The following is a 114,571-nucleotide window of genomic DNA, read 5'->3' as shown; positions in this document are numbered from 1 at the left end:
TGTAGATGTGCTTGGGCCGGCCATACACCTCGCCGTCGATGCCGGCGGCGGCCAGTTCGGCGCTCAGCAGCGCAATGGCCTCTTCGATGAAGGCCTCACGCTCGGCGCGTTTCTCGTCGAGCTTGCGCGCGATCTGCTTGTAGGTCGCGGGTTCGAGGAAGCGGAAAGACAGGTCTTCCAGTTCCCACTTGAGCTGGCCGACGCCCAGCCGGTTGGCCAGCGGGGCGTAGATATCCAGTGATTCGCGCGCCAGATCGACCTGCGCTTCGGACTTGCGCTCGGCGTAATGACGCAGCGTCTGGGTGCGCGACGCCAGCCGCAGCAACACCACGCGGATGTCCGCGGCCATGGCCAGCAGCATCTTGCGCAGTGATTCGGTCTGCGCACGCACGTCGGACGCTTCGCCACTGCCCTGCACGCGGGTCAGCACGCGCAAGCCGTTGAGCTTGCGCAGGCCTTCGACAATGCCGGCCACCGAATCGCCGAAACGCTCGGCCACCTTCTCCAGGCTGCCGGTGCGGTACACCGGCACTGCAAAGAGAACCGCGGCAATGCGCGCTTCAGCGTCCAGACGCAGCGAACTGACGATCAGCGCCATACCCAGCGCATGCGTCCACACCGATTCACCGGTGCCGAGCACCTCATCGGAGTAGATGTCGCGGGCAAGCGCAAGCGCCTCGTCGATATCTTGCTGCGCCTCGGGCTCAAGCCCTTCGACGAGCAGTTCCAACGGGGCCGCGTCAGCGTCGGCGGAGACGGCATGCGTGACAGAAACCATGGGCGAGATTATCCCACAAGCGCCCCCGCCAAAGTCCGCAGCGCCGTGCGTGCCGCAGCCCGATGTGCGATTATCGGGCGCCCAATCGGCTGCCAGGTTTCGATGCACAAAGCCTTCGCCAATCCCTATCTGCTGCTCACGCTGGCCGCCCTGTTCTGGTCCGGCAACATGGTCGTCGGCCGCGGCGTGCATGAAGCCGTGCCGCCCTTTGCCTTGGCCTTCTGGCGCTGGACGCTGGCCCTGGCTTGCGTCGCCCCACTGGCCTTGCCGCATCTGCGCAATCAGTGGCCACTGGTGAAGAAGCACTGGAAGGCGCTGGTAGTGCTCGGGCTGCTCGGCGTCGGCGGCTTCAACACGTTGGTATACATCGGCCTGCACTCGACCACGGCCACCAATGCCGCCATCCTCAATTCGGTGATTCCGATCATGACCATCGCGCTGGCCTTCGCGCTGCTCGGGCGCAAGCTCGGCCGCGTCGAAGCGCTCGGCGTAGCGGTGTCGCTGGCCGGCGTGGGCATGATCGTGGGGCGCGGAGACCTAGACACGCTGCTGGCGTTCTCGCTCAATCGTGGCGACTTGTGGCTGCTGGCAGCCGTGGTCGTGTGGGGCTTGTACACGGTCGGCCTGCACTGGCGCCCGCCGATCCATCCCATGCTGCTGTTCGCGGTGTGCGCCGTGGTTGGCCTGATCGCACTGGCCCCCTTCTATGCCTGGGAACTGGCCAGTGGTCAGCACATGGCAATGTCCGCGCCGGCGCTGATGGCCATCGTTTATGTCGGTATCTTTCCCGGCTTTCTCGGCCATGTGTTCTACAACGCCGGAGTTGCTGCCATCGGCCCGAACCAGGGCTCGCTGTTCATCCACCTGATGCCGGTTTTCGGTACGCTGCTGGCCGCACTCTTTCTCGGCGAACGCCCCTACTGGTTCCACTTCGCCGGCATGGGGTTGATCCTGTCGGGCATCTGGCTGACCAGCCGCTACCGCCGTGTTTGATCGCCTGCGACGCTGGCTGGGGCACACGGACCAGACCGTTCCTGACATCGACGAAGCACTGTGGCAGCGCGCGGAAGCCGGCCTGCCCTTCCTCGACTATCTCGAACCGCAGCAACGCGCGCGCCTGCGCAAACTCGCGGGCGGATTTCTGGCCGGCAAGGAATTCCACGGCGCGCACGGGCTGGAAATCACCGACGAGATGATGCTCACCATCGCGCTGCAGGCCTGCCTGCCGATCATGCGGGTGGGCTTGGAGGCCTATCGCGAGTGGATCGGCATCGTGATCTATCCGGGCGAGATCGTGATTCCGCGCCAGCAGATGGGCGAGGACGGGGTGGTGCACGAGTTCAACGACGAGGTGCTCGGCGAGGCCTGGCAGAACGGGCCGGTGCTGCTGTCGTGGGAACATGGGGCCGGCGAAAATAGCGTGGTGAATGTCGTCATCCACGAATTCGCCCACAAGCTCGACATGCACAACGGCGGCGCCGACGGCTTCCCGCCCTTGCCTCCCGACATGTCCCAGGACGACTGGGCGCGCGATTTCTCACGCGCCTACGACACCTTCTGCCGGGCGCTGGAAATGGGTCTGCCGACGCTGCTTGACCCGTACGCCGGCGAGCACCCGGCCGAGTTCTTCGCCGTCGCATCGGAAGTCTTCTTTGAAGCACCAGGCGCCCTGAATAACGCACATCCTGCTGTTTATAAACAGCTTTCAAACCTGTTCGGCACTGACCCGGCGGCAGGAGAGGCACGCCTTCATCCGCTGTCCGCGCTCCGCGACTGAGTCGCGAAAAAATTCTTTTCCGCCACCACGGCGGCCGGGGCTGTCATATTTTGCGATGTGGAACCGACCACCTTTGCCCCCCCTTCACCGGAGGTCTAAGCTGGGATCGTTGCCTATTCCATGGCAACACAGGAAGTCCGAAAGGAACCTGAGCGCGGTTAGCGCACCCTGCACCGGTCGATGGGCCAAGCGTGCAGAACTGACTAGGGGGAGCGGGCGTACGACGCTCCCCCTGTCACGCCCGGCCTCGCCGGATTCCGTCGGACGGACACACGCAACTCATCGGAGGAACACCCATGGCGATCACCTGGATACTGGTAGCCAATGCCAGCCTTGCACGGCTGTACGAGCACCTCGGACCGAACAAGGGGCTCAAGCTGGTCAAGGAATTGATCCACCCGGAAAGCCGCTTCAAGAACTCCGAGCTTGTGACAGACCGACCCGGCAGCATGAACGGTCACGGCGCAACGCAACCGCAGACCGAGCCCAAGGCCCACGAGGCCAAGGTGTTCGCGCAGGAGTTGGCGCACGAGCTCTACCATGGAAGGACCAAGAACGCCTACGCGCGCGCCATCGTCTTCGCGCCACCCGCCTTCATGGGAATGCTGAATGGGGTACTCGACAACCCCACCGCCCAGCTCATCACCGATCGCTTTGAGAAGGACTACACCAAGTCGCCGGAGCCACGCATCCGCGAACGACTGGAATCATGCATGTTCGTCTGACGCGACGAACCGCAGATTGATCAGCGGGGCTTCGGCCCCGCTTTTCAGTTCACGCGCAGCGCGCCAGCTTGCCCGTCTTACGCAACCGACCAGCGCCCCAACACGTCGTAGCGCGCGCCCGATGCCAGCAGTTTCGACTCCACCAGCACGAAGCCGCTTGCCCGCCACTGCACGGCCGGCGCCAGCACCGAGCGTTGCGTCTCGCAGGCGGCATTGCGCAGCAGCGTGACGTGCGGTACGAAGGCCCGCGCCTCCAGCGCGAATCCGGCTTCGCCGAGCCTCAGATGCAGTTCCGCCGCCAGCTCCGCCAGCGGCTCCGGCACGGACTGCGGCCCAGCCCATACGATGTGCTTGCGCGCCCATTCGCCCAGCACATCGAGCGACAGATCAATGACGCGTGGTGTCACCGCGGCGCCGACGTCCAGCAATTCGGGAATACGCATCCGCGGAACGCCACCGACAAAGGCCAACGTCAGATGCAAGCTGTCGCGCTGCATCACGCGGCCGCCAAAACGCAGCCTTTCCGACTCGGCGAGTGCGTGCAGCAAACCTGCGGTTTCGGCGTCGGGCCACAGCGCGAAAAAGACCCGCGCGCGCTCTTCGCGCACAGCGCCGGCCTCAGGCTTCACGCAGCTCGAGCAAGGCCACGACCTGCGCGGCAATGCCTTCGCCGCGGCCGGTGAAACCGAGATTCTCGGTGGTCTTGCCCTTGATGTTGATGCGCCCCGCATCCATGCCCAGATCGGCCGCGATATTGGCAACCATGGCCGGCGCATGCGGCAGGATTTTCGGCGCGCCGCAGATCACGGTGGCGTCGATATTCACCACATGGAAACCGGCCTGCGCCACGCGGGCGAAGGCCTCGCGCAGCAGCACGCGGCTGTCCGCGCCGGCATGCTGCGGGTCGGTGTCCGGAAACAGCCGGCCGATGTCGCCCAGGCCAGCCGCGCCAAGCAGCGCATCAGTGACCGCATGCAGCAGCACATCCGCATCGGAATGGCCGAGCAGACCTTGCTGGAACGGAATGGTCACACCACCGATGATCAGCGGCCGCCCCGGCACCAGTGCATGCACGTCAAAACCCTGACCGATACGCAGATTCGTCATTGCCTTTCTCCCTCGCGACGGCTCGCGAGTATCCATTCGGCCAGGTGCAGGTCTACCGGCCAGGTCACCTTGAGGTTGCTCGCGTCGCCCTGCACCAGTTTCGGATGCAGGCCGGCCGCTTCGATGGCGCTGGCTTCGTCGGTGACGTCGTGCGCATCTTCCAGCGCACGGCGCAGCATGACGTAGCGGAACATCTGCGGCGTTTGCGCCTGCCACAGCGCGTCTCGCGAAACGGTCTGCGCAACGCGCCCGTGGCCATCGCCGCGCTTGAGCGTATCGGCCACCGGCACCGCCAGCAAACCACCGACCTCGTCTCCCGCCAGCTCGGTAATCAATTTGTCCACGTGCCAGGGTGCGATACATGGCCGCGCGGCGTCATGCACCAGCACCCAGTCATGCTGCTCGACCTCGCCGGCAATCGCGCGCAAACCGCCGAGCACGCTGGCCGCACGCGTGGCGCCGCCACAGAACAAGGGCACCAGCTTCGGGCCGAGCGCTGACCAGTCGTGACTGCCCCACTCCGGCTCATTGACCGACAGCACGACGAAAACCTTGTCTATGGCCTCGACCGCACACAGCGCTTCGAGCGTGTGCGCAATCAGCGGCCGGCCGGCCAGCGGCAGGTATTGCTTGGGGCGCTCGGCGCCCATGCGGCTGCCGATACCGGCAGCGGGAACGAGCGCGAAGTGGCGGGCGGATGTGTGTTGCATGGCGCGGATTCTAATGCAGGCCGCGCCGAGAACAGCGAATTGCGACGCTCCCGCGCAGTCCCGCAGCAAGACCACCGCGACTTCCTATAATGGTTTTCACCCCGGACGTTTACCGCGCCCGGGCCCCAGCTTGAGCAAGGAGAGCCATGGCCATCGCCTCGATACGCCCGGCAGCCGTTGCCGGGCATTTCTACCCCTCGGACCCCGAACTGCTGCGCAACCAGGTCAATGAAATGCTGACCGCAGCAATGCCGGCCGAAGAACTCACGACGCCGCCAAAGGCGGTGGTGGTGCCGCATGCGGGCTACATCTACTCCGGCATGATCGCCGCCAACGGCTACGCACCGGTGCAGGCCCTGCGCAAGCAGGTGCGTCGTGTGGTGCTGCTCGGCCCGGCTCATCGCATGGCCGTGCAAGGCTGCGTGCTGCCGGCAGCGCAGGGCTTTGCCACACCGCTGGGTGTAGTGCCGGTCGACCTGCGCACCACCACGATGTTGCAGACCCTGCCGGACGTCAGCGTCGATGATCGCCCGCATGCCCAGGAACACTGCCTCGAAGTACAGCTGCCGTTCCTGCAGACCATGCTCGACGACTTCGAGCTCGTGCCGCTGCTGGTCGGCACTTCCACGCCCGACGACATCGCCGATCTGCTCGAGATCCTGTGGGGTGGGCCCGAGACCTTGATCGTCATCAGCTCCGACCTGTCGCATTACCTGGGCTACGAGGATTCGCGCGCGCTCGACCGCTCGACCGCGCGCCAGATGCTCGACCTGCGCCCTTGCCTGCATGGCGAACAAGCCTGTGGTGCGCACGCGCTGAACGGCCTGCTCACGCTTGCCGCGCGGCGCGGGCTGGAACCCTATCTGCTCGATCTGCGCAACTCCGGCGACACGGCCGGCGACCGCTGCCGAGTGGTCGGCTACGCCAGCGTTGCCTTCGTGGAGTTTCCGTCCGAATCCGTGCATGCTCTGAGGCATTGACGCCAACAAATCTGCCGAGGCTTGCACGTGAAACTGCGCGATTCGCACATCGCATTACCGGCCGACGGCCACTGGCTGCTCGCGCGATTGCGCCATTCGCCGGAAGTCCGGGGGCTGGCCATCGTCATTGGCGCTGATGACGCTCATGAGCCGCCCGAGGCGCCAGGCCTCATCGACGCACTCCACGAGCATGGGTTTGCCAGCCTGCTGCTCGACCTGCTGACCGAAACCGAAGCCGAGCGCGACCCGGATGCGCCGTTCAACATCCCGCTGCTGGCAACACGCGTGCTGGCGGCGGCCGAATGGTCAGCCCATCAGCCGGATCTCAAGACCATTCCGCTGTTCCTGATCGCACGCGCCACCGCCTGCGGCGCTGCGGTGCGGGCCGCCAGCCGAGCCCCTGAGATCTTCCGCGCCATCGTCTGCCTCGGTGGACGCATGGATCTCGCCGGGGCCGAGCCGCTTGCCAGGCTGGTGGCTCCGACACGCATCATCGTGTCGCAGGACGACCCCAATCTGGCCATCATCGAACGCGCCCAGGCCGAGTTGCCGGCCGAGCACGACCTGCAACGCCTGCCTGCCGAGGAGGCCTTGAACCACGCCGCCACGCTGGCAATGGAATGGATTGCCCACTGGCGCGACGTCGAACCCGCGCCGGAAGATGATCAGCCTTGATCGCGCAGTACTGCTGCTGTCTTTCGCGCTGCTGCTGGCCGGCTGTTCGGCACGCATCGTGCCGCCGCCCGAGCCGCTGGAACCGGTCAGTGTCTTCGTTCTCGATCACGGCAAGCACTCCAGCCTGCTGATGCCCCACATCGACGGCATGACGCGCTATTCGTGGGGTGACCGCGAGTACTACGCGCTGGGCCGTACCGACCTCGCCACCGGCTTTCGTGCACTGTTCCGCAAGACCGACGCCGTGCTGGGTCGCCAGTACTTGCACGACGCACGAGACCTGGACAGCGCGCTGGAACAGCTCACGGTAGCGGTGCGTGGCAGCACTGAAATCCGCGTTGAAGCCGTTCGGCTGCAGCGTCTGCGCGCCATGCTCGATCAACCCTTCGAGCGCCCTGTCGAAGTGCTCTACAACGCCACCTATGGCGTGAGCTTCGTGGCCGACTCGCGCCCCTACACCGTCGGCGACAACTCCAACCGCCGCGTCGGCGACTGGCTCACTGAACTCGGCTGCGAAATCGTCGGCCATCCCTGGCTGTCGCGCTGGAAGCTGGTTGCACCCCGCTGATCAGCTTCGCTTCGCCTATAATTCGCGGCTTGCTCTCCGCCCCGCCCAATCCCCGCTGATGTCGCTCAAGCCCGAATCGCTGCTGCCCGAGCTCGCTGCCCTGTCGTTTCCGAAGGCCGGCGTGCGCCACACCCTGCCCCTGCTCGCCGGCTCGTCCGACGCGCTGGCGGTGGCGCATTTCGCGGCGCGCGGTCGCACGCTGTTGCTGATCTGCGCCAACCCGCCCGAGGCGCAGCGCCTGCACGACGAACTGGCTTGGGTCGCGCCGGACCTGCGCGCGCATCTGTTCCCGGACTGGGAGACGCTGCCCTACGACAGCTTCTCGCCGCACCAGGACCTGATCTCCGAGCGGCTGGCCACGCTGTACTCGCTCACGCGTGGCGAGGCCGACGTGGTCATCGTGCCGGCATCCACGGCGCTGTACCGTATGGCGCCGCCGAGCTTTCTCGCCGCCTACACCTTCTTCCTCAAGCAGGGCGAGCGGCTGGACGTCGACAAGCTGCGCATGCAGATGGCCACTGCCGGCTACGCCCACGTCACGCAGGTGGTCAGCCCCGGCGAATTTTCGGTGCGTGGCGGCCTGATCGACCTGTATCCGATGGGCTCCAGCCTGCCGCTGCGCATCGATCTGTTCGACGACGAAATCGAGAGCATCAAGACTTTCGACCCTGACACCCAGCGCACCGTCTACCCCGTGCCGGAGATCCGCCTGCTGCCGGCGCGCGAGTTTCCGCTCGACGAGAAGGCGCGTACCGCCTTCCGCAGCCGCTTCCGCGAGACCTTCGAGGGCGATCCGTCGCGCGTGCAGCTCTACAAGGACGTTTCCAACGGCATCGCGCCGGCAGGCATCGAATACTTCCTGCCGCTGTTCCACGACGAAACCGCCACGCTGCTCGACTACCTGCCCGACGACGCGGTGGTGATGCTGCACCACGACGTGCCGGCCGCCATCGACGAGTTCTGGCGCGATGCGCGCCAGCGCTACGACTTCCACGCCGGTGATCGCAGCCGGCCAGTGATGAAGCCGACTGCGCTGTTTCTCGGCCAGGAAGAGTTCTTCACCGCGCTGAAGGCCCTGCCCGGTCTGTCGATCCCGGCCAACGAAGGTGCGGCGGATGACGCGCCGCGCGCCTCCGAGGCGCCGCCCGAGGTTGCCGTCGAGCGCAAGGCCACCGACCCGCTGCACAAGCTCAAGGACTTGCTCGCGGGCGACTGGGCGATGTCCGGCGGGCGCGTGCTGCTGCTGGCGGAGTCGCCGGGTCGGCGCGAGACCATGGTCGAGTATCTGGCCGAGTACGGGCTCAAGCCCGCAGCAAGCGGTGATTTCGCGGGCTTCCTTGCCGCCGATGAGGCCTTTGCGCTGGGTGTTGCGCCGCTGCTCAATGGCTTCACCTTGCCGCAGGCCAAGCTCGCCATCGTCACCGAGGCCGAGCTGTACGCCGCCACCGCCCGCACGCGCGGTCGTCGCGGCAACCGCAAGGCGGCCAGCGTCGAAGGCTGGCTGCGTGATCTGTCCGAGCTCAAGCCGGGCGACCCGGTGGTGCACGCCTCGCACGGCATCGGCCGCTACGTCGGCCTGATCCACATGGACCTGGGCGAAGGCGACACGGAATTCCTGCACCTCGAATACGCCAGCGGCGACAAGCTGTATGTGCCGGTATCGCAACTGCACCTGATTTCGCGCTACGCCGGCGCCGACCCGGAAGCCGTCGCGCCGCACCGGCTGGGCTCCGGCCAGTGGGAAAAGGCCAAGCGCAAGGCTGCAATACAGATCCGCGACACCGCCGCCGAACTGCTGGCGCTGTATGCCCAGCGCGAGTCGCGCGCCGGCCACCGCTTCGATTTCCGCCAGCACGATCTGGAGGCCTTCGCCGAAGGCTTTGGCTTCGAGACCACGCCCGACCAGCAGGCCGCCATTGACTCGGTGGTGACCGACATGAAGTCCGGCCGGCCAATGGACCGCCTGGTATGCGGCGACGTGGGCTTCGGCAAGACCGAAGTCGCCTTGCGCGCGGCCTTTGTCGCCGTGTCCGGCAACATGCAGGTGGTGGTGCTGGCGCCGACCACGCTGCTGGCCGAACAGCACTATCAGACCTTTGCCGACCGCTTTGCCGACTGGCCGGTGAAAGTTGCCGAGCTGTCGCGCTTCAAGTCCGCCAAGGAGCAGAACGAGGCGCTGGCGCAGCTGGGTGAAGGCAAGGTCGACATCATCATCGGCACCCACCGGCTGCTGCAGAAGGACGTCAAGTTCAAGCGACTCGGTCTGGTCATCATCGACGAAGAGCACCGCTTCGGCGTGCGCCAGAAGGAAGCCATGAAGCGCATGCGTGCGGAGGTGGATGTGCTCACGCTCACCGCCACGCCGATCCCTCGCACGCTGGGGCTGGCACTGGAGGGCCTGCGCGACTTCTCGATCATCGCCACCGCGCCGCAGAAGCGGCTGGCCATCAAGACCTTCGTGCATGCCCACAGCAAGGGCATCGTGCGCGAGGCCGTGATGCGCGAGTTCAAGCGCGGCGGGCAGGTGTACTTCCTGCACAACGAGGTCGACACCATCGAGAACATGCGCCAGAAGCTCAATGAGCTGATCCCCGAGGCGCGCATCTCGGTAGGCCACGGTCAGTTGCCGGAACGTGAGCTGGAGCGCGTGATGCGCGAATTCACGCAGCAGCGCACCAACCTGCTGCTGTGCACCACCATCATCGAGACCGGCATCGACATTCCCAGTGCCAACACCATCATCATCAACCGCGCCGACCGTTTCGGCCTGGCCCAGCTGCACCAGCTGCGCGGTCGCGTCGGGCGCAGCCACCACCAGGCCTACGCCTATCTGCTGACGGATTCGGACGCCAAGCCCTCGGCGCTGGCCAAGAAGCGCCTGGAAGCCATCACCGCCATGGAAGAACTCGGCTCGGGCTTCTATCTGGCCATGCACGACCTCGAAATCCGTGGCGCAGGCGAAGTGCTGGGCGAGAACCAGTCGGGCGAGATGCAGCAGATCGGGTTCTCGCTCTACAGCGAGATGCTCAAGCGCGCCGTGCGCGACCTGCAGGCCGGCAAGGAACCGAATCTGGCCGACCCGCTGGACGTCGTCACCGAGATCAACCTGCACACCCCGGCGTTGCTGACCAACGCCTACTGCCCCGACGTGCAGGAGCGCCTGACGCTATACAAGCGCCTGGCCAACTGCGACACCGAGAACGATCTGCGCGACCTGCAGGAAGAACTCATCGACCGCTTTGGCGACATGCCCGAGCAGACCCAGGCGCTGCTCGAAACGCACCGCTTGCGCATCCAGATGAAGCCCTGGAACATCCAGAAGCTCGACGCCTCCGAGCACCAGATCAGCGTGCAGTTCGGCCCCGAAGCGCCGATCGACCCGACCAAGGTGATCATGCTGATCCAGAAGGACCGCAACACGCGCATGGCCGGCCAGGACAAGCTGGTACAGAAGATCGCGCTACCCGAACTGCGCATGCGCGCAGCGGCGGTGCGGCTGCTACTGGAGTCGGTGAAGGCCTGATCCGGGCACGAGCTTGTCGTATAGGCAACCTCTATCCGGTTCATCCGGCCAATCAATTTTTTCTTGCGCGCCGAGCCGGCTAGCATCGGGGGACACTGTTGTGTCCGCACCCGACTCCCGCGAAGGCCACGCGTTACAATGCGCCCCCTGCCCCACCTGAAACCGGGAACCCGCATGTCCGCAGCCCAGACCGAAAACCTCAACATCGCCGCGTTTGATCCGATGCCCTCGCCCGAGGAAATCATCGCCCGAGTGCCGCTCACCGAGCGTGCGACGCAGACCGTCGTGGCCGGCCGGCGCACGCTGTGCGACATCCTCGACCGCAAGGATCCGCGTCTGTTCGTGGTCATCGGCCCGTGCTCCATCCACGATCCGGAAGCCGGGCTGGATTACGCGCGGCGTCTGAAGAAGGTCGCCGACGAAGTGGCCGACACCATGCTCATCGTGATGCGTGTGTACTTCGAGAAGCCGCGCACCTCGGTGGGCTGGAAGGGCTACATCAACGATCCGTACATGGACGACTCCTTCCGCATCGACGAAGGCATGGAAAAGGCGCGCCGCTTCCTGCTCGACGTCAATGAAATCGGCCTGCCCGCCGCCACCGAAGCGCTGGACCCGATTGCACCGCAGTACTACGGCGATCTGATCGCGTGGACCGCCATCGGCGCCCGCACCTCCGAGTCGCAGACTCACCGCGAGATGTCCTCCGGCCTGTCCACCCCGGTCGGTTTCAAGAACGCCACCGACGGTGATCTGGCCGTGGCCACCAACGCCATCCTGTCGGCCTCCGCGCCGCACAGCTTCCTCGGCATCAACAGCCGCGGCGTGACCAGCGTCGTGCGCACCCGCGGCAACCGTCATGGCCACGTCGTGCTGCGCGGTGGTGGCGGGCGGCCGAACTACGATTCGGTATCCATCAAGCTGGCCGAGCAGGCACTCGAGAAAGCCAAGCTGGCGCAGAACATTGTCGTCGACTGCTCGCACGCCAACTCGTGGAAGAAGCCCGAGCTGCAGCCGCTGGTCATGAAAGATGTGGTGCACCAGATCCGCGAAGGCAACCGCTCCATCGTCGGCACCATGGTCGAGAGCTTCATCGAAGCCGGCAACCAGTCGATTCCGGCGGACCTGTCGCAACTCAAGTACGGCTGTTCGGTCACCGACGGCTGTGTGGACTGGGACGCCACCGAGAGCATGCTGCGCGAGGCGCATCGCGTGCTGAGTGAATCCGGTGCCCTGCGGAGCCGCCTGGGATGAATCTCGTCGTGCAGGGCGCACCACTCGCGCCCGACACGCTGCAAGCCCTGCGCACCGCTGCCGGCGCCAATGCCGTCACCGCGCTGGGCGCGCAAGCCTGCCGGCTCGACAACGCCCACCACACCTTGCAACTGGCCGCCCTGTGCCGCGACCTCGAGTTGGACTGCTGCGCCACACTGGGGCGCAAACTCGCCGACTATGGCCTGTTCGTCACCGACATGGACTCGACGCTGATTGACATCGAGTGCATCGACGAAGTCGCCGACCTGGCGGGCCGCAAAGAAGAAGTTTCGCGCATCACCGAAGCCGCCATGCGTGGCGAGATCGAATTTGCCGAATCCCTGACGCGCCGCGTCGCCCAGCTCGAAGGCCTGCCGGAGAGCGCGCTGGCGGAGGTTTATGCGCAGCGCCTGCACCTCAACCCGGGCGCCGAAACCCTGATCGCCGCACTCAAGGCAGCCAGCATTCACACCGTGCTGGTATCCGGCGGTTTCACCTACTTCACCGAACGCCTCAAGACCCGTCTGGGCTTTGACGCAGCCCACGCCAACGCACTCGAAGTGCGCGACGACAAACTCACCGGCCGCATCAGCGGCCCTATCGTCGATGCCGCCGCCAAGGCCGCCGTGCTGCGCGATGCGCGCCATCAGCTCGGACTGGCTCAGGAACAGACCATCGCCTTCGGCGACGGCGCCAACGACCTGCTGATGCTGCGTGAAGCCGGTCTCGCCGTGGCCTACCGCGCCAAACCCACACTGCGCTCGGTTGCCGACGTGTGTCTGGACCACGCCGGGCTCGACGGAATACTCCATCTGCTCGATTGATCGCAACTCCGCCGTGCTGTAAAAATCGCAGGGTCACTGCATCTCCCCACCGGACCGCTCCATGCCAACCGCCCCGCCTCCTGTGACCTTTCGCAAACTGAACAGCCATGGCGACGACCGGGGCATCTTGACCGAAGTCTTCCGCAACGAATGGCTGGGCGACGACCTGCCGCCCGTGCAGTGGAATTTCGTGCGCTCCCGACCCAAGGTGCTACGCGGTGTGCACGTCCACGTGCATCACGTCGACTACCTGCTGGTGCTGCGCGGCACCATGCATCTGGGGTTGTGCGACCTGCGCGAAGGCACGCCCGGATTCATGAAGTCGCGCATCGTCGAACTGCGCGGAGAGGATCTCACCCTGGTCACCGTTCCGGTCGGCGTTGCCCATGGCTTCCATTTCCCCGAAGCTGCCGAGATGCTGTATTCGGTGACCCATTACTGGGATCCCGTGCTCGACGAGCTCGGCTGCCGCTGGAATGACCCGGATCTCAAGCTGGATTGGGGCATAACGAACCCGTTGCTGTCACCGCGCGACCAACAGGCCGAATCATTGGCCGTGCTGCTCGATCAGCTACGCCATCGGGAGGATCGCTCATGGTGAAAATCGGGCTGATCGGTTGCGGTAACTGGGGCAGGCACATCCTGCGTGATCTCAAGACACTCGGCGCGCACGTCAGTGCCGTCGCCCCCGGCGAGAGCAGCCGCGCCAATGCGCTTGCCGGCAAGGCCGACACCATTGTTCCGACGCTCGACGACCTGCCTGAAGCCGACGGCTATGTAGTGGCGGTACCGACCGTTCTGCACGCGCCGGTGCTCGAATCGCTAGTCGCCAGTGGCAAACCGATCTTCTGCGAAAAGCCGCTCACGCCGGATGTTGCTGCCGCGCGCCGTCTGGTCGATCTGGCCGGTGAGCGCATCTTCGTGATGGACAAGTGGCGTTACCACGCCGGGATTCTTGCGCTGCGCGACATCGCACGCTCTGGCGAACTCGGCCCCGTGCTAGGCATCAAGACGCGCCGCGTGCAGTGGCAGTGCCCCCACGCCGATGTCAGCATGGACTGGATCCTGCTGCCGCACGATCTCACCATCGCGCTGGAAATCCTCGGATTCGTGCCAGAGGCCAAAGCGGCGTTCGCAGAAACGCGCGAGGGCGAACTGATCGGCCTCACCGGCTTTCTGCAATCCGACGGCGTATGGATGGAAAGCGAAGTCGGTATCCGCTCCCCGAAGCACAGCCGAAGCGTTGAAGTGCGCTGCCGCGACGGCGTGGCGAGCATCGGCGACGCGTATGACGAAGCGGTGGTCGTGCTGCGCACCGAGGGCGCAACCACTCTTACACCGCCGCCTCCACCCGAACTGCAGCCGGTCGAGCAGGAAATGCCGCTCTACAAGGAGCTTGAAGCCTTCGTCGCCTACGTGCGAGGGGCTGCGCCGCCGCCGAAAAGCAGCGCAGCCGAGGGGCTGCTGGTCGTCGAGCGCATCGCCGAACTGCGCCATCTCGCGGGGTTGGACGCATGAGCGCTCCGACTTTCACCGTACTCATCCCGACCCACAACCACGCCGATACCTTGCTGTACTCGGTAGCCAGCGTGCAGTGGCAGACGCGCCAGGATTTCGAACTCTTCATCGTCGGCGACGGTGTGCCCGAGCGCACACGCGAAGTGGTTGCAGAGCTGATGGCGCGCGACGCGCGCATCCGCTTCTTCGACAACCCGAAGGGCGAGCGCCACGGCGAAGCGCTACGCCATGCGGCGCTGCAGGACGCCCGCGGACGCTACATCTGTTACCAGTCGGACGATGACCTGTGGTTTCCGGAACACCTAGAGCGCATGGCCTCCATGCTGGAGCAGAACGACCTTGCTCACACCATGCAGATCAACATCAACCCGGACGGCAGCGCCGCAACACGCATGTACGACGCCCGCCTGCCCGATCAGATCAAACGCATGCGCCAACTCCGCGCCGGTTTTGGGCTCGCCAGCGGCGGCCACACGCTCGAAGCCTACCGACGCCTGCCGCGCGGCTGGTTTCCTGCCCCGCCAGGCTTCAACACCGATCTGCACTTCTGGCTGCAGTTCCTGGATCAGCCCTGGTGTCGCTACACCTCGCTGAAATGGCCAACCGTGTGTCACCTGGCGTCCGTTCACAGACGTGACTGGTCAATCCCCGAACGTATTGCCGAGCTGGCACTGTGGTGGCCGCGCGTGCGCGATGCGCAACAACGCTGCGCCCTCATCGAGCAGGCATTTGCTCCGCTCGCCGAGCTGACGCTGTGCTACGGCGTAGCGCCAGAAGAACAAACGCAGCTTGAGGTGCAACGCCAGGCCGTGCGAAAACACATCCGGAAGCGGGAAGCGTGGCTTGATAAAACCAGCACGCGCCCGCTCAGAAGGCTCGCCCGTCCGTTCCGGCGCATCGCACGACTATTCGCTGGCTGAACGATCGCCGGCCAGAGGCGGCACTTAAGGCCTCTGAATGCTGACGCCGCCTCAACCTTGCAGGTGTTCCAGCACCGCCCCCAACATCGCCTCACCCAGCCGCTTGCTGCGCGCGCCGTTCCAGCCGGTGCGCACGTCGGGCAGATTGGCGTTGTCCTTGAAGGGCATTTCCAGCGTCAGTGACAGGCACTTGAAGTGATGCGCGGCCCACTTGCTGGCGAGCTTGAGCACGTCCTCGCGAAAACGGCCGTTCTCGTAACCGTATTCGGTCTGGAAATCGGGGCTGGCGGCCTGCACGGCGGCGATGAAGCGCGCCTGTTGCGCGGCCAGTTCGGGTGGCAGACCCGGAACATCGTCAGCGGTGGAGAAGAACACATACGGCAGTGACTCGTCGCCGTGGATGTCGAGAAACAGCGCGCAGCCGGTTTTCTGCATCTCGCGGCGCACCAGAAACACCTCGGGGCTCTCCGCCGCGTCAGGGTCCAACCATTCGCGGTTCAAATTGCGCCCGGCGGCGTTGGTGCGCAGGTTGCCCAGCACCGCCCCGTCCGGGTTCATATTCGGCACCACATGCACCACTGCCCGCTCGCGGATGCAGCGCGCAACCGGGTCTGATGTATCTAGCAAGCGCTCTACGAAGCCTTCGACAAACCACTCCGCCATGGTCTCTCCCGGATGCTGGCGGGCGATCACCCACACCGGCACACGGCCCGGCAGCGCTTCGCCGATCACCAGACGGTCGAGCTCGCGCCCCTGCACCGTGCCGCCCAGGCTATCGACACTGGCAAACGGTGACTGCGCGGCTTGCGTCACGAAATCCAGATGCCGCTCGTGCGAGTACGGCTCGAAATACGCATAAAACACGCTGCCCTGCTCCGGCGTGTGTTCGATGATGAGCCGGCCGTCCTCATAGCGGGTGGGCACGCGGAACCAGTCCCGTCGGTCATACGACGCCACCGCCTGATACCCCGGCCAGCCGTCGGCATAGGTCGCGATTGCCGCGTTCTCGAACACCATGCGTACCGGCTGCCTCTCCGCCCCGAGCAGGCGGAAGTGGAACCACTGTCGGATGTCGGCTGCGTTGTCGTTGCGCAGGCGCAGACGGATATTGGTCGGGTCGGACAAATCGACGACTTCGACGCTGCCCGAATCAAAACCGCTGACAATGCGCAGCGTTTTGCTCATGTCAATCCACCCGCCGACGAAACACCAGCCGGTCGGCGTCCGACACATCCGACGCAAAGGCGTAGCCCTCGGCGTCGAAGCTCTTGAGGCCGTTCACGTCGGTAATGCGCTTGGTGATGGCGTAACGCGCCATCAGGCCGCGTGCGCGCTTGGCATAGAAACTGATGATCTTGTATTGCCCGTTCTTCCAGTCCTGGAACACCGGCGTCACGACGCGCGCCTTGAGCTTCGCCGGCTTCACCGACTTGAAGTACTCGTCGGACGCCAGATTCACCAACACGGCCCCCTCGCCTGCCTGCTCCCCCTCAGCGATGAGCTTGTTCAGCGCCTCGGTAATGCGCTCGCCCCACCACGCATACAGCGTCTTGCCCGCCGACGTGTGCAGCTTCGTGCCCATCTCCAGCCGGTAGGCCTGCATCAGATCCAGCGGCCGCAGCACGCCGTACAGGCCCGACAGAATGCGCAGATGCTGCTGCGCCCAGTCCAGATCTTTCGCCGACAGCGACGACGCATTCAGCCCCTCATACACATCACCGTTGAAAGCCAGCACCGCCTGCTTGGCGTTCGCCGGCGTAAACGGCCGCGCCCACTCCTGATAGCGCGCCACGTTCAGCGTCGCCAACTGATCCGACAGGTTCATGAGCTTGCTGACTTCCTGTGGCGATAGCTCGCGCAGGATGTCGATCAACTCGGCGGAGGCGTCGAGGTGGTCAGGCTGGGTGTGCTTGGCGACGGCCGGCGGGGTTTCGTAGTCGAGGGCTTTGGCTGGGGAGAGGACGAAGATCATGGGGCTGCTTGATGGGAGATGGTAGATGGTAGAAAACGACGAGGGGTTTTACATTGTGTGTAAACGGTCCAGAGAACCCGAAATACTTGAGCCTGCCATCATTTCACACTCTATTTTCGTCCCATAATTATTCAGTCAACCATCTTCTTATGCACAAAAGCCGGATAGTCTCCAATTGCCGTAATTAGCTCGACTTCCAAAAAATTCTCACCGTGCTCTCTCACAAAGTAGCCACGCATCAAACTTTCTGGAGCTACACATACTTTACTAACCATAAGCATAACCACCAAAACGTCCATATCTTTCCGCACTATCGCTGAATACAACTTTTTCGCATCTTGAAGGGTGTCGCAAAAAATAACGCCCTTCTTAAAGCTCAATGGAGCTTTAGAAAAAGCAAAATTAGATGCAGATAAAATTAAAAAAGACATAATAATAAAAATTATTTTTTTCATCAAATTCATCCGTATAGCTTTACTTAAAACCTAAAGTAGGTGGCGGCGCAATTTCTACATCTATTCCCAAAGACCATTAGTCTGTTGCAGTTTGAACATCTAGTGCCACGCCCACCTCTCCCCTCATTAGCCGGAGTAACCATGACATAGCCACAGTTTGTACAACTCCGACCAGTCGCAGTTTGGAAGAAGGTTTTCTTTCTACAATTCGGACAAACTTTTCCAGCCATCGCCAGTCAATCCATATTTTAATTTTTAATTAAAACCAAAAACATAATAAATGGAAAATTTACGCACATAGAATTACCTAGACAACCCATCACCCTATTCCAATCAACCTAAACCGTATCTCAATTTAGCGCCCTTACTACATTGCGTCAAACACATATTCCACGCTCCATCAAAAATTGCTTCACGTCCCGATCGCAATGACGAACGACCCGCGACTCATCACCACGTTTTACGCCCTTCCCCGTTTGCGGAACATCGCGCCGTTACGCAGCATCTAATGATCTCCCACCCCTCTCGCTCCCTACTCGACCGCTATCAGGCTTGCGTCTGGCATCGCCGCACGCAAACGAACGAGCACAAGCGCTTTCTGCAGTTACCCATTGCCCGCAGCGAGGAGCTCAGGCTGCTCGACGCGGACGGCCGACGGCATCAGATTTTTGTGGGTGAATCTGTTCGGGCACTGCGACCCGCGCATCAACGTCGCGCAGCGTGCGCTGTTCACCACACCACCTAAGCCATTCGTGCCGGCTGGGCAGACAGCCTAGGGCAGGGCTTTCGAAGAGCGCGGTCGTCACGCGCAGAACAACTTCTTGACTGCCTGACGGATTTTACAGACGAAACCGGAGTCTTCATTGCCCACAAGTTCAAGTGAGTAGTTGAACTCGGAAATGAAGCGCTTCGCCCACTCGGCGTTTCGATCGCTGCCCTGTTTCTTCGTGACCTGCTCTTGCGGTATTTCGACGGGGTCGATCTCGATGCCAATGAAATCGGCGATGTGCTTTATCGAGCCGGCCGGGTCGTGACGGACCTTGTCGAAATCCATCTCGATGTAGTTGCACCCGCTGGCCGCGAGTGTGTAGCGCCATGAGGATGTGTTGAGGATGGCCTGGCGCAGGCAGGCGTCGATGTGGTCGAAGTCGTACTTGGGGTCATCATTGACCGGTTCCTGACCGGCGATCCACACGCCCGTCTGGCTGGCGATGGAGTGCGAAACGGCCTGACTGAGCACGTCCCTCCGTGACAGGAGGACGTAGTGGGCATCGGGAAAGAACCGGGTCAGGCTCTCGAAACCACCGAACTGCTGGATGTGCGGGTAATGAATCTTGATGCCGAATACGCCGTTGGGGGATGTCCTGCGCTGCTGTATCTCGGTCATCACCTGTTCGAAATCATTCACTCCCAGACGCTTCCGCCATTCCGCGAGGTTCACCGGGTTCGCGTACTCCAGCGGAAAACCGAATCTCCCCGTCTGATGCAGTGCGTGACCAAGCATGTGGCTTCCGCAGCGGGCAGTCGAGGCGATGACCAATACCTTTGATGGCTTGTCCATTTTGGGGAGGTCGTGAACTTCGGCGAACTGGTTTTGATAGAGATGCATGTCGTCACCCTTTGTTGTTTTGCATCACGCAGATCAGATGGAGCGGTGTTGGCACGCTCACTGGGGTCAGACAAAACCGTAACGCCTCGACAAGCCGCTGGAAGGCGATCACAACATCATTTACACAAAGCCGGGGCCGAACACCGCTGCAGCGCATCGTCCAAACTGCAAAGCGCTCGGAGCAGCACGGCCGGCAGACGCCTTTCTGGTTCGCCCCGCACGCGCTGCCGGAGAAAACCGGGAAGCAAGGTTTGACACCCCTGCTTCGTTTGCGGAACATCCTGAGGTTTCGCTGCATTCGCCGGATTCACATGCCCGCACCGTCCCTGCTCGACCGCTCACTGGCCAGCGTCTGGCACCCCTGCACGCAGATGAAGGAGCACGAGCGTTTCCCGCTGGTGCCGGTGGTGCGTGGCGAAGGCCCGTGGTTGATCGACGCGGACGGACGGCGGCTGATTGACGGCATCAGCTCGTGGTGGGTGAATCTGTTCGGGCATTGCAATCCGCGCATCAACGCGGCACTGCGCGAGCAACTCGACACGCTGGAACACGTGATGCTGGCGGGCTTCACGCATGAGCCGGTGGTCCAGCTATCGGAGCGGCTGACGGCGATGACCGGCAAGCAGCTGGGCCATGCCTTTTATGCCTCGGACGGCGCTTCGGCCACCGAGATCGCGCTGAAGATGGCGGCGCATTACTGGCGCAACCTGGGTCGGCCGGAGAAATGCGAGTTCGTCGGGCTGGCGGGCGGCTACCACGGCGAGACGGTGGGCGCGCTGGCGGTGACAGACGTGCCCATCTTCCGCGACGCCTATGCACCGCTGGTGCGCAGCGGCCACGCCGTGCCATCGCCCGACGCACGTGCAGCACAGGACGGCGAGACGGCGAGCGACGTTGCTCGGCGCGCGGCAGCAACGCTGGAAGCGCACCTGGAGCAGCACCACGCCAGCACTGCGGCGCTGATCATCGAGCCGCTGGTTCAAGGTGCGGCGGGCATGGTGATGTACGACGCGGAGTACCTGCGACTGGCCCGAGCGCTGTGCGATCGATATGAAGTGTTGCTGGTGGCCGACGAGATTGCCGTGGGCTGTGGACGCACAGGGACCTTCTTTGCCTGCGAGCAGGCCGGCATCTGGCCGGATCTGCTGTGCCTGTCCAAGGGTATTTCGGGTGGCTATCTGCCGCTGTCGCTGGTGCTGTCCACCGACCGTGTGTATCAGGCCTTCTATGCGGACGCAGCGAGCCGCGCCTTTCTGCACTCACATTCCTACACCGGCAACCCGCTGGCCTGCCGCGCGGCGCTGGCAACACTGGACATTTTCGAGCAGGACGACGTGATTGCCGCCAACCGCGAGCGCGCCGCGACGCTGGGCCGGCTGCTCAGCGAGCGCTTCGGCGCGCATCCGCGCGTGCGCCATCTGCGCCAGTGCGGCATGATCGCGGCCTTCGACGTGGCCTACCCGGCTACTGACTTCGCACGCAGCTTCTTCGCCGCCGGCATGGAGCATGGTGTGTTGCTGCGCCCGATCGGGAATACCGTGTACTTCATGCCGCCCTACGTCCTCGACCAAGACCTCACCACTCAGCTGGTCGACGGCGCCGCCGCTGCGCTGGAACGCTCATGAGCCTGCTTGACGACCTGCGCGCAGACCTCGCCGCGCTCGACGCCGAAAGCCTGCGTCGCGTGCGCCGCGCCAACGAGCTCCCCTGCGGGCCGAAGATGCGCGTGGCGGGCAAGGAGCTGCTGTCGTTCTGCAGCAATGACTACCTCGGGCTGGCGGCCGACCCGGCGATAGCCAAGGCACTGCTCGAAGGCATAGTGAAGTACGGCACCGGCTCCGGCGCCTCACACCTGGTGAGCGGCCACTACGACGTGCACGATCGGCTGGAAGCGCGGCTGGCGGCCTTCACCGGCTGCGAGCGTGCGCTGTATTTCACCACCGGTTATATGGCCAACGTCGGCGTAATCCCGGCGCTGGTCGGCCGCCGCGACGTGATTTTTGCCGACAAGCTGATCCACGCCTCGATGGTTGATGGCGCGGTGCTGTCGCGTTCCACCTTGATCCGCTACCCGCACAACGACTTAACCGCGCTCGAAGGCGCACTCAAAGCCACGCAGGCGCCGCGCAAGCTGATCGTGACCGACGGCGTGTTCAGCATGGACGGCGACATCGCCCCGCTGGCGCGCATGCTCGAACTGGCCGAGGAGCACGACGCCTGGCTGCTGGTGGACGACGCTCATGGCTTCGGCGTGCTTGGCCCGCAGGGGCGCGGCGCGCTGGCCGAGGCCGGACTGGACTCGTGGCGCGTTATCCTAATCGGCACGCTGGGCAAGGCTGCCGGCGTTTCAGGCGCCTTCGCGGCGGGTCACGCCGACGTGATCGAATGGCTGCTGCAAAAGGCGCGTACGGGCATCTTCACCACCGCCTCACCGCCGGCTTTGGCCGAGGCGCTGCTCACCTCACTCGACCTGATCGAACAGGGCGACTTCCGCCGCCACAGACTGCGCGCGCTGATCGAAACCTTCCGCCACACGCTCAAACTCAAACGCTGGAATCTGCTGCCTTCGCGCACGGCCATCCAGCCGGTGGTGATCGGCGACAACGCCGAGGCGCTGCGCGTGGCCGAAGCGCTGCGCGACGCCGGCGTGATCGTGCCCGCCATCCGCCCGCCAACCGTGCCGGCCGGCACTGCGCGGCTGCGCGTGTCGATCTCGGCGCGGCACGAGATGGAGGACGTGTTGCGGCTGGCCAACCTGCTCAACGCGCTCGAGGATTTCTGATGGCTGACATCCCGCTGGTCGTGCTGCACGGCTGGGGCATGACGCCGCGCATCTGGAACGGGCTGCGCATCTGCCTCTCGCCACGCATCGTCGCCACCCCCGCCTTGCCCGGCCACGACGGCACCGCTTCGCCTGGCAAGACACTGCAGGCCTGGAGCGACGCCGTGCTGGCGGACTTGCCCGAGCGCTGCGTGCTCGGCGCATGGTCGCTCGGCGCCATGATCGCGCTCGATCTGGCACGGCGCCACCCGAAGCGTTTCAAAGCGCTGGTGCTGTTCGGCGCCAGCCCGAAGTTCGTCTGCGCCGACGACTGGCCGCACGGGCTTGATGCAGACACGGTGAGCAGCTTTGCCACAGGCTTCCACAGCGACCCCGATTCCACGCTGCGCCGCTTTCTCGCGCTGCAGGCGCTGGGCGAGAGCCAACGACGCGGCGTGGTGCATTCGCTCAGCCGGGCCGTGTGTGCCCCCGGCGAATACCACCGTGACGCCCTGGCGGACGGACTGCGCATATTGGCCGAAACCGACCTGCGTTCGAGCGTGCCGGACGTCCGCGTGCCAGTGCACCTGATCCATGGTCGTGACGATGCAGTGATGCCATTGGCGGCCGGAGAGTGCTTGGCCCATGCCCTGCCCCATGCGCGCATCGAGATCCTCGATGGCTGCGGCCACGCACCGATGGTCTCGCAACCCGAAGCCTGTGCGCGGGTTATCCAGGAGGCACTGCGTGACTGATGTGGCGGACGCAGCACGCGCCGTGCGACGCGCTTTCGACCGCGCGGCGGCAAGCTACGACGGCGCGGCCGGCGTTCAGCGCGAGATCTGCGCACGGCTCGCGACACTGATGCAAACCTGCCCGCCGCTGGATGCGCCGCAGCGCGTAGTCGACGCAGGCTGCGGCACCGGCTACGGGCTGGAACGGCTGGCCGAGCGCTTTCCGGGAGCCGAACGGATTGCCATCGATTTCGCACCGTCCATGCTGCAACGTGCCGTGTCGCGCAACGCCGCGCTGCCGCTGTGCGCCGACGTACAGGCGCTGCCGCTGCGCGACGCCTGTGTAGATGCGCTGTGGTCGAGCCTGGCGTTGCAGTGGTGCGAGCCTGCCCGCGCGCTGGGCGAATTCGCGCGGGTAGCGCGTCGCGGAGCAACAGCCTGGATCGCCACCCTCGGCCCGGCCACCCTGCATGAATTGCGCGCAGCCTTTGCGCAGGTCGACGATCAGCCGCACGTGCTCGATTTCCGCGCCGCAGAAGAATGGGCGCAGATCGCGAATTCGGCAGGTTTCGATGTGCTCACCATGCAGCGCGAGATGGCCTACGTGCGAGCGCCGGATTTGCGCGGGGTGATTGCCCACCTCAAGGGAATCGGCGCTCACCGCATTAATACTGCACCGCGCAGGCCGCTTGATCGGCCACAATGGCGGCAGCTTGAAAACGCTTACGAAACACACCGGGACGCCGCAGGGCTATTACCGGCAAGCTACGACGTGGTCTTGCTCGCACTGCGACGCACCTGAACCACAACGACACCGCAACGGCGCGAGGGACGGGCGTTTCCGACTAAGCCCGGCTCGCGTTAGAATCAGCGGCACCTTCACTGCGAAACAAGGGCTTCTCCGATGCGTCATCTTCTGGCCGGTCTGGCGCTCACCTGCAGCCTGTTCATGCAAGCCGGCCACGCTGCCCCCTTTGGCTTCGACAATGTCATCGAAAAAGCTCGCGCCTTGTCGCGTGAAAGCCATTCCGCACCGCCGGTGATTCCGCGCTTCATGCGCGACATCGGCCACGAGGCCTACCGCAACATTCAGTTCGACACCGCTCGCAACCTGTGGCGCGAAAACGAATCCCGCTTCCAGGTGCAGATGATTTCAGCCGGCCACGTGTATGCGCATCCGGTCGCGATCAACATCATCGAATCCCAGGGCGTGCGGCGCGTGCCCTACCAGAAGACCAACTACAACTTCGGCAATGCCGATCTCGAACGCCGTGTGCCGGTTGACCTGGGCCATGCCGGCTTCCAGATCTCCTGGCCGTTGTTTGGCGGGCGCGAGCAGGTGCCGTTCATCTCGTTCGCTGGCGCCAGCGCATTTCGCGCAATCGGCCGCACCAACATCGGCGGCGCCTCGGCACGCGGCATCGCGCTGAACACCGGCCTGATGACGGGTGAGGAATTTCCCGCTTTCACCGAATTCTGGCTCGAACGCCCCGCCCCCGATGCACACGCCATGAAGTTCTACGCGCTGCTCGACGGGCGCAGCCTCACCGGCGCCTATCAGTTCACCGTATGGCCGGGCGAACCCACCCGCGTACAGGTCGACAACGTGTTGTTCCCGCGCGCCGGAATTGAGCGGCTGGGCATTGCGCCGATCACCGGCATGTTCCTGCACGGCGAGAACACCGGCCGCCCGAGCGGCACCTGGCGCCCCGAGGCACATGATGCGGATGGCTTGCTGATCAATGACGGCGCTTCCGGCGAATGGTTGTGGCGCCCCTTGCTCAACCCCGCCACCTTGCAGGTCGACAGTTTCATGACCGACAACGTGCGCGGCTTCGGTCTGCTGCAACGCGACACCTCATTCACCAGCTACCAGGACCTCGCAGCGGGCTTTGAGCGCCGCTCAAGCGCCTGGGTTGAGCCGCGCGGCGACTGGGGCAAGGGCCGCGTGATGCTGGTTCAATTGCCAACGCCGGACGCCACCAACGACAACATCGTGGCGTTCTGGACGCCCGAAGAACGGGCACAGGCGAACAAGCCCCTGCGCATGTCCTACCAGATCAGCTTCGGCTCGGCCGAAGTCACCCGCAGCCCACTGGGGCGCACCGTGAACAGCTTTGTCGGTGACGGCACCGTCACCGGCGACGCCGCCGGGAGTTACCGCTTCCATGTCGATTTCGCCGGCGGTGTCATCGACAAGCTCAAACCGCGCTCGGCGGTTACCGCCACGGTGACCCCGGGTGACGGCAGCCAGGTGATGGAACATTTCGTCGAGTACAACGAAGCCATCAAGGGATGGCGGCTGTCGATTCTTGCCCGCCCCGCCAACGGCCGGCCGCTGGTGCTGCGGGCCTTCCTGCGCGAAGGCGAAAACACCGTGAGCGAGACCTGGTCTTACGTGCTGCCGGCCCGTAACGACGTCCAGCGCATGCCCCGCTAAGAACCTGCAAAGCTCACATGGCACTCACTCTGGCCGAAGAAGCCGTTTCCCGCGTAATGCAGTATCTCGTCAGCGCCGGCATCTCGCCGACACCCGATGTAATGCGCGAGGCGCTGCATCTGGTTTCTGACGTACTCGGAGAGGTCAGCCCGATTGGTGCGCCGGACACCACCGCACTGATCGCGCAGATCATGGACCGTCTCCCAGAGCATTTCTCATTGCCCGATCCGCTGCTGCCGCCCGTCAGCCCATCGCTGGACCGCGGCAGCATTCGCTACGGCGGCCAATGATGGATCACAGCCCCTCGACTCGCTCCGATAACGCCAAGCCGACCCGTTCGCACTGGCGCCTGCAGGCTAACCTGCGGCGCTTCTTGCTGACCGCGGTGGTGGTAGCACAGACGGTATTCGCCACCGACGTCATGCGTCAGGTGCTGCCCTATCGCGGCGGCAACTGGGTCGAAATCGGCCTGATCGCGCTGTTCGCGCTGCTTTTCATGTGGATTTCGGTGGGCTTCTGGATCGGCATGACGGGCTTCATCCTGCGCCGCTTCGGCGGCGACCGGCGTTCGCTGCTGCGCCGCCACGGTGCTGCCGAGCTTGATGCCACGCCGCTGGCGCGCACCGCCATCGTGATGCCGATCTACCATGAGCCGATCGAGCGCACGCTGGGTGGGCTGCGCGCCATCTACCGCTCGCTGGAACGCACCGGAAAACTCGCCGACTTCGATTTCTACATCCTGTCGGACAGCCGCGCGCCAGGCTACTGGATGGCTGAAAAGGAAGCCTGGTACCGCATGTGCAACGAGTTGGGTTCTGCAGGGCGCATGTTCTACCGCCGCCGCACGCTCAACATGAACTACAAGAGCGGCAACATTGCCGACTTTCTGCGCCGCTGGGGCAAGCGCTACGAGTACATGATCGTGCTCGATGCCGACAGCCTGATGGAAGGCGACACGCTGGTTCGCCTGGTGCAATTGATGCAGCGCGAACCGCAGGTCGGTCTGATCCAGACCAACCCGGTGCTGGTGAACGCCAAGTCACTGTTCGCCCGCGCACAGCAGTTTGCCAATCAGGTGTACGGCCCGCTGTTCTCCACCGGGCTGGCGGCCTTCCAACTTGGCGAGGCGGCCTACTGGGGCCACAACGCGATCATGCGTACCAAGCCCTTCATGGCGCATTGCGGGCTGCCCAAGATGCGGGGCTTCGGCTTGTTCAAAGGGCCTATTGCGAGTCACGACTTCGTTGAGTCGGCCTACATGGCGCGCGCCGGCTACGAGGTATGGCTGGAGCCGGCCCTGGGCGGAAGCTACGAAGAATCGCCGCCGACCGTGGTCGACGAACTCACCCGCGACAAGCGCTGGGCCAAGGGCAACCTGCAGCATCTGTGGGTGCTGCTGACCACGCCGCGATTGCGCTGGGCGCATCGCATGGCCTTCGTCAACGGCATCATGTCGTATGTGGCGTCGCCGCTGTGGCTGGGCTTTCTGGCGCTGTCTACCGTGAGCGCGGCGCGTCTGGTGCTGCAGCCGATCGAGTATTTCCCGCAGTCACACAGCCTGTTTCCGCAGTGGCCGCAATGGGACCCGCTGATGGCGCTGCAACTGGTCGCCTCAACGCTGTTCCTGCTGTTCTTCCCGAAGTTTCTGGCGATTGCCGACGTGGTGCTGTCGCGCCGGCGGCTGGCTCACGGCGGTCTGCTGCGCATGCTGCTGAGCGTCGTGCTGGAGATGCTGGTTTCCACCCTGCTCGCACCGATCCGCATGCTGGCGCACAGCCGCTACGTCATCGAAGCGCTGTTCAACGTGTCACTGCGCTGGGCCGGCCAGAACCGCGGCGACGAGACTTCGTGGAGCGCCGCGCTTTCCAGCCAGGCGCCGGGCTCGATACTCGCCGCCTCGTGGGCAGCCTTTGCCTGGTGGCTGGATCCCATGTTCTTCTACTGGTCGCTGCCGGTAGCGATACCACTGATCCTCGCGGCGCCGACCTCGGTTCTGTTCAGTCGCGTCGGGCCGGGTGATGCCTTGCGCAATGCTGGCTTGCTGCTGGTGCCGCAGGAGCGAAATGGCGACGCGCTGATCACGGACATGGAAAAAGGCCCACCGCTGCGCCCGCGTGAGGGCGACGACGACACCAGTGCCTTCATCGAGGCGGTCATCGACCCGGTGCTCAACCGCATGCATGCCGACGCCGCCCGCGGCCGCGCAGCTGGCGCCAAGCGCGAACACCTGCGCCATTTGTGTGGGCGCTGCATGCTCAACGGTCCGTCGGCACTCACGCCCAAGCAGCTCTCGCTGCTGGCACAGGACCGCGAATCCCTGCTGTGGCTGCATCGCACCGCGTGGCGCTCCCCGAGTGATTCGTTCTGGGGGCGCGAGCTGTATCCACAACTCCATGCACGCTGAGCCTTGCCGATGAGCAAGGCGTGGTTCGTCACCGGAACGGATACCGGCATCGGCAAGACCCATGTCACTTGCGCCTTGCTGCGCAGTGCGGCGGCCCGCGGCCTGCGCGCCGTCGGCATGAAGCCGGTGGCGGCCGGAGCCGAGTCGATCGGCGGTCGACTCATCAACGAGGACACAGCCCGGTTGATGGCCGCCGCGAACGTCCAGGCTGATGAATCACTGGTGACACAGTACTGCCTGAGTGCCCCGATTGCCCCACATCTGGCGGCACGCGACGAAGGCGTAGAGATCGACTTCACACACATCGGAGCCGCGCTCGATAAGCTCAAATCGCAGGCTGACCGGGTGTTCGTCGAAGGTGCCGGAGGGCTGCTGGTGCCGCTCGGCAAGGACCGCGATTACGCCGACCTGGCGCTTGCGCTGAAGCTGCCGGTGATTCTGGTGGTCGGCATGAGGCTGGGATGCATCAACCACGCCTTGCTGAGCGTGGCTGCGCTGCAAGGGCGCGGCCTGCAGCTGGCCGGCTGGGTAGCAAATTGCATCGACCCGGCCATGCTGCGTCTTGAGGACAATCTGCTCAGCCTGCGGGAGCGCATCGCCGAGCCGCTGCTGGCGGTGGTCGGTTACGGCGAGGAAAACGCCGTCATCGACATCGATCAGCCTCTGGCAGCGCGCTGACGCGCCTGCTCGAAGAGGCACACGGCAGCTGCCGCACCGACATTGAGTGACTCGACTGCGCCGGGCATGGGAATGCGCACGCCTTGTGTCGCAAGCCCGGCGACGTCTTCGGACAGGCCCGCCCCTTCCGCACCGAACAACCAGGCCACCGGACCGGTGAGGTCTTGTTGATACAACGACGGGATGGTTTCGTCCGGCAGAGTCGCGAGAATCGCCCCCGGAAAATTCTTCAGGGTTGTTACCAGGTCGACGCGCTCGCGGATACGCAAGCGAAAGTGACCACCCATGCCCGCACGCAAAACGCGCGGCGCCCAGGCCTGCGCACAGCCCGTACCCAGCAACACGTCGCGAACGCCGGCCGCGGCTGCGGTTCGCAGGATGGTTCCGAGATTGCCGGGATCCTGTACGCCATCGAGCGCGACCACCGTATCGGACAAGTTTCCAACCGCATCCTGCGGCGTCTCGACCACGGCCAGCAGCCCCGTGGGCGAATCTACCGGGCTGACCTGCGCGAACAGCGCATCGGGCAACAGGCACGACGGCGTGTCTTCGCAGGCATCGAGCAGCGCGATGATCTCGGCTCGCGTCATGCCGCGCTCACTGACGACCAGCTGGCGCAGTTTCAAGCCCGACGCGAGCGCTGCCTCCGCCAAATGCACGCCGTCCAGCACCGTCTGGCCGCTATCGCGGCGCTCGCGCGCCGACTCGGCCAAGCCCTTCAATTGCTTGACCAGCGGATTGTCGCGAGAGCTGATGTGCTTCAAAGCAGCGCCAAGCCCAAGGTGGCGATGGCGATGGTGAGCACGCCCAGCAACAGATTGATCGCCACACGCTGGCGAATACTGTTCAGCGCAACCGCGCCCGCAGGCCAGTCGCTCGCTGCGACGGCACGCTTGAGCGCAGGCCAGGGCCCGAACCAGATCGACACGAAGACAAGCATCATCGCCAGCCCCGTCATCAGCATCACGTGCCAGGCCGTTGGCGCATTAGCGAAACCGATGGAACCCAGCGTGCCGAAACCGCTCGCCAGGATCAGTACGATCGACGCCCACACCAGCGGAAAAAAACGCGAGAACACGGCCACCCATAGCGGGAGCCGCTGAGCCGGCGCCAGCGCCATGGCCGCTGGGCGCAAACAGAAGTACAGCAAGCTCATGCCACCCACCCACACAATGACGCCGAGCAGATGTGCGAACAGGCCCAGGTTCTGGCTCATGACGGATCTCCGAAAAGGGTGGCCTGCGCGATGAGGTCGCGCACCGGGCCGAAACTGCGGCGGTGACAGGTCAGCACACCGTGCAAGCGCAGCGCTGCAAGATGATCGGGCACAGGATAGCCCTTGTGGCGGGCGAAGCCATACAGCGGAAACTCGCGGTCAAGCTCGACCATGGCGGCATCACGCACGGTCTTGGCCAGAATCGAAGCCGCGGAGATTTCTGCCACCAGCGCATCGCCACCAACGATAGCCTCGCATGGTTCGGCGACATCGGGGCAACGGTTGCCGTCCACCTTGACGATATCGGGCCGGATCGGCAGCGCCGCGACCGCACGCGACATGGCCAGCATCGAGGCATGCAGGATGTTGAGCCGGTCGATCTCCTCCACCGTGGCCTCGGCCACGGCCCAGGCCAGCGCCTTGGCACGGATCTCTTCGGCAAGGCGTTCGCGTCGCTTCGCCGAGAGTTTCTTGGAGTCGTTAAGACCCTCGATCGGACGCGTCGGATCGAGAATTACCGCCGCGGCAACCACCGCTCCGCACAAGGGCCCGCGCCCGGCTTCGTCGACGCCGCACACCAGCACGTTCACTGCCCTGCCCCGTGCGCAGCTTCGAGATAAGGAGCAATGGCTTCCGCCGCACGTGACGCAGTGCCTTGCTTGAGCTCAAGGTGCAAGCGGGTGAAGCGGTCGGCCAATTCACTGCATGCCTCCGGGTCGCCCAACCAGTGATCCAACGCATCGGCGAGCGCAGCAGGCGTGGCGGCGTCCTGCATCAACTCCGGAACAACGCTCTCATTGCACAGGATGTTGGGCAGGCCGATCCACGGCAGATACGCCATGCGTTTCATCAGACGGTACTGCCACTTGCCGATGCGATAGCAGATGGCCATCGGGCGCTTGAGCAAGGCCGCTTCCAAGCTCGCCGTGCCGCTGGCGACGAGAACGACATCGGCAGCAGTCATGGCATCGATTGCATGCCCGAAGAGGATGCGCAGCTGCAGTTCGTGCGCGTCGGCCGCGCGCATGGCCTGTTCGAACAAGTCGCGCGTGGCACGCGTCGCGAGTGGCACCAGAAATACAGCCTGGGGATGACGTTCGGCGAGGATCTTCGCAGTTTCGACGTAAGTCGCCGCAAGATTGCGCACTTCCGACTCGCGGCTCCCCGGCAGCATGGCGATCACCGGCACCTCGGGACGGAGGTTGAGGCGCTCGCGCATCGCGGCCTTGTCTGGCTCCAACGGGAAGACATCAGCCAGCGGGTGACCGACGAAGCTCACCGGAACTCCGGCCCGCTCGTAGAGTTGCGGCTCGAAGGGAAACAGACACAGCATGTGTGACACCGAGCGCGCGATGCCGTGAATTCGCCCGCCGCGCCACGCCCAGATCGACGGGCTGACGAAATGGATGGACGGCATGCCGGCGTTGCGCACGCGCCGCTCCAGCCACAGGTTGAAATCAGGAGCATCGACACCGATGAAGGCATCCGGCCGCTCCTTCAGGATCCGCGCGAGAAGGTCTTTGCGGATACCGGACAATTCACGGTAGCGGCGCAGCGCGTCGACATAACCATGCACGGCGAGGCGTTCGCATGACCACAGCGCCTCGAAACCCTCGCGCTGCATCAGCGGGCCGCCAATGCCGAAGAATTCTGCGTCGGGATACCGCGCCTTCAGGGCGCGGATGAGGTGACTGGCGAGAAGGTCGCCGGAGGCTTCTCCGGCAACCATGGCGATGCGTTTGACCATAACGGGATCAGCGCACGAGGCCGCGCGAAGACGCCGCGATGAACTCCGAGAACGGGGCGACTTCCGGCACCGTGGTCGCGATCTCGGCGACCGCCGCGCGCGCTTCTTCCAGAGTCAGGCTCGCGCGGTACAGCGAGCGGTAAGCACGCTTGATGCCGGCAATCGCTTCGGCACTGTAGCCACGACGACGCAAGCCTTCACTGTTGATGCCGCGCGGCGCGGCCGGGTTGCCCGCGACGGTGACGTACGGCGGCAGATCCTGCAGCAACACGGTGCCGACGCCGCAGAAGCTGTGAGCGCCAACGCGCACAAACTGATGCACGCCAGTGAAGCCACCAAGGATGGCCCAGTCACCGATATGCACGTGCCCGGCCAGCGTCGCGTTGTTGGCGAAAATCGTGTGATTGCCGACCATGCAGTCGTGCGCCACGTGCACGTAAGCCATGATCCAGTTGTCGTTGCCGACGCGCGTGGCACCCGCGTCCTGCGCAGTACCCACGTTGAAAGAACAGAATTCACGGATGGTGTTGCGGTCGCCGATTTCGAGCAGGGTCGGCTCGTCGTCGTATTTCTTGTCCTGCGGCGCAGCACCGATCGAGCAGAACTGAAAAATCTCGTTGTCGCAACCAATACGCGTGCGGCCTTCAACGACGACGTGCGGACCGATGCGGGTGCGATCTCCGATCTCGACATGCTCCCCGATGATCGAATACGCGCCGATCTCGACATCCGCGCCCAGCTTCGCGCCGGGATGAACGATAGCGGTGGAATGAATCATTTGGTCTTCAGCGCGCACATCAGCTCGGCCTCGGCCGCAATCTGGCCATCTACCTTCGCCACGCCCTTGTACTTGTAGATATTGCGCTTGTTCTGGAGGATCTCGACCTCGAAGATCAGCTGGTCGCCGGGTACGACCTGGCGCTTGAAACGCACGCCGTCGATGCCGGCAAACAGCACAACCGAGTTCTCGTCCGGCTTCACGCCCATGCTCTTGAACGACAACAACGCAGCGACCTGCGCCATCGCCTCGACAATCAGCACGCCCGGCATCACCGGATGGCCCGGGAAGTGACCGGGGAAAAACGGCTCGTTCATCGTGACGTTCTTCAGCGCCTTGATGCGCTTGCCGTCTTCGATCTCCAGCACGCGATCCACCAGCAGAAAGGGATAGCGATGCGGCAGATACTCGAGAATTTCGTTGATGTCCATGATCATGACTTCAGGCGCCGGAGCGCTCGGCTAGGAGTTGTTCGAGGCGGCGTATTCTATCCGCGAGGCTGTCCAGGTGGCGCAGATGCGCAAAATTGCGCACCCAGTCGCCGTGTTGTTGCAGCGGCAGATTTCCGGTGTACACACCGCGTTCGCGGATCGATTTGGTCACAAGCGTACCGGCCGAGATCACGACATCGTCGCAAATCTCGAGGTGTCCGATGACGCCAGCCTGCCCGCCTATCATGCAGCGGCTGCCGATGGTCGTACTGCCGGCAATGCCGACGCAGCCGGCGATCGCCGTATGGTCACCGACACGCACGTTGTGAGCGATCTGGATCTGATTGTCGAGCTTGACGTCGTTGCCGATCACCGTGTCTTCGAGCGCCCCGCGATCGATCGTGGTATTGGCGCCGATCTCGACGTCGTCACCGATCACCACCCGGCCGATCTGCGGGATCTTCACCCAACTACCGTCGCGCTCGCGCGCAAAACCGAAACCATCGGCACCGATGACGGCGCCGGAGTGCACGATGCAACGCGCACCCAGCACGCAATCGCGATAGACGGTGACATTGGCGTTGAGCACACACCCCTCACCGAGCTGTACGCCGTCACCGACATGACAACCCGGACCAATGAGGACGCCCTCACCCAACACCGCGCCACAGCCGATGCTGGCCCCGGCGCCGACGCTGACGGACTCGGGAATCACCGACGCCACGGCAGCCGAAGCGGCCACCCCGGGCAACGGCTTTGCCGGCGGATTGAGTAGTTGCGAAACGCGGGCGAAGTAGAGATACGGATCGGCTGCAACGATGCGCGGCAGTGCCGTACGCTCCCGCGCCGCCGGAGCAACAATGACCGCGGAAGCCTTGCACGTGGCCAGTTGCGAAGCGTACTTTGGATTTGCCAGAAAACTGATGCAGCCCGTGGCCGCATGATCGAGCGTAGCAACACGCTCGATCAGCGTGGAACCATCACCGGCGACCTCGCCTCCGAAACGGGCGACGATTTCATCAAGCGTGTACATGCGGCCGCCATTAACGGCCGTTCTCGAGCGCCTTCAACACCTTCACGGTGATGTCGATACCCGGACTGGCGTACACCGCTTCCTGCAGGATCACATCGAACTTCTCGGCTTCGGCAACCTGTTTGATGGCGGCGTTGGCCCGATCCAGCACAGTCGCGAGTTCTTCATTGCGACGCTGGTTGAGATCCTCGCGGAACTCGCGCTGCTTGCGCTGGAACTCGCGATTCAGGTCATTGAACCCACGCTCTTTGTCGCGGCGCTGGTTCTCACCCATGGTCAATGCGTTTCGCTCCAGATCTTCCTGGAGGGTCTGCAGCTCACGTGCCATCCGCTGCAATTCCTGATCCCGCGACTCGAACTCTTTCTCGAGGCGCTGCTGCGCACGGACCGCAGGCGCGGCTTCACGCATGAGACGGTCGGAGTCAACAAATCCGACCTTTGCCTGAGCTCCGGCGGCAACGGGGAACAGTGCGCACAGAGCGATGAAAACTAACGGGAAAACCTTGAATTTCACTTAAACCTCCGAGATACCGCACATCGGTGCTCAGAACACCGAGCCGAACTGGAACTGGAATTTCTCTTCTTCGTCAGTGTCCTGCTTCTTGATCGGGAAGCCGAAACTGAACTTGAGCGGGCCAAGCGGCGACGCCCAGGAGAATGCGACGCCGGTACTGTAGCGCATCATGCCGGAATCGAATTTCTCCGTCTCATCCCAGATGTAACCCGCATCGAAGAACAGCGACGTGCGGAAGGACCGGTCGTTGCCGGCACCGGGCAACGGGAAATAATACTCGGCGTTGGCGACCAACATGCGGGTGCCACCGATCGGATCATCGTCAGGTGTGCGCGGACCGATCGAGCTTTGCTCGAAGCCACGTACCGACCCGATACCGCCCGCATAGAAGTTCTTGTAAAAGGGCACGGACTTACCGCCAAAGCCCTTGGCAATACCCATGTCGATGTTCATCATCAGTGCCTGACTCTTCGCGATCGGCAACCAATACTGATACTGGTAGTTCAAGCGACCGTAGCGCAGGTCACCCGGCGCAATCGCCGCCTCGAACGCGACGCGCTGGAAGGTACCCGAGCGCGGATACAGGAAACTGTCACGCGTATCGCTGGACCACCCGACGGTCGCCAGCAGGCTATCCACCGAAACGGTGCCGACACCGTTGGCTGGATCCGTACCCGTGCAGCCGAACTCCTTGCAGAAATCCTTGTACAAATCGGGACTTTCGGCAAACGTCGTGATCTCGGTACGGTCGATGGCCAGACCGAAATTGATGCGGTCGTCCTCCGCGATCGGGTAGCCGATGCGGATGCCGAGACCGGTCGACTCCGACTCGTAGCGAGAAATGCTGGTCGTCTCCGACGGATCGTAGGTACGCCGGTAGATGTCGTAGCCAACGCTCACGCCGTCAACGGTGTAGTAGGGATCGGTGAACGACAGGGATATGGTGCGCCCGGACTTGGAGGTGTTGACCCCGATACCCAACGACTTGCCGGTACCGAAGAGGTTGTCCTGGCTGATCGAGCCACCAACCACCACCTTGTCCGAACTGGAAAAACCCAGACCAAGCGAGAGGTTGCCGGTTGCGCGTTCCTTGACGTTGACGTTCACGTCGATCTGATCGGTGCTGCCCGGCACGGCCGGAGTCTGGATCGCGACTTCGTCGAAGAAGCCGAGACGCTCGACGCGGGTGCGCGATTTGCGAATCAGTTCGGCGTCGTACCAGCCACCTTCCATCTGCGTGATCTCGCGCCGGATCACTTCGTCGCGAGTGCGAATGTTCCCGCCGACGTTGAGACGCCGCACATACACGCGACGACCCGGATCGACGAAGATCGTGAAGGCCACCTCGCGCTTTTCAGCGTTCACTTCAGGTGCAGCATTCACGTTGGCAAATGCATAGCCTTCGTTGCCGAGGCGGTTGGTCACGGCATCGGTGGTTTCGGTCAGCTTGGCGCGAGAAAACACCTCGCCAGGGCGAATCGCAACCAGATCGAGATATTCGGACTCGGGCAGGATCAGATCGCCCGCGAAGCTCACGGCAGAGACTGTGTACTTTTCACCCTCGGTGATATTCACCGTGATGTAGATGTCTTTCTTGTCCGGCGTAATCGAAACCTGGGTCGAATCGATATTGAAATCGAGATAACCCTGATCAAGATAGAAGGAGCGCAGGTTCTCGAGGTCAGCAGACAGCTTCTGGCGCGAATAACGGTCGTTCTTGGTGTACCAGGTCAGCCAACCCGGCGTGCGCGACTGGAAAACCTCGAGCAGCTCTTTCTGCTTGAACTTCTGGTTGCCGACGATACTGATCTGGCGGATCTTGGCGACCTCGCCTTCGGTGACCGTGAAGTTGATGCCGACACGGTTGCGCTCGAGCGGCGTGACCGTGGTGACGACTTCGGCGGAGTACTTGCCGCGTCCCAGATACTGGCGCTTGAGCTCCTGCTCGGCGCGCTCCAGCAAGGAACGATCAAAGGTCCGCGCCTCGGCGAGGCCGATGGCACGCAGACTGCCCTTCAATCCGGCGCTGTCGAACTCCTTGACCCCGACGAAGGTAATGTCGGCAATCGCGGGGCGTTCATCCACCAGGACAACAATGACCTCGTCCTCGACATCGATGCGCACATCGCTGAAGAACCCGGTCGCAAACAGTCCGCGAATCGCTTCCGCAGCCTGCTCCTCCGTGAAGGTATCACCGACGCGAACCGGCAAATAATTGAAGACCGTACCGGCTTCGGTTCGCTGGATGCCTTCGACGCGGATGTCCTTGACCGTGAAGGGGTCGAAGGCAAATGCTGGACTGGCAACAAAAAGGGCTGCAACCAGCCCGCTGAGTAGTTTCAATCTCATTCCGTTCTCAACCGGAAAACAGCCGCATGATGTCGTTATAAAACGCGAACACCATCAGCATCGCCAGTACGACCAGACCAAGCTGTTGTCCAAGCTGCATGACGCGCTCGGACACCGGGCTGCCCTTCACAATTTCGATCACATAATACAGCAAATGCCCGCCATCCAGCACCGGGATGGGCAGTAGATTCAGGACCCCCAGACTGATGCTGATCAGGGCCATGAAAGCCAGGTAATGAGCCAATCCCAGCTTGGCGGTCTGCCCCGCGTAATCGGCGATCGTGACCGGCCCCGAAAGGTTCTTCCAGGACACTTCACCGATCAGCATGCGGCCGATCATCTTCAGCGTCAGTACGCTCGTATCCCAGGTCTTGCCTGCCGCCCGCACCAAGCCTTCGACCGGGCCGTAGCGCACGACGGTGAACATCTGGTCGCGCAATTCGGGGGCGTTGGCCGCAGCCACGCCGATTCGCCCGACCGTCCGACCATCCAGCTGATTTGCTTCGGGCACAAGTGACAGCGGCAGTTGCACGCCGTCACGTTCGACTACCGCGCTCAAGGTTTCGCCAGCGCGATCACTGACGAGCTCGACCAGCTCGCTCCAGCCGGCCAGCGGTTGCCCGCCGATCTCGACGAACAGATCGCCTTCCTGCACGCCGGCGCGCGCCGCCGGACTGCCGTCGAGAACCTGACCGACAACCGGCGGAATCACGGGACGCCACGGCCGCAGGCCGATGCGGGCAATGAGATCCTCTTCCGAATCATCCACACTGACACCGCGGAAATCGAGGCGCATCGGGCGTTCTCCGCCCTGCTCGCTTCGAGCCACGACGTCAGCCTGGCGGCCGTCGAGCACCGCGCGAAGCAACATCCAGCGCAGATCCGACCAGCTGCGAACAGCGGCACCATCGACGGAGACAACCGTATCGCCTTCGCGCAGGCCAGCCTCTGCAGCGATCGTCTGGGTTGCTTCGGTCAGCGCAATGCGCGGCCGCAATTCCTCGGTTCCGGCTGCAAACAAGCCCCAGTACAGCATGATGGCCAGCAGGAAATTGGCCAAGGGCCCGGCCGATACGATCGCAAAGCGGCGCCATACGGACTGGTGATTGAAGGCGCGCGGCAGATCCTGCGCGGCCACCTCGCCCTCACGCTCGTCGAGCATCTTGACGTAGCCGCCGAGCGGAAACGCCGCGAGCACCCACTCCGTGCGGTCACGACCGACCGACCATTTCAGCAGCGGCTTTCCGAAACCGACGGAAAACCGCAACACCTTGACGCCGCACCAGCGTGCCACGAGGTAATGACCAAGCTCGTGAACGAAGATCAGCACACCGAGGGCGACGACGAAGGGAATGATGTACTCGAGCAGATTCATCGGATCTCGCGTTGACGAATGCAGGCCTGAGCCAGGGCGCGCGCCTGGCGGTCTGCATCCAGAATGGAATCGAGCGTTTCGACCGACAGCTCGTGCGCCCGTTCCAGGGATTCGGCGATTACCGCGCTGATTGCCCGGTAGGCCAGGCGACCCGCCAGAAAGGCCGCAACCGCCTCCTCGTTGGCTGCGTTGAGCACCGCTGCCGCGGCACCACCCGACCGCAGTGCATCGTAAGCCAGCGCAAGACAGGGGAAACGATCGAGGTCGGGCTCGCGGAAGCTCAGCGTACCGATACGCACCAGGTCCAGCGCACTCACTCCCGCCTCGATCCGCTCGGGATAGCCCAACGCATGAGCGATCGGTGTGCGCATGTCGGGATTACCGAGCTGGGCAATCACCGAGCCATCAACGTACTCCACCATTGAGTGGATCACGCTCTGGGGATGTATGACCACATTGATGCGATCGGCCGGAGCGCAGAACAACCAGTGGGCCTCGATGACCTCGAGCCCCTTGTTCATCATCGTGGCCGAGTCGACCGAGATCTTGCGTCCCATCACCCAGTTAGGATGGCTGCATGCCTGATCAGGTGTCACGTTATCGAGATCGGCCAGCGGCGTTTCGCGGAACGGGCCGCCCGAGGCCGTCAGAAGGATGCGGCGCACCCCGGCCCCATCCAGCGCGCCCGCGTAAGAGGCTGGCAAAGACTGGAAGACCGCATTGTGTTCGCTGTCGATCGGCAGCAGGGTTGCGCCACCGGCGCTCACCGCCTGCATGAACAACGCGCCGCCCAACACCAGCGCTTCCTTGTTGGCAAGCAGCAGCCGTTTGCCGGACCGCGCCGCCGCAAGCGTCGGCGCCAGGCCTGCCGCGCCAACGATCGCCGCCATCACCGTATCGGCTTCGGGGTCTGACGCCACATCGCACAATGCGGCCTCGCCACACAGAACAATCGTGGCACACCCAGCCTGGCGCAGACGCGCAGCCAGCGCAGCAGCATCGTCGGGCTGATGCATCACTGCATAACGGGGGGTAAAACGCAGGCATTGTTCGTACAGGCGGTCGACCTGACGGTGTGCAGTCAGGGCGAAAACCTTGAAACGGTCGGGATGACGGGCAATCACATCTAGAGTGCTGACGCCGATGGAGCCGGTAGCGCCGAGCACCACCACCTTGCGCACTTGGCCAGCGCTCATCACCACCCCGCCCACAGCGCGATCAGTCCGACCAGCGGCATCGTGGAAGTCAGGCTGTCGATGCGGTCGAGCACTCCGCCGTGCCCTGGCAACAACGTTCCACTGTCCTTGACCCCTGCCTGCCGCTTGAGCAGCGATTCAAACAAATCGCCTTCGATGCTCAGCACCGTGAACACGGGCAACAGCAAGGCCAAAGGCGTCCAGCCGATGTTGAGCGCGTCGCCGGCCAGCGCAAAGAGAGCCATGCCGCACACGAAGACGCCGAACAAGGCCCCGTAGGCTCCTTCGCGAGTCTTGCCAGGGCTGATCGACGGAGCGAGCTTGACTCGCCCGAAAGCGCGGCCTGTGAAGTACGCCGCGATATCCGCCACCCATACCAGCGCCATCACCGACAACAACAACCATGGATCAACCGTTCTGAGATGCACCAGGGCCACGGCAACCGGCAACAACACCAGCCATCCGGCCAGCGCGCCTGCGACCGGGCCCGTCGTCCAGCGCATGCGCAACCACAGCGGCACACACAGCGCCCAGAAGGCAATCCCCGCGACATAAAGCAGAGCGGTCGAGTTGCAGCCCCCTAGCATGGCGAGGTAGCCCAACACTGCAGAAGCCGCCGCCGTTACGGCAACATAGGCCCACGCAATGGCGCCCTTCAGGCTCACCAGCACCGTCCATTCACGCGCAGCCACGCCGGCGACCATCGCAATCAGGGCCAGCCAGAGCAGGTCGGGGCTATAGAACAATGCGCCGAGAAAGCCGGCAACCAGGGCAATGGCGGTCAGTACGCGCTGCTTAAGCATCGTGCCCCGCAGAAGAGGAGGAAGACTCGCCGCCCCCTGCTCCAACGAGCTGCTCGCTCGTGCGGCCAAAACGACGCTCACGACGACGGTAGGACTCGATTGCTGTCTCCAGCGCGGCTTCGTCAAAGTCCGGCCACAAGGTGTCGGTGAAATACAGCTCGGTATAGGCCAGTTGCCACAGCAGGAAATTCGAGATGCGCTGCTCTCCGCCAGTGCGGATGAACAGATCAGGCTCGGGCGCGTAGTGCATCGCCAACTCAGCGCCGATCTCGTCTTCAGTGAAGTCGCTACGTCCGGGGTGGCGTGCAATCAGTCGGTTGACGGCCGAGGCGATGTCCCAGCGTCCGCCGTAGTTTGCCGCCACGGTCAGCGTCAGACGGTCATTGCCAGCGGTGAGGGTTTCGGCTTCGCGAATGAGGCTGGTGATGGATGCATCGAAGCGCGACAACTCGCCGACCACATGAAAACGCACGCCATTCTCATGCAGGCGGCGCACTTCGCTCTTCAAAGCGCGCGCAAACAACTGCATCAAGAACGACACTTCGTCGGCCGGACGACGCCAGTTCTCGGAACTGAAAGCAAACAGTGTGAGATGGGAAACGCCATGTTCCATGCAAACGCGGATCACCGAGCGAACGGCTTCTACGCCACGCCGATGCCCTGCAATGCGCGGCAGATGGCGACGGCGCGCCCAGCGGCCGTTGCCATCCATGATGACCGCAATGTGTGCCGGAACGTCTCCGACTGCGGGAATCTCGCGGGTGGAACTTGAAAACGTGGCTTTCGCCATCGTGTGCCCTCGTCCTGGCGCCGGCGGGGGCTCAGATCTGCATCAGCTCGTGTTCTTTCTCGGCGAGCAGCTTGTCGATCTCGGCGACGTACTTGTCGGTGAGCTTCTGGACGGTTTCCTGTCCGCGACGCTCGTCATCCTCGGAGATTTCCTTGTCCTTCACGCCATCCTTGAGGCTCTGGTTGGCGTCACGGCGCAGATTGCGCACGGCAACCTTGGCCGCCTCACCCTCATTGCGCACGACCTTGATAAGTTCCTTGCGGCGCTCTTCGGTCAGCGAAGGCATCGGCACGCGGATCAGATCGCCCTGGTTGGCCGGATTGAGGCCCAGATCACTGTCGCGGATGGCCTTCTCGACCTTCTGCACCAGCCCCTTTTCCCAAGGCTGGACGCCGATCGTGCGCGAGTCGACCAGGGTAATGTTGGCTACCTGGTTCACCGGAACCATGCTGCCGTAGTAGTCCACCATGATGTGGTCCAGCAGCCCCGTGTGGGCACGGCCGGTACGCACTTTGGCGAGATCGCCCTTGAGCACTTCAAGGGACTTCTGCATCTTCTGCTCGGTGGTCTTGTTCAGATCGGAGATCATCGTCGAATCCTCAGGAATGAACGAGCGTACCTTCGTCTTCGCCCATCACGACGCGCTTGAGCGCGCCGGGCTTAAAGATCGAAAACACGTTGATCGGCAATTTCTGGTCACGGCACAGGGCAAAGGCCGTCGAATCGAGCACCTCGAGATTGCGGCCAATGGCCTCGTCGAAGCTGATGCGGTGAAAGCGCTTGGCATCCGGATCCTTCTTCGGATCAGCGGTATAAACGCCATCCACCTTGGTCGCCTTCAACACGATCTGCACGCCCATCTCGGATCCGCGCAAGGCGGCTGCGGTATCGGTCGTGAAGAACGGGTTGCCGGTGCCGGCGGCAAAAATGACGATTCGCCCCTCTTCCATATGGCGAATCGCGCGACCGCGGATATACGGCTCGACGACTTGATCGATACGCAGCGCGGACTGCACGCGCGCCGTCAAACCGGCGCGCTGCATTGCGTCGGCCAGCGCCATGGCATTCATGACGGTGGCGAGCATGCCCATGTAGTCGGCTGTCGCGCGATCCATGCCGGCTGCCGCGCCTTTCATGCCGCGAAAGATATTGCCGCCGCCGATCACCACGCCGACCTGGACACCGAGCGCGACAACCTCACCGATCTCGGAGACGATGCGCGACACGACGTCGTCGTTGATGCCGTAGGAGTCGTCCCCCATGAGGGCTTCACCCGACAGCTTCAGCATGATGCGCTTGTAGGCGGCGGCCATGGCTGAGCCCTTACTTCTGCGCGGCAGCGGCCTGAGCGGCCACTTCGGCGGCAAAGTCGGTGACCTGCTTCTCGATGCCCTCACCCACGAGGAACAACTGGAAGCTGGCGACGCTGGCATTGCGGGCCTTGAGCAGCTGCTCGATGGTCTGCTTGCCGTCCTCGGCCTTGACGAAGACCTGACCCAGCAGCGTCACGTCTTTCAGATACTTCTGCACCGTGCCTTCGGCGATCTTGTCGAGCATTGCTTCCGGCTTGCCGGATTCACGGGCTTTCTCGATCGCGATGCGACGCTCGGTGTCGAGCAACTCGGGCGCAACGCCGGAAGCATCCAGGGACTTGGGCTTGGCGGCCGCGATGTGCATGGCCAGATCCTTGCCCAGCTGCTCGTCGCCGCCCACCAGGTCGATCAGCACGCCGATCTTCGAACCACCGTGGATGTACGACTGCAGCGCGCCCTTGGCTTCGACACGGGCGAAGCGACGCAGCGACATGTTTTCGCCGATCTTGCCGACCAGCGCCGTACGCACCGACTCAACCGTGCCACCGTCCAGCGGCAGCGCAGACAGCGCGGCGACATCGGCCGGGTTCTTCTCGGCGACCAGCTGCGCGCAATCAGCAGCCAGTTTCAGGAAGTCATCGTTCTTGGCGACGAAGTCGGTCTCGGAGTTGATCTCGAGAATGGAACCAACCTTGCCGTCGGCGCTGATATGGATCGCCACGACGCCCTCTGCGGCAACGCGCGAAGCAGCCTTGGTGGCCTTGTTGCCAAGCTTCACGCGCAGGATCTCTTCGGCCTTGGCCATGTCACCGGCGGCCTCGGTAAGCGCCTTCTTGCATTCCATCATCGGCGCGTCGGTCTTCTCGCGCAGTTCCTTGACCATGCCTGCGGTAATATCCGCCATGCTCACTCCTGACAATCTTGAATTCTGTGAAAACGGGCAAAGCTCAACCCGCATAACGCCGGGGCGGCTTTCGCCGCCCCGTTTGATCAGGCTTCTTCGCCCGGCGCTTCTTCTTCGTCAACCTCGACGAACTCGTCTTCGCCAGCAGCCACGATATCGTGCAGCGCCATGTTGCGCCCTTCCAGCACGGCGTCCGCAGCGCCACGAGCATACAGACGGATCGCACGCGACGAATCGTCGTTACCCGGGATGACGTAATCGATACCGTCCGGCGAGTGGTTGGTGTCGACCACCGCGACCACCGGGATGCCCAGCTTCTGGGCTTCCTGCACGGCGATCTTGTGATAGCCGACGTCGATCACGAACAGCGCGTCCGGCAGGCCGTTCATGTCCTTGATACCACCGATGCTGGTCTGCAGCTTGCCCAGCTCACGGCTGGCCATCAGCGCTTCTTTCTTGGACAGGCGGGCCGTAGCTTCTTCGGTCATGGCTTCCATGTCTTTCAGGCGCTTGATCGACTGCTTGACCGTCTTGAAGTTGGTCAGCATGCCGCCGAGCCAGCGCTCGTCAACAAACGGCATGGCTGCGCGACCAGCTTCCTCGGCGACGATTTCACGTGCCTGGCGCTTGGTGCCAACGAACAGGATGGTGCCGCGATTTGCGGACAGCTTGCGCACGAAGTCCATGGCTTCGTTGTACTTCACCATGGTCTTTTCGAGGTTGACGATGTGGATCTTGTTGCGGTGACCGAAAATATAGGAAGCCATTTTCGGGTTCCAGAAGCGGGTCTGGTGGCCAAAGTGGACGCCCGCCTCGAGCATCTGACGCATCGTTACATTAGACATCTGTTACTCCAATCGAAGGGTTCTGCCTCCGCCCGGCGCTTGTATGAGACAGCCTTTGCACCGTTGTTCGGACTTGCCGGAACAAACGGACCCCACAGGCGTCACGTCGGGCGTGCGGATTTTTGACCGCGACATGCGATCAAGCCGGCGATTATAGCGGGCAACACCCCGAACACTCAAGAACGAAAGCGTATCGACTGACAGCGCAATTGCTCGCCCGCCCCGCATGCGCTAGCCTGTCCACCTAGCATTTCCACCCGCATACATGTGCGCATGCGCAAACCGCCGCAATGCGTGCCGCACCGCATCACAACCGCCCAACGCATTCCAGCCCAAGGGCGAACCGGATCCCCAAAGCATGAGTGTCAAGATCAAAAACCAGGAAGAAATCGAGAAGATGCGTATCGCCGGCCGCCTCGGCTCGGAAGTGCTCGATTTCATCACCCCGCACGTCCAGCCAGGCGTCACCACCGCCGAGCTGGACCGACTGTGTCACAACTATATGACCGAAGTTCAGGGCACCATCCCGGCGCCGCTGAATTATTGCCCCCCGGGCTACACGCCCTTTCCGAAGTCTGTGTGTACCTCGGTCAACCATCAGGTCTGCCATGGCATCCCGGGTGACAAGGCCCTCAAGAAAGGCGATACGGTCAATATCGACGTCACCGTCATCAAGGATGGTTTTCACGGCGACACCAGTCGCATGTTCATCGTCGGCGGCGAAGAAGCCGGCAGCATCCTGGCGCGCCGCCTATGTCATGTCACGTTCGAATGCATGTGGCTGGGTATCGCCCAAGTGCGTCCAGGCGCCCGCCTCGGCGACATCGGCCATGCCATCCAGAAGCACGCCGAAGGCAACGGCTTTTCCGTAGTGCGCGAATTCTGCGGTCATGGCATTGGCTCGACCTTCCACGAAGACCCGCAGGTCGTGCATTACGGGCGCCCGGGGACCGGCCTTGAACTCAAGGCCGGAATGATCTTCACCATCGAGCCGATGATCAACGCCGGCAAGGCAGCGATCTCCGAGCTGCCCGACGGGTGGACCATTGTCACCAAGGACCGCAGCCTTTCCGCGCAGTGGGAGCACACCATTCTGGTCACCGAGAATGGCTACGAAGTCCTGACGACCTCCGAGGGCTGCCTGCCGCCGCCCGCCATCGTAGAGTCAGGCGTCACGGCCTGAACGCGATGCCTGACGCCGCGCTCGCGAACGAATCCTTCCAGACCCGGCTTGCCGAGATCCGCGATCGGCTGATCGACGATTCACGCCGGCTTCGCGAAGGCTACGAAGCCTCGCCATCGGGTTCGAGATTGCTGCGCGGCCGCGCGCGCCTTGTTGATCAGACCATTCTGGCCCTATGCCGGCTTTGCAGCATTCCGGACCATGTAGCCATCGTGGCGGTAGGTGGCTATGGCCGCGGCGAGCTGTTTCCGCATTCCGACGTCGACCTCATGGTGCTGCTCGCCGAGCGTCCGGAACCAGCGCTTGAAGCGCAACTGTCGGCGCTGGTCGGCGCGCTGTGGGACGTCGGACTTGAAATTGGCATGAGCGTGCGGACAGTTGACGACTGCCTGGCCACATCGCGCGATGACGTCACCGTGCAGACCAATCTGCTCGAAGCCCGCCTGCTCGGCGGCGACGCGAAACTGTTCGCGGATTTCCAGTCGCGCTACCGTGCCGAACTCGACCCGCGCGCGTTCTTTCGCGCCAAATCGGTCGAGCAACAGCAACGCCACGGCCGCTACAACGACACGCCCTACTCGCTCGAACCGAACTGCAAGGAAAGCCCCGGAGGCCTGCGCGATCTGCAGATGCTGGGGTGGATTGCGCGCGCGGCCGGCTTCGCACGCAACTGGCGTGATCTTGCCCACAAACGCCTGATCACCGGCGCCGAAGCAGGTGAGCTGCGCAACATCGAGCGCTTCCTGCAGCATGTGCGCATCCGCCTGCACTACATTGCCGGGCGTTCCGAAGACCGCCTGCTGTTCGATCACCAGGAGAATCTGGCCAAGGCGCTGGGCTTTTCGGCGACTACCGCCAAGCGCGCCTCCGAAGTGATGATGCAGCGCTATTACGTGACGGCCAAGAAGGTCACGCAGATCAACACCATCCTGCTGCAGAACTTTGCCAACGAACTGTTGCAGGACCAGCCCGCGCCCGAGGAAATCGTCGACGACAGTTTCCAGATCGTCCGCGACCTGCTCGACATCCGTCATGAGAACGTCTTCGAAGAGCGCCCGGCTGCGCTGCTCGAGTGCTTCCTGACCCTGCAGCAACGCCCGGAGCTCAAGGGCATGACGGCGCGCACCCTGCGCCTGCTGTGGACCAGCCGTCGGCTGATCAACGCGAAGTTTCGCGCCGACCCGGCCAATCGCGAACTGTTCATGCAGATTCTGCAGCAGAAGCGCGGCATCGTGCATGAACTGCGGCGCATGAACCAGTACGGCATCCTCGGTCGCTATCTGCCGGCCTGGCACAAGATCGTCGGCCAGATGCAGCACGACCTGTTTCACGTCTATACCGTCGACCAGCACATCCTGATGGTCGTGCGCAACGTGCGCCAGTTCACGATGGGCAAGCACGCCCACGAATATCCGCTGATGACACGCCTGATGCTCGGCCTCGAGCGCCACTGGCTGCTGTACATCGCCGCCCTGTTCCACGACATTGCCAAGGGGCGCGGCGGCGATCATTCAAAGCTGGGCATGGACGATGCGCGCGCCTTCTGCGAGGCGCATGGGCTGTCCGAAGAAGACACCGACCTGATCGTATGGCTGGTCGAGCACCACCTGACCATGTCGCAGGTCGCCCAGAAGCAGGACACCGCCGACCCTGAAGTCGTGCGCCGCTTCGCGGATACCGTTGGCACCGAGCGGCGCCTCACAGCGCTGTACCTGCTCACCCATGCCGACATTCGCGGCACCAGCCCCAAGGTCTGGAACGGCTGGCGTGGCAAGCTGCTGGAGGATCTATTTTTTGCCACGCAGCGTCTCCTGCGTGGCGCGACACCCCAACAAGCGCTGGGACTCGACCAGCGCCAGGAAAACGCGCGCGAACTGCTGCGCTATCACGGCCTGCGTCCGGAGGTCGAAGAGCCGCTGTGGTCGCACCTCGACGCCGTGTATTTCATGCGCAATTCAGCCGAAGACATCGCCTGGCATACCCGTCAGCTTTACTACCGTCCGGGCGAAGCCGAACCTGTCGTCAAAGCGCGCATCACGCCGGAGTACGAGGGCGTTCAGGTAATGATCTATACGCCTGACCGCAAGGATCTGTTCGTGCGGCTGACGGGCTTCTTCGGCAAGCTCGGCTTTTCCATTCTGGAAGCCAAGGTGCATACCACGCGTCACGGCTACGCGCTCGACAGCTTCGTGCTGCAGGACCCGGGCAGTGAGTCGCGCTACCGCGACGTCATCACACTGATCGAACACGATCTGGCCGAACGCCTCAAGTACGAGGAAGACCCCGACCGCCCCAGCAACGGCAGGCTTTCACGTCAAGTGCGCTATTTCCCGATCAGCCCTGGCGTACTGATCCGTCCAGACGATGCGGGACGACATTTCATTCTGTCCATCGCGGCTGCGGACCGGCCCGGTGTGCTGTTCGGCATTGCCGAAGTCCTCGCGCAAAACGGCATCACCGTGCATACCGCCAAGATTTCGACGCTGGGCGAGCGCATCGAAGACACCTTTCTGCTGTCCGGCGAATCGCTCAAACAAGAACGGCAGCTGGTACGCCTGCAGCGCGAGCTGGAAGACCTGTTGCAGGTCTGAGGCCGCCCAACCTAGTCGTCCTGCCAACTCGCCTGGCCTTGGCCAATTTCGTCCAGGCGCGCACGCAACGCGGCAGCCTCATCTTCCGGCACGCTCAAGCGCAGCGTCACCAACGAAGCATGGGCGCTGTCGAGCAGCACTGCACCGGCGGACGCAATTTCGCGACGGAATGCCCCTTCCAGCGGATACGGAATCTGACAGAGCAGCGTTGTCACGGCCCGGATCGGCACCTTGTCGGCCTTGAGCAAAGCCTGCGCAACGGCATCCGTATAGGCGCGCACGAGGCCGCCGGCGCCGAGCTTGACCCCACCGAAGTAGCGCACGACGCTCGCCAGCACGCCATCCAGATCCTGATGCCGCAGCACGCGCAGCATAGGTTGCCCGGCTGTGCCGGACGGCTCACCGTCATCGTTGGCCGCCGACTGCCCGCCCGCATGCAAGGCCCAGCACACATGGGCCGAAGCCGGATGCTCGACGCGCAGCGCGGCCACACGACCGATCGCCTCCGCGCGCGATGCCATCGGCTCCACGCAGCCGATGAAGCGGCTTTTCCGGATGATGAGTTCGCTATGGACGGGTTCGGCGAGCGTCTGCGGCATCAGCGCAGGTGCGGCAGGGCCATGAACAGCGCTGCAATGGTCTTGGCGTCCGTAATGCTGCCGCTATATACCCCCTGCTCGGCTGCTGTCACCGACATGGGGAGTACTTCCAGAAACTCTTCCTCATCCAGATCGTTGCCGACTTCCGTCAAACCACGCGCCAGGAAAACCTCGATACGCTCGTCGGAATATCCAATGCACGGATGGAATTGGCCGACATGCTGCCATTCGGCGGCCTCGTATCCAGTCTCCTCGCGCAGCTCGCGCTTGGCGCAAACCAGGATGTCCTCGCCCGGATCGATCTTGCCGGCAGGCAGCTCGAGAAAGCTGCGGTGCAGCGGATAGCGAAACTGGCGCTCGAACACCAAATCACCGTCATCGCGCACAGCTACGATCACCACGGCGCCAGGGTGGCGACAGTACTCCCGCGTAGCCTCGGCACCATCGGGCAGCCTCACCCGGTCGCGGCGCACATCCAGCAGCACGCCGCGGAATACCTGCTCGGAGCTCAGCGTGATCTCCTCCAGCGGATCGTCAGACAAATGACTCTGTTTCATGACACCTCCTGGTAGCGGGAAAAATGCCCCACGCCTTGTCCGCCTGCGCGAACTTGCTTCCCCCGGAGGGGCTGCTTTGCCTTGGGACATCCCGGCGGCAAAAAAAATGCCCGCATATGCGGGCATTCTTTCCGATTTCTGGTGCCGACGGTGAGACTCGAACTCACACGGCTTGCGCCACCACCCCCTCAAGATGGCGTGTCTACCAATTTCACCACGTCGGCCCTGATTTCTCGGGAACGCGCATTATACGGATATGCACGCCCCGCGCAAGCTTGTACAGCTTAGTTCTGCTGCGCCGGAGCGCTCGGTACATCGGCCGGCGGCGCGGCAGGCACATCAGCCGGCGGAGCGTTCGGCACATCACCCTGCAACACCGGCGCAGACGGCACCGGAATCGGGCTGTCCATCACGCTGGTCGGACCCGACGGCTTGGTACTCGCCAGATAGGCCAGACCAAGGCTGGTGATGAAGAACGCCGCCGCAAGTACAGCCGTCGTACGGCTAAGGAAGTTGGCCGAGCCAGACGCGCCGAATACGCTGCCGGCACCACCGCCTCCGCCCCCACCACCACCGCCGAAGGCAGCGCCGGCATCGGCACCCTTGCCGTGCTGCATCAACACCAGGCCGATCACACACAGACCGACCACCACGTGGATCGCCAGGACGATCGAGAACAGGTAACTACCCATCTTTTTATGTCACTCCAGAATCAAATCGATCGATCCGCCGCAAGCCGGCAGATCGCCACAAATTCGTCCGCAAGCAGCGATGCCCCACCCACCAGCACGCCATCTGCGTCTTCCAGCGCGAACAGCCAGCCGGCACTGTCCGCCTTCACACTTCCACCGTACAGGATGCGCGTACGCGGCACCCCATTTGTTCTCTTCGCGACCCAGCTCCGCACCAGAGCAAGAACTTCTGCCACCTGCTCCGGCGTGGCAGCACGCCCGGTACCGATGGCCCACACCGGCTCGTACGCGATCACGATGCGGCCGATGTCGGCCGCCGAGAGCGTGGCATCGAGCGCATCGAGCTGACGCACCAGCACCTGCTCAACCTCGCCGCGATCACGCTCTTCCAGCGTCTCGCCGATACACACGATCGGGGTGATGTTCGCTGCCAGCGCCACAGCCGCCTTGGCCGCCACGGTCGCGTCGTCCTCACCGATCAGAGCGCGTCGCTCGGAATGCCCGACAATTGCATAGGCGCACCCGAATTCGCCCAACATGCCGGCGCTGACCTGTCCGGTAAACGCGCCATCGGTTTTCTCGCTGATGTCCTGCGAGCCAAGCTTCACCGGGCTTTGAGCGAGTCTGGCCGAAACTTGCTGGAGGTACGGAAACGGCACACAGACCACCACTTCCACACCCGCAGGCAGCGCCGGCAACATAGCGTCGAGCAACGCCTCGTTGGAGGCAAGGCGCCCGTTCATCTTCCAGTTTCCGGCAACGAGCTTGCTATGCATTACGAGGGCGCGAGTAAATGCGCGATTGTAGCCCGCCGCCGATGACATCGCAAAGCCGCATAAACGCAAACGGGGCAGTACGCCGCTGGCGCACTGCCCCGCCCCGACCAGCCAGCGTTCAGCCGAAACGGCCGGTGATGTAGTCCTCGGTGCGCGAATCGTGCGGGTTGGTGAACATCGTATCGGTCGCACCGTACTCAATCAGCTTGCCGAGATACATGAACGCCGTGTTGTCCGACACCCGTGCGGCCTGCTGCATGGAGTGGGTGACGATGACGATGGTGAATTGACCCTTCAGGTCACCGATGAGGTCCTCGACCTTGGCGGTGGCAATCGGATCAAGCGCCGAGCACGGCTCGTCCATCAGCAGAATCTCAGGCTCGGCGGCAATTGCCCGGGCGATGCACAGACGCTGCTGCTGACCGCCCGACAGGCCCAGCGCGCTTTCCTGCAGACGGTCCTTGACCTCGTTCCACAGCGCCGAGCCCTTCAGCGCGCGCTCGCAGGCTTCGTCGAGCATGGTCTTGTCGGCAATGCCCTCGACCCGCAGCGGGAACACCACGTTTTCGTAGATCGACTTCGGGAAGGGGTTGGGCTTCTGGAACACCATGCCCATGCGCTTCCTGAGCGCGATCACGTCGGTGCCGGGAGCGTAGATGTCCTGCTCGTTGACCCGCACCTCGCCGCGAATGCGCAGGTTGTCGATCAGGTCGTTCATGCGGTTGAGCGAGCGCAACAGCGTCGACTTGCCGCAGCCCGAAGGGCCGATCAAGGCGCTGACCATGCCGCGCTGCACTTCCATGTCGACGCCGTACAGCGCTTGCGACTCGCCGTACCACAGGTTGAAATCGCGGATCGTGATGCTGGCGCCCTGCCCCGACTCGGCAACGTGATACACCGTGCGGTGTTCGGCGGCGGGCTTTTCCATCGTAGTGGTGCTCATTGTTTTTGACTCCGGATGTTCAGAACTGGCTGCCGACGAATTTCTTCTTCAGCCGGTTGCGGATGTAGATGGCCGACGAGTTCATCAGCACGATAAGGCCTAGCAGCAGCAAGGTGGTGACGAAGACCATCGGCTTGCCTGCTTCCGAGTTGCGCGACTGGAAGCCCACGTCAAAGATGTGGAAGCCCAGGTGCATGAAGCTGCGCTCGAGGTGAATGAAGGGCGCGAAGGCATCGATCGGCAGCTCCGGCGCGAGCTTGACCACGCCGACCAGCATCAGCGGCGCGACTTCACCGGCGCCGCGTGCCATCGCCAGGATCAGGCCGGTCATGATGCCCGGCATGGCGTGCGGCAGCACGATCGAGCGGATCGTCTGCCACTTCGACGCACCGCAGGCCAGCGCGCCTTCGCGGATCGAACGCGGCACGGCCGACAGGGCTTCTTCCGACGCCACGATCACCACCGGTACGGTCAGCAACGACAGCGTCAGCGCAGACCACAGGATGCCGCCGGTGCCGAAGGTCGGGTTGGGCAGGCGTTCCGGGAAGAAGAGTGCATCGATCGAACCGCCCACCGTGTAGGCAAAGAAGCCCAGACCGAACACGCCATAAACAATGGACGGCACGCCGGCGAGGTTGTTCACCGCGATGCGCACCATGCCGACCAGCTTGCCTTGCTTGGCGTACTCGCGCAGGTAGAGCGCCGTGATGACACCGAAGGGCGCGACCACGATGACCATCAACATGGTCATCACGACCGTGCCGAAGATCGCCGGCAGGATACCGCCCTCGGTGTTGGCCTCGCGCGGCTCGGAACTCAGGAACTCGCCCCAGCGCGACAGATAGACGCCGATCTTGCCGAAGATCGACAGATCGTTGGCCGGGTAGAAGCGCACGATCTGCGACAGCGTCAGCTCTTTGGTGGCGCCGCCGACTTCTTCCAGCACGATGCGGTAGCGCGCATCGCGCTCTTTGATCTCGTTCGCGATGCCCTGTAGCCGTTGATATTCGCGCTGCAACTCGGCCTCACGTTGCTCCATGCGTTGCAGCTCGGCTCGATAGGCTTCGCTTTCCTTGCCCTCGGCCAGCTCGACACGACGCAAGGCAAGGCGCTGCTTGTTCAGCTCGTGGTTGATGACGCCGATCTCGCCGCGCTCGATCTGGCGAATCTCGTCAAACCGGTCACGCGCCGCGGCCTGCTCGCTGCGCATCGCCGACAGGCCCAGCGCGGCCGGATCCTGCTCGACACCATCGAGCGTAACGCTCTTGATGCGTCCGACGAAGGCACCCCACTCCTGACGCTCGAAGAAATAGAACGCGGGATCGCGCTCGACGCTCTGAACGTCGGAGGCATCCACCCAACGAAAATCTTCGTTGTAGAGGTCGTAGTTGCCGATGCGGTACAAGGTGCGCTCGGCGTATCCGCCGGCAGCCGTGATCTCGGCCTGGCCGTCGGCCGGCAGCGAGGCCAGCACGTCTGCGTCCGGCCGGTACAGGCCGAAACGCGACGGCACACCGGCTAGCTGCTGCCCGCTCTTGAGCGTGACGACCTCGATCGGCTTCGGCCAGAAGGTCGTCATGCCGTTCCAGAAGATCATCAGCAGAAAGCCGCAGATCAGGATGATGCCCAGCGCCAGCGCGCCGCCGAACCCCCACAGCGCCGGCTCGCCGACCGCTGACAGGTCGGCGGTGTAGCGCCTTACGGCCCGCCCTTCGTTCTTCTTGCTCATTGCCTTGATTCCGGTTTGCACGTGTGCACTCATGTTGTGGCTCCCCTCACAGCTGGAAGGCGCGCTTGCGGAAGCGCTGGCGTATGACTTCGGCGAAGGTGTTGATGACGAAGGTCATCACGAACAGCGTCAGCGCCGCGAGGAACAGCATGCGGTACAGCGTGCCGCCGATGACGGCCTCGGGCAGTTCCACCGCGATGTTGGCCGACAGCGTGCGCAGGCCGTTGAAGATGTTCCAGTCGAGCACCGCAGTGTTGCCGGCTGCCATCACCACGATCATGGTCTCGCCAACCGCGCGGCCCATGCCGATCATGCAGGCAGCGAAAACACCCGACATGGCGGTAGGCAGCACCACCCAGATCGCGGTTTGCCACGGCGTGGCGCCGGCCGCCAGGCTGGCTGCGCGCAGCTGCGCCGGCACCGCGTTGAGCGCGTCCTCGGCCAGCGTGTAGATGTTCGGAATGATGGCGAAGCCCATCACCATGCCGACCACCAGCGCGTTGCGCTGCACATAGGTATCGACCACTCCGCCACGCGGATCGAAGCCGGTCGCCGCCAGGGCGCCCGCCACCATCCACGCCACCAGCGCCGAGATCACCGCCATCGACAGCCAGCGCGCGCCGTCGATCGCGCCGGCGTGCTGACGGGTCAGACCACGCAAGTGCATGCGGTAGGCGGTGCCGATCGTGCGGTTGAAGGCCATGGTCAGCAGCACGAAACTCAGCGGCCACAGGAACATGCTCATGAACGGGACGGCGCTGCCGACGTCGCGGTTGGTCCAGGCCTTGAAGTCACCGGCGAAGAAGGCTTGCTCGAAGCCCGGGCCGAGCAACCACGCCAGCCAGCCAGAGATGCCGATGACAACGAACATGAACAGGAACTTGGGCATGCCGTTGAGCTTGAGCGCGACCTGCGGGGGCAACATCTGCCACAGGTGCGCGGCAACCATCAGACCAAGCGGCAAGGCCACGAAGCCCAGCACCACCGCGGCAATCCAGCTTTCCACCAGCGGAGCAAGAATCAGCGCCGCGATGAAGCCCAGCACCACGGTCGGCAGCGACTCCATCATCTCCATCACCGGCTTGACCGTGCCGCGTACGCGGCGATGCACGAATTCCGAGGTGTAGATCGCAGCCAGCAGCGCGATCGGCACCGCGAACAGCAGCGAGTAGACCGTCGCCTTGAGCGTGCCGAAGATCAGCGGAATCAGCGAAAACTTGGGCTCGAACAGGTCGGTGCCGGAAGACGACTGCCACGTGTAGGTCGGCTCCTGGTAGCCCTCGTACCAGTTCTTGCCGAAGATGGCGCGCCAGGTCGTCTCGGGGTGCGGCACCTGGAAGGCCCAATGGTCAATCAGGCCAGCGCTGTTCATCGCCACGGCACCGTCGTCGCGCGGCATCAGCATCACCTGCATGGCCTCGCCGCTCGGCGCGACCTTCTGCTGCATGCGCAGCAACACCTGCTCGCTGGTGGCGTGACGGAACCACAGATTGCCCTCGGCATCGAGTGTGACCAGGCTCTTGCGGCGTTGCGAAACGTCGTAGGCCACGATGCCGGCCGGCTGTTTCTCGAGCTCACGCGCCAGCACCATCTGATAGCCGTCAGCCGTTGCAGCACCTTCGGTCTGCAGGCGGAAGTACATGCGCAGCGACCCGTCGGCGCCACCGACGACTATCGTCTGGTCACCGATCAGGAAGCCCAGCACCCCCAGATCAACGCCGTCGGGAGTGAGGTGTGCGGCTTCTGCGAGCTCCGGATTGTTGAAGTCGCGGGTATCGAAGCGAAACACGTTGCCGTCCGCCACGCCGACATACACCTGGTCAGCCTGGCCAGTCAGCAGAACCTTCTTGACCACCGTGCCACCCGGCAGCGACGGCAGCGTGGTCGTGCGCGTTGTCACCGACTCTTGCTGGGTCATCAGGTTGATGCGCGTATCGGCGCGGGTCAGGCGACCTACGCCAAAGCTATCGAAAGTCACGAAGGAGCGCGTCGGACGCTCGACCGTACCGCCCAGGGCATAGCCGATTGCGGTAATCGACACGCCTTCGGGCGCGATCTGCTGCGCTGCCTTGACATCGACATCCAGCGCGATGCGACGCACCTGGTTGCCCGGCACCAGACGATAGACGGCCGTGCCGTCGCTGAAGTCCTGCTCATTGAGCTGAGTCAAGCCGTCAGGCATGTCCTCAGCGCGCAGCACCTGCGTGGAAAAGCCGATGCGCGCAAAGCGCACGGTACCGTCGGAAAAACCGAACATCATGTCCGAGCGGTTGTTGGTGGCGGCAACCGCTGTCGCCTGGTCGCCACCGAAATCGAGTTCCTGCGACGAAAGCGGTCGTCCGCTCTCGATATGGAAGGTACTGACCTTGCCCTGCGCATCGATGCGCAGCCCGATGGTCTGATACTCGTCGGCATTCGACCAGATCAGGCCCGGCGTGGCTTCCAGTACATAGGCGTCGTGCTTTTTCATCTCGCCGCCGAAAAACAGCGGGAGCGCTTCCTTGGCAAGGAAGGCAAGAATGCCGAAAACCGCCACGATGACGAGCAAGCCCCCCAAGGTGATCGAAATGTCCGCCGTCTTGTCTGCAAACAGCACAGACCTGCGGGTTGCCCTGCCCACCGGAAGGAGGCGCTTGTAGCCATCAGCCGGGGTAGTTTCAGTGGCCGTATTCTCGGTCATGGATGATCCGTTCATCAGTCAAACACAACAGGCGGATACGGACACCCGTATCCGCCTCGTCGAAATGCTCTCGCCTTAATTACTTGGCCAGACCGAAGCGCTTCAGGTCGTCATCGGCCAGCGCCTTGACCACCGGGAAGTAGCCGTCCTTGACGACCGCTTCCTGCCCTTGCTTGGAGTAGATGAACTTGATGAACTCGCCGCGCAGCGGGTCAAGCGGCTGGTTCGGGTTCTTGTTGACGTAGATGTAGAGGAAGCGCGAGACGGGGTAATCGCCGCTCGAAGCATTCTCGGCATTCGGCTCGTAGCAGGTCTGGCCCGGGCCGGCAGCCAGCTTGACGAACTTCACGTCGGCCGTCTTGTAGCCCACGCCCGAGTAACCAATGCCGCCCATGTCCGAGGCCACGCCCTGAACCACGGTCGAGGAACCCGGCTGCTCCTTGACGGTATCCTTGTAGTCACCGTTGAACAACGCCACTTCCTTGAAGTAGCCGTAGGTGCCCGAAGCCGAGTTACGGCCGTACAGGGAGATCGGACGGCTGGCCCACTCGCCCTTCACGCCAACGTCGCCCCACGTGGTGATGTCCTTGTCCAGACCGCCGTTACGGGTCTTGGAGAAGATCGCATCGACCTGTTGCAACGTCAGACACTCGATCGGGTTGTCCTTGTGGGCATACACTGCCAGCGCGTCGATGGCCGAACGCACAGCGGTCGGCTTGTAGCCGTATTTCTTTTCGAAACCGTCGATTTCCTTGGACTTCATCGGGCGGGACATCGGACCGAACTGGGCGGTGCCGGCGATCAGCGCAGCCGGAGCAGTGCTCGAGCCCTTGCCTTCGATTTCGATCTTCACGTTCGGGTACATGGCGTTGTAGCCTTCGGCCCACAGCGTCATCAGGTTGTTCAGGGTGTCGGAGCCGATCGATTTCAGGCTGCCCGAAACACCACTCACGGCCTTGTAGGACGGCAGAGCGGGGTCAACCTGGACCTGCGCCTGGGCGGCGAAAGAGGCGGCGACACCAACAACGGCAGTCGCGAGGATGCTCTTCTTGAACATTACGGATTCTCCAGTTTCGTCAATTCAGTCAGCCCCTCCCTTCCGGGGCGCCCCTGCTGCTGCAGGAACGGAACGGATTATGCGTACCGAAAATTACAGTTCTGTGAAACGTAACCAATCTCTTCCGGGCAGGCCGGCCGCCCTTCCCGAAAACGGGCGAACAATGCCCTGCCGCTGCCCGCGATCGCTGCGTCTGTTGCTATGCATCGTGTTGTCATGCTTGATTCACATCACCGCGGCAGCCGCTGACTGGAAACTGCATCGTGCCGAGGGTTTGACGCGCGTCGAATATCAGCACGATCCAGATGGATTGCTGCGCGCCCGCGCTGAAACCGAGGTCGAGTCGTCGGTGGGGGCCTTTCTGCATCTGCTCGAAGACACCGACCGCATTGCAGACTGGGCCGCGAATACCTATCGCGCCGAGCTGATTGCGACGCCGGAGCCGCGCACCCATGTGGTGCACACCTGGTTTCGTGCGATATGGCCGGTGTCGAAGAGGGATATGGTGACGCGGTCGATCTGGCAACAAGATGCCGTCAGCGGCGAGCTGACGATCTACATCCGCGATGTCGGGCAAGAGCACCCCGTCGAAAAGGGGCACGTGCGCATGGAGCACGTCCAGGCCGAATGGGTGCTGACGCCCCAGGCCGAAGGAAAACTCAAGATCCGCTATGAAGGGCAGGCCGACCCGGCCGGCCTGCTACCGCGCTTCATCGGCGACAAGGTGGCGCTGAAGGCACTCTTCAAGACTTTCGAGCACTTGCCCGAAGCGCTGCAGCGACATCAACGCCCCTACCCCGGCGTGACGCGCTGAGCGCATTCACGCAAAGGCGTGTTCGACCGCAGCGGCAATATGCTGCGCCAACCGCTCGACCTGCGCCGCATCACGCCCCTCGACCATGACCCGCAGCAAGGGTTCGGTGCCCGAAGGGCGCAGCAGCACGCGCCCCGCTTCGCCGAGCTCGCTCTCGGCCGACAAACGCGCCGCCTCGATACCCGCGTCCGCACGCCAGTCAAAGCCGGCGGGCATGCGCACATTGATCAATTGCTGCGGATAGAACACCAGATCGGCGCAGGCCTGTTTCAGGTTCATGTTGCCCTGCCGCAGCGCCGAGAGCACCTGCAGCGCCGACACAATGCCGTCGCCGGTGGTGTGGCAATCCAGACAGATGATGTGACCTGAGCTCTCGCCGCCAAGCTTCCAGCCGCGCTCCTGCAGCAACTCAAGCACATAGCGATCACCCACACTGGCCCGATCGAAGGCCACGCCCAGCCGCGCGATGGCGTGTTCCAGGCCGAGATTGCTCATCTGCGTACCAATCACGCCGTCGAGCCGGCCGGCCTTCTGGCGCGCGACTGCGATGACGTAAAGCAAACGGTCGCCGTCATACAGCACGCCGTCGGCGTCGCACATGATGACGCGATCGGCGTCACCGTCCAGCGCGATGCCGACATCGGCCTTATGCGTCAACACGGCCTGACGCATGTGCTCGGGCCGGGTAGCCCCAACCTCGTGATTGATGTTGATGCCATCCGGCTCGGCGCCGACCGCCACCACCTCGGCACCCAACTCGTGAAATACCTTCGGCGCGATGCTGTAAGCCGCACCATGTGCGCAGTCGAGCACGATGCGCAGGCCGCGTAGATCCAGTTCGTTCGGGAAGGTGCTCTTGCAGAACTCGATGTACCGTCCGGCCGCATCGTCAATGCGCCGGGCTTTGCCGAGATGCGCCGAATCAACGCATCCGAGAGGCAGGTCAACGCCGGCCTCGATCTCCAGTTCGATGGCGTCGGGCAACTTGGTGCCGCCAGCCGAAAAGAACTTGATGCCGTTGTCGAAGTAGGGGTTATGCGAGGCCGAGATCACCACGCCGGCCTGCAGGCGCAAGGCGCGCGTGAGGTAGGCCACGGCCGGAGTCGGCAGCGGCCCGGCCAGCATGACGTCCACGCCCGCGGCCGCAAAACCCGCTTCCAGCGCCGCTTCCAGCATGTAGCCGGAAATCCGTGTGTCCTTGCCGATCAGCACCGCGGGGTGTTCGCCTGCCGGCAGATGCTCGCGCTTGACCAGCGCCTGGCCTGCGGCATAGCCAAGCCGCATCACGAAATCCGGGGTGATCGGCGCGCTGCCGACCAGTCCGCGCACGCCATCAGTGCCGAAATACTTGCGGGCCATTGGTGTTCCGTTCAATTCATCAAGCCGCGATTATGACGCGCGCCCGTCCATCAGCGCCATCCATACTGCCAACGCATCGCGCGTGGCCGCCACGTCATGGGTACGCACGATGCGGGCGCCGCGCTCCACAGCCAGCACGGCTGCCGCCACACCGGCCGCAACGCGCTGATCGACCGGCTTGCCGGTGATAGTACCGAGCATGGTCTTGCGCGACATGCCCACCAGCACGTGCAAGCTCCCACTGCGCAGACGAGCAAGGTCGCCCAGCAGCGCGAGGTTATGTTCGATCGTCTTGCCGAATCCAAAGCCCGGATCAAGCACGAGGCGCGCATCCGTCACGCCCGCAGCCCGCAGCACCGCAACACGCTCGTTGAGGAAGTCCGCGACCTCGCCAACCACATCGGCGTAGTCTGGAGACTGCTGCATGGTTTTCGGTTCGCCCTGCATGTGCATCACGCACAGCGCCGCGCTCGAACCAGCCACTACTTCAACCGCACCGGGCGCACGAAAGGCGTTGATATCATTGATCATGGCTGCGCCGGCAGCGAGCGCTGCGCGCATCACGCCCGGCTTGACGGTATCGATCGACACCGGCACTGGCCCATCGGCAAGCCGTTCGAGCAGCGGAATCACGCGGTCGAGCTCCTCCTGCTCGCTGACCGGGTCAGACCCGGGGCGCGAAGATTCGCCACCGATGTCGAGCAGTTCCGCTCCGGCCGCTACCGCAGCGTCGGCGCTGCGCAAGGCCGCTTCCAGGTTTTGCCCCACGCCATCGCCCGAGAACGAATCCGGGGTGACGTTGACGATGGCCATCACCCGTGGCGCGGATAGATCAAGGCGAAAACGTCCGCAGTGCAGGATTTCGTTGGAAACGTCGGAGGTCATCGGAAACTCTTCATCGGGGGAGCAGGAACAAAAAGACCGGCCAGGCCGGTCTTTTTGTTGAGGTCTTGCAGCGGTCAGGCTGGTTCGGCCGCTGCGTCGGGCTCGTCTGCACCCGGCGCGTCGCCACTCGGGCGCGACGGCGGCAGGGTCGATTGCTTGGGCGGGCGCGGCGGACGGCCGTCCATGATGTCGTTGATCTGATCGGCATCAATGGTTTCCCACTCAAGCAGCGCGGCAGTCATGGCCTCGATCTTGTCGCGGTTTTCCTCGATCAGGCGACGTGCGAGATTGTATTGCTCGTCGATGATGCGACGGATCTCGGCATCGACCTCGCGCATGGTGTCCTCGGACACATTGCGGTGCGTCGTGACCTGACGGCCGAGGAAAATCTCGCCCTCTTCTTCGCCATACACCATCGGGCCGAGCTTGTCGGACATACCCCACTGGGTGACCATGCGACGCGCCAGGTCGGTGGCACGCGAAAAGTCGTTGGAGGCGCCGGTCGTCATCTGGTTCATGAAGATTTCTTCGCAGATGCGGCCGCCGAACAGCACGGCAATCATCTGCAGCAGGCGCACACGATCCTCGCTGTAACGATCCCCTTCCGGCAGCTGCATGGTCACACCCAGCGCACGGCCGCGCGGGATGATGGTGACCTTGTGCACCGGGTCGGTCTTGTCGAGCAGCTTGGCGACGACCGCGTGACCGGACTCGTGATAGGCAGTGTTCTTGCGCTCTTCCTCGGGCATGACCACGGACCGGCGCTCGGCGCCCATCATGATCTTGTCCTTGGCGCGTTCGAAGTCCTGCATATCGACCAGGCGCTTGTTGCCACGCGCGGCGAACAAAGCCGCCTCATTGACGAGGTTGGCAAGATCCGCACCGGCAAAACCAGGCGTACCACGCGCGAGGATCTGTGCATCGACGTCCGGCGCGATCGGCACCTTGCGCATGTGCACACGCAAGATCTGTTCGCGCCCACGCACGTCCGGCAGCGGCACGACGACCTGACGGTCGAAGCGGCCCGGACGCAGCAACGCCGGGTCGAGCACGTCGGGGCGGTTGGTGGCGGCGATCACGATCACGCCGCTCTGCCCTTCGAAGCCGTCCATTTCGACCAGCAACTGGTTCAGGGTCTGCTCACGCTCGTCGTTACCACCGCCCATGCCTGCGCCACGCTGACGACCGACAGCATCAATCTCATCGATGAAGATGATGCACGGCGCGTGCTTCTTGGCGTTCTCGAACATGTCGCGCACACGGGCTGCGCCGACGCCGACAAACATCTCGACGAAGTCCGAACCGGAAATCGAGAAGAACGGCACTTTGGCTTCGCCGGCAATGGCCTTGGCCAGCAGCGTCTTGCCGGTACCGGGCGAGCCGACCATCAGCACGCCTTTCGGAATGCGGCCGCCGAGCTTCTGGAATTTGGACGGGTCGCGCAGGAATTCGACCAGCTCGGCCACTTCTTCCTTGGCCTCGTCGCAACCGGCGACGTCAGCAAAGTTGATCGAGTTGGCCGACTCATCAAGCATCTTGGCCTTGGACTTGCCGAAGGAGAACGCGCCGCCACGTCCACCACCCTGCATCTGGCGCATGAAGAAGATCCACACACCGATCAGCAGCAGCATCGGGAACCACGACACGAAAATGCTCGCGAGGAAGGACTGGCCTTCGTCGGGCTTGGATGCCGTGACAGTGACGCCCGCCCGCAGCAGGTCCGAAACCATCCACAGATCCTGCTGGCCCGGCGTGAACACCGTGACCTCCTGCCCGGAGACAGTCGTCGCCTTCACCACCCGGCCATCGATCGTGGCCTTGGTGATGCGGCCAGCGCGTGCGTCCGCCATGAACTGGGAGTACTCGAGCGTGCTGCTCGGCGTGGCCTGGCGTGCGTTGAACTGATTGAACACCGTCATCAATACGATGCCGATGACCATCCAGACAGCGAGATTCTTGAACATGTTATTCAACGTCGTTTCCTTGAAAGCCCAATGAAGGCATAAAGCCCAATGGAGGCGGCGAGATAGTGACCCATTCTAGGGCCGATCGTTCCCGCCCGTAAACAAATCGCCCCGATGGGCACAGGCAATCGTCGTGACGGGCTGATCGAAGCTTGAACAGCTAGCGCTCTGCCCCCAACATGGGGACGATTCCTTCACTCTTCAACCACCATGACCCAAAAACGTCCTCTCGAAGGCGTCCGCGTCCTCGAACTCGGCACCCTGATTGCCGGCCCATTCTGCACCCGCATCCTCGCCGAGTTCGGCGCCGAAGTCGTCAAGGTCGAATCGCCCGACGGCGGCGACCCGCTGCGCAGCTGGCGCAAACTATATGAAGGCACCTCACTGTGGTGGTACGTGCAGGCGCGCAACAAGAAGTCCGTGACCGCCAATCTCAAACACCCCGAGGGGCGAGATTTCGTGCGCCAACTCGCCGAGCGCGCCGACATCGTGGTCGAGAACTTCCGGCCTGGCGTGATCGAGAAATTCGGCCTCGATTACGCCACGCTTGCCAAGGCCAACCCCGGCCTGGTCATGGTGCGACTCTCCGGCTTTGGCCAGACCGGCCCCTATCGCGAGCAGCCCGGCTTCGGTGCAGTCGGTGAATCCATGGGCGGCCTGCGCTACATCACAGGCTTTGCAGACCGCCCTCCGGTACGCACCGGCATTTCCATCGGCGACTCCATCGCCGCGCTGTGGGCCGCCATCGGCGCGTTGATGGCCCTGCGCCACCGCGAAGTGAATGGTGGCAGCGGCCAGGTCGTCGATGTGGCGCTGTATGAGGCGGTATTCGCGATGATGGAATCGATGGTGCCGGAGTTCGATGTCTTCGGCTTCGTGCGCGAACGCACCGGCAACATCATGCCCGGCATCACACCGTCAGCCATCCACAGCACGCGCGACGGCAAGCACATACAGATCGGCGCCAACGGCGACGCAATCTTCCGCCGCTTCATGCTCGCCATCGGCCGGGATGACCTGGCCAACGATCCGCTTCTGTCCGACAACGCCGGCCGCGACGCACGGCGCGAGGAACTCTATGCGGTGATCGACGCCTGGTGCGCGTCGCACGACGCCGATGAGGTGATGGCTACCCTCAACCGCGCCGAGGTGCCGGCCACCACCGTGTTCTCTGCAGCCGACATTTTTGCCGACCCGCAATTCCTTGCCCGCGAGATGCTGCGATCAGCAAAACTGCCCGATGGACGCGACTTCAAGCAGCCCGGCATCGTGCCGAAGCTCTCCGACACGCCGGGCGACATCGACTGGATCGGCCCCGAACTGGGCGCGCACACCGACGAAGTGCTGCGTGAGTTGGGCTACGACGAGGCGCGCATCACGGCCTTGCACGAAGACGGCGCGGTCTGATCAGAGTCGCTCAAGAAGTGCTTCAAAGCCCGGATACTCGGCCCGATCGAGATCGAACTTGCGCACATGTGGCGTCCAGCTGCGTCCGCTCTGCAGTGCATCAAGCAGTGCTGCCGCATCCAGCGTCCAGCTGCCTCCCAGGCGACTGACGCCGCGCGCAAACAAGGGGTCGGGCAGGCAAGCAGCGCCCGGGCCGATGAGTATGAAGTGCTGGGCCGACAAACAGGCCTGGCGCACGCGCTCGAAGCTGTCGTTGAGCAGCACCGTGCTGGTGCACAACACTTCGGTGCAGGCCGACAAATCATCTGGGTTCAGCGTCACGCGCCAGCCGTCGCGGTCACCCGGCTCTTCCGGCGGCAGCTCCAGCACCGTCAATTCCGCACCCGTCGCCAGCACGCGCTCGAGCAGCGGCAGAAACAAGCCCACCATTCCGACCTTCACCCCCGGTGCCGCCGCAATGCCTCCAAGGGAATCGCGGCTTTCCGACGGCGCGAATCCGGCACGGTCGAACACGCTGCGTGTCAGCGCATTGGCCGTGGCAAAACCGAGCGCGCGCCCTGCCCCGTCGTTCTGTGCGCAGCCGCGCAGCAACTCCATTGCATCCGCGCCGCGCAAGCTTTCAAGCGCTGTCAGCTGCGCACGCGTGTCGCCCAGGCCGATGTAGGCCAGGCCGACCGTTCCGTCTTCAAGCTCCAGCGCACAAAAGTCCGATTGTTTGCGCCCGCCGCCACCTTTACGCGGCAGATGCAGTGCGCGGACCCGCGGCAAAGCGCGCCGGGCATTCACTAGCTCGAAGGCGCGCAGCAGATCCTTGCCGATGCTCACGACACCCGTACGCCGGCGGCCTGACGCAGCGCCGCACCGAGTGCCGCAAGAGACTGGGCGCCGGACACCGCGAGACTGCGATTGAGTATGAAGAACGGCACGCCCTCCACACCCTGCTTCGAGAGCTGGCCCGCCATGCGCCGCACTGCGTCTGCGTCCTCGCTGCTGCTCAGGTATTCGACGATGCGCTCACGGCGCTCGCCGCAAGCCTCGGCAATGTCAGCGAGGGTTTCCACATCACCAATGTCCCGACCCTGCTGGAAATAGGCCTCAAATACGCCCGCCACCAGCGCCTGGATACGTTCGGGTCGGGCACCGCGGCTCTGCGCTCGGTAGATCAGCCGATGTGCACGCAAAGTGTTGGGCCGCAGCGTGATCTTCTCGAACGCGAACTCCAGGCCATCCGGTTGCGCGACCTCGCGCAACCGAGCGAATAGCTCGTCGACCGCACGTGCGCCACCGAACTTCTTTTCGAGAAAAGGTCTGTACGGCTCGCCCTGAGGGGGCGTGTCGGGATTCAGGAAGTAAGGCAACCAGTGAATACGCACCGGATGCTCGGGATGGGCTTCCGCGAACTGCGCCACCGCGCGCATCAGGCGATCGCGGCCGAGAAAACACCATGGGCAGACGAAGTCGGAAACGACGTTGAGGTCGATGAGCATGATGAACCGTCAATGAGGGCGCTTCAGCGCCCGCCGAGAAAACCCGTGCCGAGCAGATAGACCTCGGCGCTACGGTCGCGTGAAGCCTTGGGCTTGCGTGTCTGGAAGGATTTGAAGCGTGTCTGTGCGGCCTGGCGGAATTCCATGAAGCCCTGTCCCTGGAACACCTTGACCAGAAAGGAGCCACCCGGCTTCAGATGCTGCTCGCAGAAATCCAGCGCCAGTTCGGCCAGATGAATGCAGCGTGCCTGATCGACGAGCTCGATGCCGGACATGTTCGGCGCCATGTCCGACAGCACGACATCCACCGGCTGACCGTCAAGCAGCTCTTCGAGCGCGTTAAGCACATCATCTTCGGTGAAATCGCCCTGCAGGAACTCAACCCCCGCAACCGACTCCATCTCGAGCAGGTCGAGCGCAAACACGCGCCCCTTGGGGCCGACCTTCTTGACCACCGCCTGACACCACGAACCGGGCGCTGCGCCCAGATCGACCACCACCGCGCCCGGCTTGAGCAGCCGGTCGCGTTCGTCGATCTCAATCAGCTTGAAAGCTGCGCGCGAGCGATAGCCTTCGGCCTTGGCGCGCTGCACCCAGGGGTCCGTAACATGTTCCATCATCCAGGCTTTGCTGGTCCTGGTGCGCTTCATCGGAGTAGAATTCCGCCCTTGACTGTTTGAGAAAAAAGATGAACGAGCTCACCCCCGCGCAGCGCCGCGAATTCCGTGCGGCAGCGCACCACCTGAACCCTGTCGTGACCATCGCCGGCAACGGCCTCACCCCCGCCGTAGCCGGCGAGATCGACCGTTCGTTGCAGGCGCACGAACTGATCAAGGTCAAGGTCCAGGGCGTCGAGCGCGAAGCCCGTGACGCCCTCATGCTTGAGCTTTGTGCGCAACTTGAGGCCGCACCGGTACAACATATCGGCAACATGCTCGTGATCTGGCGTCGGCGCCGTGAAGAGTCCGCGACCAAGGGCGCCCCCTCCAAGGCTCAACCGCGCGGCAGCAAGCGGCCGTCTGTCGCCAAGTCCGCTCGCGCGTTTGCTGCCACGGCCCGCCGCACTGCCCTGGTACAGGCCGCTGCCGAAAAGAAGCGTCTGTCCACCCGCCGCAGCCCGCGCAAGCCTGGCTGAGCGGTTCAGCGCGGCAAGCTCCGCGCGAACTTCACGACCAGCACCACCGCGAGCATGCTCTGCACGGCGTAGAGCATGCTCGATACACCATGCCACATGCCGAAGCGCGCACGCAGCGCTTCGTCGGCACCCATCACGGCGCGTAGGTCGGCGATCTGAGGCTGAATGCCGAAGGCGCTGATCAGCGCCAGCACGATCATCACCGCGGTAATCCAGAACACGGCCGAACGCATCGCGCCACGTAGCAGTGCGTGAGCCAGCACGCAGCCGCCCACGACATACGAAATCAACCAGGTGCTCTGGAACAAACGGCCTGCAATACTGCCGGCCAGCGCGCGCTCTGGAATCAGTTCGAACAGCACCGGCGCAACGACAAAGCCGACCGTCCACAAGGCTCCCGCCCAGAACACCACCAGTGCCAGCAGCAGGTTGTCGAGCTGGCGCGCGGCAAGCGCACGGGCGACGGCGCCGAGCGACGGCTCAGAGGTAGCGGACGTCGATGATTTCATACGAACGCACGCCACCCGGTGCCTGAACGTCGGCTACATCACCGGCGTACTTGCCGATGAGCGCGCGGGCGATCGGCGAGCTGACGGAAATCTTGCCGCCCTTCACGTCCGCCTCGTCGTCGCCGACAATCTGGTAGGTCACTTCGTCACCCGCTTCCAGATCCTCGAGATCAACGGTCGCACCGAACACGCAGCGACCATCGGCATCCAGCGTGGCCGGATCAATGATCTGCGCGTTGGCAAGCTTGGACTCCAGCTCCTTGATGCGCCCTTCGACGAAACCCTGACGCTCTTTGGCCGCGTCGTACTCGGCGTTTTCAGACAAGTCGCCGTGCGATCGCGCCTCGGCGATCGCGGCGATCACGCTGGGCCGTTCAACGGTCTTCATGCGATGCAATTCGTCGCGCAGCAGCTCGGCGCCACGCACGGTCAGCGGAGTCTTGCTCATTTTCCGCCTCCCAGCTCAGCGTGGAGTTCCTGCAGGCTGTACACAGCGACATCCGCAGCGTTGTCCCGCATGCCGATGGAAGCCGCGCGGGCGCCCTCGATGGTCGTGAACACCGTCACCTTGGCCGCCAGCGAGCTGGTACGGATCGAGCGCGAATCGACGATGGCCTGACGACGCTCTTCCACGGTATTGATGACCAGGCTGATCTCGTTGTTCTTGATCAGGTCGACAATGTGCGGACGGCCTTCGGTGACCTTGTTGATGATCTTCACCGGCAGGCCGGCTTCGGTCAGCGCACCAGCGGTACCACGCGTGGCGATCAGGCCAAAACCGATCTCATGCAGCGTACGGGCGACTTCGACGGCTGCCGGACGGTCGGTCGGCTTGACGCTGATGAACACCTGCCCTTCTTCGGGCAGACGCACGCCGGCGCCGAGCTGGGATTTGACGAAGGCTTCGGCAAACGTCCGGCCTACGCCCATGACTTCGCCGGTGGATTTCATCTCGGGGCCGAGAATGGTATCCACACCGGGGAATTTCACGAACGGGAAGACGGCTTCCTTGACCGAGTAGTACTCTGGCACGATCTCGCCGAGCACGCCCTGACTGGCAAGGCTCTGGCCGGCCATGCAACGCGCAGCGATCTTGGCCAGCGGCAGGCTGCAGGCCTTGGAGACGAACGGCACGGTGCGCGAGGCGCGCGGGTTCACTTCAAGCACGAACACCTTGGCATTGTCGCCTTCGCCCTGAATCGCGAACTGCACGTTCATCAGGCCGACGACGTTGAGCCCCTTGGCCATGGCTTCGGTCTGGCGGCGCAGCTCGTCCTGCAGCTCAGCCGACAAAGTGTAGGGCGGCAACGAACATGCGGAGTCTCCGGAGTGCACGCCAGCCTGCTCGATGTGCTCCATGATGCCGCCGATCATGACCTGCTCGCCGTCGGACAACGCATCAACGTCGACTTCGGTCGCGTCGTTGAGGAAGCGGTCCAGCAGCACCGGCGATTCGTTCGAAACCTTCACCGCCTCGCGCATGTAGCGCTCGAGGTCGCGCTGTTCGTGCACGATCTCCATGGCACGACCACCCAGCACATAGCTCGGACGCACGACCAGCGGATAGCCGATCTCGGCCGCCAGACGCACGGCATCTTCCGGCGTGCGAGCGGTGCGGTTCGGCGGCTGGCGCAGGCCGAGGTCCTGCAGCAGCTTCTGGAAGCGCTCACGGTCTTCCGCAGCGTCGATCATGTCCGGGCTGGTACCGATGATCGGTACGCCGTTGGCTTCAAGGGCACGTGCGCGCTTGAGCGGGGTCTGCCCGCCAAACTGCACGATGACGCCCTCGGGCTGTTCGATGTGCACGATCTCGAGGATGTCTTCCAGCGTGATCGGCTCGAAGTACAGACGGTCGGACGTGTCGTAGTCGGTCGAAACGGTTTCCGGGTTGCAGTTGACCATGATGGTTTCGTAACCATCGTCGCGCAGCGCGAGCGCAGCATGCACGCAGCAGTAGTCGAACTCGATGCCCTGACCGATACGGTTCGGGCCGCCACCAAGGACCATGATCTTGCGGTTCTTGGTGGGCATGGCCTCGCACTCGTCCTCGTAGGTCGAATACATGTAGGCGGTGGAGGTGGAGAACTCGGCCGCGCAGGTATCGACACGCTTGTACACCGGGCGTACGCCCAGCGCGTGGCGGTGCAGGCGCACGGCGGTCTCGTCCGACCCCAGCAACTTGGCCAGACGGCGGTCGGAAAAGCCCTTGCGCTTGAGGCCGCGCAGGTCTTCCGCGCCAAATGCCTTGAGCGAGCGCCCCGAAAGGGTCTTCTCGGTCGCGACGATGTCTTCGATCTGCGCCAGGAACCACGGATCGATCTTGGTCAGGTTGAACACCTGCTCCAGCGTGTAGCCCTCACGGAAAGCCTGGCCGACGTACCAGATGCGCTGGGCGCCCGGATAGATCAACTCGTGCTCGAGGTCTTCACGATCGGTCTCGACTTCATCCAGGCCATACACGCCGACTTCGAGGCCGCGCAGCGCCTTCTGGAATGATTCCTGGAAGCTGCGACCCATGGCCATGACTTCGCCGACCGACTTCATCTGCGTGGTCAGGCGGTCGTTGGCCTGCGGGAATTTCTCGAAGGCGAAACGCGGGATCTTGGTGACGACGTAATCGATCGACGGCTCGAACGCGGCCGGGGTCGCGCCGCCGGTGATGTCGTTCTTCAGCTCGTCGAGCGTGTAGCCAACAGCCAGTTTGGCTGCCACTTTGGCGATCGGGAAGCCGGTGGCCTTGGAGGCCAGTGCGGAGGAGCGCGAGACACGCGGGTTCATCTCGATGACGATCATGCGACCGTCTTTCGGGTTGATCGCGAACTGCACGTTGGAGCCGCCGGTATCCACGCCGATCTCGCGCAGCACCGCAATCGAGGCGTTACGCAGGATCTGGTATTCCTTGTCGGTCAGCGTCTGCGCCGGCGCAACGGTGATGGAGTCTCCGGTATGCACGCCCATCGGGTCGAGGTTCTCGATGGAGCACACGATGATGCAGTTGTCGGCGCGGTCGCGCACGACTTCCATCTCGAACTCTTTCCAGCCCAGCAGCGACTCTTCGATCAGCAGTTCGTTGGTCGGGCTCGCCTCGAGACCGCGTTTGCAGATCTCCTCGAACTCTTCCATGTTGTAGGCGATGCCGCCGCCGGTGCCGCCGAGCGTGAAGCTCGGGCGGATGATCACCGGGAAGCCGATGCCGCCTTGCACCTGCTGCGCTTCCTCGAAGCTGTGTGCAATTCCGGAACGCGCTGAACCGAGACCGATCTTGGTCATCGCGTCCTTGAACTTGAGGCGGTCTTCAGCCTTGTCGATGGCGTCACGCGACGCACCGATGAGTTCGCAACCGTATTTCTCGAGCACGCCATGCTTGGCCAGATCGAGCGCGCAGTTCAGCGCGGTCTGACCACCCATGGTCGGTAGCACCGCATTGGGGCGCTCTTTGGCGATGATGCGCTCGACGACCTGCCAGGTAATCGGCTCAATGTAGGTCACATCAGCCGTACCCGGATCGGTCATGATCGTGGCCGGGTTGGAGTTGACCAGAATGACCCTGTAACCCTCTTCACGCAGCGCCTTGCAGGCCTGCGCACCGGAGTAATCGAACTCGCACGCCTGGCCGATCACGATGGGGCCTGCGCCGATGATGAGAATGCTTTGAATGTCTGTGCGCTTGGGCATCAGCTGACCTCGGTATTACCAAAAAAGTGGCAGCCGCGGCTGCCACCGAATTTCTTACTTTCCGGCTTCGAGCATCTTCACGAAGCGGTCGAACAGGTACGACACGTCATGCGGCCCCGGGCTCGCCTCAGGGTGCCCCTGGAACGAGAAAGCCGGCGCGTCGGTACGCGCAATGCCCTGGTTCGAACCATCGAACAAGGACGAGTGCGTAACCTTCAGGTTGGCCGGCATGCTGGTCGGGTCGACCGCGAAACCGTGGTTCTGGCTGGTGATCAGCACCTGCCCCGTCTCGATATCCTTCACCGGGTGGTTGGCGCCGTGATGGCCGAACTTCATCTTCAGCGTCTTCGCACCGGAAGCCAATGCCAGCAACTGGTGTCCCAGACAGATGCCAAAGGTCGGCACCTTGGCGGCGACGATTTCGCGGATTGCCGCAATCGCGTAATCGCACGGCTCCGGGTCGCCCGGACCGTTGGACAGGAACACGCCGTCCGGCTTCATCGCCAGCACATCGGCAGCCGGCGTCTGCGCCGGCACAACCGTAAGGCGGCAGCCACGGCTGGTCAGCATGCGCAGGATGTTGTGCTTGACGCCGTAATCGTAGGCAACCACGTGAAAGCGCGGATTGGCGGGCTGCGTATAGCCTTCGCCCAGCACCCATTCACCTTCGGTCCATTCCACGATCTCACTGGCAGACACGACCTTCGCCAGATCCATGCCGGAAAGACCGGAAAAGCCGCGTGCCGCCGCCAGCGCCGCCTCGACATCAGGCGTCTGCCCCGCCGCAGCGGTGACGATGCAACCGCCCTGCGCGCCTTTCTCGCGCAGCACGCGGGTCAGCTTGCGGGTGTCGATGTCGGCAATGGCAACGATGTTCTCGGCCCTGAGATAGGCATCGAGCGTCTGTTCGGAACGGAAGTTCGACGTCAGCAACGGCAGGTCGCGAATGACCAGACCTGCTGCATGGACGCGATAAGCTTCGGCATCCTCTGCGTTGACACCGGTATTACCGATATGTGGGTAGGTCAGCGTGACGATCTGTCGGCAATAACTGGGATCCGTCAGGATTTCCTGATAGCCCGTCATCGAGGTGTTGAACACCACCTCGCCAACAGTGGTGCCAACGGCACCGATTCCCTTGCCATGAAAGACCGTACCGTCGGCGAGAGCCAGTACAGCGGACGGAAACACAGCCACGTAAAACTCCTGATTCAGGCGATGACAGGAGGCAGCGGACGCCACCTCCATACGTGAAAAAAACGGGACAAGCCTGTCTAGGCCGATCCCGCTGTCGAATTCGCCGAATTATAGCGTTCGCGGGCATTCCACGCAAACGCCAAAGCCCTCCCCGCGGCCTGCGATCAACGCAAACCGAGCACGTCCTGCATGTCGAAAACGCCGCGCTCATGTCCAGCCAGAAAATGCGCCGCGCGCAAGGAGCCAAGCGCATACGGCATACGGCTGCCGGATTTGTGGGTGATCTCGATGCGCTCGCCAAGGCCGGCAAACAGCACCGTGTGGTCACCCACGACGTCGCCGCCACGAATCGTCGAAAAACCGATGGTCTCGTTCTTGCGCTCACCGGTGACGCCCTCACGACCGTAGATCGCGCAATCATCCAGATCGCGCCCCAGCTCACGCGCGACGATTTCACCCATGCGCAGGGCCGTGCCCGACGGCGCGTCGATCTTGTGCCGGTGGTGCGCCTCGGTGACTTCGATGTCGTATCCGGAGTCAAGAATCTGCGCCGCCACTTCCAGCAGGCGAAATACTGCATTGACGCCCACCGCCATGTTCGGCGCGAACACGACCGGGATGTGCTCACCCGCTTCGGCGATGACCCGCTTTGCGTCCGCGGAAAAACCGGTGGTACCGATCACCACCGCCGTGCCCAGCTCCCGCGCCAGGGCGAGGTGTTCCAGCGTGCCTTCAGGGCGCGTGAAGTCGATGACGCAATCAGCGGCGGCAATCGCCGCGCGCGCGTCGTCGGTGATCTTCACGCCGCAAGGAGTACCCAGAAATTCACCTGCATCACGACCGATGAAGGCTGAATCTCGATGATCGAATGCCGCAACCAGCTCGGCCTGCGGATCGTTCAAGGTGGCCTCGACCAGCATCCGGCCCATGCGTCCGGACGCCCCCGCGATAGCAATGCGGCGTTGCGTCATGCTTGAAACCTCAGAAATTCGGGAGTCTGTCGCAGCCGATCAGCGGCTGCGGGAGGAAGGCACTTCGACTACACGGTTGCGCTGGGTCGGCGTCTCTTGCGCCGAGCCATCGTCGGCCATGACGTCGCCTTCGACGCTGTTGAGCTTGTCGTCGACGAAAAACAGGCTGAGCCTGCGCGTCTGCGGCTCATCCCAGCCTTCCGTGAAACGGTAGACGTAGTCCCAGCGGTTCTCACGGAACATGTCGACCACCAACGGGGAACCCAGGGCGAAACGCACTTGATCGCGCGTCATGCCCTTGCGCAACTGGGCGACCATTTCCTGGTCAACATAATTGCCCTGGCGCACGTCGATGCGATAGGCGCTGCACCCGGACACAAGCAGTGCACCGGCAAGAAACAACACGGGAACGGTAATCGAGCGCATGAATCGCCTTTAGCGGTTTCGGAGACGCGCCGGCGCGTCATTCTCTTCACAGGGCAAAAAATATATCATAGGCCGCAAGCCCGCGCTGAGTCGCCATGCGCCTGTGATGGTCGCACGCCGTGATGATGCGGCTTGATAACAATAACGAGAGGCAGGAATCCATGTCAGACAATTCCCAGAACCTGAAAAACATCGGTCTGAAGGCCACCTACCCGCGCCTGCGCATTCTGGACCTCTTCCAGCACACCGAAACACGCCACCTGACCGCCGAAGACGTCTATCGCCTGCTCATTTCCGACGGCATGGATATCGGCCTGGCGACGGTATATCGCGTGCTGACTCAGTTCGAGCAGGCCGGCCTGCTGGAGCGCCACTATTTCGAAGCTGGCAAGGCGGTGTTCGAACTCAATGAGGGCGGTCACCACGACCATCTGGTCTGCCTGCAGTGTGGCGCAGTCGAGGAATTCTTCGACGCTGAAATCGAGAAACGCCAAGAGCGAGTGGCCCATGAGCGCGGTTTTGAGGTCAAGGAGCACGCGCTCTATCTGTACGCCAACTGTCTGCGCAAGAACTGCCCGAACGACGAAAAAAGCAGCTGAACGGCGTCACGCAGCGCGCGAACGCCCGTTCGCGCGCGCCAGCATCTCGTCGGCGTGACCGAGTGTCTTGTCGGTGATCTCCAGACCGCCGAGCATGCGCGCAATCTCTTCCACACGCCCACCTCGATCCAGCGGCGTCACCGCACTCAACACCTCGCCATCCGCCTGCACCTTGGCGATGTTCCACTGCCAATCGGCGCAAGCCGCCACCTGCGGCAAGTGGGTCACGCACAGCACCTGACGATCCGACCCAAGACGCTGCAGCAACTGCCCGACGCGCTCGGCAACCGCGCCGCCAATACCCACATCAACCTCGTCGAAGATTAGTGTCGGCACGGCCGCGTCGCGACTGGTCATGACCTGGATGGCCAGCCCGATACGCGACAATTCGCCGCCCGACGCGACTTTGGCCAACGGCCGCAAAGGCTGATTGGGGTTTGCCGCCACGCGGAATTCAACGTCCTCCAACCCATGCGATCCGCCCTGCTCGCGCGGCAACAAGGCCACCTCGAAACTGCCGCCGGCCATCGCCATGGTCTGCATCGCCTCACTGACCTCACGCGACAGGCGCTCAGCCGTCGGCTTGCGCTGTGCCGACAGCTTGCGGGCCACAGCCTCCCAGCTTTTACGCGCCTCAGCCTCGGCTGCGGCCAGACGGGCCGGATCGGCCCGCTCTTCGAGCTGGGTCAGCTCCTGCTTCCACTCCGCCAGCACGTCGGGCAGCGCCTCAGGCTGCACGCGATGCTTGCGCGCGATGTCGGTAATGGCGGCAATGCGCGCTTCGACCTCGTGCAAGCGCGCCGGGTCGAGATCGAGCTTTTCCTGATAGCGCCGCAGACCATGCGCGGCCTCATCGACCTGGATCAACGCACCAGCGACCAGATCCCGCACCTCTGCGAGTTCGGCGTCGAGTTCCGTCATGCCTTCGATGCGCGCAGCAACATGGCCGAGCATGGAACTGATCGAAACTTCACCGTCTGCAATCGCGCCGAGCGCTTCTGCGCTGCCCTCGATCAGGCCCGCGGCGTGACCGAGGCGGCGCTGCTCAGTATTGAGCTCGACCCACTCCTCCGGCCGGAAATCGATTTTCTCCAGCTCTTCGATCTGCCACACCAGCAGTTCGCGCTGACGCTGTGTTGCGGCGGCGTCGCTGTCAGCGGCCTCACGCTGACGAGCGATGCGCTGCCAGGCGCGATGCAGTTCCGCGACCTCTGCCGCGAGCGCTCCCGCGCCGGCATGGGAATCGAGCAGCGCGCGCTGTGCGTCGCCGCGCAGCAAGGCGTGATGGGCATGCTGGCCATGAATATCGGCCAGCCACTCGCCGGCTTCACGCAATTGCGTGAGCGTGACCGGCACACCGTTGATCCAGCCCCGCGAGCGGCCGCCAGCGTCGACAACCCGGCGCAGCAGGATCATGTCGTCGTCCGTCGGCAGATCGCTGTCCGCCAGCCACTGCATCAACGGGCTATCCGTGGGCAGATCGAACTCGGCAACGATATCGGCCTTGTCCTGGCCTGTGCGCACCGTAGAGCCGTCGCCGCGGTCGCCGAGCGCGAGACCCAGCGCGTCGAGCAGAATGGACTTGCCGGCGCCAGTCTCGCCGGTGAGTGTGCCGAAGCCCGATTCGAACTCGAGTTCAAGCCGGTCGACAATGACAAAATCGCGGATGGTCAGGCGTCTCAGCATGGGGGCGTGCTCGGCGCAGCGCTCCAGTGGAGCTTCTCGCGCAACATGGCAAAGTAGCTGTAACTCTCGGGGTGCAGCAGGCGAATGGTGCCGGGCGCCCGCGCGATGCTCAAGCGGTCGCCGGGACAGGCATCGAAGCGCTCGTGACCGTCAAAGAAGATCCCGCCGTCGTGCGGGCCCAGCAGTTCGATTTCAATACGGCAGGTATCCGGCAGTGTCACCGGCCGTGCTGTCAGCGCGTGCGGCGCAAGCGGCACCAGGGCGATGCAATGCACTGTGGGATGAAGAATCGGGCCGTTGGCCGACAGCGAATAAGCCGTCGAGCCGGTCGGGGTAGACACGATCATGCCGTCGGAGCGCTGGGTGTAGACGTACTCTCCGTCCACGCTGACGTTGAACTCGATCAGCCGCCCCGACTCGCCCTTGTTCAACACCACGTCGTTGAAGGCCGACATGCGTTTCATCACCGTGCCATCGCGCGTCACTGCCGCATCAAGCATGAAACGCTGCTCTTCCTGGTAGCGCCCTTCGAGAATGTTGCCCAGATGCCGCACGGCCTCGTCCCGGCTGATGTCGGTCAGGAAGCCGAGCCGCCCGCGATTGACACCGACCAGCGGCACACCGCTGTGGCCCAGGGTTCGCGCCGCGTGCAGCATGGTACCGTCGCCGCCGAGCACCACCACCAAGTCGCACGAGCGGCCAATGGCCGCGTAGTCGTGCGCCTCGCAACCGGGGCACAGGCTACCGATGGAACTGGCCGTCCCCTCCTCGATCCACACGGACAGGCCGCGTGCGGTAAGAAACGTGGCAAGCTCAAGGATCGCATCCTCGACGCCGGGGTCCTGGTACTTGCCGACGAGCGCGACCGTGCGGAAGGCATTTTTCATGCGCGGATTAAACCACAATCGCTGAGGCGCCCGGCGATCTCGACAGGGCTCTACTGCGTCCTGAATAATGCATGCTGAACGACACCACGAAGGCGACATGACCCAACCCACGCTCGACGCTCGCGCACAGATCCTGCTCAAGACGCTGATCGAACGCTATATCGAGGAAGGCCAACCGGTCGGATCGCGCACGCTGTCCAAACACTCCGGGCTCGAGCTGTCGCCAGCCACAGTGCGCAACGTCATGAGCGACCTTGAGGAAATGGGCTTCATCACCAGCCCGCACACCTCGGCCGGCCGCATGCCGACCTCGCGTGGCTACCGCTTCTTTGTTGACTCGCTGCTCACGGTGCAGCCCATGGAGCGCGCGCGCATCATGGAATTGCGCGGCCACTTGCTGCCGGATCAGCCGCAACGCCTGATCAGCTCGGCCTCGCATCTGCTGTCCAGCCTCACACATTTCGCCGGCGTGGTGGTCAGCCCGCGCCACGAAACCGTGCGCATCCGCCAGATCGAATTCGTGCGCATTTCGGACGCACGCATCCTGCTGATCATCGTCACCACCGCCGGCGACGTGCAGAACCGCATCCTGCACACCAAGCGCAGCTACACGCCAGGGGAGCTGACCGAAGCCGGCAACTATCTCACCGCACACTACGCCGGCCAGGCCTTCGAAGAGATGCGCAATCGCCTGCAAGGCGAACTGCAGCAACTGCGCAGCGACATCTCCGAGCTGATGAGCGCCACCGTTGAAGCCAGCGGCGATCTGGCCGACTCGCCGGACAGCTACGTGCTGTCCGGCGAAACCAACCTGCTCGATGTCGAAGACCTGTCGTCGAACATGGGCCGCATTCGCGAGCTGTTCAAGCTCTTCGAGCGCAAGACCGGGCTGATCCAGCTGCTCGACCTGTCCAACCGCGCCAACGGCGTTCAGATCTTCATCGGCAACGAATCCGGCATGGAAGAGCTCGACGGCTGCAGCGTCATCACCGCCGGCTACGAAGTCGACGGCAAGGTGGTCGGCTCGGTCGGCGTCATCGGCCCCACGCGCATGGCCTACGACCGCGTGATCCCGATCGTCGATATCACCGCCCGCCTGCTCTCGAACGCCCTCTCGCACAGCAACGACTGAGCGCCGCCACGCTCTCACCCGCCTCCCACGCACCGCAAGGATTCCATCGCATGGCCCGCTACTGGACCGAACCCGCCTACACCCACGGCACGGTGCCGAAAACCGGCGTCCTGATCGCCAACCTCGGCACGCCGGAGGCGCCGACCGCGCCGGCACTGCGCAAATACCTGAAGCAGTTTCTGTCCGATCCGCGTGTGGTCGAGATCCCACGCCTCGTATGGTGGCCGATCCTCAATGGCATCATCCTGACCTTGCGCCCGAAGAAGTCGGCCGCCAAGTACGCCACGGTGTGGACCAATGAAGGTTCGCCGCTCAAGTTCCATACCGAGAAGCAGGCCAAGCTGCTCGCCGGACAACTGCTGCACAACGGCCACGGCCAGATCGTGGTTGATTGGGCCATGCGCTACGGCGAGCCGTCCATCCCGGCTGCAATGAACCGCATGCGCGCCGCAGGCTGTACGCGCATTGTCGTGCTGCCGCTGTATCCGCAGTACGCCGCCAGCACCACCGCCAGCGTCATGGATGAAGTCGCCCGCTGCATCACCCACTGGCGCAACCAGCCCGAAATCCGCATCGTGCGCAGTTTCCAGGACCACCCCGGCTACATCGCCGCACTCGCTGCCAGCGTGCGTGAGCACTGGCAGGCCAACGGCCAGCCAGACAAACTGGTAATGAGCTTTCACGGCATCCCGCGCCGCTCACTCGACCTGGGCGACCCGTATCACTGCGAGTGCCACAAGACGGCCCGCCTGCTCGCCGAAGCGCTGGAACTGCCGCGCGAGCGCTGGCAGATCACCTTCCAGTCGCGCTTCGGCAAGGCCGAGTGGCTTCAGCCCTACACGGAACCGACCCTGCAGAAGCTGGCCCGTGAAGGCCTCAAACGCGCTGACGTGATCTGCCCCGGCTTCGTGTCCGACTGCCTGGAGACGCTTGAGGAAATCGCCATGGAGTGCCGCGAGGCCTTTCTCGAGGCAGGCGGCAGCGAATTTCACTACATCCCCTGCCTGAACGAGCGACCGGACTGGATTGCCGCACTCGGCAATGTGGCCGAATCGCACCTCGGCAACTGGCTGGATATCGCGCCTCCGAGCGCGCAGGAACAGGAATTGGCAGTGCTGCGCGCGAAGGATCTCGGCGCCGCCCGTTGAGCGCCGACCTCAAGAAAACCTGCTTCGTGCCGTTAACTGGAATGTCACGGTTCAATCCGTTTGCAGGCCAGCCATGAAGATCGAAAGCGCACAGATCGCGATGCAGTCCACTCATCTCGCCTACGAGCGCGAGAGCGTTTCGGTGAGCATCGAACGTTGGGGCCCTCGCCCCGCGGAACCTGCCGCGCCGGCGGCCACAGAGCTTGATCGAATGGCCGCCGCAGAAGAAGACGCGCTGGATGATCCGCGCCTGCGCCTGCTGCGCGCGATGATCGAAAAGATGCTCGGTCGCAGCATCGACGTGCTGCGCATGTCGGATCTGGAACCCGCAACAACCAGCACCTATACCCCGCCGCGCGAGACCGCGCAGGCCGGCGACGGCTCGGGCATGTCGCTGAGCGTGCGCGGAGAGCGCATCGAGTACGAGCGCGTGGACTTCGCTGCCTCCGGTGTGGTGCGAACGGCAGATGGGCGGGAGATCCGTTTCGAGGTGGCGTTCGAGATGGAGCGCGGCTTCAGCGAGCGTTTCGCTCTCGACGTCGAAAGCGGCACGCCGCGTCGCCTGAAAGACCCGTTGATGCTCGACTTTGCCGGCAGCGGCGCGAGCCTGTCGAATGCACGCTTTGCGTTTGATCTCGATGCAGACGGCACACAGGACGAGCTTCCGGTGCCGGTTGGGGGCCGCGGCTTTCTGGCCTTTGACCGCAACGCCAACGGCCGTATCGACGATGGTCGGGAGCTGTTCGGGCCGATGAGCGGCGATGGTTTTGCCGAACTCGCTGCACTCGATGCCGACGGCAATGGCTGGATCGACGAGGCCGACCCGGCCTTCAGTCAGCTGCGCCTGTGGCAAGCCGATGAGAACGGTCAGGGCAGCCTGCTGACGCTGGCTGAAGCGGGCGTGGGCGCATTATCACTGGCGCGCGTCGCAACACCCTTCGCCTTGCGCAATAGTGCCAACGAGACCTTGGGGATGATGCGCCAGAGCGGCGTCTATCTGAACGAGAACGGCAGCGTCGGCACCATCAGCCAGGTCGATCTGAGCGTCTGATCAGTCGTCGACCAGCTGCAGATCTGCACTACCGGTTGCCGTGCGGTCGACCCGCGCGGCTTCCTTGCCCACCCTGGCCGCCAGCGCACGCATGCCGTCGGCGCAACGCCGTGCAACAACCGAAGCGATACGGTTGCGGAATGCCGCCTGCAATTCCTCCGAGGCCAGCGCCAGCGCGGCCGGTGTGACTTCCAGATACGTGCAGTCGCGCAGCGTGACCACCGAATACATCTGCCGACTCACCGGCGCATCCATCCAGGCCAGCTCACCGAAAATCTCGCCGTGCAGCAAGGTGTCGACGCGTTTGCCTTCGACTGACATTTCCACCTCACCCTCGACCAGCACGCCGAAGCGCTCGTCCTCGTTGCCCTCACGGAAGATCGCCGTATGCGGCGGCACAATGCGCCACGACGAAATGCGCAGCGCCTCCCACACCTCGATGTCGTCAAACTCGGTGAAGAAAGCGAGGCGTCGCAGCGCCGCGAAACGCCGCGTGTCCATGCTGCGGTGGTTCTCATCGACGATGCGATAACGAATGCCAGACAGATCCTGCGCAAACTCCGCCCCGTTGCGATAGCGCGAATACAGATCCTTTTCGAGTGCCTTGAACACCACCTTGTCCACCGACTCCGGCAACTCCGGATTCAGGCCGGACGGCGGCGGCGGCTCGGCATTGAGGATCTTGTAGACCAGTTGCGCATGATTGCCAGCCCGGAACGGCAGACGACCGGTGAGCAGATTGAACAGCACGACACCCAGCGAATAAAGGTCGGTCTTCTGGTTCAGCGGGTAGTTCTTGATCTGCTCGGGGCTCATGTAGGCCGGCGAGCCCACGCCGACAATGAAGGTCGAGTCGCTGTCGAGCTTCTTGTTGATGTTCAGCGCGAGACCGAAGTCGGTGATCTTCACGTTGTCGTCTTCATCAACAAGGATGTTGTCGGGTTTGATGTCGCGATGCACTACGCCCTGACGGAAGGCATGGTCGAGCGCCATGCAGCACTTGAAAACAATGCTCATCACGCGATGCAGCGGCAGCAGTTTGTCGAAGCGGCAGTAGCGGCTCAACGGCTGACCGGGGAAATACTCCATCACGACATGCGCCTCGTCATCCTCGATGACGACTTCGTGAATACGGATGATGTTCGGGTGCTGCAGGCGCTGCACGATGTTCGCTTCGGCCTTGATCAGCTTGCGCAGGCGCCGGATGCGCCGCGCCTGCCCTTCCCCGTCGCCACGAAAACGCACGTGCTTGATCGCCACCCCTTCCGGATGGTCTTCGCTGACTGCCCTGTACACCACCGCGGTCGCACCTTTGCCGACCTGCTCGATGATGTCGAATCTGCCGATGCGTGTAGGGATATCGCTCATGAAATTCCGGGACATGCACGTCGGATACCGAATGTGGCGCTAGCATACACCGCCCCTGCAAACAGGTCGTCTGCCGGTCCGGCTTCGGAATCACTGCAATTTTTAATGAATGCGGGCTTGAAATCCACCTCGACGCCCCCAGTTGCGTCGGAGTCGATGAACCAACGGAGTCGCAACGATGCAGGACCAGAATCACAACGAACCCGAAAACCTCCGCGAGGACGACGTGCCTGCCGAGCAAGACGAAGCGCACGCGGATTCCACCCCCAGCGTCGAAGACACCATTCGCATTGCCGAGCAAAAGGCCGCCGAGCACCACGACGCCTGGCTGCGCGCCAAAGCCGAGTCCGAGAACATCCGTCGCCGTGCGCAGGAAGACATCGCCAAGGCCTCGAAGTTTGCCGCCGAGAAGTTCGCCTCTGCAATGCTGCCGGTGCGCGACAGCCTCGAAGCGGCATTGGCCACCGAAAACCAGACGCTGGAAAAGCTGCGCGAAGGCGTCGAACTGACGCTCAAGCAACTCAACTCCGCCTTTGAAGGCGCTGCCGTCAGCGAAGAAAACCCGCTCGGCACCAAGTTCGATCCGAACAAGCATCAGGCCATCGGCGCGATCGAATCCGACGCCGAACCCAACACCGTCGTGACCGTGCTGCAAAAGGGCTACACGCTGCATGACCGCGTGCTGCGCCCAGCGCTGGTGCAGGTCGCCAAGGCCAAATAGACCTCATCGCAACGCGGGCTTGAAAGCTCGCCAGCCCGCCCCATATTGACCATGACACGGTCGCACGGGGCGACCAACGAATTTGAAATACAAGGAAGAAATCATGGGCAAGATCATTGGCATCGACCTCGGCACCACCAACAGCTGCGTTTCCGTGATGGAAGGCGGCAAGCCGAAGGTCATCGAGAACTCCGAAGGCGCACGCACCACGCCGTCCGTCGTCGCCTACGCCGAAGACGGCGAGATCCTGACCGGTGCGCCGGCCAAGCGTCAGGCCGTCACCAACGCCAGGAACACCCTCTTCGCGGTCAAGCGCCTGATCGGCCGTCGCTTTGAAGAGAAGGAAGTGCAAAAAGACATCGACCTGATGCCCTACACCATCTGCAAGGCCGACAATGGCGACGCATGGGTGGAAGTGCGCGGCAAGAAGATTGCCCCGCCGCAGGTGTCAGCCGAAGTGCTGCGCAAGATGAAGAAAACCGCCGAGGACTACCTTGGCGAGGAAGTGACCGAAGCCGTCATCACGGTGCCGGCCTACTTCAACGACAGCCAGCGTCAGGCCACCAAAGACGCCGGCAAGATCGCCGGTCTGGAAGTCAAACGGATCATCAACGAGCCGACCGCGGCCGCGCTGGCGTTCGGCATGGACAAGAAGCCGGGTGACTCCAAGATCGCGGTGTATGACCTCGGCGGCGGCACCTTCGACATCTCGATCATCGAGATCGCCGACATCGACGGCGAGCACCAGTTTGAAGTGCTGGCCACCAACGGCGACACCTTCCTGGGCGGCGAAGACTTCGACCAGCGCATCATCGACTATATCGTCACCGAGTTCCAGAAAGAGCAAGGCGTCGATCTGAAGAAAGACGTGCTGGCGCTGCAGCGCCTGAAGGAAGCTGCCGAGAAAGCCAAGATCGAGCTGTCCTCGGGCACGCAGACCGAAGTGAACCTGCCGTACATCACGGCCGACGCCTCCGGCCCGAAGCACCTCGCGGTGAAGATCACGCGCGCCAAGTTCGAGGCGCTGGTGGAAGACCTCATCGCCCGTTCGATCGAGCCTTGCCGCATCGCGCTGAAAGACGCCGGCCTGAAAGTGACCGACATCGACGACGTGATCCTGGTCGGCGGCCAGACCCGCATGCCCAAGGTCATCGACAAGGTGAAGGAGTTCTTCGGCAAGGATCCGCGCCGTGACGTGAACCCGGACGAAGCCGTGGCAGTCGGCGCCTCCATCCAGGGCGGCGTGCTTCAGGGTGAAGTCAAGGACGTGCTGCTGCTCGACGTCACCCCGCTCAGCTTGGGTATCGAGACGCTGGGTGGCGTGATGACCAAGCTCATCCAGAAGAACACCACGATCCCGACCAAGGCTTCGCAGGTGTTCTCGACCGCCGACGACAACCAGAGCGCGGTGACCATCCACGTGCTGCAGGGCGAGCGCGAAGTGGCTGCGGGCAACAAGAGCCTGGGCCAGTTCAACCTCACCGACATCCCGCCGTCCCCGCGCGGCATGCCGCAGATCGAAGTCACCTTTGACATCGACGCCAACGGCATCCTGCACGTGTCGGCCAAGGACAAGGCCACCGGCAAGGAAAACAAGATCAAGATCCAGGCCAACTCGGGTCTGTCGGACGAGGAAGTCGAGCGCATGGTGCAGGACGCCGCCGCGCACGCCGAGGATGACAAGAAGACGCGCGATCTGGTCGAGACCCGCAACCAGTGCGACGGGCTGATCCACTCGGTGAAGAAGGCCGTTGCCGAGCACGGTGACAAGCTCGACGAAGCCGAAAAATCGGCCATCGAGAATGCCATCACCGAAGCCGAGGAAGCGCTCAAGAGCAACGACAAGGACCAGATCGAAGCCAAGAGCGCCGCGCTGGCCGAAGCCAGCCAGAAGCTCGGCGAGAAGATGTACGCCGATCAGCAGGCTCAGGGCGCGGCCGCTGGCGCCGAAGCCGGCGACGCTGGCAAGGCGGCCGATGCCGACGTGGTCGACGCGGAATTCACCGAGGTGAAGGACGAGAAGTAAGCCGAGTCGAGAACCAGGCGCCGAACGTAGAGAGGGTCAAGGCCGGGGCATCCCGGCCTTGCCTTTCGCTCTCGGCAGCCACTCCACTCACCACTCTTCATTCTCGACTGGAAACCCATGTCAAAACGCGATTACTACGAAGTTCTGGGCGTCAATCGCGACGCGTCGGCCGACGATATCAAGAAGGCCTACCGCAAGCTCGCGATGAAGCATCACCCCGACCGCAACCCGGACAGCAAGGATGCGGCGGCGAAGTTCCAGGAACTCAGCGAGGCCTACGAGGCGCTGTCGGACGAACAGAAGCGCGCCACCTATGACCGCTTCGGCCACGCCGGTATGGCCGGCGCGGCAGGCGGCGGTGGTCAGGGCTTCGACGGCTTCGGCGACGCCTTCTCCGACATCTTCGGCGACATCTTCGGCGGTGGCCGTGGCGGCGGACGCTCCAACGTCTATCGCGGTGCCGACCTGCGCTACAACCTCGAAATCAGCCTCGAGGAAGCCGCGCGCGGCACCGACAAGACCATTCGTATCCCGACTGCCGAGACCTGCGGCACCTGCAGCGGCAGCGGCGCCAAACCCGGCACCCAGCCGCAGACCTGCTCAACCTGCGGCGGCGCAGGCCAGGTGCGTATGCAGCAGGGCTTCTTCTCGATCCAGCAGACTTGCCCGAAATGCCACGGCACCGGCCGCATGATTGCCAACCCGTGCGGAAGCTGCGGCGGCGCCGGCCGCGTCAAGAGCAACAAGACGCTGGAAGTGAAAATCCCCGCCGGTATCGACCAGGGCATGCGCCTGCGCCACGGTGGCCATGGCGAACCGGGCGTCAACGGCGGCCCGCCGGGTGATCTCTACGTCGAAATCCATATCCGCTCGCATGCCGTATTCGAGCGCGAAGGCGACGACCTGCATTGCGAGATGCCGATCAGCTTCACCACCGCTGCGCTCGGCGGCGAGATCGAGATCCCCACGCTGGACGGGATGGCACGGCTGAAGATTCCGGCCGAAACCCAGACCGGCAAGGTCTTCCGCCTGCGCGGCAAGGGCATCCGCAACGTGCGCTCGCACGCGCCGGGCGACCTGATGTGCCACGTCGTCATCGAAACACCGGTGAAGCTCACCGACCGTCAGAAGGATTTGCTGCGCGAATTCGAAGGCGCTGCTGAGGGCGGGTCCGACGAGCACAACCCGAAAGCCAAGTCGTGGATGGACAAGGTGCGAGATTTCTTCGCCGCCTGAGCACGGCACCTCGCCCAGCAAAAAGGCCCGCCAATCGGCGGGCCTTTTTTATCGGCATTGCACCCGTTCAGGTTGCCGGGTGGCTGATGCTTTCGATGGCGCGTTTAACCGTCATCGGGTCATCGATGCTCTTGAACACTAGATCGCTCAACCCACGCCCGGTTACGCGCACGTCGCCGAAACCGAAGATGCGGCCGAGCACGCCCTGATCGATCTCCACCGTTTCGATCGACGACAATTTCATTTCATCGGTCTTGCGGCTGATGATGCCTACCTTGTGGATGACGCGTTTGTTGGTTACCCCCAATTCGGTAAAGCGCAGCACCAGCCATGCGTATAGGGCGAACAGCCATAGCAGTCCGCCGGCGGCCCAGCCCAGCACCCACTGGAAATCGAACCACGCCGTGACCACCAAAGCGGCCACTCCGAGTGCAACCCACACGAATACCGACACCCAGGAAAACCAGTGCAGCCGGAAGATGGACTCGACCCGTTCGCCGGTCGACAAGGATTCCTCGATGTAAGCCATGTGCTCTCCGTAAGCCGACCTCAGGCGCGACGCCAGGTGGTGCCGCCCGCACTGTCTTCCAGCACGATACCCGCCGCCGTCAGCTCCTCGCGAATACGATCTGCCGAGGCGAAGTCGCGCGCTTTCTTGGCCGCAGCCCGTTCGGCAATGCGCGCATCGATGCTGGCTTCATCCAGCCCGCCGTCACTGCCGCCCTGCAAAAAGGCTTGCGGATCACGCTGAATCAAGCCCAACGTACCACCCAGCGCATGCAGCAGCGCGGCCTTGGCGGCATCGCCACGGTTGGCTTCACCAGCCAACTCGAACAACACCGCCACGGCTTCAGCGGTATTGAAATCATCGTTCATGGCCGCCGCAAAACGCTGCGCCAGCGGATCATCCAGATTCGCGTCGCCTGCCGGCGGGCAGTTCTTGAGCGCGGTGTAGAGACGCGTCAGCGCACTGCGCGCGTCATCCAGATGTGCATCGGAGTAATTCAGCGCGCTGCGGTAATGCGCACGCAGGATGAAGAAGCGCACGACCTCGGGGTCGTACTTGCCGAGAACTTCGCGGATGGTGAAGAAGTTGCCGAGCGACTTCGACATCTTCTCGTCGTCGACGCGCACAAAACCGTTGTGCATCCAGTAGTTCACGAAGCCGTGGCCGTGTGCGCCCTCGGACTGCGCGATCTCATTCTCGTGGTGCGGAAACTGCAGGTCGGCGCCGCCGCCATGGATGTCGAAGTGATCGCCGAGCAGCTCGGAACTCATCGCCGAGCACTCGATGTGCCAGCCCGGCCGGCCCTCACCCCACGGCGAAGCCCACTTCACCTCTCCCGGCTCCTCGGCCCGCGCGTGTTTCCACAGCACGAAGTCGAGCGGATCGTTCTTGTCGCTGGCCACTTCCACGCGCTCGCCGGCGCGCAGCTCGTCCAGCGACTTGCCGGAAAGCTTGCCGTAGCCGTCGAACTTGCGCACGGCGTAGCACACGTCCCGGTTGGCGGCGACGTAGGCCAGGCCCTTTTCGGTCAGGCGCGAGATCAGGCTCTGCATGCTGCCCACATAGTCGGTGGCGCGCGGCTCGTGATCCGGGCGCAGTACGCCAAGCGCGTCGGCATCCTCGTGCATGGCGGCGATGAAGCGGTCGGTCAGCGCGCGAATGGATTCCCCGTTTTCCTGCGCACGGCGGATGATCTTGTCGTCGATGTCGGTGATGTTGCGCACATAGGTGACCTCCAGACCACTCGCGCGCAGCCAGCGCGTGACCATGTCGAAGACCACCATGACCCGCGCGTGCCCGAGGTGACAGTAGTCGTACACCGTCATGCCGCAGACATACATGCGGACCTTGCCGGGTTCGATCGGTACGAAGTCTTCCTTCTTGCGGGTCAGGGTATTGTGGATCTGCAGCATGCCGTCATCCGTTTGCGGTGGCCGGGCGCGGCGGAAACCGCGCCGCAGGGCGCCGTGCGCCAGCGTGGGGGTTTTGCTAGAATCCGTGCGGTCTGCCGCTCCGGAAGCGCGCGATCATAGCACAGCGCCCCACGCCGGCCGAACGGCCTCCCCGCCTTGCCCCCTGCCCGGAATCGAATATGAGACGACTGCTCTGCGCCATCGCCCTGCTCACCCTCACTGGCATCGTCCAGGCCGCGAACCCGGTGGTCGAGCTGCACACCAACCGCGGCGTCATCACGCTCGAACTCGACGCCGAAAAGGCGCCGGTGACAGTCGAGAACTTCGTCGCCTATGTTCAAAGCGGTTTTTACGCCGACACGGTGTTTCATCGCGTCATCGACGGCTTCATGATCCAGGGCGGCGGCTTCGATCAGACCTTGCGCCAGAAGCCCACCCGCGCCGCGATCAAGAACGAAGCCACCAATGGCCTGAAGAACGCCACGGGCACCATCGCCATGGCCCGCACCAATGATCCGAACTCCGCCACCGCGCAGTTCTTCATCAACCTCGTCGACAACGCCGGGCTCGACTATCCCCGGCCCGATGGCCACGGCTATACCGTGTTCGGCCGCGTCACCGCCGGCATGGACGTGGTACGCGCCATTGCCAAAAGCCCGATACGCCGCGCCGGCATGCATCAGCATCTGCCAGCCGACCCCGTCGTGCTCGAACGCGCCGTGCTCAAAACACCCGCCAACTGAATCCCCTGGAGACACCATGAACGTCAAACTGCATACCAACCACGGCGTCATCACGCTTGAACTCGACGCCGAGAAAGCGCCCGCCACGGTCGAAAACTTCATCTCCTACGTGAAGGCCGGCCACTACGACAACACCGTGTTCCACCGCGTCATCAACAACTTCATGATCCAGGGCGGCGGTTTCGAACCCGGCATGAAGCAGAAGCCGACCGGCGAGCCGATTCAGAACGAAGCCGAAAACGGCCTCAAGAACGAGATGGGCACCGTCGCCATGGCCCGCACCCAGGCCCCGCATTCGGCTACTGCACAGTTCTTCATCAACGTCGCCGACAACACCTTTCTGAACTTCCGTTCGGCCGACATGCAGGGTTTCGGCTACTGCGTATTCGGTCGCGTCAGCGACGGCATGGATGTGGTCGAGAAGATCCGCAACGTTCGCACCGGCTCCAGCGGCTTTCATCAGGACGTGCCGGTCGAGGACGTCGTGATCGAGCGCGCCGAACTGGTCTGAGCCCGCTCCGCCCGGCCCGGTGAAAGCCCTCTTCATCTCCGACCTGCATCTGTCGGAAGACACGCCCGGCACGCTGGCAGCCTTCGACGCGCTGCTGGCGGGCCCGGCGCGTGGTGTGGATGAGCTCTACATCCTCGGTGACCTGTTCGAATACTGGGCCGGCGACGATGACGACACGCCGCTGGCGCGCCACGTTGCGAATGGCTTGAAGGAGCTTGCTGAGGACAGCATTCATCTTTTCTTTCTCGCCGGAAACCGTGACTTCCTGATCGGCGAGGCCTATGCCGCCTCGGCCGGCATGCAGCTGCTCGCCGAACCGACCGAAATCGAGCTCGACGGCGAGCGCGTGCTGCTCTCTCACGGCGACACCTTGTGCACCGACGACGTCGCCTATCAGGACTACCGCGCGATGGTGCGCGCTCCGGAATGGCAAGCCGGCTTTCTGGCTAAACCACTCGCCGAACGCCGCGCCTTCATCGACCATCTGCGCCAGCGCAGCAAGCAGGCCAAGAGCGAAAAGTCCATGGATATCATGGATGTGAACACGGCGTCCGTCGAAGACCTGCTGCGCGCGCACGGCCACCCGACACTGATCCACGGCCACACCCACCGCCCCGCGCGGCACCTGCACCACGTCGATGGACGTGAATGCGTGCGCTGGGTGTTGCCGGACTGGCACGACGACGCGCCGTATCTGATGTGGGATGATGCCCACGGTTTCATGACCGGCCGGGTGCGCGCCGACGACCAATGAAAAGGCCGCCCTCGGGCGGCCTTTTCATTCATGCGGCACAAGGGCGAACTCAGTTCGCCAAACCGCGCGCCAGATCAGCCTGGATGTCGTCCACGGACTCGAGCCCGACAGCCACGCGCAGCAAGCCGTCACCGATGCCGGCCGCAGCACGCGCTTCCGGCGAAATGCGGCCATGGGTGGTCGTTGCCGGGTGCGTGATGGTAGTCCGCGTATCGCCCAGATTGGCGGTGATCGACAGCATCTGCGTCGAGTCGACGACTTTCCACGCCGCATCACGCCCGCCCTTGACATCGAAGCTGACGATGGCGCCGCCAAAACCCATCTGCTGGCGCATGGCCAGCGCGTGCTGGCGGTGCGAGGCCAGGCCGGGGTAATAGACCCGCTCGATGCCCGCCTGGGCTTCCAGCCACGTGGCCAGTTTCAGCGCGGCAGCCGACTGTGCTTCCATGCGCAGGCGCAGGGTTTCCAGGCCTTTCAGAATGATCCAGGCGTTGAACGGCGAGATGCACGGACCGGCAGTGCGCAAGAACTTGAAAACCTCGTCGATAACCGCCTTGCCACCCACCACCGCACCGCCCAATACACGGCCCTGACCATCGAGATACTTGGTGGCGGAATGGATGACCACGTCCGCCCCCATCTCGAGCGGCCGCTGCAGCGCCGGCGTGCAGAAGCAGTTGTCCACGGCGAACAGCGCACCCGCTTCATGCGCAATCTCGCCGATGGCGGCGATGTCGACGACTTCGGTCAGCGGATTGGACGGCGTCTCGACGAAGAACAGTTTGGTGTTCGGACGTACCGCCTTGCGATAGGCATCCAGATCGGTCGCCGGCACCATGGTGGTCTCGATGCCGAAGCGCGACAGGATGTTGCCGAAAAGCTGCTGCGTGGCGCCGAACAGGCCCGTCGAAGCGATGATGTGCTCACCCGCCTTCATCGTGCCCATTACCAGCGCGAGGATGGCCGACATGCCCGACGATGTCGCCACGCAGGCCTCGCCGCCTTCGAGCGCAGCAAGGCGGTCCTGCATCATCGATACGGTCGGGTTGGTGAAACGGGCATACACCATGCCCTCCTCCGCGCCGGAAAAGCGCGCGGCGGCTTCGGCTGCACTGCCGAAGACAAAGCTGGAGGTCAGATACAGCGCTTCGCTGTGCTCGCCGAACTGGCTGCGAGTCGTGCCAGCCCGGACGGACAGCGTGTCAAAGTCGAATTCGTTCATCAGCGATACGATTTGGCCGCCGGCCTCAGTGGTCCTGATGGCCGACGACGAGGTTGAGGTCGAGCTGGGCATCGTCGTCATCCACGCTGCGGCTCTCGCCACGCTGGTTCTCGACACCGAACAGATATTCGGCGGTTACGTCGCCTGTCACGTAGCAGCCATCGAAACAGGAGGTCTCGAACACCGAGATCGCCGGATTCAGGGCCGTCACCGAAGCCTTGAGATCTTCCAGATCCTGATAGATCAGGCCGTCCGCGCCAATTTCGCGGCGGATCTCCTCTTCGTCGCGATCGGATGCAATCAGCTCACTGCGCGACGGCATGTCGATGCCGTACACGTTGGCGTAGCGCACCGGCGGCGCGGCCGAAGCCATATACACCTTACGCGCGCCGGCCTCGCGCGCCATCATCACGATCTCCCGACTGGTCGTACCGCGCACGATGGAATCGTCGACCAGCAACACGTTCTTGCCGGCGAATTCCTGCGGGATGGTGTTGAGTTTCTGGCGCACCGACTTACGCCGCACGGCCTGCCCCGGCATGATGAAAGTACGGCCGATATAGCGGTTCTTGACGAAGCCTTCGCGATACGGGAGACCAAGCTGGCTGGCCATTTCCATCGCCGACGGACGACTGGAATCGGGAATCGGAATAACCACATCGATGTGGATGTTGGGCTGAGTACGCTGCAGCTTGCGAGCCAGGAACTCGCCCATCTTGACGCGCGACTCGTACACCGAAATGCCATCGATGATGGAGTCAGGGCGGGCCAGATAGACGAACTCGAACATGCACGGCGCCTGCACCGTGTGCGGCGCGCATTGGCGGCTCTTGAAGTTGCCATCAAGATCGATCAGCACTGCTTCGCCCGGCGCGACGTCACGCACGGTGCGATAGCCGGTGACATCAACCGCGACCGACTCGGAAGCCACCATCCATTCGGTGCCATCTGCGACATCATTGCGCCCGACCACGAGCGGACGGATGCCATGCGGGTCACGGAAGGCCAGCAGGCCGTAGCCCGAGATCATCACCACTGCCGCATAGGCGCCACGACAGCGCCGATGCACGTTGGCCACCGCGCGGAAGACCGCCTCGTCATCGAGCTTGAAACCATTGGCGGCTGCCTGCAACTCGTGCGCCAGCACGTTGAGCAACACTTCGGAATCCGAGTTGGTGTTGATGTGACGCAGGTCCGACAGGAACAGCTCGCGCTTGAGCTCTTCGGCATTGGTCAGGTTGCCGTTATGCGCCAGCAGCAAGCCGAACGGCGAATTGACGTAGAACGGCTGCGCTTCAGCCGGGTTGCAGGCCGAACCGGCAGTGGGATAGCGCACATGGCCGATACCCCAGTCTCCCACCAGGTTGCGCATGTTGCGCGTACGGAAGGCGTCACGCACAAGGCCAGGCCCTTTGTGCATGTAGAACTTGCCACCGTCGGAGGTGGCGATACCGGCTGCATCCTGACCGCGATGCTGAAGCACCATCAGGCCGTCATACAGCAACTGGTTGACCGGGGATTTCGCGACGACCCCTAAGATTCCGCACATGGAGCAAACACCTATCTGAACCGAATTCTCTCGGCGACTACATCCGGCAGCCACGGCTTGGAAGCCACAACCGCCGTCTCGAGCGGCGGCGCGAACAGCGAATATTCCCACCAGGGTTCCTTCGCCATTCCGAGCATGCCACCCACCAACACCAACACAAACGCAATTGCCAGACCCCTGGCAATTCCGAAAAAGGTACCAAACATCCTGTCCGCCGGCCCCAGTCCGGCCGCGCGCAGCAGTTCGCGCAACAGAAAGCGCAGGATCGCCGCGAGCAATAGTACGCCGACGAAAATCAATGCGAAACCAGCGACCTGGCGCCACGCCGGCTCCGCGATGTGCGCCTCCAGCATGCCGGCAACTTCAGACGCATACAGCCAGGCTGCGCCCAGCGCAGCGACCCATGCAAGCAGCGCCACAACCTCGCTGACCAAGCCACGCCACAGACCGACCAGCGCAGAAAGCACGACCATGGCCAGCAGAACGTAGTCGAGAACGGTCATTCAGTGCTCAACGCGTCGTCACAACGCCGTCGAACGATGCACCACGCAGGCGCGCGATCATGGATTCGGCTTCGACACGCGACGCAAACGGCCCCATTCGCACTCGACTCACACCACCGGCGGTCTCAACAAAACTCTTGAATCCCTTGGCGGCCAGATCCGTCTGGCGGGTACGCGCCTTGGCGTCGTCACTGAAGGCGCCGATCTGCACCAGAAACTGCCCCGGCGCTTCCGGTGCCGAGCGCCCCTCAAGGATGGCGCGAGCACGCCGTGCCTCGGCACTTTCCTCTGCTGCGGGTTCGGGCTCTGCCTTGTGGGGCACGACGGTTGTCTTGGGGGGCGCCGGCGCGGGCATCTGCTCAGCAGGCTGCGGCTTGGTTTTCGGCTCGGACGTTTCCGGCTTGGGTATGGGGGCGGACGGCACTGACGGAGCAACCGCCGGGGACGACGGCTCGATCACGGCAGGCGCGGCAAGTTCGGCCGGCGCCTCCGCAACCGGCTCGACGATGGGGTCGCGGGCGCCAATGGGGCGCGCATCAACGGTGCGGTCGGGAATCGTGACCTGAATGTCGCTGACCGGCGGAGTCGGCTCGCCATCCATCACCATCGGCAACACGATGGCTGCGATCAGCGCAAGCGCAGCGGCGCCCACCAGACGGCGGCGCGAGCGTTTCTTGAGTTCGAGGTTGTCGTTATCAGACACGCAGAACACCCGCCTCAGGGCACTCGATTACGGCCATGACACCGGATACGGTCATGAAGGAGCCGAAGACCGCAATTCTATCATTGTCACCGGCAGTTTTCCGTGCCGCGCGATACGCCGCCGCGGGGTTTTCAAAGCACTGAATGTCGCCCTTCGCGCCACCCGCCCGCACCCGCTCGGAAAGCGCTTCGGCCGTCAATCCACGAGGTCCGTCGAGTGTGCACAGATACCAGTGATCGATGCGCTCGCGCAGTCGCTCGACCACGCCTTCGACATCCTTGTCCCCGTACATGCCCAGCACAGCCGAGGTTTCCGGGAAGAACCCCATACCGAACAGGTTTTCGGCGAGTACGCCAGCGGCCTGTACGTTGTGCGCGACGTCCAGCACGACCGCCGGCCGGCCCGGCAAGACCTGAAAACGGCCCGGCAACTCGACGTGCATGAAGCCCTCGCGCACGGCTTGCATGGCAACCGGCAAATGATCGCGCAGACAGTCAAGCGCTGTCAGCACAGCGGAAGCGTTGAGCAACTGATTGGCGCCACGCAGGGCGGGATAGCCCAGACCGCCGCGCCGTACGCGCCCTCCTTCGGTCTGAGCGGCTTGCTCCAGACGCCACCAGGCCCACTGCTGCCGATCGCCCGAACAGCCGAAGTCGCGGCCGCTGACCCACAGCTGCGCACCAATAGCGGCAGCGTGATCCAGCAAGGACGCGGGCGGCTGCGGGTCCCCGCAGATAGCCGGCAGGCCAGCCCGAAAGATACCGGCCTTCTCGAAGCCGATCTGTTCGCGGGTGTCGCCGAGATAATCCTGATGATCCATCGCCACGCCGGTGACGATGGCGCAGTCCGGTTCAATGGCGTTGACGGCGTCGAGGCGTCCGCCAAGCCCGACTTCCAGAATGGCCACCTCAACGCCCTCACGGCACAGGAGCCACCAGGCCGCCAGCGTACCATGCTCGAAGTAGGTCAGCGGCACGTCGCCGCGCGCCACTTCAACGGCACCGAATGCTTCGATCAGCGCACCATCATCGGCCTCACGACCGTCGACGCGTACGCGCTCGTTGAAGCGCAACAGATGGGGCGAGGTGTAGAGGCCGGTTCGGTAACCGGCCGCGCGCAGGATGGATTCCAGCATGGCGCAGGTAGAACCCTTGCCATTGGTGCCACCCACGGTGATGACGCGCGGATGTGCGGCACATTCCATCGCCTGCAGCACGGCAGCGACCCTCTCCAGCCCGAGCTGAATGGTCTGCGTGTGGCGCGTTTCAAGCAGCTCGAGCCAGGCGTCGAGCGTGCCGGGATAATTCATGTACGGACCGCCCGTCAGGCCTCCAGCACAGGCTGGCGCGTGAGCAACGCAATGACGCTGGCCAGCGTGTCACGCATTTCACGGCGATCGACGATCATGTCGATGGCGCCTTTCTCAAGCAGAAACTCGGAGCGCTGGAACCCTTCAGGCAGCGTCTCGCGCACGGTCTGTTCGATCACGCGCGGACCGGCAAAGCCGATCAGTGCGCCGGGCTCGGCAATCACCACGTCGCCCATGAAGGCAAAGCTGGCGGAAACGCCGCCCATGGTCGGATCGGTCAGCACCGTGATGAACGGCAGCCGACGTCGCGACAGACGGGTCAGACCAGCGTTGGTCTTGGCCATCTGCATCAGCGAAAACAGACTCTCCTGCATACGCGCACCGCCCGAAGCGGTAATGCAGATGAAGGGCGCGCGCAGCTCTTCGGCAGCACGAACGCCACGCATGAAGCGCTCACCGACCACCGAGCCCATCGAGCCGCCCATGAACTCGAACTCGAAGCATGCGACGACAACCGGCAGCCCCTGGATGGTGCCGCGCATCACGATCAGCGCATCATCCTCGCCCGTATCCCGCGTAGCGGACGAAAGCCGCTCGGTGTACTTGCGCGAATCCTTGAACTTGAGTGGATCAACCGGCATCACCGACATACCGACATCGCTGCGCCCTTGTTCGTCGAGCAGTTTGTCGAGACGGTCACGCGCGCGGATGCGCTGGTGGTGACCGCATTTCGGGCAAACCGAATGATTGCTGTCGAGGTCAGCGCGGTACAGCACGGCTTCGCACGCCGAGCACTTGCTCCACAGACCTTCAGGGATGGACTTCTTGGCAATACCGCCCTTGTTGATGCGCGGCGGGAGCAGCTTGGTCAACCAGCTCATTGGGCTACCTTCTCAAGTGCGTCGAGCGCATCGCGCAGACCGCGCACCAGCGTGGTGACACGCGTCGTCACTTCCTCGACGGGACTGTTTTCGATTTCTTCAATGATGCGACTGCCAACCACCACGGCATCGGCAAACTCACCCACGCGACGCGCCGATTCGGCATCACGGATACCAAACCCGACGCCAATAGGCAGACCGACACGGTCGCGGATCAGGGCCACACGATCGCGCACTTCGTCGAAGTTCACCGCACCGACACCGGTGACGCCTTTCAGCGACACGTAATAGATATAGCCACTGCCAGCCTCAGCGACGTCGCTGAAGCGCTGCTCCGACGAAGTCGGCGCCAACAGGAAGATCGGATCAAGACCGGCCTCGCGCACCGTCAGCGCAAAGTCACGACATTCCTCGGGCGGGTAATCCACCACCAGCACGCCATCCACTTCGGCCGCCATCGCACGCTCGACAAAGCCAGCTACGCCCATGGCCTCGATCGGATTGGCGTAGCCCATCAGCACGACCGGCGTACGCGTGTCGGTCTGGCGGAACTCGCGCACGGCGTCGATGACCTTGCGCAGGCTCATGCCACGCGCCAGGGCACGTTCGGAAGCGCGCTGAATGGTCGGGCCGTCGGCCATCGGATCGGAAAACGGAACCCCCAATTCGATGATGTCGGCGCCGCCCGCGACCAGCGCGTGCATCAGCGGCACCGTCAGCTCGGGCGCAGGATCGCCGGCCGTGATGAACGGGATCAGCGCGCGCCGACCGTTTTCCTTCAACTCTTTGAATACGTTCTGGATTCTGGACATGGTCTGCAAAAATGAACGGGCCGCGAACGGCCCGATGGAATCAGAGGGTCAAGCCCGAACGGTCTGCGACAGTGTGCATGTCCTTGTCGCCACGGCCGGACAGGTTGACGAGCAGGATCTTGTCAGCATCGAGCGTCGGCGCCAGCTTCATCGCGTAAGCGATGGCATGCGAACTCTCGAGCGCCGGAATGATGCCCTCGACACGGCACAGCGTATGGAAGGCTTCGAGCGCCTCGGCATCGGTGATGCCGACGTACTCGGCGCGCTGGCTGTCCTTCAGCCACGCATGCTCCGGACCGACGCCCGGATAATCCATGCCGGCTGAAATCGAATGGGTCTCGATGATCTGTCCGTCTTCGTTCTGCAGCAGATAGGTGCGGTTGCCGTGCAGTACGCCAGGGCGGCCGGCGGACAAGCTGGCCGAGTGGCGACCAGTCGGGATGCCGTCACCGGCAGCCTCGACGCCAATCAGACGAGCAGAAGGTACATCCAGGTACGGATGGAAGATACCCATGGCGTTGGAGCCGCCGCCCACACAGGCGAGGACGTAGTCCGGATGACGCCCGGTCAGCTCCGGCACCTGGGTCAGACATTCCTTGCCGATCACCGACTGGAAATCGCGCACCAGCATCGGGTACGGGTGCGGGCCGGCGACGGTGCCGATGATGTAGAAGGTGTTCTCGACGTTGGTGACCCAGTCACGCATCGCCTCGTTGAGGGCGTCCTTGAGCGTGCGCGAGCCGGACTCGACCGGCACTACCTTGGCGCCCAGCAGTTTCATGCGATAGACGTTGGCAGCCTGACGCTTGACGTCTTCGGCGCCCATGTACACCACGCACTCCATGCCGTAGCGCGCAGCAACGGTTGCCGACGCCACGCCGTGCTGCCCTGCCCCGGTCTCGGCGATCACGCGCGGCTTGCCCATACGGCGAGCCAGCATGGCCTGGCCGATGCAGTTGTTAACCTTGTGCGCGCCGGTATGGTTCAGATCTTCGCGCTTCAGATAGATGCGCGCACCACCGCACTTGGCCGTCAGCCGTTCGGCGAAATACACCGGGCTCGGACGACCGACGTAGTGTTTCAGCTCGTACTCGAACTCGGCGACAAAGGCCGGGTCACGCTGGGCCTCTTCGTAGGCCTGACGCAGTTCGGCCAGTGCCGGAATCAGGGTTTCCGAAACAAAGGCACCGCCGTACGGGCCGAAGTGACCACTGGGGTCCGGAAACGAATAGGGAGTGTCAGCCATCTGCATTACGAACTCCAGCAATGAACGCAGCGATGCGGGCTGCGCTCTTGATACCCTTGTCCACTTCCACACCGCTCGACACGTCGACCGCCCACGGGCGAATGCGGCGCACGGCTTCCCCGACATTGTCGGCATCCAGTCCGCCCGACAGGATCAAGCGCCGCCGATCCATCGAATCGGGGATCAGGGACCAATCGAAACGATGGCCCGTACCGCCGTAGGCGTCGGAAAAAGCATCCAGCAGGATGCCGGAAGACGATCGGTGCAAAGATGCGAATTCTAACAGATCGAACCCCTCGCGGACCCGCGCTGCTTTCAGCCAAGGACGACCGTGGCGTGCGCAATCGGCCTCCTCCTCATCGCCGTGAAACTGCAGTGCGTGCAGCGGCACCTGCGTCAGCACATCACACACGAACGCTTCTTCCGCGTTAACGAACAGGCCGACGACGCTGACGAACGGGGGCACTCGCTGAGCAAGCCTGGCAGCAAGCCCCGGCGCCACGAAGCGCGGGCTCCGGGGATAAAACACCAGTCCGATCGCGTCGGCACCCGCTTGGACAGCGGCGTCGACGTCTTCAGGGCGGGTCAGACCACAGATCTTGATGCGGGTTCGGGACATTCAGACAACCGGAAAGCGAGGCATGACGATGATACGCCCATCGTCGGGGAGCGGCCATCCGGCGGGGTAATCGACCCCACACAAGTAGAGCCCGCCAGCCGGAAAGGTCGGCGCGGCCACGCTGCGATCGCGCGCCACGAGAACCTCCTTGATCCACTCCGGCGGACGCGTCCCTTTGCCGACCATGACCAATGCCCCGACCAGATTCCGCACCATGTGATGCAGAAAGCCGTTGGCATGAAAATCGAACAGCAGAAAGTCGCCGTCACGCTGCACACGCGCTTGATGCATCAGTCGCATCGGCGTTTTCCCCTGACACCCCGTCGCCCGGAACGACGTGAAGTCATGCCAGCCAAGCAAGGCTTGGGCAGCAGCATCCATCACTCCCGCATCCAGTGGCAGATGGAACCAACCGACACGCCCTGCGAGCAAGGCCGGACGCGTACGGGAAACATGAAGCACGTAGCGATAGCGACGCGCCATTGCGGAAAACCGGGAGTGAAAATCGTCGTTCACCGGCTGCGCCCAACGCACCGTCACAGGCACTCTGAGGTGAGCATTTACGCCACGCACCCAGGCGTTTAGCGGGCGCGTGGCATCACAATCGAAATGGGCAACCTGGGCGGTGGCGTGCACACCGGTGTCTGTGCGCCCGGCGCAATGCAGCCGGATCGGCTGGCCCGCAATCGCCGAAATCGCTCGCTCCAGATGGTCCTGCACCGTTCGACCGTGTTGCTGGCTCTGCCAACCCTCGAAAGCATCGCCTGCGTACTCGACCCCCAATGCAATTCTCACGACAACCCCCACCACACCCAAGCCGCCACGGCAAATACCAGCACACCCACGACCACGCGGTCCAACGTTCGGAATGGCTCCCTGCCTACCTCAATCACGTCATGCAGATCATTGCTGTCATCACGAATCCAGTCCTGCCACTTCGGGGGCTTTTCAGCCTCCACCGAGCGCAAGACCAGCAAGGTTCGCACCGCCACCCGATCAGCGGGAAAACCGATCACGCCGAATGGGCGCATTAACGCGTGAATGGCCCCAATCAGCCGCTGCGGAGGCATGCGTTCGAGCAATAGCGAAACCAGCAGCACCACGACCAGCACACGAGCGGCATGCTCGTAGGCCAGCCACACGCCTTCGCGCGAAGGACTCAGTCGCGGCCAATCGACAAACAGGGCTTCGCCGGGTGTGAAGCCAGCAAACAGGATGACGATCGCTAACACGATGAAGCGCACGCGCTTCACCAGACGCTTGCTGCGCTCAGGGGCAAAGACCGCTCCTAGGATGGCGCTCAGGCAGAGCGCCACCGTAAGCGGCAGCACCTCAAGAAACTGAAGGCCCGCGACGACGGCGAGCCAAAGGAAGACCTGCAGACCGGAATGCATGTAAACGAATCAGCCGGCGGGGCCGAATCCTCGGACACCGCCGGCGACCTTAGTGACACACCTCATGCGAGGCGTTCGAGCATGCGCTGGGCCTCCTCGCGCTGCTCGTCGGAGCCGTCTTTGACGACTTCATCGAGCAACTCGCGGGCGCCCTCGCGATCTCCCATTTCATCATAAGCACGCGCGAGCTCGAGCTTGGTCTCCATCTCGCGTTGCACGTCCTGCGCATCGAACTGCGGCACTGCGGCCGTCTCATCCGCATCCGCGTCCGAAGTCGAGCCAGCCTGCGCCGGTACGACTTCATCAACCGGGGACGCCACTTCGGCGTCAGGCGTTGCGGGCAGGTCGAGGTCCAAGTCGATCGACGTCAAATCCATACCATCAGCGGCTTCAGGCTTGACGGACGGAGGCGGCGTCAGGTCCAGATCGAAATCAAGGAGATTCGCATCGAACTCGGTCCGCTCAAGGTCCATCACCGTCTCTTCTTCCTCGATCGGCTCATCGAGAGCATCCGCAGGCGGAGGCGGCGGTTCAACAGGAGCATCCTGCACAGGCTCGGACTGTGCGGACGGCGCGTCCTCACCGAGGTCGAGATCAAAACTGATCATGTTGTCGTCTTGCAGCGGCGACTCGGCGGCCGGTTGCGCCGCAACGTCCTGGTCAGCCTTTTCAAGCTCGTCAAAATCAAAGTCGAGCGCCGGCGATTCTTCCGCACCGGAAATCTCCGGAGCGTCCATCGATTCGTCAGGAACAAATCCGGCAATATCCAGCTCCGCCTGGGGGCCCAGATCGGGCAGGTCGAGTTCGCTCTGATCCAGACCGATGTGCGTGTCCTCAAGCCGGTTGGCCGGGGCTGCCGAAACGGAGGCAGCCATTGCGCCACCAGCAGCCAGAGCGGCACCAGCTCCGGCGCCAGCCACATCAGTCGACTCCGCGTACAGAGGATTGTCGGGATCAAGCTTGCGTCCCATTGCCGCCGCCTTCTGCCAATCACCACCTTCACCACCGGTGCGTGAATACAGATCGGTCGCGATCACCTCGAACTGACGGCGGTCCCCGCGCTGCACATAGACTTCAAGCAGCTTGAGGTAAATCGCGTGACGTGATGCATCCACTTTGAGCGCATCAAGCAAGATCTCTTCGGCCTGGGCGTCCCGGCCATAGGCCAGATAAACATCAGCCTCGGCAACCGGGTCGACCCCTTCATCCGCATCAATGGCTGACAGACCTGTCTGGCTGAAGTCCGTATCCATGACGCTGGTGTTGCTGTCGGTATCAACGCTCTCGCCGCCCGGGTGGTTGACCACGGACAACGGCTCTGCGGGTTCATCGAGCTCGTGCTGCGAAATGCCGTCGAATTCCTGCGCTTCGCGACGACGGCGCGCCGCACGCAAACCAAGCAGCGCCAACAGGCCGACGACCAGTGCACCAATAGCGAGCAGCAGCGGATTGGCGGTAATGCGTTCCATCAGGCCCGGCTCAGACATCGGCATGGGCGCCGGCACGGGCGGCGCAGGCGGCGCAGCAGGAGCAGGTGCTACGGTTGCGGGAGCCGGCGGCTCGGTCGGAGCAGCAGACGGGTCAAGAGGAGCGGATTCGCCGGCCGGAATTTCATCACTCTGCAAGCGCGCGATTACCGAGTCGCGAATGTCGATGATGCCCTGCTGATCGGAAACGGTCTGCTCAAGCTCCGCCAGACGCGAACGCATTTCTTCGAATTCGCGCTGCAACACGTAAAGATCTTCTTCGGCAATCGAAGCAGAACGCGGCGAGCCTTCCCCATTCACTGGCCCGCTGGCGCTCCCATCGCTCGGGGCACGTGTTCCCGAAACCTGCACCTGATCGATCGGCGCTTCTTCACGCACAATTTCTTCAACGCGCGGCTCTACGCGACCGGCACTTTCGCGGGTGGCTTCACGCTCACGTGTAGGGGCACGCGCCGAAACGGCGGCAGCCACACGATTACGATAGGCTTCGAATTCGGCAGACTGAGCCTGCACTTCGCGCCGTGCGTCTTCCGCCGAGATGGCGGCAACCGCGATATCGTCAGGCACCGTCAGGGATTCCCCGGCGCGCAATCGGTTGATGTTGCCATCCGCAAAAGCGTCAGGGTTTTCACGCAACAACGCCACCAACATCTGCTCAAGCTGTGCGTTCGGAGGCAAATAATCGAGCGCGATTCGATGCAGGGTTTCGCCACGGCGCACGACGTGCCGGGCATCGCCCGGCATTGCTTGCGTGTTGCGGGCCGAGGCAACCGGACGCGCCGGAGCAGAAGCTACGGCCGGAGCGGGTCGCATATCAACCGGGTCAAGCAGAAAGGTGTATTCGCGCAACAGGCTGCCCGAAGCCCAGCGCAACTCCACCAGCACATCCATGAACGGCTCATTGACGACACGCGAACTGCTCAGACGTATCACCGAACGACTACCGCGGCGCTCGACTTTCAATTCAAGCTCCGGCATCAGCGCCGAATACTCGAGATTGGCTCGCCTGAAAGCTTCAGGTGACGGCACTGATGCCGTCATCCCATCCAGCTCTTGAGGTGTTGCGTGAAGTTCTATTTCGGCCCGCAAGGGTTGGCCGAGGGCGCTGAAAACATTGAGCCCACCGAGTCCCGCAGCATTTGCCTGAAAAGGCATCACGGCGGCAATGGCAGTCGCAAGGACGGTAAGCTTGAGCGATTTTTTCATAGCGGTCGTCGTGTGAAGCACCCGGTAGAAGAAAAGACGGCCAGGGGGCAGAACCCGCGTGGATATGCCTTTATTGGAGGCATGTTCAGCGCAATCTAGCATCTTCTTTAACTTCGCGCAGCAACTTGCGCTTCCAATTGGCATTTTCAGCAAAAAGTGCCACACGGAAACCACACTGCGACCGACAGGGCGGAAGTGGCTCGAACGGCCACCCCCGCACCAATGGGAATACTCAGCGCTCGAGCAGAATGCCGAGCATACGACGCAGAGGCTCGGCAGCACCCCAGAGAAGCTGGTCGCCAACGGTGAAAGCGCCCAGATATTCCGGGCCCATCGCCATCTTGTGCAGTCTGCCGACCGGAATGGACAAGGTGCCGGTTACAGCCGCCGGTGTGAGCTCACGCTCGGTGACTTCGCGCTCGTTGGGCACGACCTTCACCCATTCATTTGCACTCTCAATGATTTTGCTCACTTCATCGAGCGGGATATCTTTCTTCAACTTGATCGTCAAAGCTTGCGAATGGCAACGCATTGCACCAATGCGCACGCACAGCCCGTCGATCGGCACGCTACCAGAGCTGCGGAACGGAGGATTGCCGAGAATCTTGTTGCATTCGGCGCCACCCTTCCATTCTTCTTTCGACTGGCCGTGCTCAACCGGCACGTCAATCCACGGAATGAGGCTGCCGGCCAACGCAGCACCGCGGAAATTCTGTACCGGAAAGTCCGGCGAACGCATGGTCTCGATAACCTTGCGGTCGATATCCAGAATGGCCGAACGCGGATCGGCCAACTCATCGGCCACTGCGTCACGCAGCATCCCCATCTGCGAAATGAGGTCGCGCATATTCTGCGCGCCTGCGCCTGAGGCCGCCTGATAGGTCATGGCCGAAACCCACTCGACCACACCTGCCTTGAACAAGCCGCCCAGCCCCATCAACATCAGGGAGACCGTGCAGTTGCCACCAATCCAGTTACGACCGCCCTTGTCCAGCGCAGCGTCGATGACATGACGGTTTACGGGATCGAGGACGATCACCGCATCATCTGCCATGCGCAAGGCACTAGCAGCATCGATCCAGTGGCCGTCCCAGCCGGCGGCGCGCAGCTTGGGGAAGACTTCCTTGGTGTAGTCGCCGCCCTGGCAGGTCACGATGATGTCGCAGGCCGACAATGCATTGATGTCCGTCGCATCCTGCAACGTACCAGCGCCCTGCTTGCCGCCGAACACCGGCGCCTTGCCTCCGGCATTCGAAGTCGAGAAATACACCGGCTCGATGCGGGCGAAATCACCCTCTTCTTCCATGCGCTGCATCAGCACGGAACCCACCATGCCACGCCAGCCAACCAGACCCACCTTGTTCATTTCACTTCCCCTGCTTGTTCGTCCTGCCCCGATCAAAGGGCCGCGAGTACGGCATCACCCATCTCGCTGGTACCGACACGATTCATTCCCGGCTCGAAGATGTCGCCGGTGCGATAGCCCTGCGACAACACCTTCTTGACCGCGTTCTCGATGCGACGCGCCTCATCTTCCATTGCAAAGGTGTAGCGCAGCATCATCGCAGCCGAAAGAATGGTGGCGAGCGGGTTCGCCAACCCTTTACCGGCGATGTCCGGCGCCGAACCATGCGAAGGCTCGTACATGCCCTTGCCGTTCTCGTCGAGCGAGGCCGACGGCAGCATGCCGATCGAACCGGTAAGCATGGCCGCTTCATCCGACAGGATGTCGCCGAACATGTTGCCGGTGACGATCACGTCGAACTGCTTGGGATTGCGCACCAGTTGCATGGCGGCGTTGTCGACCAGCATGTGGGTCAACTCGACGTCCGGGAATTCTGGCGACAGTTCGATCATGACTTCGCGCCACAGCTGCGAGGTCTCGAGCACGTTCATCTTGTCAACGGAGCACAGGCGCTTATTGCGCTTGCGTGCGGCCTCGAACGCGACACGGCCGATGCGGCGAATCTCGCTCTCCGAGTAATGCATGGTGTTGAAGCCATAGCGCTCGCCATTGCGCATTTCGATCGCGCGCGGCTGACCGAAATAGATATCGCCGGTGAGCTCGCGCACGATCAGGATATCCAGACCCGCCACGATGTCCGGCTTGAGCGAAGACGCGTTGGCCAGCTCCGGATACAGAATTGCCGGACGGAAGTTGGCAAACAGGTTCAGATCCTTGCGGATGCGCAGCAAACCGCGCTCCGGGCGCTGCTCGCGCGGGTGGTTGTCCCACTTCGGACCACCGACAGCGCCGAGCAGAATGGCGTCGGCTTCCTTGACCAGCTTCTGCGAAGCTTCCGGCAACGGATCGCCCGTGGCGTCGACGGCGCAACCACCGACCTGAGCTTCTTCGAATTCCATCTTGAGATCGAGCGCCGTCAGCACGCGAACTGCTTCAGCCATGATCTCCGGGCCGATACCGTCACCCGGGGCAATGCAAATCTTCATTGAAACAATCTCCAGTCGTCCGAGCCAGAAGGCTCAGGAAAAATAATACGAATGCTCGGCGCGGCGGCGCGCCTCGAATGCCTTGATTTCGTCAGCATGAAGCAGCGTCAGGCCGATGTCGTCCCAGCCGTTGAGCAGGCATTCCTTGCGAAAAGCATCAACTTCAAAAGTGATCTGCTCGCCATTCGGGCGCGTAATGGTCTGCGTGGCCAGATCAACAAGCAGACGGTAACCCTCGGCCGCCTCACACTCGCGAAACAGCACCTCCACCACGTCAGCCGGCAGCACGATCGGCAACAGCCCGTTCTTGAAGCTGTTGTTGAAAAAGATATCGGCAAAGCTGGGAGCGATGATGACGCGGAAGCCGAAATCCTCCAGCGCCCACGGCGCATGTTCGCGCGAACTGCCGCAACCGAAGTTAGCGCGGGCCAGCAACACCTGCGCGCCCTCGTAGCGCGGTTGATTCAGCACGAAGTCAGGGTTCTTCGGTCGGTCAGTGTTGTCCTGACCTGGTTGTCCAACGTCGAGGTAACGCCACTCGTCGAACAGGTTCGGGCCAAAGCCGCTGCGCTTGATCGATTTCAGAAATTGCTTGGGGATGATCGCATCGGTATCGACGTTCGCACGATCGAGCGGCGCGACCAGCCCATCAAGGGTATTGAATGGTTTCATTACTTCACTGCCTTTTGGATGGCTTCACCACCCTTCTCGATGTCCTTGCCAAAGCCCTGGACGGTATTGCACGCGGAAAGAAAAAGCCCGGCAAGCAGCGCCAGCAACAGAAAACGCATCACGTTATTCATCTCAGCCTCGCCGGTTCAGTTGATCTGACGCACATCCACGAAGTGACCATTCACGGCCGCGGCCGCGGCCATTGCCGGACTCACCAGATGCGTCCGCCCGCCGGCGCCCTGCCGCCCCTCGAAGTTGCGGTTCGACGTCGAGGCACAACGCTCACCCGGCTCCAGCCGGTCGGCGTTCATCGCCAGACACATCGAGCATCCCGGCTCACGCCACTCAAAGCCGGCCTCGATGAAGATCTGATCGAGTCCCTCTTCTTCAGCCTGACGCTTGACCAGGCCGGAGCCCGGCACGACCAGCACCCGGCGCACGTTGTCGGCCTTCTTGCGGCCCTTCACGACGGCCGCAGCCTCACGCAGATCTTCAATGCGCGAATTGGTACAGGAGCCGATGAACACCTGATCGACCGGGATCTCGGTCATCGGCGTATTCGGGGTCAGGCCCATGTATTTGAGCGCACGCTCGGTGCTCTCGCGACGCACCGGATCATCGATACCAGCCGGATCTGGCACGCATCCGCCGATGGTGGTGACCATCTCGGGCGAGGTACCCCAGGTTACCTGCGGCTCGATCTCGGCTGCATCAAGCTCGACCACGCAGTCGAACTGCGCTCCGTCGTCCGAATGCAGAGTGCGCCAGTAATTCACGGCCTTGTCCCACTCCGCTCCGGTCGGCGCAAAGGGACGACCTTTTACGTAGTCAATGGTGATCTGGTCAACCGCCACCATACCGGCACGCGCACCGGCCTCGATAGCCATGTTGCAGATCGTCATGCGCCCTTCCATCGACAGAGCGCGAAGCGCACTGCCACCGAACTCGATGGCGTAGCCCGTGCCACCGGCCGTACCGATCTTGCCGATGATGGCCAGCACGATGTCCTTGGCCGTCACGCCGCGCGACAGTTCGCCATCCACGTGCACCAACATGCTCTTCGATTTCTTCTGCAGCAGACATTGCGTGGCGAGCACATGCTCGACTTCGGAAGTGCCGATGCCGTGCGCCAGACAGCCGAAGGCGCCGTGTGTGGACGTGTGCGAATCCCCGCACACCACGGTCATGCCCGGCAGGGTGGCGCCGTTCTCCGGTCCGATGACGTGCACGATGCCCTGGCGCGCGTCCTTGAACGGGAAGTAAGCCAGTGCCCCGACTTCGCGGATATTGGCGTCCAGCGTCTCAACCTGCTGGCGCGACACGGGATCCTGGATCCCCATGTCCCAGTGGTCGGTCGGCGTATTGTGATCGGCCGTCGCAACAATCGATTGAATGCGCCACGGTTTGCGGTGGGCCAGCTTCAGCCCCTCGAATGCCTGCGGGCTGGTGACCTCGTGCACGAGATGGCGATCGATATAGATCAGCGCCGTGCCGTCGGCCTCCTGCCGGACCAGGTGGGCATCCCACAATTTGTCATACAAGGTGCGCGCGTTCATGCAAACGTCCAACGAAAAAAGTCATTGATTATTTCACAGCGCGGCTGGACTGACCAGATTGAGCCTAGCGCTTTGCAGCCTGATAGAGCGGCATGACGCGCTCACTTGCAACCGCAAGTTCGCGCTGACGCTCAGCGTGCCCCGGGTGGGTCGACAGCCACTGCGGCGGCGCACCGGCCGAACGCGTGGCCATCTTGTTCCATAGCGACACGGCCGCCCGCGGGTCATATCCGGCCCGCGCGGCCAATTCCACACCGATGCGGTCAGCTTCTGTCTCGTGCAGACGCGAGTGCGGCAGCTCGAAAGTAACGTTGGCCACCCTCCCCATCAGGTCCTGCCCAACGGCGCCGGCACCAAGCACGGCACCGACGACGGAAACGCCAATTCCGGTTGCCATCGAGCGCGATACGCGCTCGCGTGCATGTTCGCGCAGCGCATGGGCGATCTCGTGGCCCATCACGGCTGCGATCTCGTCATCGGTCAGCTTGAGTTGCTCGATCAAACCCGAATAGATGGCCATCTTGCCGCCCGCCATGCACCAGGCGTTGAGCTCGTCAGATTGAATCACGTTGGTTTCCCACTGCCAGCCGAGCGCATCCTGGCGGAAGGCCGCGACCTGCGTCACCAGGCGCTTGGTGATGCCACGCACGCGCTCAAGCTGACGCGCATCGCGATTGAGCGCGCCCTGCTTGCGCGCCTCGGCCAACACTTCGTCGTACTGCTTGGCAGACACCTGCTCGATCTCGGAGGCCGACACCATCATCATCTGACTGCGGCTCACGCCGACCGCACCGCCCCCGGTGGTCTGCACGGACTGGCAAGCAGCCAGCACCCCGACTGCAACCACACACAGTGAACTTCTCAGCACGGATTTCATTTTTCCTCCTCTTGAACCGGGCCGGCACTGCGCCAGCCAGTCATCAGCCATATCAGACCAACCAAACCGAAACTAGATCCCAGCGTAAACGTCCAGGCGGCACCAATGGTGTCCCAGCTCACGCCACTGATCAGACCGCCCAGCATGCCGCCCGCTCCGAACGACAGACTGCCGTATAGGGCTTGTCCGTGGGCCTGCAAACGCCCGGGAAACCAGCGGTTGATCATCGCAATGGCGGCCGCGTGATTGGCGCCGAAAGTCACACCATGCAACAGCTGCGCGAGCAACAGCACCGTGAGACTGTTCGCCCCCCAACCCACCATGAGAAAACGAAGGACAACCGCAGCCAGTGAAAACAGCAGGATCGCGCGCATGCCGAAACGTTTCGCAAGACCGGGCATGATCAAGAACACGCCGATCTCCGCAATGACGCCCAGCGCCCACATCCACCCGATCACGGCCTTGCCGTAGCCATGCTCGGCGAGATGGATCGAGTAGAACACGTACATCGCGCCGTGCGCGGCAGCCATGAAGAAGCAGGCACCGAGCAGCGCACGCACCTCACGCCGCCGCAAGGTCTCGCCCAGGCGTGCCCTGCCTCGGCCACCGCTACGTCGAGTTGCTTCGGGCAAGGCAAAGCTGCACAGCACAATGCCGCACAGGATCGCTGCAATGACGATCAGCACGGCCTCGATGCGAACAAAATCCAGCAGATGGCCCAGACCGACAACGGCCACGATGAACCCCACCGAACCCCACAACCGGATGCGTCCGTAATGATGGCCCAGCGTACCGAGATGAGAGAAGGTCAGGCTCTCGACCAGCGGCAGCGCGGCACTCCAGAAGAAGGCCATCAGCACCATCGCCGCAAACATGCCGGCGAACTCGGTCGTCGTGAAGAACAAACAGAAGCCCGCTAGGCTGGCGATGGCGGAAGCGCGCACGATGGGCACACGCAGACCGGTTCGCTCGGCCAGCCAGCCCCACAGATTGGGGGCCAACACACGCATCACCTGCATCACCGACATCAGCACCGCAATGTCGGTGGCCGAATACTCCAGCGATTGCAGATACAACGTGAAGTACGGAGAGAATGCGCCGACGAAGCCAAAATAGAAAAAGTAGTACGCCGACAGCCGCCAGTAGGGAAGCATGGCCGCGCGCTCAGCCCTCCGTCGGTGCAGGCGGAGTCTGGCGGCCCTCGGGGGCAAGACGCGGCACGACCGGCGTGGACGTGCGCACGTCAGCGCATTGCGCGCGATGACGCAGCGCGTGGTCCATCAGCACGAGGGCGAGCATGGCCTCGGCAATTGGCGTGGCACGGATACCGACGCACGGGTCGTGGCGACCATGGGTGTTGACGATGACCGCATTGCCCTGCTTGTCGATCGAGCGGCGATCCAGCCGAATGCTGGAGGTCGGCTTGATCGCCATGCTGACAATGATGTCCTGCCCGGTAGACAGGCCGCCCAACACACCGCCGGCGTTGTTCGACAGGAAACCCTCGGGCGCGATCTCGTCGGAATGCTCAGTGCCACGCTGCGACACCGACGCGAAACCGGCGCCGATCTCGACGCCCTTGACGGCGTTGATATTCATCATCGCGTAAGCGATATCGGCGTCCAGCCGGTCATACACCGGCTCACCCCAGCCGACGGGCAACCCCGTAGCGACGACATTGATACGCGCGCCGACCGAATCGCCCGACTTGCGCAAGTCGTCCATGAAAGCTTCGAGCTTCGGCGCGATCTCGGCGTTGGGTGCGAAGAAGGGATTACGATCGACTTCGGCCCAATCGATGAAGGGAATATCGACAGGACCAAGCGCGGCCATGTAGCCACGAATCACCACACCGTACTGCTCGCGCAGCCACTTTCGGGCAATCGCCCCAGCCGCCACCCGTACGGCCGTCTCACGCGCCGACGAACGGCCACCTCCACGGTGATCGCGGATGCCGTATTTTTGCCAGTAGGGGTAATCGGCGTGACCGGGGCGGAAGGTCTCGGCAATGTTTCCGTAGTCCTTCGAGCGCTGATCCTGGTTACGGATCAGCAGCGCAATCGGGGTGCCGGTGGTCAGGCCTTCAAACACGCCCGAGAGGATTTCGACCTCGTCCGGCTCGCGACGCTGTGTGACGTGGCGAGAGGTGCCAGGCTTGCGTCGGTCGAGTTCACTCTGGATGTCTTCGACGGAGATCGCCAGACCCGGCGGGCAGCCGTCGACCACACAGCCGATCGCCGGACCATGCGACTCGCCGAAAGAAGTAAAGCTGAAGAGCTTGCCTTGGGTATTGCCGGACATGGAGAACTCGCGCGGGCGGTCGAATCAAGGGCGCTGATTCTATCACGCCGCTACGCGGGACTCAGGCCGGGGCGTCGCGCAGCTGCCGGCGCAGGATCTTGCCGACATTGGTCTTCGGCAGCTCATCGCGAAACTCCACCTGATGCGGCACCTTGTAAGCGGTGAGACTCTGGCGGCAATGCGCGATGATGGCGGCCTCCGTCAGGCCCGGATCGCGGCGCACGACGAAGACCTTGACCACTTCACCGCTACGTTCGTCCGGCACCCCGACCGCTGCAACCTCAAGCACCCCAGGATGGCTGACGACGACATCCTCGATCTCGTTGGGCACCACGTTGAAACCCGAGACGATGATGAGGTCCTTCTTGCGATCGACGACCGTGAGGTACCCGCCCTCATCGATGGTGGCAATGTCACCGGTGCGGAAGTAACCGTCAGCACTGAAGGCCTCGGCCGTCTCGTCCGGGCGATTCCAGTATTCGCGCATCACCTGCGGGCCCCGGACACACAGTTCGCCAGGTTCGCCGGTAGGCACCTCCATGCCGGCATCGTCCCGGATCGACACTTCCGTCGAAGGCAGAGGCAGACCGATCGAGTGATTGAAACCACCAAGATCGAGCGGGTTGATGCTCACCGCTGGCGACGTCTCGGTCAGCCCGTAGGCCTCGACCAGTGCCGTGCCGGTGGCTGCCTGCCAGCGCTCGGCGACGCGGCGCTGCACCGCCATGCCGCCTCCTAGCGTGATCTTGAGCGCAGAAAAATCGAGCTTCGCGAAATCGGGATGATTCAACAGGGCATTAAAGAGCGTGTTAACGCCGGTAATCGCCGTGAAGCGGTGCTTGCGCAGCTCCTTGATGAAGCCCGGAATGTCACGCGGATTGGTGATCAGCAGATTGGTCGCGCCGAAACTTGAATAGACCAGGCAGTTCGCGGTCAGCGAAAAGATGTGATAGAGCGACAAAGCCGTGACGATCAGCTCCTCGCCCTCCTCAACCCGCGAACGGATCCACGCACGCGCCTGCCGCATGTTGGCGACGACGTTGCCATGCGTCAGCACCGCGCCTTTCGCACGTCCGGTGGTGCCGCCGGTGTATTGCAGGAACGCGACGTCGTCGGCCGATGGCTGATAGCGCAAAAAGGCCTTGCCGGTGCCCAAGGCTAGAGCATCCTTCAAACGAACGTGTCCCGGCAGGCTCCAGGGCGGAACCATCTTGCGCACATGACGCACAGCGAAGGTGACCAACGTTCCCTTCACACTGCCCAGCAGATCCCCCAGCGCGGTAACGATGACGTGCTGCAGCGGAACAGCATCACGCACGCGCTCAACGGTATGCGCAAAGTTCTCCAGCACAACCAGCACCTCAGCGCCGGAGTCCGTCAGCTGGTGCTCAAGCTCCCGCGGGGTGTACAAGGGATTGACGTTGACCACCACGCAACCCGCACGCAACGCCCCGAACAAGGCAACCGGGTACTGCAGGAGGTTGGGCATCATCAGCGCGACGCGCGCGCCTGGCTGCAGCCCAAGCTCGTTCCTCAGATACCCGGCAAAAGCCGCAGACAGTCGATCAAGTTCATCATAGGTCAGCGCCTTGCCCATGTTGAGGTAGGCCGGCTTGTCGCCGAAGCGTGCCACCGACTCCTCAAACACATCGACGACGGACGCATGCTCAGGAGCACCGAGCTCCGCCGGCACGTCGGCGGGATAGTTCTTCAGCCAGATCCTTTCCATGCGCACCTCGATAGCCGGGTCACCTGCCCCGCAACGTGGGATCAGCGCTCGAGCTGGTCCAGCTTGCCCTTGACCGCCGCCCACTCTTCCGCGTCCGGCAGCGCGTCCTTGCGCTCGACGATCGGCGTCCAATCTTTGGCCAGGTCCGCGTTGAGCTCGATGAAGTGCTGCTGATCAGCTGGCACATCGTCCTCGGCGAAGATCGCCTCGACAGGGCATTCAGCCACGCACAAGGTGCAGTCGATGCACTCATCCGGGTCGATCACCAGGAAGTTCGGGCCTTCGCGGAAACAATCCACCGGGCACACATCAACACAATCGGTATATTTGCAGCGGATACAGGATTCCGTCACCACATAAGTCATAGCTTTTCGTCTCCACGAATATCAGAATGCGGCGATATACTTGAACCTTTGTGCCGCAAGACGGGCAACAATATAGCCGACAGCGGCACATTTTTGCTACGCAGCCGACCGCCGGACAGCATCGCAACACGGAAATCCTTGACGCGGATTCGGCCTTGGCATAACTTTCGGCTTCAACCGGGGCACCTCCGCTCCATCAGACACCCGCCCCGCATGCCGTCCTTTCCGGACACCGGCATCTACAGATTCAATTCAAACACCGCGGCCAGACCCCTCACGAGGAATCATGAGCGAGCATATTCATCACGTAACCGACAGCAATTTCGATACTGAAGTCCTGCAGGAAAACCTTCCCGTACTGGTGGATTACTGGGCTGAATGGTGTGGCCCGTGCAAGATGATTGCCCCCATCCTTGACGACGTAGCTCAGGAATACGCTGGTCGCCTGAAGGTCGCCAAACTCAACATTGACGACAATCAGGAAACCCCGGCCAAGTTCGGCGTTCGTGGCATCCCGACGTTGATGCTGTTCAAGGGCGGAAATGTCGAAGCCACCAAGGTCGGCGCGCTGTCCAAATCGCAGCTGACTGCCTTCATCGACAGCAACCTCTGAAATCGACACCCGGCCAGCGGTTCCCGCTGGCCTCCGTGACGCCTGACTGTATCCCCCGAAACGAGGCTTGACCTCCCCGCGGCTCAGGCACACCCCACCCGAAACACTCACCTACGCGCACCCGCGCTCAAATCCGCCATGCATCTATCGGAGCTCAAAGCCCTCCACGTCAGCCAGTTGCTCGAAATGGCCCATTCGAATGGTATCGAAGGCGCCAACAGGCTGAAGAAACAGGAACTCGTATTCGCCCTGCTGAAGAATCGCGCCAAGAAGGGCGAACCGATCTACGGAGACGGCGCTCTTGAGGTGCTGCCCGACGGCTTTGGTTTTTTGCGCTCGCCAGATACGTCCTACCTCGCCGGAACCGACGACATCTATGTGTCGCCGTCGCAAATCCGTCGCTTCAACCTGCACACCGGCGACACCATTGAGGGCGAAATCCGCACCCCGAAGGACGGTGAGCGGTACTTCGCGATGGTCAAGCTCGACAAGATCAACGGCGAATCACCCGAGAACTGCAAGCACAAGATCCTCTTCGAGAACCTCACCCCGCTGCACCCGAACGAGTGTTTCAAGCTCGAACGCGACATGCGCGGCGAAGAGAACATCACCGGCCGCATCATCGACATGATTGCCCCCATCGGCAAAGGTCAGCGCGGACTGCTCGTTGCCCCGCCCAAGAGCGGCAAGACGGTCATGCTCCAGCACATCGCCCACGCTCTGATCTCCAATCACCCGGAAGTCGTGGTTATCGTGCTGCTCATCGACGAGCGCCCGGAAGAAGTCACCGAGATGCAGCGTTCGGTGCGTGGTGAAGTCGTTGCCTCGACCTTCGATGAGCCGGCCTCGCGCCACGTACAGGTGGCTGAAATGGTCATCGAAAAAGCCAAGCGGCTGACCGAGCACAAGAAGGATGTCGTCATCCTGCTCGACTCTCTCACCCGCCTGGCGCGCGCCTACAACACCGTCGTTCCGGCCTCTGGCAAGGTACTCACCGGCGGCGTTGACGCCAATGCGTTGCAGAAACCGAAACGCTTCTTCGGGGCTGCGCGCAACATCGAGGAAGGTGGCAGCCTGACCATCATTGCCACTGCCCTGATCGACACCGGCAGCCGCATGGACGACGTGATTTACGAAGAATTCAAGGGCACCGGCAACATGGAACTGCACCTTGAGCGTCGCATGGCCGAGAAGCGCGTGTACCCCGCAATCAACGTTAACCGCTCCGGCACGCGTCGCGAAGAGCTGCTGATGAAGCCGGAGATCCTGCAGAAGGTCTGGGTGCTGCGCAAACTGCTGTACGGCATGGACGATATGGACGCGATGGAGTTCCTGCTCGACAAGGTCAAGGCGACCAAGAGCAACGGCGAGTTCTATGATGCAATGCGCAGGGGGTAAGACCTTTACAAGCTCTCTCTGAAATCAGGAGCACGGCGCCATGAACACCATCCAGTGGCTGAGAAACCAGTCGGGCGTGTTTGTCAGCATCACCGTGCTCGGCATCATTGCCGCCCTTATTTTTGCATTCTGGCTGTTATTTAGCGTCGTCCGCCCGGCCCCTCCACGTACGGTCACGATGATGACCGGAGCGCAGGGAGGCAGCTATGCCATGTTTGGCGAGCTATATCGAACGGCCCTCGCCCGCGAAGGGGTAGAGCTGGTGCTGCTACCCTCCAGCGGCTCCGTCGAGAACCTAAGCGGCCTGATGTCAGAGGGCGTGGATCTTGCTTTCATACAGAGTGGGATCGCTCATGATCCCGACTCTCGCGATCTTGTTTCGTTGGGTAGTATGTATTTTGAACCGGTATGGATATTTCACCGGCTCCCTGCTCCCCTAACGCGCCTCGCGCAGATCAATGGCTACTCCATCGCTATTGGAGAAGCCGGGAGCGGTGCCCAGCTTCTCGCACTGCAAATGCTGGCAGACAGCGGCGTCCCGCTCAACAGCCCTCGGCTGAAGATGATTGGCGGAAATGAAGCAGCCGATGCACTACTTGCCGGCGCGATTGACGCTGCGTTCATCATTTCGGGATCCGACTCTCCGGTAGTTCAGCGATTTCTGAGCGCTCCAGGCATCCATATTGCCGAACTGAAGCACACAGCGGCCTATACCAAACGCATTCCACATCTGGATACTGCCTTACTCCCGGAAGGCGCAATTGACCTCGTCAAAGTCAGCCCCCCGAGAGATGTACATTTGCTCGGAGCATCCGCCAACTTGATCGCCCGAGCGGATCTCCACCCTGCCATCATCAGTTTGTTGCTCCAAAGCGCGCGCGAAATTCACGCAGCACCAGGCTTGTTCCAGCGGGCTGCGGAGTATCCGAAGCTTGCAGGACGCGATCTGCCTCCCAGCGATGTTGCCCAGCGACTGTATGAAACCGGCCCGCCATTTTTACAGCGCTACCTCCCCTTCTGGCTCGCCATTCTTGTTGATCGACTGCTCGTCGCGCTCATCCCGCTGATCGCAATAATGATCCCGCTAACGCGTGTGCTGCCCGCAGTCTATTCGTGGCGAATGCGTTCCCGCATTTACCGCTGGTATGGGGAGATGAAGTTTCTGGAAAGCCGGCTCAATCCACAGACCAGCAACGAAGAAGTTGAGGAATACCTCAAACAACTCGATCACATCGAAGAGCTAGCCAATAATCGGCGCATTCCGCTCTCCTATAACAGCGAGCTCTATACGTTGCGCGAACATATCCAACTCATCAGAGAAAAACTCTTCAAGCTACGGCACGGCCGTGCCGCATAAGACCTAGTTCCTTTCCGCTGGTGTGATTCCGGTCTTCACGCTTGCGATGCCACGGGCGCTGAACTGACCGTGTTTCGGTTGCGGTGGACGCAAAAAAGCCCGCTCGATTTGAGCGGGCTTTTTGCATATGGGGTTAGTCTGACGATGACCTACTTTCACACAGGTATCTGCACTATCATCGGCGCGGGCCTGTTTCA

The 114,571-nt window shown here is 63.0% G+C and carries 111 protein-coding genes and 1 tRNA gene (1 of these 112 cut by a window edge); 38 read left to right on the top strand and 74 right to left on the bottom strand.

What is annotated here, in order from left to right:
• Positions 1-778: the 5' end (the start) of a RelA/SpoT family protein gene (locus tag AC6H0N_RS06875; RefSeq protein ID WP_497573357.1), read on the bottom strand. 1,424 nt of this gene lie to the left of the window's left edge; the window shows 778 of its 2,202 coding nt (coding positions 1-778); its start codon is at positions 776-778; the stop codon falls past the left edge of the window.
• A gap of 102 nt (positions 779-880) precedes the next feature.
• Here AC6H0N_RS06875 and AC6H0N_RS06870 point away from each other — a divergent pair, with 102 nt between their 5' ends.
• The 3 genes from AC6H0N_RS06870 to AC6H0N_RS06860 all read left to right on the top strand — a co-directional run bounded on the left by AC6H0N_RS06870 (position 881) and on the right by AC6H0N_RS06860 (position 3,280).
• Positions 881-1,771 (top strand): DMT family transporter, encoded by an 891-nt coding sequence (locus tag AC6H0N_RS06870; protein WP_497573356.1) that lies wholly within the window; start codon positions 881-883, stop codon positions 1,769-1,771.
• The gene (locus tag AC6H0N_RS06865; protein WP_497573355.1) at positions 1,764-2,555 is read left to right on the top strand and encodes a M90 family metallopeptidase; all 792 of its coding nucleotides are present in this window, start codon (positions 1,764-1,766) and stop codon (positions 2,553-2,555) included. Before AC6H0N_RS06870 ends, AC6H0N_RS06865 begins: the two co-directional genes overlap by 8 nt.
• A 296-nt stretch (positions 2,556-2,851) precedes the next feature.
• On the top strand, positions 2,852-3,280 hold the full coding sequence (locus tag AC6H0N_RS06860; RefSeq protein ID WP_497573354.1) for a host attachment protein: 429 nt from the start codon (positions 2,852-2,854) through the stop codon (positions 3,278-3,280).
• 77 nt (positions 3,281-3,357) lie between these two features.
• On the opposite strand, the gene thpR is transcribed toward AC6H0N_RS06860, so the two are convergent.
• The 3 genes from thpR to ispD are packed head-to-tail and all read right to left on the bottom strand — an operon-like array spanning position 3,358 to position 5,097.
• The gene (thpR, locus tag AC6H0N_RS06855) at positions 3,358-3,909 is read right to left on the bottom strand and encodes an RNA 2',3'-cyclic phosphodiesterase (protein ID WP_497573353.1); all 552 of its coding nucleotides are present in this window, start codon (positions 3,907-3,909) and stop codon (positions 3,358-3,360) included.
• On the bottom strand, positions 3,899-4,387 hold the full coding sequence (gene ispF, locus AC6H0N_RS06850) for a 2-C-methyl-D-erythritol 2,4-cyclodiphosphate synthase (protein ID WP_497573352.1): 489 nt from the start codon (positions 4,385-4,387) through the stop codon (positions 3,899-3,901). Before ispF ends, thpR begins: the two co-directional genes overlap by 11 nt.
• Positions 4,384-5,097 (bottom strand): 2-C-methyl-D-erythritol 4-phosphate cytidylyltransferase, encoded by a 714-nt coding sequence (gene ispD / locus AC6H0N_RS06845; protein WP_497573351.1) that lies wholly within the window; start codon positions 5,095-5,097, stop codon positions 4,384-4,386. The genes ispF and ispD overlap by 4 nt, the downstream gene beginning before the upstream one ends.
• Positions 5,098-5,243: 146 nt before the next feature.
• Here ispD and amrB point away from each other — a divergent pair, with 146 nt between their 5' ends.
• The 9 genes from amrB (at position 5,244) to AC6H0N_RS06800 (ending at position 15,359) form a co-directional block, all read left to right on the top strand.
• The gene (gene amrB, locus AC6H0N_RS06840) at positions 5,244-6,077 is read left to right on the top strand and encodes an AmmeMemoRadiSam system protein B (protein WP_497573350.1); all 834 of its coding nucleotides are present in this window, start codon (positions 5,244-5,246) and stop codon (positions 6,075-6,077) included.
• A 27-nt stretch (positions 6,078-6,104) separates the two neighbouring features.
• On the top strand, positions 6,105-6,752 hold the full coding sequence (locus AC6H0N_RS06835) for a dienelactone hydrolase family protein (protein ID WP_497573349.1): 648 nt from the start codon (positions 6,105-6,107) through the stop codon (positions 6,750-6,752).
• Positions 6,739-7,320 carry a hypothetical protein gene (locus tag AC6H0N_RS06830; RefSeq protein WP_497573348.1) on the top strand — a complete coding sequence of 194 codons (582 nt, stop codon included), beginning with the start codon at positions 6,739-6,741 and terminating at the stop codon, positions 7,318-7,320. The genes AC6H0N_RS06835 and AC6H0N_RS06830 overlap by 14 nt, the downstream gene beginning before the upstream one ends.
• 58 nt (positions 7,321-7,378) lie before the next feature.
• Positions 7,379-10,843, top strand: a complete 3,465-nt coding sequence (mfd, locus tag AC6H0N_RS06825) for a transcription-repair coupling factor (protein ID WP_497573347.1) — start codon at positions 7,379-7,381, stop codon at positions 10,841-10,843.
• A gap of 174 nt (positions 10,844-11,017) precedes the next feature.
• Positions 11,018-12,097: a 3-deoxy-7-phosphoheptulonate synthase gene (locus AC6H0N_RS06820; RefSeq protein ID WP_497573346.1), complete on the top strand. Its 1,080-nt coding sequence runs from the start codon at positions 11,018-11,020 to the stop codon at positions 12,095-12,097.
• Positions 12,094-12,921 (top strand): phosphoserine phosphatase SerB, encoded by an 828-nt coding sequence (gene serB / locus AC6H0N_RS06815; RefSeq protein ID WP_497573345.1) that lies wholly within the window; start codon positions 12,094-12,096, stop codon positions 12,919-12,921. The genes AC6H0N_RS06820 and serB overlap by 4 nt, the downstream gene beginning before the upstream one ends.
• Before the next feature lie 61 nt (positions 12,922-12,982).
• Positions 12,983-13,522, top strand: a complete 540-nt coding sequence (locus AC6H0N_RS06810) for a dTDP-4-dehydrorhamnose 3,5-epimerase family protein (RefSeq protein WP_497573344.1) — start codon at positions 12,983-12,985, stop codon at positions 13,520-13,522.
• Entirely contained in the window at positions 13,516-14,439 is a 924-nt protein-coding gene (locus tag AC6H0N_RS06805; RefSeq protein ID WP_497573343.1) for a Gfo/Idh/MocA family protein, read from the top strand. Before AC6H0N_RS06810 ends, AC6H0N_RS06805 begins: the two co-directional genes overlap by 7 nt.
• Positions 14,436-15,359 (top strand): glycosyltransferase family 2 protein, encoded by a 924-nt coding sequence (locus tag AC6H0N_RS06800; RefSeq protein WP_497573342.1) that lies wholly within the window; start codon positions 14,436-14,438, stop codon positions 15,357-15,359. Before AC6H0N_RS06805 ends, AC6H0N_RS06800 begins: the two co-directional genes overlap by 4 nt.
• A gap of 51 nt (positions 15,360-15,410) precedes the next feature.
• Here AC6H0N_RS06800 and AC6H0N_RS06795 read toward each other — a convergent pair whose 3' ends face one another.
• From AC6H0N_RS06795 to AC6H0N_RS06780, 4 genes are all read right to left on the bottom strand, one after another.
• Positions 15,411-16,532, bottom strand: coding sequence for a M14 family metallopeptidase (locus AC6H0N_RS06795; protein WP_497573972.1), 1,122 nt, complete (start codon positions 16,530-16,532; stop codon positions 15,411-15,413).
• 13 nt (positions 16,533-16,545) lie between these two features.
• A complete protein-coding gene (gene yaaA, locus AC6H0N_RS06790) occupies positions 16,546-17,331 on the bottom strand; it encodes a peroxide stress protein YaaA (protein ID WP_497573341.1) in 786 nt (261 codons plus the stop codon).
• A gap of 131 nt (positions 17,332-17,462) precedes the next feature.
• Positions 17,463-17,786: a hypothetical protein gene (locus AC6H0N_RS06785; RefSeq protein ID WP_497573340.1), complete on the bottom strand. Its 324-nt coding sequence runs from the start codon at positions 17,784-17,786 to the stop codon at positions 17,463-17,465.
• Between the two features lie 802 nt (positions 17,787-18,588).
• The gene (locus AC6H0N_RS06780; RefSeq protein ID WP_497573339.1) at positions 18,589-19,395 is read right to left on the bottom strand and encodes a Stf0 family sulfotransferase; all 807 of its coding nucleotides are present in this window, start codon (positions 19,393-19,395) and stop codon (positions 18,589-18,591) included.
• A gap of 311 nt (positions 19,396-19,706) precedes the next feature.
• On the opposite strand from AC6H0N_RS06780, the gene bioA reads away from it, so the two are divergent.
• The 8 genes from bioA (at position 19,707) to bioD (ending at position 28,412) form a co-directional block, all read left to right on the top strand.
• The gene (bioA, locus tag AC6H0N_RS06775) at positions 19,707-21,020 is read left to right on the top strand and encodes an adenosylmethionine--8-amino-7-oxononanoate transaminase (RefSeq protein WP_497573338.1); all 1,314 of its coding nucleotides are present in this window, start codon (positions 19,707-19,709) and stop codon (positions 21,018-21,020) included.
• Positions 21,017-22,177, top strand: coding sequence for an 8-amino-7-oxononanoate synthase (gene bioF, locus AC6H0N_RS06770; protein WP_497573337.1), 1,161 nt, complete (start codon positions 21,017-21,019; stop codon positions 22,175-22,177). Before bioA ends, bioF begins: the two co-directional genes overlap by 4 nt.
• Positions 22,177-22,911: an alpha/beta fold hydrolase gene (locus AC6H0N_RS06765; RefSeq protein WP_497573336.1), complete on the top strand. Its 735-nt coding sequence runs from the start codon at positions 22,177-22,179 to the stop codon at positions 22,909-22,911. The genes bioF and AC6H0N_RS06765 overlap by 1 nt, the downstream gene beginning before the upstream one ends.
• A complete protein-coding gene (bioC, locus tag AC6H0N_RS06760; RefSeq protein ID WP_497573335.1) occupies positions 22,904-23,692 on the top strand; it encodes a malonyl-ACP O-methyltransferase BioC in 789 nt (262 codons plus the stop codon). Before AC6H0N_RS06765 ends, bioC begins: the two co-directional genes overlap by 8 nt.
• A 102-nt stretch (positions 23,693-23,794) precedes the next feature.
• Positions 23,795-25,330, top strand: coding sequence for a glucan biosynthesis protein G (locus AC6H0N_RS06755; protein ID WP_497573334.1), 1,536 nt, complete (start codon positions 23,795-23,797; stop codon positions 25,328-25,330).
• A 17-nt stretch (positions 25,331-25,347) separates the two neighbouring features.
• Positions 25,348-25,620 (top strand): hypothetical protein, encoded by a 273-nt coding sequence (locus AC6H0N_RS06750; RefSeq protein ID WP_497573333.1) that lies wholly within the window; start codon positions 25,348-25,350, stop codon positions 25,618-25,620.
• The gene (mdoH, locus tag AC6H0N_RS06745) at positions 25,620-27,734 is read left to right on the top strand and encodes a glucans biosynthesis glucosyltransferase MdoH (RefSeq protein ID WP_497573332.1); all 2,115 of its coding nucleotides are present in this window, start codon (positions 25,620-25,622) and stop codon (positions 27,732-27,734) included. The genes AC6H0N_RS06750 and mdoH overlap by 1 nt, the downstream gene beginning before the upstream one ends.
• Before the next feature lie 9 nt (positions 27,735-27,743).
• Positions 27,744-28,412: a dethiobiotin synthase gene (gene bioD / locus AC6H0N_RS06740; protein WP_497573331.1), complete on the top strand. Its 669-nt coding sequence runs from the start codon at positions 27,744-27,746 to the stop codon at positions 28,410-28,412.
• On the opposite strand, the gene AC6H0N_RS06735 is transcribed toward bioD, so the two are convergent.
• From AC6H0N_RS06735 to rpsB, 17 genes are all read right to left on the bottom strand, one after another.
• Positions 28,391-29,176, bottom strand: a complete 786-nt coding sequence (locus AC6H0N_RS06735) for a TrmH family RNA methyltransferase (protein WP_497573330.1) — start codon at positions 29,174-29,176, stop codon at positions 28,391-28,393. The genes bioD and AC6H0N_RS06735 overlap by 22 nt on opposite strands.
• Positions 29,173-29,628, bottom strand: a complete 456-nt coding sequence (locus AC6H0N_RS06730) for a CopD family protein (protein WP_497573329.1) — start codon at positions 29,626-29,628, stop codon at positions 29,173-29,175. Before AC6H0N_RS06730 ends, AC6H0N_RS06735 begins: the two co-directional genes overlap by 4 nt.
• Positions 29,625-30,218, bottom strand: a complete 594-nt coding sequence (rnhB, locus tag AC6H0N_RS06725; protein WP_497573328.1) for a ribonuclease HII — start codon at positions 30,216-30,218, stop codon at positions 29,625-29,627. Before rnhB ends, AC6H0N_RS06730 begins: the two co-directional genes overlap by 4 nt.
• Positions 30,215-31,375, bottom strand: coding sequence for a lipid-A-disaccharide synthase (gene lpxB / locus AC6H0N_RS06720; protein ID WP_497573327.1), 1,161 nt, complete (start codon positions 31,373-31,375; stop codon positions 30,215-30,217). The genes rnhB and lpxB overlap by 4 nt, the downstream gene beginning before the upstream one ends.
• 7 nt (positions 31,376-31,382) lie before the next feature.
• Positions 31,383-32,153, bottom strand: a complete 771-nt coding sequence (gene lpxA, locus AC6H0N_RS06715; RefSeq protein ID WP_497573326.1) for an acyl-ACP--UDP-N-acetylglucosamine O-acyltransferase — start codon at positions 32,151-32,153, stop codon at positions 31,383-31,385.
• Positions 32,150-32,584 (bottom strand): 3-hydroxyacyl-ACP dehydratase FabZ, encoded by a 435-nt coding sequence (fabZ, locus tag AC6H0N_RS06710; RefSeq protein ID WP_497573325.1) that lies wholly within the window; start codon positions 32,582-32,584, stop codon positions 32,150-32,152. The genes lpxA and fabZ overlap by 4 nt, the downstream gene beginning before the upstream one ends.
• Before the next feature lie 10 nt (positions 32,585-32,594).
• Positions 32,595-33,617 (bottom strand): UDP-3-O-(3-hydroxymyristoyl)glucosamine N-acyltransferase, encoded by a 1,023-nt coding sequence (lpxD, locus tag AC6H0N_RS06705; RefSeq protein ID WP_497573324.1) that lies wholly within the window; start codon positions 33,615-33,617, stop codon positions 32,595-32,597.
• 10 nt (positions 33,618-33,627) lie between these two features.
• Complete coding sequence (locus AC6H0N_RS06700; RefSeq protein ID WP_497573323.1) at positions 33,628-34,131, bottom strand: OmpH/Skp family outer membrane protein; 504 nt, start codon at positions 34,129-34,131, stop codon at positions 33,628-33,630.
• 30 nt (positions 34,132-34,161) lie between these two features.
• Positions 34,162-36,480, bottom strand: coding sequence for an outer membrane protein assembly factor BamA (bamA, locus tag AC6H0N_RS06695; protein WP_497573322.1), 2,319 nt, complete (start codon positions 36,478-36,480; stop codon positions 34,162-34,164).
• A 7-nt stretch (positions 36,481-36,487) separates the two neighbouring features.
• Entirely contained in the window at positions 36,488-37,855 is a 1,368-nt protein-coding gene (rseP, locus tag AC6H0N_RS06690; RefSeq protein WP_497573321.1) for an RIP metalloprotease RseP, read from the bottom strand.
• The gene (gene ispC / locus AC6H0N_RS06685) at positions 37,852-39,051 is read right to left on the bottom strand and encodes a 1-deoxy-D-xylulose-5-phosphate reductoisomerase (RefSeq protein WP_497573320.1); all 1,200 of its coding nucleotides are present in this window, start codon (positions 39,049-39,051) and stop codon (positions 37,852-37,854) included. The genes rseP and ispC overlap by 4 nt, the downstream gene beginning before the upstream one ends.
• Positions 39,051-39,854, bottom strand: a complete 804-nt coding sequence (locus tag AC6H0N_RS06680) for a phosphatidate cytidylyltransferase (protein WP_497573319.1) — start codon at positions 39,852-39,854, stop codon at positions 39,051-39,053. The genes ispC and AC6H0N_RS06680 overlap by 1 nt, the downstream gene beginning before the upstream one ends.
• The gene (gene uppS / locus AC6H0N_RS06675; RefSeq protein WP_497573318.1) at positions 39,847-40,644 is read right to left on the bottom strand and encodes a polyprenyl diphosphate synthase; all 798 of its coding nucleotides are present in this window, start codon (positions 40,642-40,644) and stop codon (positions 39,847-39,849) included. The genes AC6H0N_RS06680 and uppS overlap by 8 nt, the downstream gene beginning before the upstream one ends.
• A 31-nt stretch (positions 40,645-40,675) precedes the next feature.
• Positions 40,676-41,233 carry a ribosome recycling factor gene (frr, locus tag AC6H0N_RS06670; RefSeq protein ID WP_497573317.1) on the bottom strand — a complete coding sequence of 186 codons (558 nt, stop codon included), beginning with the start codon at positions 41,231-41,233 and terminating at the stop codon, positions 40,676-40,678.
• Positions 41,234-41,243: 10 nt separating this feature from the next.
• Positions 41,244-41,957, bottom strand: a complete 714-nt coding sequence (gene pyrH, locus AC6H0N_RS06665) for a UMP kinase (protein ID WP_497573316.1) — start codon at positions 41,955-41,957, stop codon at positions 41,244-41,246.
• A gap of 10 nt (positions 41,958-41,967) precedes the next feature.
• Complete coding sequence (gene tsf, locus AC6H0N_RS06660; protein WP_497573315.1) at positions 41,968-42,861, bottom strand: translation elongation factor Ts; 894 nt, start codon at positions 42,859-42,861, stop codon at positions 41,968-41,970.
• An 86-nt stretch (positions 42,862-42,947) separates the two neighbouring features.
• Positions 42,948-43,706, bottom strand: coding sequence for a 30S ribosomal protein S2 (gene rpsB / locus AC6H0N_RS06655; protein WP_497573314.1), 759 nt, complete (start codon positions 43,704-43,706; stop codon positions 42,948-42,950).
• A 358-nt stretch (positions 43,707-44,064) separates the two neighbouring features.
• Here rpsB and map point away from each other — a divergent pair, with 358 nt between their 5' ends.
• Both map and AC6H0N_RS06645 read left to right on the top strand, forming a co-directional pair.
• Positions 44,065-44,889, top strand: a complete 825-nt coding sequence (gene map / locus AC6H0N_RS06650; protein WP_497573313.1) for a type I methionyl aminopeptidase — start codon at positions 44,065-44,067, stop codon at positions 44,887-44,889.
• 5 nt (positions 44,890-44,894) lie between these two features.
• Positions 44,895-47,480: a [protein-PII] uridylyltransferase gene (locus tag AC6H0N_RS06645; RefSeq protein WP_497573312.1), complete on the top strand. Its 2,586-nt coding sequence runs from the start codon at positions 44,895-44,897 to the stop codon at positions 47,478-47,480.
• Between the two features lie 11 nt (positions 47,481-47,491).
• On the opposite strand, the gene AC6H0N_RS06640 is transcribed toward AC6H0N_RS06645, so the two are convergent.
• The 9 genes from AC6H0N_RS06640 to AC6H0N_RS06600 form a co-directional block, all read right to left on the bottom strand.
• Positions 47,492-48,079 (bottom strand): IMPACT family protein, encoded by a 588-nt coding sequence (locus tag AC6H0N_RS06640; RefSeq protein WP_497573311.1) that lies wholly within the window; start codon positions 48,077-48,079, stop codon positions 47,492-47,494.
• Positions 48,079-48,636: an NUDIX domain-containing protein gene (locus AC6H0N_RS06635; RefSeq protein WP_497573310.1), complete on the bottom strand. Its 558-nt coding sequence runs from the start codon at positions 48,634-48,636 to the stop codon at positions 48,079-48,081. Before AC6H0N_RS06635 ends, AC6H0N_RS06640 begins: the two co-directional genes overlap by 1 nt.
• 139 nt (positions 48,637-48,775) lie before the next feature.
• Positions 48,776-48,860: transfer RNA gene (locus AC6H0N_RS06630), tRNA-Leu, on the bottom strand.
• A 60-nt stretch (positions 48,861-48,920) separates the two neighbouring features.
• Positions 48,921-49,328, bottom strand: coding sequence for a preprotein translocase subunit SecG (gene secG, locus AC6H0N_RS06625; protein WP_497573309.1), 408 nt, complete (start codon positions 49,326-49,328; stop codon positions 48,921-48,923).
• Between the two features lie 20 nt (positions 49,329-49,348).
• Positions 49,349-50,104, bottom strand: a complete 756-nt coding sequence (gene tpiA, locus AC6H0N_RS06620) for a triose-phosphate isomerase (protein ID WP_497573308.1) — start codon at positions 50,102-50,104, stop codon at positions 49,349-49,351.
• Between the two features lie 118 nt (positions 50,105-50,222).
• Positions 50,223-51,047 carry a phosphate ABC transporter ATP-binding protein PstB gene (pstB, locus tag AC6H0N_RS06615; protein ID WP_497573307.1) on the bottom strand — a complete coding sequence of 275 codons (825 nt, stop codon included), beginning with the start codon at positions 51,045-51,047 and terminating at the stop codon, positions 50,223-50,225.
• A gap of 19 nt (positions 51,048-51,066) precedes the next feature.
• Positions 51,067-52,776 carry a phosphate ABC transporter permease PstA gene (gene pstA / locus AC6H0N_RS06610; RefSeq protein ID WP_497573306.1) on the bottom strand — a complete coding sequence of 570 codons (1,710 nt, stop codon included), beginning with the start codon at positions 52,774-52,776 and terminating at the stop codon, positions 51,067-51,069.
• 46 nt (positions 52,777-52,822) lie between these two features.
• On the bottom strand, positions 52,823-55,456 hold the full coding sequence (locus AC6H0N_RS06605) for an ABC transporter permease family protein (protein ID WP_497573305.1): 2,634 nt from the start codon (positions 55,454-55,456) through the stop codon (positions 52,823-52,825).
• 79 nt (positions 55,457-55,535) lie between these two features.
• A complete protein-coding gene (locus AC6H0N_RS06600; RefSeq protein ID WP_497573304.1) occupies positions 55,536-56,513 on the bottom strand; it encodes a PstS family phosphate ABC transporter substrate-binding protein in 978 nt (325 codons plus the stop codon).
• Between the two features lie 220 nt (positions 56,514-56,733).
• Here AC6H0N_RS06600 and AC6H0N_RS06595 point away from each other — a divergent pair, with 220 nt between their 5' ends.
• Positions 56,734-57,327: an START domain-containing protein gene (locus AC6H0N_RS06595; RefSeq protein WP_497573303.1), complete on the top strand. Its 594-nt coding sequence runs from the start codon at positions 56,734-56,736 to the stop codon at positions 57,325-57,327.
• A 6-nt stretch (positions 57,328-57,333) separates the two neighbouring features.
• Here the strand turns inward: AC6H0N_RS06595 and glmM are convergent, their stop codons facing one another.
• The 3 genes from glmM to ftsH form a co-directional block, all read right to left on the bottom strand.
• Positions 57,334-58,686 carry a phosphoglucosamine mutase gene (gene glmM / locus AC6H0N_RS06590; protein ID WP_497573302.1) on the bottom strand — a complete coding sequence of 451 codons (1,353 nt, stop codon included), beginning with the start codon at positions 58,684-58,686 and terminating at the stop codon, positions 57,334-57,336.
• A 30-nt stretch (positions 58,687-58,716) separates the two neighbouring features.
• Entirely contained in the window at positions 58,717-59,571 is an 855-nt protein-coding gene (folP, locus tag AC6H0N_RS06585) for a dihydropteroate synthase (RefSeq protein ID WP_497573301.1), read from the bottom strand.
• 74 nt (positions 59,572-59,645) lie between these two features.
• Positions 59,646-61,544: an ATP-dependent zinc metalloprotease FtsH gene (gene ftsH / locus AC6H0N_RS06580; protein WP_497573300.1), complete on the bottom strand. Its 1,899-nt coding sequence runs from the start codon at positions 61,542-61,544 to the stop codon at positions 59,646-59,648.
• A gap of 201 nt (positions 61,545-61,745) precedes the next feature.
• Here ftsH and AC6H0N_RS06575 point away from each other — a divergent pair, with 201 nt between their 5' ends.
• Positions 61,746-62,942 (top strand): CaiB/BaiF CoA transferase family protein, encoded by a 1,197-nt coding sequence (locus AC6H0N_RS06575; protein ID WP_497573299.1) that lies wholly within the window; start codon positions 61,746-61,748, stop codon positions 62,940-62,942.
• Here the strand turns inward: AC6H0N_RS06575 and AC6H0N_RS06570 are convergent, their stop codons facing one another.
• From AC6H0N_RS06570 to rlmE, 3 genes are read right to left on the bottom strand one after another with little or no spacing between them, the layout of a single operon-like run.
• The gene (locus tag AC6H0N_RS06570; RefSeq protein WP_497573298.1) at positions 62,943-63,767 is read right to left on the bottom strand and encodes a Rossmann-like domain-containing protein; all 825 of its coding nucleotides are present in this window, start codon (positions 63,765-63,767) and stop codon (positions 62,943-62,945) included.
• A complete protein-coding gene (locus AC6H0N_RS06565) occupies positions 63,764-64,429 on the bottom strand; it encodes a DsbA family oxidoreductase (protein ID WP_497573297.1) in 666 nt (221 codons plus the stop codon). Before AC6H0N_RS06565 ends, AC6H0N_RS06570 begins: the two co-directional genes overlap by 4 nt.
• Positions 64,430-64,452: 23 nt before the next feature.
• A complete protein-coding gene (gene rlmE / locus AC6H0N_RS06560) occupies positions 64,453-65,079 on the bottom strand; it encodes a 23S rRNA (uridine(2552)-2'-O)-methyltransferase RlmE (protein WP_497573296.1) in 627 nt (208 codons plus the stop codon).
• Positions 65,080-65,117: 38 nt separating this feature from the next.
• Here rlmE and AC6H0N_RS06555 point away from each other — a divergent pair, with 38 nt between their 5' ends.
• Positions 65,118-65,564: a YhbY family RNA-binding protein gene (locus AC6H0N_RS06555; RefSeq protein WP_497573295.1), complete on the top strand. Its 447-nt coding sequence runs from the start codon at positions 65,118-65,120 to the stop codon at positions 65,562-65,564.
• Positions 65,565-65,569: 5 nt separating this feature from the next.
• On the opposite strand, the gene AC6H0N_RS06550 is transcribed toward AC6H0N_RS06555, so the two are convergent.
• The 6 genes from AC6H0N_RS06550 to AC6H0N_RS06525 form a co-directional block, all read right to left on the bottom strand.
• Entirely contained in the window at positions 65,570-66,073 is a 504-nt protein-coding gene (locus tag AC6H0N_RS06550) for a DUF4149 domain-containing protein (RefSeq protein WP_497573294.1), read from the bottom strand.
• Positions 66,045-66,521, bottom strand: coding sequence for a transcription elongation factor GreA (gene greA, locus AC6H0N_RS06545; protein ID WP_497573293.1), 477 nt, complete (start codon positions 66,519-66,521; stop codon positions 66,045-66,047). The genes AC6H0N_RS06550 and greA overlap by 29 nt, the downstream gene beginning before the upstream one ends.
• A complete protein-coding gene (gene carB / locus AC6H0N_RS06540) occupies positions 66,518-69,748 on the bottom strand; it encodes a carbamoyl-phosphate synthase large subunit (protein WP_497573292.1) in 3,231 nt (1,076 codons plus the stop codon). Before carB ends, greA begins: the two co-directional genes overlap by 4 nt.
• A 54-nt stretch (positions 69,749-69,802) precedes the next feature.
• Positions 69,803-70,945, bottom strand: a complete 1,143-nt coding sequence (gene carA, locus AC6H0N_RS06535) for a glutamine-hydrolyzing carbamoyl-phosphate synthase small subunit (RefSeq protein ID WP_497573291.1) — start codon at positions 70,943-70,945, stop codon at positions 69,803-69,805.
• Between the two features lie 164 nt (positions 70,946-71,109).
• A complete protein-coding gene (dapB, locus tag AC6H0N_RS06530) occupies positions 71,110-71,916 on the bottom strand; it encodes a 4-hydroxy-tetrahydrodipicolinate reductase (RefSeq protein WP_497573290.1) in 807 nt (268 codons plus the stop codon).
• A gap of 39 nt (positions 71,917-71,955) precedes the next feature.
• Positions 71,956-72,342 (bottom strand): outer membrane protein assembly factor BamE, encoded by a 387-nt coding sequence (locus AC6H0N_RS06525; protein ID WP_497573289.1) that lies wholly within the window; start codon positions 72,340-72,342, stop codon positions 71,956-71,958.
• A 161-nt stretch (positions 72,343-72,503) separates the two neighbouring features.
• Here AC6H0N_RS06525 and fur point away from each other — a divergent pair, with 161 nt between their 5' ends.
• On the top strand, positions 72,504-72,941 hold the full coding sequence (fur, locus tag AC6H0N_RS06520) for a ferric iron uptake transcriptional regulator (protein WP_497573288.1): 438 nt from the start codon (positions 72,504-72,506) through the stop codon (positions 72,939-72,941).
• 6 nt (positions 72,942-72,947) lie between these two features.
• Here the strand turns inward: fur and recN are convergent, their stop codons facing one another.
• Together recN and AC6H0N_RS06510 are read right to left on the bottom strand one after the other, a co-directional pair.
• Complete coding sequence (gene recN, locus AC6H0N_RS06515; protein ID WP_497573287.1) at positions 72,948-74,627, bottom strand: DNA repair protein RecN; 1,680 nt, start codon at positions 74,625-74,627, stop codon at positions 72,948-72,950.
• A complete protein-coding gene (locus AC6H0N_RS06510; RefSeq protein ID WP_497573286.1) occupies positions 74,621-75,514 on the bottom strand; it encodes an NAD(+) kinase in 894 nt (297 codons plus the stop codon). Before AC6H0N_RS06510 ends, recN begins: the two co-directional genes overlap by 7 nt.
• 97 nt (positions 75,515-75,611) lie before the next feature.
• On the opposite strand from AC6H0N_RS06510, the gene hrcA reads away from it, so the two are divergent.
• The 3 genes from hrcA to AC6H0N_RS06495 all read left to right on the top strand — a co-directional run bounded on the left by hrcA (position 75,612) and on the right by AC6H0N_RS06495 (position 78,845).
• On the top strand, positions 75,612-76,646 hold the full coding sequence (gene hrcA / locus AC6H0N_RS06505; RefSeq protein ID WP_497573285.1) for a heat-inducible transcriptional repressor HrcA: 1,035 nt from the start codon (positions 75,612-75,614) through the stop codon (positions 76,644-76,646).
• Positions 76,647-76,696: 50 nt separating this feature from the next.
• Entirely contained in the window at positions 76,697-77,794 is a 1,098-nt protein-coding gene (hemH, locus tag AC6H0N_RS06500; RefSeq protein WP_497573284.1) for a ferrochelatase, read from the top strand.
• Positions 77,795-77,867: 73 nt separating this feature from the next.
• Positions 77,868-78,845, top strand: coding sequence for an SPM autocatalytic domain-containing protein (locus tag AC6H0N_RS06495; protein WP_497573283.1), 978 nt, complete (start codon positions 77,868-77,870; stop codon positions 78,843-78,845).
• On the opposite strand, the gene AC6H0N_RS06490 is transcribed toward AC6H0N_RS06495, so the two are convergent.
• Positions 78,846-80,213: a serine/threonine-protein kinase gene (locus AC6H0N_RS06490; RefSeq protein ID WP_497573282.1), complete on the bottom strand. Its 1,368-nt coding sequence runs from the start codon at positions 80,211-80,213 to the stop codon at positions 78,846-78,848.
• 178 nt (positions 80,214-80,391) lie between these two features.
• Here AC6H0N_RS06490 and grpE point away from each other — a divergent pair, with 178 nt between their 5' ends.
• The 3 genes from grpE (at position 80,392) to dnaJ (ending at position 84,196) form a co-directional block, all read left to right on the top strand.
• Positions 80,392-80,934, top strand: a complete 543-nt coding sequence (gene grpE, locus AC6H0N_RS06485) for a nucleotide exchange factor GrpE (RefSeq protein WP_497573281.1) — start codon at positions 80,392-80,394, stop codon at positions 80,932-80,934.
• 103 nt (positions 80,935-81,037) lie between these two features.
• The gene (dnaK, locus tag AC6H0N_RS06480) at positions 81,038-82,960 is read left to right on the top strand and encodes a molecular chaperone DnaK (protein WP_497573280.1); all 1,923 of its coding nucleotides are present in this window, start codon (positions 81,038-81,040) and stop codon (positions 82,958-82,960) included.
• A gap of 117 nt (positions 82,961-83,077) precedes the next feature.
• Positions 83,078-84,196: a molecular chaperone DnaJ gene (gene dnaJ / locus AC6H0N_RS06475; protein ID WP_497573279.1), complete on the top strand. Its 1,119-nt coding sequence runs from the start codon at positions 83,078-83,080 to the stop codon at positions 84,194-84,196.
• Between the two features lie 67 nt (positions 84,197-84,263).
• Here dnaJ and AC6H0N_RS06470 read toward each other — a convergent pair whose 3' ends face one another.
• Positions 84,264-84,725, bottom strand: coding sequence for a PH domain-containing protein (locus tag AC6H0N_RS06470; RefSeq protein ID WP_497573278.1), 462 nt, complete (start codon positions 84,723-84,725; stop codon positions 84,264-84,266).
• Positions 84,726-84,745: 20 nt separating this feature from the next.
• On the bottom strand, positions 84,746-86,116 hold the full coding sequence (gene cysS / locus AC6H0N_RS06465) for a cysteine--tRNA ligase (protein ID WP_497573277.1): 1,371 nt from the start codon (positions 86,114-86,116) through the stop codon (positions 84,746-84,748).
• 179 nt (positions 86,117-86,295) lie between these two features.
• Between cysS and AC6H0N_RS06460 the strand changes: the two genes are divergently transcribed.
• From AC6H0N_RS06460 to AC6H0N_RS06450, 3 genes are read left to right on the top strand one after another with little or no spacing between them, the layout of a single operon-like run.
• Positions 86,296-86,859, top strand: coding sequence for a peptidylprolyl isomerase (locus AC6H0N_RS06460; protein ID WP_497573276.1), 564 nt, complete (start codon positions 86,296-86,298; stop codon positions 86,857-86,859).
• Between the two features lie 16 nt (positions 86,860-86,875).
• The gene (locus tag AC6H0N_RS06455) at positions 86,876-87,370 is read left to right on the top strand and encodes a peptidylprolyl isomerase (RefSeq protein ID WP_497573275.1); all 495 of its coding nucleotides are present in this window, start codon (positions 86,876-86,878) and stop codon (positions 87,368-87,370) included.
• A 19-nt stretch (positions 87,371-87,389) separates the two neighbouring features.
• A complete protein-coding gene (locus AC6H0N_RS06450) occupies positions 87,390-88,124 on the top strand; it encodes a UDP-2,3-diacylglucosamine diphosphatase (RefSeq protein ID WP_497573274.1) in 735 nt (244 codons plus the stop codon).
• A gap of 49 nt (positions 88,125-88,173) precedes the next feature.
• Here AC6H0N_RS06450 and AC6H0N_RS06445 read toward each other — a convergent pair whose 3' ends face one another.
• The 22 genes from AC6H0N_RS06445 to fdxA all read right to left on the bottom strand — a co-directional run bounded on the left by AC6H0N_RS06445 (position 88,174) and on the right by fdxA (position 111,006).
• Positions 88,174-89,346 carry an O-succinylhomoserine sulfhydrylase gene (locus AC6H0N_RS06445; RefSeq protein ID WP_497573273.1) on the bottom strand — a complete coding sequence of 391 codons (1,173 nt, stop codon included), beginning with the start codon at positions 89,344-89,346 and terminating at the stop codon, positions 88,174-88,176.
• A gap of 25 nt (positions 89,347-89,371) precedes the next feature.
• On the bottom strand, positions 89,372-90,895 hold the full coding sequence (gene purF, locus AC6H0N_RS06440; RefSeq protein ID WP_497573272.1) for an amidophosphoribosyltransferase: 1,524 nt from the start codon (positions 90,893-90,895) through the stop codon (positions 89,372-89,374).
• A gap of 11 nt (positions 90,896-90,906) precedes the next feature.
• Positions 90,907-91,398: a CvpA family protein gene (locus AC6H0N_RS06435; RefSeq protein ID WP_497573271.1), complete on the bottom strand. Its 492-nt coding sequence runs from the start codon at positions 91,396-91,398 to the stop codon at positions 90,907-90,909.
• A gap of 7 nt (positions 91,399-91,405) precedes the next feature.
• Entirely contained in the window at positions 91,406-92,101 is a 696-nt protein-coding gene (locus AC6H0N_RS06430; RefSeq protein ID WP_497573270.1) for an SPOR domain-containing protein, read from the bottom strand.
• On the bottom strand, positions 92,094-93,410 hold the full coding sequence (gene folC / locus AC6H0N_RS06425) for a bifunctional tetrahydrofolate synthase/dihydrofolate synthase (RefSeq protein ID WP_497573269.1): 1,317 nt from the start codon (positions 93,408-93,410) through the stop codon (positions 92,094-92,096). The genes AC6H0N_RS06430 and folC overlap by 8 nt, the downstream gene beginning before the upstream one ends.
• Before the next feature lie 14 nt (positions 93,411-93,424).
• Positions 93,425-94,291: an acetyl-CoA carboxylase, carboxyltransferase subunit beta gene (gene accD / locus AC6H0N_RS06420; RefSeq protein ID WP_497573268.1), complete on the bottom strand. Its 867-nt coding sequence runs from the start codon at positions 94,289-94,291 to the stop codon at positions 93,425-93,427.
• Positions 94,288-95,103: a tryptophan synthase subunit alpha gene (trpA, locus tag AC6H0N_RS06415; RefSeq protein WP_497573267.1), complete on the bottom strand. Its 816-nt coding sequence runs from the start codon at positions 95,101-95,103 to the stop codon at positions 94,288-94,290. Before trpA ends, accD begins: the two co-directional genes overlap by 4 nt.
• Positions 95,104-95,143: 40 nt before the next feature.
• Complete coding sequence (gene trpB / locus AC6H0N_RS06410) at positions 95,144-96,355, bottom strand: tryptophan synthase subunit beta (RefSeq protein WP_497573266.1); 1,212 nt, start codon at positions 96,353-96,355, stop codon at positions 95,144-95,146.
• The gene (locus AC6H0N_RS06405) at positions 96,342-96,968 is read right to left on the bottom strand and encodes a phosphoribosylanthranilate isomerase (RefSeq protein WP_497573265.1); all 627 of its coding nucleotides are present in this window, start codon (positions 96,966-96,968) and stop codon (positions 96,342-96,344) included. The genes trpB and AC6H0N_RS06405 overlap by 14 nt, the downstream gene beginning before the upstream one ends.
• Entirely contained in the window at positions 96,969-97,763 is a 795-nt protein-coding gene (gene truA / locus AC6H0N_RS06400; RefSeq protein WP_497573264.1) for a tRNA pseudouridine(38-40) synthase TruA, read from the bottom strand.
• Positions 97,760-98,362, bottom strand: coding sequence for a CbiQ family ECF transporter T component (locus tag AC6H0N_RS06395; protein WP_497573263.1), 603 nt, complete (start codon positions 98,360-98,362; stop codon positions 97,760-97,762). Before AC6H0N_RS06395 ends, truA begins: the two co-directional genes overlap by 4 nt.
• A 62-nt stretch (positions 98,363-98,424) precedes the next feature.
• Positions 98,425-101,220, bottom strand: a complete 2,796-nt coding sequence (locus AC6H0N_RS06390; RefSeq protein WP_497573262.1) for a motility hub landmark protein FimV — start codon at positions 101,218-101,220, stop codon at positions 98,425-98,427.
• A gap of 67 nt (positions 101,221-101,287) precedes the next feature.
• Positions 101,288-102,421, bottom strand: a complete 1,134-nt coding sequence (gene asd / locus AC6H0N_RS06385; protein ID WP_497573971.1) for an aspartate-semialdehyde dehydrogenase — start codon at positions 102,419-102,421, stop codon at positions 101,288-101,290.
• 32 nt (positions 102,422-102,453) lie between these two features.
• Positions 102,454-103,506: a 3-isopropylmalate dehydrogenase gene (gene leuB, locus AC6H0N_RS06380; RefSeq protein ID WP_497573261.1), complete on the bottom strand. Its 1,053-nt coding sequence runs from the start codon at positions 103,504-103,506 to the stop codon at positions 102,454-102,456.
• Between the two features lie 33 nt (positions 103,507-103,539).
• Complete coding sequence (gene leuD, locus AC6H0N_RS06375; RefSeq protein ID WP_497573260.1) at positions 103,540-104,178, bottom strand: 3-isopropylmalate dehydratase small subunit; 639 nt, start codon at positions 104,176-104,178, stop codon at positions 103,540-103,542.
• Positions 104,178-104,309, bottom strand: a complete 132-nt coding sequence (locus tag AC6H0N_RS06370) for an entericidin A/B family lipoprotein (protein WP_497573259.1) — start codon at positions 104,307-104,309, stop codon at positions 104,178-104,180. Before AC6H0N_RS06370 ends, leuD begins: the two co-directional genes overlap by 1 nt.
• A 15-nt stretch (positions 104,310-104,324) precedes the next feature.
• On the bottom strand, positions 104,325-105,734 hold the full coding sequence (gene leuC / locus AC6H0N_RS06365; RefSeq protein WP_497573258.1) for a 3-isopropylmalate dehydratase large subunit: 1,410 nt from the start codon (positions 105,732-105,734) through the stop codon (positions 104,325-104,327).
• 64 nt (positions 105,735-105,798) lie between these two features.
• The gene (locus AC6H0N_RS06360) at positions 105,799-106,611 is read right to left on the bottom strand and encodes a M48 family metallopeptidase (RefSeq protein WP_497573257.1); all 813 of its coding nucleotides are present in this window, start codon (positions 106,609-106,611) and stop codon (positions 105,799-105,801) included.
• The gene (locus tag AC6H0N_RS06355; RefSeq protein WP_497573256.1) at positions 106,608-107,765 is read right to left on the bottom strand and encodes an MFS transporter; all 1,158 of its coding nucleotides are present in this window, start codon (positions 107,763-107,765) and stop codon (positions 106,608-106,610) included. Before AC6H0N_RS06355 ends, AC6H0N_RS06360 begins: the two co-directional genes overlap by 4 nt.
• A gap of 10 nt (positions 107,766-107,775) precedes the next feature.
• On the bottom strand, positions 107,776-108,912 hold the full coding sequence (gene aroC / locus AC6H0N_RS06350; RefSeq protein WP_497573255.1) for a chorismate synthase: 1,137 nt from the start codon (positions 108,910-108,912) through the stop codon (positions 107,776-107,778).
• Positions 108,913-108,973: 61 nt separating this feature from the next.
• Complete coding sequence (locus tag AC6H0N_RS06345) at positions 108,974-110,641, bottom strand: AMP-binding protein (protein WP_497573970.1); 1,668 nt, start codon at positions 110,639-110,641, stop codon at positions 108,974-108,976.
• A 41-nt stretch (positions 110,642-110,682) separates the two neighbouring features.
• Positions 110,683-111,006: a ferredoxin FdxA gene (gene fdxA / locus AC6H0N_RS06340; RefSeq protein ID WP_497573254.1), complete on the bottom strand. Its 324-nt coding sequence runs from the start codon at positions 111,004-111,006 to the stop codon at positions 110,683-110,685.
• Between the two features lie 286 nt (positions 111,007-111,292).
• Between fdxA and trxA the strand changes: the two genes are divergently transcribed.
• The 3 genes from trxA to AC6H0N_RS06325 all read left to right on the top strand — a co-directional run bounded on the left by trxA (position 111,293) and on the right by AC6H0N_RS06325 (position 114,374).
• Entirely contained in the window at positions 111,293-111,619 is a 327-nt protein-coding gene (trxA, locus tag AC6H0N_RS06335; RefSeq protein WP_497573253.1) for a thioredoxin TrxA, read from the top strand.
• Between the two features lie 138 nt (positions 111,620-111,757).
• On the top strand, positions 111,758-113,017 hold the full coding sequence (gene rho, locus AC6H0N_RS06330; protein ID WP_497573252.1) for a transcription termination factor Rho: 1,260 nt from the start codon (positions 111,758-111,760) through the stop codon (positions 113,015-113,017).
• A gap of 40 nt (positions 113,018-113,057) precedes the next feature.
• Positions 113,058-114,374, top strand: a complete 1,317-nt coding sequence (locus AC6H0N_RS06325; RefSeq protein WP_497573251.1) for a TAXI family TRAP transporter solute-binding subunit — start codon at positions 113,058-113,060, stop codon at positions 114,372-114,374.
• A gap of 3 nt (positions 114,375-114,377) precedes the next feature.
• Here the strand turns inward: AC6H0N_RS06325 and AC6H0N_RS06320 are convergent.
• Positions 114,378-114,571 (bottom strand): hypothetical protein (locus tag AC6H0N_RS06320; RefSeq protein ID WP_497573250.1); only part of this gene is annotated, 194 nt, incomplete at its 5' end.

The sequence above is a fragment of the Pseudazoarcus sp. NS34 genome, assembly GCF_059703725.1.
This window is presented reverse-complemented; position numbering and strand designations above follow the sequence as displayed.

Coding starts and splice junctions, on each gene's coding strand:
- AC6H0N_RS06870 (WP_497573356.1), top strand. CDS start 881: ATGCACAAAGCCTTCGCCAATCCCTATCTGCTGCTCACGCTGGCCGCC.
- AC6H0N_RS06860 (WP_497573354.1), top strand. CDS start 2,852: ATGGCGATCACCTGGATACTGGTAGCCAATGCCAGCCTTGCACGGCTG.
- ispF (WP_497573352.1), bottom strand. CDS start 4,387: ATGACGAATCTGCGTATCGGTCAGGGTTTTGACGTGCATGCACTGGTG.
- ispD (WP_497573351.1), bottom strand. CDS start 5,097: ATGCAACACACATCCGCCCGCCACTTCGCGCTCGTTCCCGCTGCCGGT.
- amrB (WP_497573350.1), top strand. CDS start 5,244: ATGGCCATCGCCTCGATACGCCCGGCAGCCGTTGCCGGGCATTTCTAC.
- AC6H0N_RS06830 (WP_497573348.1), top strand. CDS start 6,739: ATGATCAGCCTTGATCGCGCAGTACTGCTGCTGTCTTTCGCGCTGCTG.
- mfd (WP_497573347.1), top strand. CDS start 7,379: ATGTCGCTCAAGCCCGAATCGCTGCTGCCCGAGCTCGCTGCCCTGTCG.
- AC6H0N_RS06820 (WP_497573346.1), top strand. CDS start 11,018: ATGTCCGCAGCCCAGACCGAAAACCTCAACATCGCCGCGTTTGATCCG.
- serB (WP_497573345.1), top strand. CDS start 12,094: ATGAATCTCGTCGTGCAGGGCGCACCACTCGCGCCCGACACGCTGCAA.
- AC6H0N_RS06810 (WP_497573344.1), top strand. CDS start 12,983: ATGCCAACCGCCCCGCCTCCTGTGACCTTTCGCAAACTGAACAGCCAT.
- AC6H0N_RS06805 (WP_497573343.1), top strand. CDS start 13,516: ATGGTGAAAATCGGGCTGATCGGTTGCGGTAACTGGGGCAGGCACATC.
- AC6H0N_RS06800 (WP_497573342.1), top strand. CDS start 14,436: ATGAGCGCTCCGACTTTCACCGTACTCATCCCGACCCACAACCACGCC.
- yaaA (WP_497573341.1), bottom strand. CDS start 17,331: ATGATCTTCGTCCTCTCCCCAGCCAAAGCCCTCGACTACGAAACCCCG.
- AC6H0N_RS06785 (WP_497573340.1), bottom strand. CDS start 17,786: ATGAAAAAAATAATTTTTATTATTATGTCTTTTTTAATTTTATCTGCA.
- AC6H0N_RS06780 (WP_497573339.1), bottom strand. CDS start 19,395: ATGCATCTCTATCAAAACCAGTTCGCCGAAGTTCACGACCTCCCCAAA.
- bioA (WP_497573338.1), top strand. CDS start 19,707: ATGCCCGCACCGTCCCTGCTCGACCGCTCACTGGCCAGCGTCTGGCAC.
- bioF (WP_497573337.1), top strand. CDS start 21,017: ATGAGCCTGCTTGACGACCTGCGCGCAGACCTCGCCGCGCTCGACGCC.
- AC6H0N_RS06765 (WP_497573336.1), top strand. CDS start 22,177: ATGGCTGACATCCCGCTGGTCGTGCTGCACGGCTGGGGCATGACGCCG.
- AC6H0N_RS06755 (WP_497573334.1), top strand. CDS start 23,795: ATGCGTCATCTTCTGGCCGGTCTGGCGCTCACCTGCAGCCTGTTCATG.
- AC6H0N_RS06750 (WP_497573333.1), top strand. CDS start 25,348: ATGGCACTCACTCTGGCCGAAGAAGCCGTTTCCCGCGTAATGCAGTAT.
- mdoH (WP_497573332.1), top strand. CDS start 25,620: ATGGATCACAGCCCCTCGACTCGCTCCGATAACGCCAAGCCGACCCGT.
- bioD (WP_497573331.1), top strand. CDS start 27,744: ATGAGCAAGGCGTGGTTCGTCACCGGAACGGATACCGGCATCGGCAAG.
- AC6H0N_RS06730 (WP_497573329.1), bottom strand. CDS start 29,628: ATGAGCCAGAACCTGGGCCTGTTCGCACATCTGCTCGGCGTCATTGTG.
- lpxB (WP_497573327.1), bottom strand. CDS start 31,375: ATGGTCAAACGCATCGCCATGGTTGCCGGAGAAGCCTCCGGCGACCTT.
- lpxA (WP_497573326.1), bottom strand. CDS start 32,153: ATGATTCATTCCACCGCTATCGTTCATCCCGGCGCGAAGCTGGGCGCG.
- fabZ (WP_497573325.1), bottom strand. CDS start 32,584: ATGGACATCAACGAAATTCTCGAGTATCTGCCGCATCGCTATCCCTTT.
- lpxD (WP_497573324.1), bottom strand. CDS start 33,617: ATGTACACGCTTGATGAAATCGTCGCCCGTTTCGGAGGCGAGGTCGCC.
- bamA (WP_497573322.1), bottom strand. CDS start 36,480: ATGAGATTGAAACTACTCAGCGGGCTGGTTGCAGCCCTTTTTGTTGCC.
- rseP (WP_497573321.1), bottom strand. CDS start 37,855: ATGAATCTGCTCGAGTACATCATTCCCTTCGTCGTCGCCCTCGGTGTG.
- ispC (WP_497573320.1), bottom strand. CDS start 39,051: ATGAGCGCTGGCCAAGTGCGCAAGGTGGTGGTGCTCGGCGCTACCGGC.
- AC6H0N_RS06680 (WP_497573319.1), bottom strand. CDS start 39,854: ATGCTTAAGCAGCGCGTACTGACCGCCATTGCCCTGGTTGCCGGCTTT.
- uppS (WP_497573318.1), bottom strand. CDS start 40,644: ATGGCGAAAGCCACGTTTTCAAGTTCCACCCGCGAGATTCCCGCAGTC.
- frr (WP_497573317.1), bottom strand. CDS start 41,233: ATGATCTCCGATCTGAACAAGACCACCGAGCAGAAGATGCAGAAGTCC.
- pyrH (WP_497573316.1), bottom strand. CDS start 41,957: ATGGCCGCCGCCTACAAGCGCATCATGCTGAAGCTGTCGGGTGAAGCC.
- tsf (WP_497573315.1), bottom strand. CDS start 42,861: ATGGCGGATATTACCGCAGGCATGGTCAAGGAACTGCGCGAGAAGACC.
- rpsB (WP_497573314.1), bottom strand. CDS start 43,706: ATGTCTAATGTAACGATGCGTCAGATGCTCGAGGCGGGCGTCCACTTT.
- map (WP_497573313.1), top strand. CDS start 44,065: ATGAGTGTCAAGATCAAAAACCAGGAAGAAATCGAGAAGATGCGTATC.
- AC6H0N_RS06645 (WP_497573312.1), top strand. CDS start 44,895: ATGCCTGACGCCGCGCTCGCGAACGAATCCTTCCAGACCCGGCTTGCC.
- AC6H0N_RS06640 (WP_497573311.1), bottom strand. CDS start 48,079: ATGCCGCAGACGCTCGCCGAACCCGTCCATAGCGAACTCATCATCCGG.
- AC6H0N_RS06635 (WP_497573310.1), bottom strand. CDS start 48,636: ATGAAACAGAGTCATTTGTCTGACGATCCGCTGGAGGAGATCACGCTG.
- secG (WP_497573309.1), bottom strand. CDS start 49,328: ATGGGTAGTTACCTGTTCTCGATCGTCCTGGCGATCCACGTGGTGGTC.
- tpiA (WP_497573308.1), bottom strand. CDS start 50,104: ATGCATAGCAAGCTCGTTGCCGGAAACTGGAAGATGAACGGGCGCCTT.
- pstB (WP_497573307.1), bottom strand. CDS start 51,047: ATGAGCACCACTACGATGGAAAAGCCCGCCGCCGAACACCGCACGGTG.
- pstA (WP_497573306.1), bottom strand. CDS start 52,776: ATGAGCAAGAAGAACGAAGGGCGGGCCGTAAGGCGCTACACCGCCGAC.
- AC6H0N_RS06605 (WP_497573305.1), bottom strand. CDS start 55,456: ATGACCGAGAATACGGCCACTGAAACTACCCCGGCTGATGGCTACAAG.
- AC6H0N_RS06600 (WP_497573304.1), bottom strand. CDS start 56,513: ATGTTCAAGAAGAGCATCCTCGCGACTGCCGTTGTTGGTGTCGCCGCC.
- glmM (WP_497573302.1), bottom strand. CDS start 58,686: ATGGCCCGCAAGTATTTCGGCACTGATGGCGTGCGCGGACTGGTCGGC.
- folP (WP_497573301.1), bottom strand. CDS start 59,571: ATGACCTCCGACGTTTCCAACGAAATCCTGCACTGCGGACGTTTTCGC.
- AC6H0N_RS06575 (WP_497573299.1), top strand. CDS start 61,746: ATGACCCAAAAACGTCCTCTCGAAGGCGTCCGCGTCCTCGAACTCGGC.
- AC6H0N_RS06565 (WP_497573297.1), bottom strand. CDS start 64,429: ATGCTCATCGACCTCAACGTCGTTTCCGACTTCGTCTGCCCATGGTGT.
- rlmE (WP_497573296.1), bottom strand. CDS start 65,079: ATGAAGCGCACCAGGACCAGCAAAGCCTGGATGATGGAACATGTTACG.
- AC6H0N_RS06555 (WP_497573295.1), top strand. CDS start 65,118: ATGAACGAGCTCACCCCCGCGCAGCGCCGCGAATTCCGTGCGGCAGCG.
- AC6H0N_RS06550 (WP_497573294.1), bottom strand. CDS start 66,073: ATGAAATCATCGACGTCCGCTACCTCTGAGCCGTCGCTCGGCGCCGTC.
- greA (WP_497573293.1), bottom strand. CDS start 66,521: ATGAGCAAGACTCCGCTGACCGTGCGTGGCGCCGAGCTGCTGCGCGAC.
- carB (WP_497573292.1), bottom strand. CDS start 69,748: ATGCCCAAGCGCACAGACATTCAAAGCATTCTCATCATCGGCGCAGGC.
- dapB (WP_497573290.1), bottom strand. CDS start 71,916: ATGACGCAACGCCGCATTGCTATCGCGGGGGCGTCCGGACGCATGGGC.
- AC6H0N_RS06525 (WP_497573289.1), bottom strand. CDS start 72,342: ATGCGCTCGATTACCGTTCCCGTGTTGTTTCTTGCCGGTGCACTGCTT.
- fur (WP_497573288.1), top strand. CDS start 72,504: ATGTCAGACAATTCCCAGAACCTGAAAAACATCGGTCTGAAGGCCACC.
- recN (WP_497573287.1), bottom strand. CDS start 74,627: ATGCTGAGACGCCTGACCATCCGCGATTTTGTCATTGTCGACCGGCTT.
- AC6H0N_RS06510 (WP_497573286.1), bottom strand. CDS start 75,514: ATGAAAAATGCCTTCCGCACGGTCGCGCTCGTCGGCAAGTACCAGGAC.
- hrcA (WP_497573285.1), top strand. CDS start 75,612: ATGACCCAACCCACGCTCGACGCTCGCGCACAGATCCTGCTCAAGACG.
- hemH (WP_497573284.1), top strand. CDS start 76,697: ATGGCCCGCTACTGGACCGAACCCGCCTACACCCACGGCACGGTGCCG.
- AC6H0N_RS06495 (WP_497573283.1), top strand. CDS start 77,868: ATGAAGATCGAAAGCGCACAGATCGCGATGCAGTCCACTCATCTCGCC.
- AC6H0N_RS06490 (WP_497573282.1), bottom strand. CDS start 80,213: ATGAGCGATATCCCTACACGCATCGGCAGATTCGACATCATCGAGCAG.
- grpE (WP_497573281.1), top strand. CDS start 80,392: ATGCAGGACCAGAATCACAACGAACCCGAAAACCTCCGCGAGGACGAC.
- dnaK (WP_497573280.1), top strand. CDS start 81,038: ATGGGCAAGATCATTGGCATCGACCTCGGCACCACCAACAGCTGCGTT.
- dnaJ (WP_497573279.1), top strand. CDS start 83,078: ATGTCAAAACGCGATTACTACGAAGTTCTGGGCGTCAATCGCGACGCG.
- AC6H0N_RS06470 (WP_497573278.1), bottom strand. CDS start 84,725: ATGGCTTACATCGAGGAATCCTTGTCGACCGGCGAACGGGTCGAGTCC.
- cysS (WP_497573277.1), bottom strand. CDS start 86,116: ATGCTGCAGATCCACAATACCCTGACCCGCAAGAAGGAAGACTTCGTA.
- AC6H0N_RS06460 (WP_497573276.1), top strand. CDS start 86,296: ATGAGACGACTGCTCTGCGCCATCGCCCTGCTCACCCTCACTGGCATC.
- AC6H0N_RS06455 (WP_497573275.1), top strand. CDS start 86,876: ATGAACGTCAAACTGCATACCAACCACGGCGTCATCACGCTTGAACTC.
- AC6H0N_RS06445 (WP_497573273.1), bottom strand. CDS start 89,346: ATGAACGAATTCGACTTTGACACGCTGTCCGTCCGGGCTGGCACGACT.
- purF (WP_497573272.1), bottom strand. CDS start 90,895: ATGTGCGGAATCTTAGGGGTCGTCGCGAAATCCCCGGTCAACCAGTTG.
- AC6H0N_RS06435 (WP_497573271.1), bottom strand. CDS start 91,398: ATGACCGTTCTCGACTACGTTCTGCTGGCCATGGTCGTGCTTTCTGCG.
- folC (WP_497573269.1), bottom strand. CDS start 93,410: ATGAATTATCCCGGCACGCTCGACGCCTGGCTCGAGCTGCTTGAAACG.
- accD (WP_497573268.1), bottom strand. CDS start 94,291: ATGAGCTGGTTGACCAAGCTGCTCCCGCCGCGCATCAACAAGGGCGGT.
- trpA (WP_497573267.1), bottom strand. CDS start 95,103: ATGTCCAGAATCCAGAACGTATTCAAAGAGTTGAAGGAAAACGGTCGG.
- trpB (WP_497573266.1), bottom strand. CDS start 96,355: ATGCAGATGGCTGACACTCCCTATTCGTTTCCGGACCCCAGTGGTCAC.
- AC6H0N_RS06405 (WP_497573265.1), bottom strand. CDS start 96,968: ATGTCCCGAACCCGCATCAAGATCTGTGGTCTGACCCGCCCTGAAGAC.
- AC6H0N_RS06395 (WP_497573263.1), bottom strand. CDS start 98,362: ATGCATTCCGGTCTGCAGGTCTTCCTTTGGCTCGCCGTCGTCGCGGGC.
- asd (WP_497573971.1), bottom strand. CDS start 102,421: ATGAACAAGGTGGGTCTGGTTGGCTGGCGTGGCATGGTGGGTTCCGTG.
- leuB (WP_497573261.1), bottom strand. CDS start 103,506: ATGAAGATTTGCATTGCCCCGGGTGACGGTATCGGCCCGGAGATCATG.
- leuD (WP_497573260.1), bottom strand. CDS start 104,178: ATGAAACCATTCAATACCCTTGATGGGCTGGTCGCGCCGCTCGATCGT.
- AC6H0N_RS06370 (WP_497573259.1), bottom strand. CDS start 104,309: ATGAATAACGTGATGCGTTTTCTGTTGCTGGCGCTGCTTGCCGGGCTT.
- leuC (WP_497573258.1), bottom strand. CDS start 105,734: ATGAACGCGCGCACCTTGTATGACAAATTGTGGGATGCCCACCTGGTC.
- AC6H0N_RS06360 (WP_497573257.1), bottom strand. CDS start 106,611: ATGAAATCCGTGCTGAGAAGTTCACTGTGTGTGGTTGCAGTCGGGGTG.
- AC6H0N_RS06355 (WP_497573256.1), bottom strand. CDS start 107,765: ATGCTTCCCTACTGGCGGCTGTCGGCGTACTACTTTTTCTATTTTGGC.
- aroC (WP_497573255.1), bottom strand. CDS start 108,912: ATGTCCGGCAATACCCAAGGCAAGCTCTTCAGCTTTACTTCTTTCGGC.
- AC6H0N_RS06345 (WP_497573970.1), bottom strand. CDS start 110,641: ATGGAAAGGATCTGGCTGAAGAACTATCCCGCCGACGTGCCGGCGGAG.
- fdxA (WP_497573254.1), bottom strand. CDS start 111,006: ATGACTTATGTGGTGACGGAATCCTGTATCCGCTGCAAATATACCGAT.
- trxA (WP_497573253.1), top strand. CDS start 111,293: ATGAGCGAGCATATTCATCACGTAACCGACAGCAATTTCGATACTGAA.
- rho (WP_497573252.1), top strand. CDS start 111,758: ATGCATCTATCGGAGCTCAAAGCCCTCCACGTCAGCCAGTTGCTCGAA.
- AC6H0N_RS06325 (WP_497573251.1), top strand. CDS start 113,058: ATGAACACCATCCAGTGGCTGAGAAACCAGTCGGGCGTGTTTGTCAGC.